This is a genomic window from Denitromonas ohlonensis, assembly GCF_007625205.1.
In the GTDB taxonomy this organism is placed as follows: domain Bacteria; phylum Pseudomonadota; class Gammaproteobacteria; order Burkholderiales; family Rhodocyclaceae; genus Nitrogeniibacter; species Nitrogeniibacter ohlonensis.
The window spans coordinates 112,688-219,203 of sequence record NZ_VMNI01000004.1 but is presented as its reverse complement, the minus strand read 5'-3'; the positions used below and the strand labels follow the sequence as shown (position 1 = coordinate 219,203).

Here is a 106,516-nt window from a genome sequence, read left to right as displayed (position 1 = left end):
TCCGACTCCTTCAGGGGCCGCTCAAAACGCGTTTGCGTTCAAGCGAGGTGCGAATTATAGACACCACAAAAAACCTGTCAACACCCAAACGCTACTTTATTTCCAGACGCGAAAAACGACGCTTGCCAACCTGCACTACAAGTCGCCCTTGCCCGCCACGATCAGGCGCATGGAGCAACGAAGGCAATGAGGACTGGGAGACTAGACTGCGATGTAGGTGCGGACTTCGAACTCGTGCCCTCGCCACACACTACTTAGGGGCTTGAGCTTTTGAATGACGCCACCTTCAGCCACGAACAACGGGGCCCCTGGACGCAGCACACCTTCAGGCGCTGCGACTCTTAGGTGAAAGCCGCGTCGCAGCGGATCACACAACAGGACGTCGAGCGGGGAACGGCCATCGTCCGCCTTGACCGGACGAGGATCCAGGGCAAAAGTTTCTACCCCAACAAAGGCACGGGTAATATCATCCCGCTGAATCCGTCGCACCAAACCGAGCCGCCACGCCACGGCGTCTTCAGAGCGCATGGCAATGAGCTCGCCGATGCGGGGCATGCTGTATTCAGAAACCGGCGCGACAGCCCCCAGGCCGCCGACGCTGACGTCGCGCAGGTCCCAGGACATCAAGGCCGCAGCCTCTCCGCCCGAAATGACCTGACTGAATGTACCAAAACCTCTGACCGTGGCGAGCTTTCCCCCCATGAGGTGCCGCCGATGTCGGCGTGCGGAGGGGGTGTCATACCAAGTCCGTCGAAAATGGCGAATACACGCGGCAATATGATCTTTAGCGCCCGGGCCAGCGCCCAGACCACCTGGCACGACACCCTTTCCAAGCATCAGTTCCAGCTCAGCGAATACCCGCTCAGCCAGAAGCGGTGAGAAATACCATGCCGGATCGCCCTCCGAGACCGCCTTGATGAGGCGTCGCGGCTCGCCGCCGAGCATCGGCGACACAATGAAGCGCGCGCCCTCGACTGGCCCTGCGCCGAGATGCAGCGCCGGCAACAGGTGCTGGATCAACCGGTCAGCAACGTCGACGAGTTCAACCGGCATTTGCTCGAGCCCGGAGCACTGCAACGCGACGGCACGCAAATATTCACGATAGGTCGAGGTTTCCGTATCTCGGTCGCGACGCAAGTGGACCGGCAGCATCAGACGGCCGTCTTCTTCTGCTTCGAGAAACACCGACCCCATCTGCTGCCACAAAGCACGATCAAACGGGCCGTAGAGCAGATGCTCCCACTTCAGACGACTTGCCTCGGCGCGCATCAATCGTGTTGCCATCTCGGCCGCGACACTTGAGGAGGCGTCCTCTGAATATCGCTGCCGCTGCAAAACAGACCGGCCCGCGAGAGCGATCGCCCGGAATGCGCGAGTCGACGCCGCATGCAGCACCGCGCCGCGCGCAGTACCCAGCACGCTCGACTGAACAAACCCCTGCGCGGCCTGCCGGATGATCGCCTGCGCGGATTCATCGAAATCGCGCAACGCGGACACCAGCTGATCAAGCGGCCATTCGGGGCCATCGAGCATCAACTCGATACCCGCCGCGATTTCGTCGAGCGCCAAGCCCGGCTCATTCGCAGGGAGCGAGTCCAGCCGCCATCTGACCTCCTCTAAGCGCCGAGTCGATTCTGGCGAAAGGTTCGATGCATTCAGGAACATGTGGCACTCATGGAAACAGTCCGCATCTCTTTGTCGTTTCAAGCATTATTTCACACAAAACTCGGCGGTCGGCGCTGTTTTTCCCTTGCCTTGGGGTGGCGGGCCGGCCTCAGCTCGAAGGACCGGAGCACGGTACAATCGGCGACCTTCTGAAGAATCTGTGGATTGCTCAAATGCAACAGTACCTCGACCTCATGCAGCATGTGCTTGACCACGGCCATGACAAATCCGACCGAACAGGCACGGGCACCCTGTCGGTCTTTGGCCACCAGATGCGCTTTGACCTGGCCCAGGGCTTCCCGCTGTTGACGACCAAGAAGCTCCATGTCCGCTCGATCATTCATGAATTGCTGTGGTTTCTTGCCGGCGACACCAATATCGCCTACCTCAAGGCCAATGGCGTCTCGATCTGGAACGAGTGGGCGGACGAAAACGGCGATCTCGGCCCTGTCTATGGCCATCAGTGGCGCCACTGGCCTGCACGCGATGGCGGCGAAATCGACCAGATTCGCCAACTTGTCGAGGGCCTGAAGCAGTCGCCCGACTCCCGCCGCCATCTGGTGTCGGCGTGGAATCCGTCCGACGTGGACCGCATGGCGCTTCCGCCCTGCCACGCCTTGTTCCAGTTCTATGTGGCCGACGGGCGCCTGTCCTGCCAGTTGTACCAGCGCAGCGCCGACATTTTTCTCGGTGTGCCCTTCAATATTGCTTCCTACGCATTGCTGACGCTGATGGTGGCGCAGGTGTGCGGTTTCAAGCCGGGCGATTTTGTGTGGACCGGCGGCGATTGCCACCTCTACAAGAACCACCTCGAGCAGACCCGGCTTCAGCTGTCCCGCGAACTGCGGACGTTACCGACCCTGAAAATCAACCCGGATGTCACCGATTTGTTCGCCTTCCGTTTCGAAGATTTTACGCTCGAAGGCTACGATCCGCATCCGCATATCTCCGCGCCGGTGGCGGTATGAGTGCCCCCGAAATCGTCCTGATCGCGGCCGTGGCCACCAACGGCGCCATCGGCATAGACAACGCGCTGCCGTGGCGACTGAAGGCGGATCTTGCGCACTTCAAGGCGACAACCCTGGGGTTCCCCATCGTGATGGGGCGCAAAACGTGGGAATCGCTCGGCCGGCCACTGCCTGGTCGCACCAATATTGTGATCAGCCGCGATCGCGACTACTCGGCGCCGGGGGCCCGGGTCGTCGATAGCGTGGCGGCCGCCATCGCCGCCTGCGCTGATCGTGAACGACTCTTTGTGATTGGCGGCGCCCAGATCTATGCACTGGCGCTGCCGCTGGCTGACCGCCTCTTGCTGACCGAAGTGGACGCAAGCATTGAGGGGGACGCTTTTTTCCCGAGCTTCGATCGCTCGGCCTTCGAAGAAATCGGGCGTCGCCACCAGGCCCGAGATGCCGACAACGACCACGCCGCCGACTTTGTCGACTACCGGCGCATCAAGTAAGCGCTCAAGCACGCCCCTGGCGGCATCGCCCGGGGCGCGGCGGCGTCAGTCCTGAATCACGCAATCCACGCAGTAGCCGGTCTGCCCATTGACGTCGGCCTTGACCAGGCCATGGATGTCGGTCTCGAAGCCAGGGAAACTCCCGTTGAAATCACGCGCAAACTTCAGATAGCGCACGATCGTTGCGTTAAACCGCTCGCCCGGAATCAGTAGCGGAATGCCCGGCGGGTAGGGCGTGAGCAGCACGCTGGTCACGCGTCCTTCGAGATCATCGATAGGCACACGATCGACTTCGCGATGGGCCGTCTTGGCAAAGGCGTCGGTCGGACGCATTGCGGGCACCATGTCTGACAAATACATTTCGGTGGTCAGCCTGGCCACATCGTGTTTCTGATAGAAGGCGTGGATCTGCATGCACAGATCCTTCAGCCCCACGCGCTCGTAGCGCGGATGCTTGGCAATGAACTCAGGCATGACGCGCCAAAGCGGGCGATTGCGGTCGAAATCGTCCTTGAACTGCTGCAGCTCGGTCACCAGCGTATTCCAGCGGCCCTTGGTGATGCCGATGGTGAACATGATGAAGAAGGAGTACAGCCCGGTCTTCTCGACCACGATGCCGTGCTCGGCCAGATACTTGGTGAGCACACCGGCCGGGATGCCCCACTCGGCAAAATCGCCGTCCACGTCCAGGCCCGGCGTAATCAGCGTCGCCTTGATCGGGTCGAGCATATTGAAGCCCGGCGCCAGATCGCCGAAACCGTGCCAACGCTCGCCGGCCTTGAGCATCCAGTCTTCGCGCTCGGGAATGCCATCATCCGACAGGTATTCCGGCCCCCAGACCTTGAACCACCAGTCATTGTCACCGAATTCGTCGTCCACCTTGCGCATGGCGCGACGAAAATCAAGCGCCTCGGCGAGGGACTCTTCCACCAGCGCCGGCCCACCCGGCGGCTCCATCATCGCCGCCGCCACATCGCACGATGCGATGATCGAATACTGCGGCGAGGTCGAGGTGTGCATCAGATACGCTTCATTGAAGATGTCGCGATCGAGCTGCCGCTCCTCGGAGTCCTGCACCAGAATCTGCGAAGCCTGCGACAGGCCCGCCAGCATCTTGTGGGTCGACTGTGTCGAGAAGATCATCGACTCCTTGCAACGGCCGCGGTCTTCACCGATGGCGTGGTAGTCGCCGTAGAAGTCATGAAACGCAGCGTGCGGCAGCCAGGCCTCATCAAAATGCAGGGTGTCGATCTCGCCGTCGAGCATTTCCTTGATCGCCTCGACGTTGTACAGCACGCCGTCGTAGGTCGATTGCGTGATGGTCAGGATGCGCGGATTCTTCGCCGCGGTCTTGCTCACAAACGGGTTCGCCGCGATCTTCTTGCGGATGTTCTCGATCTTGAATTCTTCGAGCGGGATCGGCCCGATGATGCCGTAGTGGTTGCGCGTCGGCGTCAGAAACACCGGCACCGCGCCGGTCATGATGATCGAGTGCAGGATCGACTTGTGGCAGTTGCGATCCACCACCACTACATCGCCCGGCGCGACGGTGGAATGCCACACCATCTTGTTGGAGGTCGAGGTGCCATTGGTCACGAAGTACAGGTGGTCGCAATGGAAAATGCGCGCAGCGTTACGCTCGGACGCAGCAACCGGGCCGGTGTGATCGAGCAGCTGGCCGAGTTCATCGACCGCGTTGCACACGTCGGCGCGCAACATGTTCTCACCAAAGAACTGGTGGAACATCTGCCCGACCGGACTCTTCAGGAAGGCGACGCCGCCCGAGTGCCCCGGACAATGCCACGAATACGACCCGTCGGCCGCGTAGTGCGTCAGCGCGCGGAAGAACGGCGGCGCCAGGCTGTCGAGGTAGCTGCGCGCCTCGCGCACCACGTAACGCGCAATGAACTCGGGCGTGTCTTCAAACATGTGGATGAAGCCGTGCATCTCACGCAGCACATCATTCGGGATGTGTCGCGAGGTGCGCGTTTCGCCGTACAAGAAAATCGGAATGTCGGCGTTGCGAAAGCGGATCTCCGCAACGAATTGCCGGAGATTTTCGATGACCCGGTCCGCTTCCTCTTCGGAATTGAATTCCTCGTCATCAATCGACACGATGAAGGTCGAAGCGCGGCTTTGCTGTTGCGCAAAAGACGCCAGATCCCCGTATCCGGTGACGCCGAGCACTTCAATGCCCTCGCCCTCGATCGCCTTGGCCAGCGCGCGAACGCCAAAACCGCTGGTGTTTTCCGAGCGGAAGTCTTCGTCAATGATGATGATCGGAAACTGGAAACGCATCCTCGCCCCCTGAAATGAAGAAAGCCCGCAGTGCAAAGGCCGCGGGCACATCGTACCGCGATGCGGTGACGGTTTGTCGCATGGCCGGCACGATGACGCAGCGCCGGCCTCGGAAGGCTCAGATCTTCGGCAGGGTCACGCCTTTCTGGCCGAAATACTTGCCGCCGCGATCCTTGTAAGACGTCTCGCAGACCTCGTCCGACTCAAAGAACAACATCTGAGCGATGCCCTCGTTGGCGTAGATCTTGGCCGGCAGCGGCGTGGTGTTGGAGAACTCCAGCGTCACATGACCTTCCCATTCGGGCTCGAGCGGGGTCACGTTGACGATGATGCCGCAGCGCGCATAGGTGCTCTTGCCCAGGCACACCGTCAGCACATTGCGCGGAATGCGGAAGTACTCGACCGTGCGCGCCAGGGCAAACGAGTTCGGCGGGATGATGCACACATCACCCACGAAATCGACAAAATTGCCCGAATCGAAGTTCTTCGGATCAACGATGGTCGAGTTGATATTGGTGAAGATCTTGAATTCGTTGGCGCAGCGCACATCGTAGCCGTAGCTCGAGGTGCCATACGACACGATCTTGCCGCTACCGTTTTCGCGCACCAGTTCAGGCGCGAACGGCTCGAGCATCTGGTGCTCCTGCGCCATGCGGCGAATCCATTTGTCCGACTTGATGGACATCCTCACACTCCGGTCAGACCCGCCCCACAGGCGCGTCGCTAATCATAAAGCGGCCTATTCTAGCTTTGCCGCGGGGCGAATCAAGACTGATCGTCGGATCAGGTGTTCTGCACCACAATATTCGGGAACTTGTGGGTCATGTTCTTGGCGCGGATCGCCACGCTACCGGCCACTTTGCGGGCAATTTCACGATACAGCCCGGCAATGCGCCCGTCCGGCTCAGCCACGACGGTCGGACGACCGGCATCGACTTCGGTGCGGATCTGCATGTCCAGCGGCAAGCCACCGAGGAAGGCGATGTTGTAGTCGTCACACATTTTCTGACCGCCGCCCGTGCCGAAGATATGCGACTCGTGACCACAGTTCGAACAGATGTGCAGACTCATGTTCTCGACCACGCCCAGAATCGGCACGCCCACCTTCTCGAACATCTTCACGCCCTTGCGCGCGTCCAGCAGCGCGATGTCCTGCGGCGTGGTCACCACCACGGCGCCGGTCAGCGGCACGCTTTGCGACAGGGTGAGCTGGATGTCGCCGGTGCCCGGCGGCATGTCGACGATCAGGTAGTCCAGGTCGGCCCAGTTGGTCTCGGTCAGCAGCTGCTTGAGCGCCTGGGTGGCCATCGGCCCCCGCCACACCATCGGTGTTTCGACATCGACCAGGAAACCGATCGACATGGCCTGCACGCCAAACGCCTCGATCGGCGTCAGCGTCTTGCCATCCGGCGAGGCCGGCTGCGCGCCCTGCAGGCCCAGCATCTGCGGTTGCGACGGGCCATAGATATCCGCATCCAGAATACCCACGCGGGCGCCCTCGGCGGCCAGCGCGAGCGCCAGATTGACCGCGGTGGTGCTCTTGCCCACGCCGCCCTTGCCCGAAGCCACGGCAATGATGTTCTTTACGCCTGCCAGCAACTTCACGCCATGCTGCACCGCATGCGCGACGACCTTGGTGGTGAGCGTGACGTCCACCGCAGTCACACCGGCCACCTGGCCAACGGCCTCGGTCACCAGCGCACGCAGCGCGTCTTCCTGGCTGCGCGCCGGATAACCCAGCTCGACCGCCACGGTCACTTTGCCGCCATCAACGGCCACATCGCGAATACTGCGGCTGCTCACGAAGTCCTTCCCCGTGTTGGGGTCGACCACGTTCTTGAGGGCTGCCTGAATCTGATCCCGATCGATTTCCATTCTGACTCCACACATGGCACGGGCAATCCTTTTTGCCCAACAGGCGCATCATACCGAAGCCGACAGCATTCGCCTCCCCTGACGCGAACAGGGTTATCCTTCGGCCCCGAGCCGGCGCCGCCCAGCCTTTTTTCTGCCAGACCCATGCGACTGATCCGCCCCCCGCTTTTCGCCCTGACACTCACCGCCGCCCTGCTCACCGGCTGCGCCACGCAAGCGCCCACAGACAGCGGCCCCGAGCCTATCGACACGCGCGCCGAACACCTGCCGCGACGCGCCTTTGACTGGCAGCCGGTGATCGACTCGGTGGCCGCCGACACCCAGGCTGGCAAAGCGCGGGTGCAGACCACACCCGACAATGCCCTGCAACTCACGCTGGAAGATGACGCCGCCTTCGGCAGCGACAGCGCCACGCCCACCGCCAGCTTTGTCGGCCTGCTCGGCCGGATCAGCGCGATTCTTCGCCAGCACCCCAGCCTGATTGTGCGCATCGTCGGCCACACCGACAGCAACGGCCGCGAGGGCTACAACATGCAGCTCTCCCGCGCCCGCGCCAAAGCGGTGCGCGCCGTGCTGATCGACGACGGCAAGATCGACCCGGTGCGGCTCAACGCCGAAGGCCGGGGCGAAGCCGAGCCGGTTGCCGACAACGCCACGCCGGAAGGGCGCGCCCGCAACCGCCGGGTCGAGCTTTTCCTCACGCCCTTCCCCTGAGTCCCCAGCCCATTCTCCGGCCATCGCGCAGCGAACTGCCCTCAAGCCGCCGCGAAGCCGCTCGCCTTTGATAAACTTGCGGTCTTTGACCGCCGCCGCAGGAAACCATGTCGCGCCAGATCCTCGTCACCAACGCCCTGCCCTACGCCAACGGCGATATTCACCTCGGCCATCTGGTCGGCTACATTCAGGCCGACATCTGGGTGCGCTACCAGCGCATGCAGGGGCACACCGTGCACTACGTCTGCGCCGACGACACCCACGGCACGCCGGTCATGCTGCGCGCCGAAAAGGAAGGCGTGACGCCCGAGGCACTGATCAACCGGGTGCACGGCGAGCACCTGCGCGACTTCACCGATTTTGACGTCGCCTTCGACAACTACCACTCCACGCACAGCGCCGAGAACCGCCAGTTCGCCGAAGACATCTACGGCAAGCTGCAAGCCGCCGGCCTGATCGAAACCCGCTCGATCGAGCAGTTCTACGATCCGGTCAAAGCCATGTTCCTGCCCGACCGCTTCATCAAGGGCGAATGCCCCAAGTGCGGCGCGCTCGACCAGTACGGCGACAACTGCGAAGTGTGCGGCGCCGCCTATGCGCCCACCGATCTCAAAAACCCGGTGTCTGCGGTGTCGGGCGCCAAGCCCGAGATGCGCAGCTCCGAGCACTATTTCTTCAAGCTCTCCGACCCGCGCGCGGTCGACTTCCTGCGTGACTGGACCCAGGGGGCCGACGCCAACGGCACGCGCCGTCTGCAGTCCGAAGCCAGCAACAAGATGAAGGAATGGCTCGGCGAGCCGGGCGAAAACAAGCTGTCTGACTGGGACATCTCGCGCGACGCGCCCTACTTCGGCTTCGAGATCCCCGGCGCACCGGGCAAATATTTTTATGTCTGGCTGGACGCGCCGATCGGCTACTTCGCCAGCTTCAAGAACCTGGCCGACAAAACCGGTCGCATCGATGTCGAGCGCTTCATCGACGGCGCCGCTGCGGCCAAGAGTAATACCGAGCTGGTGCACTTCATCGGCAAGGACATCCTCTACTTCCACGCGCTGTTCTGGCCCGCCATGCTGCACTACGCCGGCTACCGCACGCCCACGCAGCTGGCGGTCAACGGCTTCCTGACCGTCGATGGCGCCAAGATGAGCAAGAGCCGCGGCACCTTCATCACCGCGCGCTCCTACACCGAGCAAAAGCTCAACCCGGCCTGGCTGCGCTACTACTTTGCCGCCAAGTCCAACGGCACCATGGAAGACGTCGACCTCAACCTCGACGACATGATCGCCAAGGTCAATTCCGATCTGGTCGGCAAGTTCATCAACATCGCCAGCCGCTGCGCGGGCTTCATCACCAAGCGCTTCGACGGCAAACTGGCCGCACCCGATCTCGACGCCATGGCTGCCTATCGCGCCAGCATCGAGGCCGGCGAAGTCGCCCGCGCCTTCGAAGGGCGCGACTTCAGCCGCGCGCTGCGCGAGATCATGCGTCTGGCCGATGTCGCCAACCAGTATGTGAATGACCACAAGCCCTGGGAGCTGGTCAAAGACCCGGCCAACACCGAGCGCCTGCATGGGGTGTGCAGCACCGCGCTCAACCAGTTCCGTGTGCTCGCCGGTCTGCTCAAGCCGATCCTGCCGACCGTGGCCGAACAGGTCGAAGCCTTCCTCGACATCCCGCCGCTGCGCTGGTCGCAACTGACCGACACCCTGCCCGCCGGCCACGCCATCGCGCCCTACGGCCACATGCTCACGCGTGTCGAGCGCAAGCAGATCGACGCCCTCATCGAGGCCAACAAGGCCTCGCTGGCGCCCACGCCGGCACCCGAAGCGAGCAGCCGTCAGCGTCATGCCGAAGCCCAGCAAAAAGACGCGCAGGCCGCCACCACCGCTGATGCGCACATCGGCATCGACGACTTCACCAAGGTCGACCTGCGCATCGCCAAAATCATCTCGGCCGAGCATGTCGAAGGCGCCGACAAACTCCTGCGCCTGCAGCTCGACATTGGCGAAGACAAGCCACGACAGGTGTTTGCCGGCATCAAGTCGGCCTACGACCCGGCCACGCTGGTCGGCCGGCTGACCGTGATGGTGGCCAACCTCGCCCCGCGCAAGATGAAGTTCGGCATGAGCGAGGGCATGGTGCTGGCTGCCTCCGACGACACCGGCACCACGCCGGGTCTGTTCATCCTCTCCCCCGACACGGGCGCCACGCCCGGCATGCGAGTGAAGTGATCCATGAGCGAAACCAACGGAAAAATCGAAACCAGCGGCGGCAGCATGGCCAAGTGGATCGGGCTGCACATTGTCGGCTCGATCATCGCAGTGCTCGGCGCGCTCTATCTGATCGCCGACATGGCGCTGCTTGACGGCATCCCCAGTTCCACCACGCAGGCCATCGCCATGGTGGCGATCGGTCTGGTGCTCGATTTCTGGGGCGTGATCGAACTGCGCCGCATCCAGCTGGCCAAGAAAGCGGCCGCCAACAAATCATGAGCGCGCCCCTCGCCCAGCGCCTGGTCATCACCGGCACGGTCCAGGGCGTGTGGTATCGCGCCTCGGCGGCCGAAGCTGCCGCCCGCTTCGGTGTACGCGGCTGGGTGCGCAATACCGCCGATGGCGCGGTCGAGGCGCTGGTCATTGGCACGGAGTACATGCTCGAATCGTTTGTCGCCTGGTGTCATCAGGGACCGCCCAAAGCCAAGGTCGCCCGGGTCACCGTGACCGAGGTAGACCTGCCCGATCCACTCCCCACTGATTTCACCGTCGCCCCCGACGCCTGAATCCACCCCCGAGAGACCCGATGCGCTTTCGCCCCCGTTTGCTCGACACACTGCCCGGCTATGACCGCGCGCAGTTGGCGGGGGACGCGGGCGCCGGCATTACCGTCGGTGTGCTGGCCCTGCCGCTGGCCATGGCCTTTGCCATTGCCTCGGGCATGTCGCCCACCGCCGGCATCTGGACGGCGATTGTCGCCGGCCTGCTGATCTCGCTGCTCGGCGGCTCACGGGTGCAGATCGGCGGACCCACCGGCGCCTTCATCCCGATCATCTACGCCATCGTTGTCGACTACGGTGTCGCCAACCTGCTCATCGCCACCATGCTGGCCGGGCTGATGCTCATCGCCATGGGCGCCTTCCGCCTCGGCAACATGATCCGCTTCATCCCGATCTCGGTGGTCATCGGCTTCACCAACGGCATCGCGGTGGTCATCTTTCTCTCGCAGATCAAGGATTTCCTCGGCCTCAAAATCGACCAGCTGCCGGGCGAGTTCTTCGGCAAAATCAGCACACTCGCCGGCGCGCTCGGCACCACGCATCTGCCCACCGTCACCCTCGCCACCGCCTCGCTCGCCCTGCTCATTGGCTGGAACCGCCTGGCCCAGCGCATCCGCTGGATGCGCCGCCTGCCCGGACCGCTCGGCGTGCTGGTCATCGGCACCGCCGTCACCGCCCTGTTCAGCCTGCCGGTCGACACCATCGGTTCGCGTTTTGGCGGCATCCCGCAGGCGGTGCCGGCGCTGGCCTTCCCCGACCTCGACCTGACCAATCTGGGCAAGCTGATCGCCCCGGCGCTGACCATCGCCATGCTCGGCGCCATCGAATCGCTGCTCTCGGCCCGCGTCGCCGACGGCCAGATCGACGATCGTCACGACCCCAATCAGGAGTTGCTGGCCCAAGGCGTCGCCAACCTCATCGCCCCACTGTTTGGCGGCTTTGCCGCCACTGGCGCGATTGCCCGCACCGCCACCAATGTGCGCAGCGGCGGGCGCACCCCCATCGCCGGCATCATCCACTCGGTGGTGCTGCTCGCCGTGGTGCTGGCGCTGGCGCCGCTAGCCCATCACATTCCGCTCGCCACCTTGTCGGCGATCGTGGTGATGGTGTCGTTCCACATGGGTGAATGGCATGCGTTCAAAACGCTGCGGCGCTTCTCAGCGGCCTACCGCACGGTGCTGCTATCGACCTTCTTCATCACCGTGGTCTTTGACCTGACCCTGGCGGTCGAGCTCGGCCTGGTGATGGCCAGCCTGTTCTTCATCCACCGCGTGTCCGACCTCACCCGCATCGAACCGGTCCCGCTGGCCGACGGCGCCAGCGATGCCGATCGCGCCCGTATTCAGGTGTTCCGGATCTTCGGCAGCCTGTTCTTCGGCGCCGCCAACAAGCTCGAAGCCCTGCTGGCCGCCGCCGACACCCGGCCGGCGGTGATCATTCTCAATCTCGACAAGGTCATCAACATCGACACCACGGGCCTGGAGATCCTGCAGAACCTGCACCGCACCCTCGCCAAGCAGGGCGCCGTGCTAATCCTGTGCGAGCTCAACACGCAGCCCGCCTCGCTGATCGCGCGCTCCGGGTTCGCCGCGCAGGTCGGCGACGCCAACATCGTGCGCTCGCTCGACATGGCGCTGGCCCGCGCCAACGCCTGTCTGGCCAGCGCCGCGCCGTCCGGCGGGCTCAGCGCGTCGGCCCCGCCGCCCCCTGACGCCAGCCCAGCACCATGACCGTCAGCGCCGGCAGAAAGGTCAGCGCCACCACCGCCGTGCCCAGCACCCCGAACAGCACGATCGCGCCGACGCCGCGGTAGAGCTCGGTGCCTGCCCCGGGGATGAACACCAGCGGCGCGAGACCAAACACCGTGGTCAGCGTGGACATGGCGATCGGCCGCAGCCGCGTGGCCACCGCGTCGCGCACCGCCTCGACCGCCCCCATGCCCGCCTCGCGCACATTCACCATCGCCTGATGGACGATCAGGATCGGGTTGTTGACCACCGTGCCCATCAGAATCAGGAAGCCGAGCATGGCGATCATGTCGAAAGGCTGGCTCAGCGGCGGCAGGCCAACCCACGGCAGCAGCGCCCCCACCGCGTTCATCAGCCACAGGCCGAGCACGCCGCCGGCCACCCCCAGCGGAATGGTGGTCATGATCAGCAGCGGATAGCCCCAGTGCGTAAAAATGGCAACCAGCAGCAGGTAGATGACGACCACGGCCACCAGGTAGTTGCCGGAGAGCGCCGCGCGCGTGGCATCGAGCTGGTCGCCCGCGCCGGACAGGTCAAGGCTGACGCTGGCGGGGATCTGGCCGGATTCGCGCAGGTGGCCAACGACCTCGTCGCGCACCCTGCGCACCCCCTCCTCCAGCGCTACCGCCTCGGGCGGAATGATATTCAAGGTAACCATGCGCCGGCCATCGACCCGGCGGATGGTGCTGGTGTCCACGCGCTCGACGATGCGCGCCACCGTGGCCAGCGGCACCACCACGCCGGCCGGCGTATAGATCGGCAACTGCGCCAGACTGCCGAGGGTGGCCGCCTGACCGGCCTGTCCGTACAGGTAGATATCGACCTTTTCGTCATTGAGCAGAAATTCGTCGACAAAGGCCCCGTCGGTGAGCGCGGCGACCGAAAAGCCGATGTCGCCGGCCGACAGGCCGAGCTCGGCCGCACGCCGCCAGTCGGGGCGCAACTCGACCAGCGGCTGGGACAGCGACAGCGTGGACGGCTGGGCATTGATGCGCGGCGAATCGAAGACCGCCTGCGCGCGGCGATAGGCGTCGAGGGCCACCGCGTAGATGGTGGCCAGATCGGGGCCGGCGATGTCGAGGTTGACGCTGCGCGTGCCGCCGTCGTTGCTGGTGATGATCGAGCCGCGCGAGACGAAGGCGCGCATGCCCGGATACTGGCCAAAATGCGCACTCAGCGCATCCATCAGCGCCCGGATGTGGGCCGGGTCCTGAGCCTCGGCAACCACGAACAAGCCGCTGGCCTCGACCCGCATATTGAAATAGCGGATCGCCGGCACTACCGACTGCCCGGCCTCGAAACGCGCCGGTGACTCGCTGAGAAAGGGCTTGAAATGCGCGTCCACCTGCGCGGCGATGCGTTCCATCGACGCCAGGTTGTAGCCCGGCGGCGCGTTCATGCGGGCAAAGGCCTTGGGCTCCTCGCCCTCGGGCAGATACTCGGCCGGCGGTGTCAGCCAGACCAGGATGGCAAGACTCGCCGCGACCGTGCCGACAATCGCCGCCAGTCGGCGCGGACGGCTCACCACCAGGCGACCAACCCCCGCCAGCACCCGGGCCGTCAGGCCGCGCGGCGCGGCGTTCTCCTCGAGCGCACCGAAAGACAGGCGTGCGCAGGCCGTGGGCAGCACGGTGATCGCGACCACCATCGAAGCCAGAATCGAGGCCGACACCCCGATCGCGATGTCCGAATACAGCTGCCCGGCTTCCTGCTCGATGAACAGGATCGGCACGAAGACCAGCACCGTGGTGAGCGTCGAGGCCAGCACCGCGGGCCACACCTGGCGCACCCCCTCGACCGCCGAGCGGACGCGGTCCATGCCGCGCTGCCGGGCCAGCTCGATGCTCTCAAGCACCACGATGCTGTTGTCCAGCGTCATGCCAATGGCAAAGGCCACGCCGGCCAGCGAGATGACGTTAACGGTGCGCCCCGCCAGCAACAGGCCGAGGAACGCGGCGATGGTGCACACCGGAATGCCCATCACCCCCACCAGCGTGGCCTTGACCGAGCGCAGGAAGAGGTACATCACGAGGCTCGCCAGCAGCGCGCCGATCAACAGGTTCTGCCACACATTGGCCAGCGAGGCCTCGACATAGCCGACATCATCGGCGATCAGGTGCAGCGTCATGCCGGCCGGCGCGAGCACCTCGCGATTGACCGCCGCAATTTCCGCAACCATGGCGCGCTTGATGTCGATGACGTTGGCACCGGCCTCGCGCCGCACCGACAGGCCGATCACCGACTCGCCGTTGAGCAGCATGCGGCTGGTGATCTCGAAATGTCCCTGGCGGATCTCCGCCAGCTCGCCGAGCCGGATGAGCGTATCGCCGCGGCGGGCGACGATCAGCGCGCGCAGATCGTCGAGTGTTTCGAAGCGCCCGATGGTGCGCAGCAAATAGCGGCGCTTGCCCGACTCGATCTCGCCCCCCGAGGCGTCGCGGTTGCGCGCGGTCACCGCCGCGCGCACATCGAGCACCGACAGGCCATGCTCGGCCAGCCGGGCGTGATCAACCAGAATCTGGATCTGCCGCTGGGCGCCGCCATAGACGCTGATCTGCGACACGCCGAGAATGCGCTCAAGGCGTGGCCGGACGTCGTCCTCGATGAAGTCCTGCATCATCACCATGTTCAGCTGACGCGGGTTGCCCGGCAGCGGCGTGATGCGGAAGAACATGAAGGAGTTGGCCGAGAACGAGGTGGCGAAGATCCGCGGCTGATCGACGTTGTTGGGGTAGGACGGCACCTGGCTGAGCGCATTGGTGATGCGGATCAGGGTCTCGTTCATATCGACCCCGTACGGAAACTCGAGCTGCACGTCCGCCCGGCCGAAGGACGCCGTGGCCACCATCCGCTGCAGGCTTGGCACGGTGCGCAGGGTTTCCTCCTGCTCGACCAGGATCTCCTTCTCCACGTCCTGCGGCGTCGCGCCGGGCCAGCTGGTGCGCACGGTGACCGTACGTACATCGAGATCGGGGATCATCTGCACCGGAATGCGCAGCGCCGCCACGATGCCGATCACCGTCACGATCAGCACCACGACCGCCATCAACGTACCGCGGCTGACGATGCGCTCGAACATCAGCGCGCCCCGGCCACGGTCACCGCCTGCCCCTGACGCAGCGACTCGTTGCCCTCGACCACCACGCGCACGCCGGCCGCCAGGCCGTCGACGATCTCGACCATGCCATCGAAACCCAGCCCGGGCTGGACGACGCGCTCGACCACCTGCGAGGCCCCGCCGTCGGTCTCCACCACCCACACCGTCACCCGGCCGTCGGCATGGCGCAGCAAGGCGTCACGCGCCACCACCACACGCTCGCGCCCGGCGTCCAGGCGCAACTCGGCGCTGGCCGACATGCCCGGCGTCATCGGCAGGCCATCGCCCGCGACGCCGACCCGCAGCATAAAACTGCGCGCGGTCGCGTCACTCACCGGCACGATGCGCTCGATACGCGCCGCAAGCGTCTCGCCCGGCAGCGCATCCAGGCGCACATGCACCGGCACCTCGGGGTCAAGACGGGGGAAGTAGGCCTGCGGCACCTGCAGGTCGATCCACAACCCGCGCTCGGCGACCAGCGCCAGCGCCTCGTCGCCGGGCGCGATCCACTCCCCGAGCTCGGTCAGCTTGGCGCTGATCACCCCGTCGAAGGGCGCCCGCAGCAGATGCCGGTCGAGGCGCGCCTGCGCCCCGCGCCGCTCGGCCTCGCGCTGGCGCAGCAGCGCGGCATCGGTGCGCACCTCGGACTGCAGCGCCTCAAACGCCGACGCGGCAATACTGCGCGCGCCGGCCAGGCGCCGCCCATCGGCTTCGCGCCGGCGCGCGTCCGCCAGCGCCTCGCTCGCCTGCAACACCCCCGCCTGCGCCACCTCGAGCTCGATGCGTGCCAGTTCGGCATCGAGCTCGACCAAAACCTGGTCCTTGACCACCCGCGAACCGACATCGACCCGCAACGCCGCCACCTTGCCGGCCACCGCCGGCGACAGCCGCGCCGCACGCGGCGCGGTCACGGTGCCCGACACCCGCAGCTCCTCAACCACCGCCTGGCGCCGGCTCTCGGCAACGACCACGGCGGGGCCCGCGGCCACGGCCGGCGGTGCGGCCAAGGCCACGCCCAAGGTCAGGCACCACGCCAGCGCCCGCCCGCCGCACATCCCCAAGCCTCTCATCGCGTCCTCCGATCCTTGCCTCGTCATCGGCCATCGCCGGGTCAGCCAGGCTGCGCCGGCCCGATGGCGCGCGCCATCGCCGATGGATTGTACCGTTCACCCAAGCCACGCCCGCGCCCCCGCCGCGCACGCCGATACGCTCGTCATTTGACGCGCCCCGCCCGCGCTCGGGATAATCGCCCATCCCATTGACCCACACTCACAAAGAGAGAAACCAACATGGCAGTTCTGGTCGGCAAGAAAGCCCCTGATTTCACCGCAACCGCAGTGCTCGGCAACAACGAGATCAAGGACATCACCTTCTCCGAAGTCACCAAAGGCAAATACGCCGTTGTGTTCTTTTACCCGCTGGACTTCACCTTCGTCTGCCCGTCCGAGCTGATCGCCTTCGATCACCGCCTCGACGAGTTCAAGAAGCGCAACGTCGAAGTGCTGGGCGTGTCCATCGACAGCCAGTTCTCGCACCTGGCATGGAAGAACACCCCGGTCGCCAAGGGCGGCATCGGCCCCGTCGGCTACACCCTGGTCGCCGACATCAAGCACGAAATCTGCCGCGCCTTTGACGTGGAAGCCGAAGGCGGCGTGGCGCTGCGCGGCTCCTTCCTGATCGACCGTGACGGCGTGGTGCAGCACCAGGTGGTGAACAACCTGCCGCTGGGTCGCGACATCGACGAAATGCTGCGCGTGGTTGATGCGCTGCAATTCACCGAGGAGCACGGCGAAGTCTGCCCGGCCGGTTGGAACAAAGGCAAAGCCGGCATGAAGGCCAGCACCGACGGCGTCGCCGCCTACCTGAACGAGCACGCCGGCGCGCTGTAAGCGAAACGCATCAGCAGCACCCAACGCGGCCTGCGGGCCGCGTTTTTTTGCGCCCGCGTTTTTGAGATGGCGCAATCAAACGATTGTTCGACAGGCAGATGATGGAACTGGGAGGGCACACAGGAGCACTGCCATGCTGGTCCACATCCGCCACACACACGCTTCGGCAACACGGCTTCGCGCCATCGCCGGACTGACCGGTGTTGTCGCGCCGAGCGAGCTCTTGGCGCACACCAGTGTTGCGCTTGACGCACCGCCGCTGTTGCTGGCCGGCGCGGTGACGGTGGGCGTTCTGGCGACCTTGGCGCTGTGCTCCGTTGCCCAGCGCCGGCGGACGAATCGTCAAATGCTCGACGATGCCCACCAACACCATGCCGCAGCCGCCTCATTGGCCGACACCGTGCTGGACATCCGGGCGCTGCCACCCGCGCGCGCCGACGCCAGTGCCGTGTCAGACGCCACGGGTGAGCTCGCGGCACTGCACACCGTCATGGCCGCCCTCGACGAGGGGGTCATCATCAGTGCCGCCAGCGGCGAAACGCTGGCGAGCAACGCCGCCGCGGCGCACATCTTCGGTCTCGATCCGGCGCAAATGGCCGGCTTTCATCTTGATCGCCCGCCGGTGAGGTTCCTGCGGGCAAACGGCCAGGTTTGTCCGGCCCACAACTTACCGCCCCAGCAATGCCTCGCTGACGGCCAACGCCATGAAGCAGAGTTCAACGTCGCCCAACCCAACGGCGCGCGCCTATGGCTCAAGCTGCATGCGCGGCCAATCGACCTCGCCGACGCAGGCATGGGGGTGGTCACCACGGTCTCCGACGTGACCCACCAGCGTCAGACCGATGCCCGCCTGCGCCTGGCCGACAAGGCGATCGAGCACAGCCCCGATGCGATCATGATCACCACCACCGAGGGCATGATCCTGCGGGTGAACCCGGCCTTCACCCGGCTCACCGGTTATCGCCTGGACGAGGTGATCGGCCACAGCCCGGCGCTGCTGCGCTCTGGCCAACATGACGCGGCCTTCTACACCGCGATGTGGGACAGCATTCACCGCAGCGGTCGCTGGGAGGGCGAAATCTGGAACCGCCACAAGCGCGGCCACCTGTTTGCCGAACGCCTGTCGATCAGCGCAGTCGAGGATGCCCCGGGCCACATCTCCCACTATGTGGCGGTGTTCTCCGACATCACCGCGGCCAAGACCGAAGCTGCGCGCATGTCGCATCTTGCGCAGCATGACGCGCTCACCGGCCTGCCCAATCGCAGCCTGATGAGTGACCGGCTGAATCAGGCGCTACACCGCAGCCAGCGCCACCGCGCGATCGTCGCCTTGCTGTTTCTCGACCTCGACCGCTTCAAAACGGTCAACGACACCTTCGGCCATGGCGTCGGCGACCTGCTGCTGCAACAGGTGGCGACCCGATTGACCGGCTGCGTGCGCGAATCGGACAGCGTCGGTCGCCTGTCCGGCGACGAATTCATGGTGGTGCTGACCGACCTCGTCGATGCGGAGCAGGCCGGCCAGGTGGCGCGCAAGATACTCGCCTCGCTGGCCTCGCCCTTCGACATCGACGGCCACCAGGTGCAGACCTCCTTCAGTATCGGCATTGCGCTGTGCCCGAACGATGCCCGCTCGGCCAAAGACCTGCGTCAGCACGCAGACACCGCGCTCTATCACGCCAAAGCGAGCGGCAGAAACGCCTTCCGCTATTTCACCGAGGCCATGAACGCGCGGGCCGAAGCGCGGCTGAGCATGGAGCAGCACTTGCGCGGCGCCGTCGCCAACGGCGAGTTGAGCCTGCACTTTCAGCCGCTGACCCGCATTGATGATGGCCGCGTGGTGGCCATGGAAGCCTTGAGCCGCTGGCGCAGCCCGAGCCTGGGTGAGGTGTCGCCCACCACCTTCATTCCGGTGGCGGAAGACTGCGGGCTGATCATCGAACTGGACTACTGGGTGCTCGAAAGCGCCTGCCGCGAGCTCGCCACTTGGCGCGCGCATGGCGCGACCGAGGTGGGCGTCGCGGTGAATCTGTCCTCGCTGCACTTTCGCCGCGAAGGCTTGGTCGAGGCGGTGCGCGCGGTGCTCGCCCGCACACAGGTGCCGGCCGCGCGGCTGGAGCTGGAGCTGAGCGAATCGCCGCTGCTGCAGGGCGGGCCGGAAGTCACCGCGATCCTGAACTCGCTCAAGGCCATGGGCGTGCGCCTGGTGATCAACGATTTCGGTGTGGGCTACAGCTCGCTGGCCCATTTGCGGCGCTATCAGATCGACCGGCTGAAGATCGACCGCCGCTTTGTTCAAGCCATGGAGCACACTGGCGACGACGCGGCCATCGTGCGGGCGCTGATCGAACTCGGCCAGAGCATGCGCATCGAGGTGCTGGCCGAAGGCGTTGAAACCGACGCCCAGCGCCGTGGCGTACATGCGGCCGGCTGCCAGCTGGTGCAGGGCCAACTCACCGGCGCGCCAATGAACGCCGAGACCACGCTGGCCTTGCTCACCGCGCCCAGCACGCTGCGTCCTTAGCGGTAGCGCACCTCGACCGCCTCGGCCGGCAGCCACTCGCGCAGGCTGTCGAGCAGCGAATCTTCGAGGCGCACACGCCAGCCGGCGCCCAGCGGCAGGTCGCCCTGGGCGTCGGCGTTGCGATAACGCACCAGCACCGGGCAGGATTCATCGCGGTAGGGCGCGAGCAGGTTTTCCAGGCGCTGGGCCGCGGCGCTGGGGCTGCCAGCCTCGGCCACCTCGCCGTTGAGGCTGATCTCCAGGCGCTGCGCAAAGCGGCCGCGCGCCTCGGCCAGGGTCATCAGGCTGTCGGCGATGATGCGGAAGCCGCCGGTAAAGTCGTCATTGCTGACCTTGCCGTCGACGATCAGGATTTCGTCGACCACGATCTTGGTGCGGCGCGATTCGTACAGCTCGTTGAACACCGAGATCTCGCGCACCGCCGTGCCGTCGTCAAGCACCACGAAAGCCATCTTGCCGCGCGCGGTCATCTTCATGCGCACATCCATCACCACCCCGGCCATGGTCACCAGATCGCGGCTGGGCTCGACCTGCGACAAGGGGCGACGCACAAAGCGACGCACCTCGGACTTGAAGCTGTTGAAGGGGTGGCCGGAGAGGAAGAAGCCGATGGCGGTCTTCTCTTCCTTGAGCCGTTCGCGCTCGCCCCAGGGGCGCACCTTGGCGTAGTCGGCCATCGGCCCGCCGGCATCGGGCAGCGCGTCGAACAGCCCGCCCTGCATGGCGTTGGCGGCGATCTGCTCGGCCGCCTCCATGGCCACCGGCACGGTGGCGATCAGCTTGGCGCGGTCGGCGTCGAGTGCGTCGAAAGCGCCGGCACGAATCAGCGCCTCGACCGCGCGGCGGTTCACCGATCGCCGATCCACCCGCTCGCAGAAGTCGAACAAATCCTTGAAGGGCTTGCCCTCGCGCGCCTTGATGATGGCCCGCACCGCCGGCTCGCCCGCGCCCTTGATGGCGCCGAGTCCGTAGCGGATGGTCTTGCGGTCGACCGGCACGAAGCGGTAGTCCGATTCATTCACATCCGGCGGCAGCATGACCAGCTTGTTGACCGGCGAGATCGCGTCTTCGTAGAAAATCTTGATGACGTCGGTGTTGTCGAGGTCCGACGACAGCGTGGCCGCCATGAAGGCCGCCGAGTGGTGCGCCTTGAGCCAGGCGGTGTGATAGGTGATCACCGCGTAGGCGGCGGTGTGCGACTTGTTGAAACCGTACTCGGCGAACTTCTCCATCAGGTCGAAGAGTTGCATCGCCAACGCTTCGGTAAAGCCCTGCTTCTTGGCCCCCTCGCGCATGATCTCGCGGTGGCGCGCCATCTCCGACGCCTTCTTCTTGCCCATCGCCCGGCGCAGCATGTCGGCGCCACCCAGCGTGTAGCCGCCGATGATCTGCGAGATCTGCATCACCTGCTCTTGATACACGATCACGCCATAGGTCGGCTCCAGGCAGGCCTTCAGCGCCTCATCGAAGTAGTCGATGGCCTGCTGGCCCTTTTTTCGCAGGATGAAGTCATCCACCATGCCCGAGCCGAGCGGGCCCGGCCGGTAGAGCGCCAGCACGGCGATGATGTCTTCGAAACGGTCGGGGCCAAGCTTTTTGAGGAGCTTTTTCATGCCGTCCGATTCGACCTGGAAGATCGCCGTGGTGTTGGCGTCTTTCAGCACCTGGTAGGCGGCCGGGTCGTCGAAACTCAGCGCGGCCAGATCGGGGCGCTCGCCCGACAGGCGCTCGACATAATCGACCGCCAGCTCAAGAATGGTCAGGTTGCGCAGGCCGAGGAAGTCGAACTTCACCAGGCCCACGGCCTCGACGTCGTCCTTGTCGAACTGCGACACCGGCGTCGCGTCTTCGCCGTCGGCGATGTAGAGCGGACAGAAATCGGTGAGCTTGCCCGGCGCGATCAGCACGCCACCGGCGTGCATGCCGACGTTGCGCGACAAGCCTTCGAGCGGCTCGGCCAGACTCCATAATTCCTGGATCGACTCGCCGTCACCGGGGTCGGCCATCAGATCGTTGATCTGCGGCTCCTGATCGCGCGCATCGTTGAGCGACAGCGGCTTGTTCTGCACCACCGGGATCAGCTTGGACAGCCGGTCGCACAGGCCATAGGGCAAATCGAGCACGCGGCCGACGTCGCGCACCACGGCTTTCGAGGCCATGGTGCCGAAGGTGGCGATCTGGCTCACCGCGTCGGCGCCGTAGGTGTCGCGCACATACTCGATCACCTTGTAGCGGTTGTCCTGGCAGAAGTCGATGTCGAAGTCAGGCATCGACACCCGCTCGGGGTTGAGGAAGCGTTCGAACAGCAGCGCGTATTCGAGCGGGTCGAGATCGGTAATGCGCAGACTGTAGGCCACCAGCGAGCCCGCGCCGGAGCCCCGCCCCGGCCCGACCGGCACGCCATTGTGCTTGGCCCAGTTGATGAAGTCCGCCACGATCAGGAAGTAGCCCGGAAAACCCATCTGCACGATGGTGTCGGTCTCGAACTTGAGCCGGTCGAAATAGCGCTGGCGCTGGGCCTCGCGCTCGACCTCGTTCGGATACAGCTCCTTGAGCCGCAGCTCCAGCCCGGCCTTGGCTTCGGCGACCAGGAAGTCGTCCAGCGTCATGCCCTCGGGCGTGGGGAACTGCGGCAGAAAGTTCTTGCCCAGCTGCACGGTCAGCGAGCAGCGCTTGGCGATCTCGATGCTATTGGCCAGCGCCTCGGGCAGGTCGGCAAAGAGCTCGGCCATTTCGTCCTGGCTCTTGAGGTATTGCTCTTCGGTGAAGTCCTTGGGCCGGCGCTTGTCGGCCAGCACGTAGCCCTGCGAGATGCACACCCGCGCCTCGTGCGCCTTGAAGTCGTCACGGTTGAGGAACTGCACCGGGTGCGTCGCCACCACCGGCAAGCCCAGCGCGCCGGCCAGCTTCACCGCCGCGCGCAGATAGGTTTCAGACCCCGCGTGCCCAGCCCGCTGCACCTCGATGTAATAGCCGCCCGGAAAGCGCGCCGCCCAGTTGCGCGCGCACTGCTCGGCCGCCGCATTGTTGCCGTTCATCAGCGCCTGGCCCACGTCGCCGAGCATCGCGCCAGACAAACAGATCAGGTCGCTGGCTGCGCCATTGTCGAACCACTCGGCGCGCATCTCGGCGCGACCGCGGTATTTATTGGTGCGATACGCCTCGGTCAGCAGTTCGCACAACTGGCCGTAGCCTTTGCGATTGCGGCAGATCAGCAGCAAGCGGCCGGGCTTGTCGCGGTCGGTGTCGTTGGTGATCCAGGCGTCCACGCCGATGATCGGCTTGACCCCCTTGCCGCGCGCGCCGGTGTAGAACTTGACCATGCCGAACAAGTTCGCCAGGTCGGAGATTCCCAGCGCCGGCATGCCGTCGGCGGCGGCGCGGGAGATGGCTTGGCCGACCTGCACAATACCGTCGGAAATCGAATATTCGGTGTGCAGGCGAAGGTGGATGAAGCGAGGTTCGGTGGGCGTGTTCATGGGGCCGGATTCTACCGCGCAAACGGGGTCCTGGCGCCCCTGCGGCGCATCCATCGGCGACGCCTGAACACCGCCCGCCGCGCCAAGCGCCGCGCCACGGTGCGCTGCCGTTCGTCGTAAAAACCCGGAGTCGGTGTTCGACCGGCCCTTCCAAATCGGGCTATAGTGCCTACGTCCCTTGGGCTGGATTGAACCGCACCTTGGACCGACTGCCGGCCACGATGCCAGCAGCGATAGAAACACCCCCATTCGTTGAGGTCCGTTGCCGGCCGAGGTCACCGGCAGTGTTTCGCGGGCCCCGAGGAGAGATGTATGTTGATGGACCCACGCACGCCTTCGGGGATGCCGGGGTCTGCGGCGTTTGCGCCCGTCACGGCGGAAGACTCGGCCATCCCGATCTCGGCGCTGCCCATGGCCGCCGCGTTGGTCGACGCCGATGGGCGTTATACCGCAGTGAACTCGGCCTTCGCCCAACTCCTGTCCCAATCCGCGGCCCAATTGCCGGGGCAGCCCTGCACGCGCCTGGCGCCGGTCGACCCGGTCGCGCTGGAGGCACTGTTGCAACGCGCACGCACACTGGCTGCGCCCCAAAGCGCCGACCTTCGCACCGCCGCCGGCGCCGACTCGGCAAGCCTGCGCATCCGCTGCCAGCCGCTCACCGCCAACGCCCTGCTGCTGCTCGTGGAGCCGGCCCCCGCCCCGCCCGACCCGCCACAGGCGCAGAACATCCTTGACCACATCTTCACCTTTGTCGGTGTACTGGCGCCGGACGGCACCGTGCTGGAGGCCAACCGGGCGTCACTCGAAGCGGCCGACATCACACTCGACGACGTCCGCGGCCGGAAGTTCTGGGAGTGTTACTGGTGGAGCCTGACCCCTGACACCGCCCGGCGCATCCACCGTGCCGTGCGCAGCGCGGCAGCCGGCGCCACGCCGCGTTTCGACATCGACAAGCGCATGGTGGGCAGCAAGTTCGTCACCATCGACCTGATCCTGTCTCCGGTGCATGACCCCCACGGCAAAGTCACCCATCTGATCTACAGCGCCATCGACGTCAGCGACCGCAAGGCCGGCGAGGCCGCGCTGCAACGCTCGGAGCAACGCTTCCGCCAGGTAGTGGAATCGGCCCCCGACGGCCTGGCGATGGTCGACACCTCGGGGCAGATGGTGCTGGTCAACGCCGGCATGGAGAGCATTTTCGGTTACACCCGCGACGAGATGCTCGGCAACACCATCGAAATGCTCATGCCGCTGCGCCATCGCAGCGCCCATGGCTCGCTGTTTCACGGCTACATGCAGGACCCGACGGCGCGCGACATGGCGGGCCGGCGCGAGCTCTACGCCCGGCGCAAGGACGGCAGCGAGTTTCCGGTCGAGATCGGCCTCAACCCGATCCCGACCGAGGCCGGCACCATGGTGCTGGCCACCATCCAGGATGTCACCCGCCGCAAGGCCGACCGCCAGATGATCGAGCGCTCGCTGGAAGAAAAAACCGTGCTGCTGCACGAAATCCACCATCGCGTGAAAAACAATCTGCAGGTCATCTCCAGCCTGCTCAACCTGCAAGCGCGCAACGCCGACCCGTCGGTCAGCCGGGCGCTGTCCGAGAGCCAGGGGCGGGTCAAGGCCATGGCGCTGATCCACCAGCTGCTCTACGAGCGAAACGATTTTTCGCATATTGATCTGGGCACCTATCTCAAACGGCTCTGCGCGCTGCTGCAGGAGAGCTATCGCGACGGACCGGCGCGCTTCACCCTGCAGGTCAACGCCGCCGAACCGGTGCACCTCAACCTGCAGCGCGCGGTGCCCTGCGGCCTGCTGGTCAACGAACTGGTCACCAATGCCCTCAAGCACGCCTTCCCGGACGGGCGCTGCGGCCATGTCGACGTCAGCCTGGCGCCAATCGACGATGGCCACTGCGCGATCACCGTGTCCGACAACGGCATTGGCCTGCCCGCGCATATCGTCCCCGGCACCAGCCGCTCGCTTGGCATGCAGCTCATTCCGCTGCTCAGCGACCAGGCCGGCGGCAAGTGGCAGGTGTTCCGCGAGAACGGCACCCGCTTTGAACTCAATATCAGCACCGCACCGCAGGAGGCGCGATGAACGGCCGAATCATGATCGTCGAGGACGAACGCATCGTCGCCCTCGATCTGCGCCAGACGCTCGAGTCCTTCGGACACGAGGTGGTCATGGTGGCCTCCAGCGGTGAGCGGGCCGTGGCGGAAGGGCCCGTGCTCAAGCCCGACCTGGTGCTCATGGACATCCACCTCGACGGCCCCATGGACGGCACACAGGCCGCCAGCATCCTGCAGCAGCACAACATACCGGTCCTGTTCCTGACCGCCTTCGCCGGCCAGTCGATGCTTGACCAGGCAGAACTGAGCAGCCCCTATGGCTATCTGGTCAAACCGGTTGAAACCCGTGCGCTGCAGGCCACCGTGCGCATGGCGCTGGCGCGCCGGCGAGCGGAGCGCGAGATCGAAAAAGGCGAAGAGCGCCTGCGTCTGGCCATGGATGTGGCCGGCCTGGGCGTGTGGGAGTGGGATGCCGCCGCCGCGAGTTTCGTCGGCGAGGGGCAGTTTGAATCCATCATCGGCCACACACCCACATCGCTCGACAACGCCGACAGCGGCTTTCTGTCACGCATCGACCCAGCCTACCGCCCGGCCATCGCCGACGCCCTGACCCGCGGCGAGGCGGTTCGCACCACCGTCAAGCTGCAAACGCTTCCAGATTCCGGCCGCAACGGCTGGGTGGACTTCCATGCCCGCGCCTTCGCCCGGCCCAATGGCGATCTGGATCGCGCGATCGGCGTGATCCGCGACGTGACCGCGCAGCGTGAGCAGGAAGAACACCTGCGTCAGGCCGCGGTGGTGTTCACCAGCACCGGCGAGGGCATGGCCATTCTCGACACACAGTGGCGGATCATTTCGGTCAACCCGGCCTTCGTCACCCTGACCGGCTTTGGCGAGCAGGAGGTGCTGGGACGCACCCCGGACGAGCTCCTCTACGCCCGGCGCCACGACGACAATCTCATCGCCAAGCTGGGCCAGAGCGGGGGCGATTACTGGAGCGGCGAAGTTGCCTGCATCTGCAAGGACGGCAGCATGCTCGCCACCTGGCAACACCTGTGCGTGGTGCGCGACACGCAGGGGCAGATCGGCAACTATGTGCTGGCCATCTCCGACACCGGTGCGCTGCGCCGCGCCGAGGCGCAGATCAACCATCTGGCCTTCCATGACACGCTGACCGGCCTGGGCAACCGCAACATGCTCGAGGACACCATCGAAAAGGAGATTGAACGCGCGGACCAGAACGGCAGCCGCGTCGCCGTGCTGTTCATCGACCTCGACGGCTTCAAGCTGATCAACGACACCATGGGCCATGCCACCGGCGACCAGCTGCTGAGCATGGTCGCCCAGCGGATCAGCCGCGTGCTTCGCCGCACCGACACCGCCATCCGCCTGGGTGGCGACGAGTTCCTGGTGGTCGTGCCGGAGGTGACGCGCTTCGAGGACTGTGCCAGCCTGGCGGAAAAGCTGCTGTGCGAGATCCGCGCCGCGGTCGAGCTCGACCATGAACGCTTCAGCGTTTCGGCCAGCATCGGCATTGCCGTCTATCCGGACAATGCGGGGGACTTCAGCAGCCTGATCCAGGCGGCCGACAGCGCCATGTACGGCGCCAAGGAGCGCGGTCGGAACCGCTTCGCCTTCTATTCATCCGACATGGCCGAGCGGGCCCTGGAACGACTGCACATCGAACAAGGGCTGTTGCGGGCCATCGCCAACGACCAACTCATGCTCCAGTATCAGCCGGTGGTGCGGCTCGACGATGGTCAGCTGATTGGCTTCGAAGCGCTGATCCGCTGGGACGAGCCCACGCACGGGCGCATCGGGCCGGACCGCTTCATTCCGGTGGCCGAGGAATGCGGCCTGATCGACTACATCGGCAGCTGGGTGCTGCATACCGCCTGCACCCAGGCGCAGGCCTGGATCCACCAGGGCTTCGTCGACCTGCGCCTGGCCGTGAATGTCTCGGCGCGCCAGATGAACGCCGGCGACTTCGATGTCACGGTCAGCGACGCACTGGCCCTCACCGGCTTTCCTGCCGCCCAGCTGGAGCTGGAGATCACCGAAAGCACGCTGCAGGCGGTCGACCACAGTCGCCAGCTGCTCGGGCGGCTCAAGGCGCTCGGCGTCCGGATCTCGATCGACGACTTCGGTACCGGCTTTTCCTCCCTGTCGCGGCTCAAGCACCTGCCGATCGACCGCATCAAGATCGACCGCTCCTTCGTGCAGGACCTGCCCGGCGACGGCAACGACGCCGCCATCACCGAAGCGATCATCGCCATGGCCGGCAGCCTCGGGTTGGGGCTGATCGCCGAGGGCGTCGAAACCCCGGCACAACAGCAGTTTCTGCTCGCGCGCGGCTGCACCGAGGCGCAAGGTTTTCTGTTCTCCCGGCCGCTGGACGTGGCCGATGTCGACGCGCTGATTGTCAGCACCGCGCGCGGCCGCCTCTCGTGACGGCCGCCCGCGCTACATCAGCCCGGCCGCGCGCAACACCAGCACACCCAGGCTGGTGGTCAGGATCGATCCCAGCGTGGTCACAGCGATGATATTGGCCGCCAGCACCGCATTGCCGCCCATGGCACGCACCATCACATAGCTCGCGGCGGCGGTCGGCGCGCCCGACATCAGCATCAGCACGCCCAGGTCGATGCCCTGGAAGCCGGCGAGCAACCCACACAGCACAAACAGCACAGGCACCGCGATCAGCTTGATCCCGGCGGCCACCAGGGTGGTGCGCAGGTCACGCCGGAGCTGCCCGAAGTCCAGCGCCGCGCCGGTGCACAGCAAGGCCAACGGGAGCGTGAGATTGGCAAAATACTCGCCCGACTGGCGCAGCAGCGCCGGCAACTCGATTCCCGCCCAGGACACCGGCAAGGCCAGCACGATGCCGATGATCAGTGGATTGCGGGCGATCCCTTTCGCCAACTGACCGAGGCTGCGATGCGTGCCCAGCGAACGGCTCAGCGTGATCACCGCCAGCACGTTGTAGAAGATGGTGACAATCCCCAGATACAGCGAGGCCGCGACCAGCCCGGCGTCGCCATAGGCATTGACGCAGTAGGCCAGACCGATGATGCCCATGTTCGAGCGGAAGCAGCCCTGAACGAAAACGCCCCGGTCGGTCGCCACCGGCACCCAGCGTCGGGCCGCCCACTCCAGGACCAGAAAAATCAGACCGGTGCCAAGCAATCCGAACAGGATCAGGTCGAAGTTCGCCGCTGCATCAAACTGCGTCTTGCTGATGCTGATGAACAGCAGCGCCGGCAAGGCGACGTTGAACACCAGCTTCGCGCCGGTATCGACAAAATTGTCGTTCAACAACCCCACCCGCATCAGGCCAACGCCCAGGGTCAGCACGACAAAGATCGGTCCGGTCACCGAAAAGGAAAACGCCAGCGCGTCGAGCAACTCGTTCATCACCGTCTCATCAAAACCCCAGCCGGCCGGGCCGGGAAAAAAAGGCTCAATCTTGTGGCGGCGCCGCGCCCCGCAAGGCCTGACTGATCTGCGTGTCGGCAGAAGCCTGTAGCGCGTTCGACAGCTCCAGCCAGCGCGGATCGCCGGTTTCCATCCCCATCGTCAGCGCCTGCAGCGCCTCCCGCCGAAGACGCGCATAGCGCGCAAACACCGGCGCCTGCCAGGCGCTGGCCGGCGCCGCATCCAGCGCATCGGCCAGTTCGGCCCAGCCGGGCATCAGCTCGGTCTCGATCACCCGCAAGCCTTCCGCAGTCGACATCTGGCCGCTGCGCAAGGCATCGAGCACCAGATGGTGACGCGTCACCAGGCGGTACTCCGTCTCCGACAACTGCTGCTGCAAGGCCACCGGCAAGGACCCCACCGCCGGCGCCGGACGATGCGGCGGCGTCACCGTGACCCACAAGGCCAGCGCCGCGACCACCACGGCAACCGCGCCGAGTGCGGCGCGGCCTCGTCCGCCCGGCGCCGCCCGGCTCACCGGCGCCAGCGCGGCACCGAGCACGATGCCGGTCAGCAAGCCACCCAGATGCGCCGCGTTGTCGATGCCCGGAATCAGCAGCCCCGCCGCCAGCGAGTAGGCAATGAAAATCAGCAAACCGCGCCGCAAGCGCCGTGCGGTCTGTGCGGGGATGGCATGCCGGGAGACCAGCACATAGCCGAGCAAGGCGCCAAACACGCCAAACACCGCACCCGAGGCGCCAATGCTCAAGCCGCTCGGCCGCCACCACACACTGGCCACGCTGGCCACGATGCCGCAGGCCAGGTAGATCCACAGAAAGGGTCGCGAGCAAAACACCCGCTCGGCCAATTGCCCGCCCTGATAGAGCGCAATCATGTTGAGCGACACATGCAGCAGGCCGCCATGCAGGAAAGTGCCGCTGATCAGCCGCCATGGCTGCCCGCCATGGGTTTGCACCGCATAGTTCCCCCCCCAGTCGGCCAGCAAGGCGCCGGGAATATGCCACAGCGCACCGGCATTCAAGGCCAGACCGACGAAGATCAGCAGATTCGCGGCGATCAGCCCGACCGTCGCCCAGATGACGGGCACGCGCGCAAACAAGGCGTCGGCAAACTCCTCGGGCGTCGGGATACGGGATGCGGGCATGCGCTCCTTATACACCAGACGAATGAGATGGCATCGCGACGCCGCCGGCGTTCAGCCCCACGCCGGCATCACAGGGCGCGCGCGACGTGTCAGCCCTTTTCCTCGTGGCCGTGGGTTTCGGCAAAGCGCTTTTCCAGCTCGTGGCGCAAGGCCTTGCGGGCCTCGGCGGCCTCGAAGCGCCGCTTTTCCTTGGGGCTGAAAGGCCGCAACGGCGGCACGGGCGCGGGCTTGCCATCGTCGTCCACCGCCACCATGGTGAAGAAACAGCTATTGGCGTGGCGCACATCCTGAGTGCGGATATTCTCGGCCATGACCTTGATGCCGACTTCCATCGACGACTTGCCGGTGTAGTTCACGCTGGCCAGAAAAGTGACCAGCTCGCCGACAATGATCGGCTCGCGGAACATCACCTGGTCGACCGACAGCGTCACGACATAGCGCGCGGCGTAGCGGCTGGCACAGGCATAAGCCACCTGATCGAGCAGGCGGAGCACGGCGCCGCCGTGCACCTTGCCCGAGAAATTCGCCATCTCGGGGGTCATCAACACCGTCATGGTCAGTTGGTGTGCGGGTAAATCCATGTGTGCTTTCCTTTTTGTCGCGGCGCCCGGTCAGCGCTGAGCCGCGTCGGCACGGGCGCGGGCCAGCGCCGCTTCACGCCGCGCATCGGCGGCATGAATGGCGGCGCGCTGCTCATCGCTCAGCGCCCGACCAGTTTGATGCTCAAGGCTTTCAGTGACCCTACGACCGGTATCGGTGATGCGCGGGCCCTTGGGCATGCCCCGTCGCACTTGCGCTGGCGTCGCGCCGGCAATACCGGCGACTTCATCGACGAAGATGCGCTCGATACGCACCCGCTCGGCTTTGAGATGCGCCGCGCCGGCCGGGCTTGGCATCGGGTCGGCCGCCTGCGCGCCCATGGCGAGCGCCATCAGCACCATGAGCGCCCAACGACGCCCGCGCCGCATCATGCCGGATCCAGCACGGTCGACCCGGTGGTCTTGCGCGCTTCAAGGTCGCGGTGCGCCTCGGCCGCATCGGCCAGCGCATAGCGTTGGCGAACCTCGATCTTCACCTTGCCGCTGCTCACAACGTCGAACAGCTCGTTGGCCATGGCCACCAGATCGGCCCGCTCAGCGGCGTAACCAAACAGCGTCGGCCGGGTCACGAACAGCGACCCCATCTTGGCCAGCAGGCCGAGGTCGAAGGGGGCGACCGGCCCGGTGGCGTTGCCGTAGGTGACCATCATGCCCCGCGGCCGCAGGCAGCTGAGCGAATCCATGAAGGTGTCCTTGCCGATCGAGTCGTACACCACCGGTACGCCCTTGCCGCCGGTGATCTCGCGCACCCGGTCGGCGAATTTTTCGCGATTGTAGAGAATCGTGTGATCGCAGCCATGCGCCTTGGCCAACGCCGCCTTTTCATCCGAGCCGACGGTGCCGATCACCGTCGCGCCCAGCGCCTTGGCCCACTGACAGGCGATCAGCCCAACGCCACCGGCGGCGGCATGAATGAGGATGGTGTCGCCCGGCTGCACCCGGTAGGTCTGGCGCAGCAGATACTGGGCGGTCATCCCCTGCAACATCATGGCGGCGCCCTGATCGTAGCTGATGGCCTCGGGCAGCTTCACCAGCCGGTCGGCCGGCATGTTGCGACGCTGAGCGTAGGCGCCGATCGGGCCGCCGGCGTAGGCCACGCGATCGCCAACGCGCAACTCGGTGACGCCCTCGCCCAGCGCGGTGACCTCCCCCGCGCCCTCGAGTCCGATGCCCGAGGGCAGCGGCACCGGATACAGTCCGCTGCGGTGGTAGGTATCGATGAAGTTGAGACCCACGGCGTGCTGACGCAGGGTGACTTCGCCTGCGGCCGGGGGCGGCACATCGACCGCCTCCCAACGCAAGACCTCGGGGCCGCCGGTTTCATGGAAACGAATAGCATGGTTCATACAGGTTCTCCTGCGCTCAACGGACGATCGAAACGCCAATCCGCAATTGTGGTTGGCCGGCACGCTGGTAGTCCAGCAAGGTCTCGCCCTCACCATCAAAGTATTGCAGATGAAGGAAAGCGCCCACCGACGAAAAAATACTTTGCCGCAAGGGGTAGGACACATCCACCTGCGAGGTACCCACCCCGCCCTTGCCCCGACGCAGCATCAGTTTGGCCAGCCAGCCGTCGTCGCGACCAAAGCGCAGCCCCAACTCGCCGTAGCCGCGATAACGATGGATGTCCGGGTTGTCCGATTTTTCAAGATAGCCCCACAGCTTCGGCGTGACACCGATGTGGCTCTTGCCTTCGCCGAGGCGATACTGCCAGTCGGCCTGCACGAACGCGATGTTGATGCTGCGCGACTTCTCGCCGTCGCGCCCGTTGGACTCGTGCTCGACGCCGGCGCGCAGCCAACTCTGGTGACGACTGCCCGCGGCGACGGGGATATCCCACTCATAGAACAGCGCCGGTCGATAACTGGTGTCGCGGAACGGCGCCGAGTCGGAATCCAGATCCCACAGCGAGGTCTGGGTATAGCCGAAATGCAGGCCCTCAAAAAACGGCAGCATGCCGACCACCGCGCCTTCGTCATCAAACAAACGGTACTTGAAGCTCAGCTGGAAGCGCGCCGATGCGCCGCTGTTGGCGCCAAAAATGAAATACATCGGGTCATAAAAGGACAGCGCCGGCTTGGCCGGAATGACATCCGCCGCGACCTGTGGGGCGGGGGCGGGGACGGCAACGCCCTCGCCCCCCGGCAAGGCTTGCTGCCGGGCGAGCGGATCTTGCCCGGCGCTCCAGCCCGGACGCTCGGCCAGCACCATCAACTGCGCGCGGCTGTCGTCGGTCAAACTGAGCACCGACAGGCCCAGCACCTCGGCCGGCCACTCGAAACCGTAACGCCGGGTCGCGCCAACCGCCGCCGCCTGCGCCTTGAGCCGCACGGTGAGCTTGCGACCGCCGAGCGTCAGCGTCGCATCCAGTTGCTCGGGCAGGCTCGCTTGCGCGCCCGTTTCCACCACCGTCAACACAAAGGCCTGGCCGACGCGGGCATGCGTCCGCTCGGCCGACAGCAGCCGCTCGGCGCTGGCGGGCAACGCCCCAAGCAGCAGCGCGGCGGCACATAAAATGGAAGCAAGGCGACACGTCATGATCTGGGCACGGATAGAAATCGAAGGCTCATTCTAGCCGTCTGCGATTTCAAAGGCGCGCTGTCGGTGTCGCTGGCACCCACCGACCGCCGCAGATCATAAAAAAACGGGGCGCCCGAAGGCACCCCGTTTCGTCTTGCATCGATAACACGATCAGCGCGCGCGGTGCTCCGCGGCATCCACCACGGCCAGGGCCGTGATGTTGACCAGACGACGCACCGTGGCCGACGAGGTCAGGATGTGCACCGACTTGTCGGCGCCGAGCAGGATCGGCCCCACCGTGACGCCGTCGCTGTTGGCCAGCTTGCACAGATTGAAGCTGATGTTGGCCGCATCGATGTTCGGCATCACCAGCAGGTTGGCTTCACCGATCAGGCTGGACTCGGGATTGGCGCTGTTGCGGATGTCCTGATTGAGCGCGGCGTCGGCATGCATCTCGCCGTCGCACTCGATATCCGGCCGATTGGCAACCAGCAGATCGCGTGCGGTGCGCATCTTCAGTGCCGACTTGGTGCGCGCGCTGCCGAAGTTCGAATGCGACAACAGCGCGACTTTCGGCTTGATGCCGAAGCGCTTCATCTCATCCGCCGCCATCGCTGCGATGTCGGCAATCTCTTCCGCGTCCGGGCTCTCGTTCACATAGGTGTCGGTGATTGCCAGCACCCGCTTGGGCAGCAGCAGAATGCTCATGGTCGCGAAGCGCTTGGCGTCCGGCGCCAGACCGATCACGTCCTCAACCTGACGGAGGTGGTACTCGTAGGTGCCGAAAGTGCCGCACACCAGCGCATCGGCATCGCCCCGGCGCAGCAGCATGGCACCAATCAGGGTGGTGTCGCGGCGCAGCTTGGCACGTGCGATCTCTTCGGTCACGCCATCGCGGGCCATCAGCTGATGGTATTCCTGCCACAGCTCGCGGTAACGCGGGTCGTCTTCGGTATTGACGATGTCGAAGTCGCGATTTTCGACCAAGTCGAGGCCGGCGCGGGTGATGCGTCGGGCGATCACGGCCGGACGACCGATCAGGATCGGACGGGCCAGACCTTCTTCGACCACTGCACGCACGGCGTGCAGCACGCGCGGATCTTCGCCTTCGGCGTAGAGCACGCGTTTATGCTGCGGCTCGATCTTTTTCGCCTGCGAGAACACCGGCTTCATGATGATGCCGGAGGTGTAGACGAAGTCCGACAGGCTCTCGACGTAGGCCGCGAAGTCTTCGATCGGGCGCGTCGCCACGCCCGACTCCATCGCCGCACGGGCCACGGCCGGCGCGATCTTGACGATCAGGCGCGGGTCGAACGGATTCGGGATGATGTAGTCAGGACCAAAGCTCAGTTCCGCGCCGGCATAGGACGCCACGGCATGGCTCTTCTCGGCCTCGGCCAGCTCGGCAATGGCCTTGACGCAGGCCAGCTTCATCTCTTCGGTGATGGTGGTGGCGCCCACGTCGAGCGCACCACGGAAGATGAAGGGGAAGCACAGGACGTTGTTGACCTGGTTGGGGTAGTCGGAACGACCGGTAGCAATGACCGCATCCGGGCGGACGGCCTTGGCCTCTTCCGGCATGATTTCGGGCGTCGGGTTCGACAGCGCGAAGATCAGCGGCTTGTCCGCCATGCGCGCCACCATCTCGGGCTTGAGCACGCCGGCGGCGGACAACCCGAGGAAAATATCTGCGCCTTCGATCACTTCACTGAGGGTGGTCAACTCGGTCTGCTGCGCATAGCGCGCCTTGTTGGCTTCCATGTTGGCGTCGCGGCCGACTCGGATGACGCCACGCGAGTCGCACACATAAATGTTTTCGCGCTTGAGGCCGAGGCTGACCATCAGGTTCAGACAAGCGATGGCCGCCGCGCCAGCACCGGAGCACACCAGTTTGACCTGGCCGATGTCCTTGCCAACGACTTTCAGGCCGTTGATCAGGCCCGCCGAAGAGATGATGGCGGTGCCGTGCTGATCGTCATGAAAGACCGGGATCTTCATGCGTTTGCGCAGCTCGCTCTCAATATAGAAGCACTCGGGCGCCTTGATGTCTTCCAGGTTCACCCCACCCAGCGTGGGCTCAAGCGCGGCGATGGCCTCAATGAGCTTGTCCGGGTCGTCCTGGTCGAACTCGAGATCAAACACATCGACGTTGGCGAATTTCTTGAACAGGCAGCCTTTGCCTTCCATGACCGGCTTGGAGGCCAGCGGGCCGATATTGCCCAGGCCAAGCACCGCGGTGCCGTTGGTGATCACCGCCACGAGGTTACCGCGTGAGGTGAGCTCACTGGCCTGCGCCGGGTCGGCGACAATCGCCTCGCACGCCGCGGCGACGCCGGGCGAGTAGGCCAGCGCCAGATCGCGCTGATTGGTCAAACCCTTGGTGGGTACCACCGAAATTTTCCCGCGCGTCGGTGAACGGTGATACTCCAGCGCAGCGGCGATGAAATCCTGATCCATTGTGTCTCCCTCGATAGATATGCAACGATCAACTCCGACAGCGTACGCGCCGGAGCCCCACCCGCCAATTGCGAACATCCACAGTATGGTTTGTTTTCTTTGCTCAGCATTGTTGTGCTGGCCGTGGAGCGATACGACGCTAACCGGGGAGAGGTCGGCGTCGCATTCCGGGCGGACCGGTGCATTATCCGCAGAAATTGCCTCGGACGGAAGAACATCACACGGCCGGCACTCACCGCAATGCAGCATTAACTGGCAAAATGCCCCCAACGTTCATTCATCCGGAACCGTGGGAGATCGGCCAGCATGCGACGAGTTGTCTTCAACCAGAAGGGGGGCGTCGGCAAGTCCACCATTACCTGCAACCTGGCGGCGATCAGCGCCCACAACGGGCAGCGCACCCTGGTGGTCGACCTCGACCCACAAGGCAACTCGACGCGTTACCTGCTCGGCGACGCCACCGACGAACTCGAAAACTCGCTGGCCGACTTCTTCGACCAGACCCTGAACTTCAAGCTCAACCCCAAGCCGCTGGACGACTTTATCGCCGTCAGCCCCTTCGAGCGCCTGCACGTGATGCCCTCGCATCCGGACCTCGAAGAGCTGCAAGGCAAGCTCGAATCGCGCTACAAGATCTTCAAGCTGCGCGAGGCGCTCGACGAACTGGCAGAAGACTACGACGTGATCTACATCGACACGCCGCCGGCGCTCAACTTCTTCACCCGCTCGGCCATGATTGCCGCCGACGCCTGCCTGATCCCCTTCGATTGCGACGACTTTTCGCGCCGCGCGCTGTATTCGCTGCTGACCAACGTGGATGAAATCCGCGCCGACCACAACCCGGACCTGGCCATCGAAGGCATCGTGGTCAACCAGTTCCAGCCCCGCGCCAGCCTGCCGCGCAAAGTGGTGCAGGAGCTGATCGACGAAGGCCTGCCCATCATCGCGCCCTACCTGTCGGCCTCGGTCAAAATCAAGGAATCGCACGAACAGGCCAAGCCGATGATCCACCTTGACCCGAAGCACAAGCTGTCGAAAGAGTTCGTCGCCCTGCACGACACGCTGGCCCGCCAATACGGTACCTGAGCACGCTCGGGAATACGGTCGCCGAAAGCGGTGTTGACCTCCTCAGCATCGTTTTCGGGGAAGCCCATGTCCAAACACACCGTCCTGATCTGGGATCTGCCCACCCGCCTGTTCCACTGGCTGCTGGTGGGCTGCTTGAGCGGCGCCATCATCAGCGTCAAGATCGGCGGCAACGCCATGCTGTGGCACGGCCGCTTCGGGCTGGCGATTATCGGCCTGCTTGGCTTTCGGCTGGCCTGGGGCTTTGTCGGCAGCCACACCGCGCGCTTCACTCAGTTTGTCCGCGGCCCTGCCACCATTGCCGCCTACCTGCGCGGACAGTGGCAGGGAGTCGGCCACAACCCACTCGGCGCGTTGTCAGTGCTGGCCATGCTGCTCGCGCTGCTCGGGCAAGCGCTGACCGGACTGGTGGCCAATGACGACATCGCCTTCACCGGGCCACTCTACGCCGCTGTCAGCAAGGACTTGTCCGACACGCTGACCGGCTGGCACCGCCGCGGCGAGTGGGCGATCTTTGCGCTCATCGGGCTGCACCTGGCCGCACTGCTGTACTACCGCTTCATCAAAAAAGAGCCGCTGATCCGGCCGATGATTACCGGCCGAAAACCCGTCACCCAACCCACGCCGCCCGCCCCGCGACACGCCAGGCCGCTCGCCTTCATTGTCTCGCTGAGCATCGGCGCATCGACGGTGTGGATTGCCAGCGGCGCGCTGCTACCCCCGCCGCCACCGCCAGCGGCCATCGAAACGCCCGCCTGGTAAGGCCCGCGCGCGAACAACAACGGCCGCCCTGAAGCGGCCGTGACGCCCGGCAGAAACGCTTATTCTTCGGTGCGATACTTGTCGTGGCAGGCCTTGCAGGCTTTGCCCATTTCGCCAAACTGGGCCTTGATCGCCCCTTGATCCCCGGTGGCCGCCACCTGCTGCAGGGTGTTGGCCTGCTGGATGAAGTTCATGGCGATCTTGCGGACCTCATCCTGCTCGGTGAAAAACGCCGGCTTGAGGCGCGTCTCCTTCCAGCCCATGCCCTTGTCGGTGCCCGGCGCATACAGCGCCCCCATGCCCGAATTGGCCACCGCGGCAACGACATTGGCCGCGGCCAGAACTTGATCCTTGTTGAAGGGCACGCTGCCGTCGACCACCTGCGCCTTGATCTTGCCCATGTTCCAGGCCATGAAGGTGTAGCCTGACTGACGGGCCTTGATCATGTCTTCGGGCTTCATCTGCGCGGACACGCTTGCCGCCACACCAAAGCTCATGGCTGCCGCCACGATACGCATCATGTATTTTTTCACGTTCGACTCTCCAGACATTCCAAGGGGTTGAAAGCAGGCTGCATGCGCTGCTCACCGGCGTAAACAGCAAGGCCTTATCCGCTATTCCCGGCGCCACTCATGAAATTGAAGAATTCCGCGCGCGGGCCGCTAAGTGTTAACGAACCGATGTGCCCCGGAGAGACCCCATGGCCGCCACGATCAATGCCACCCATCTTGATCTGCTGATCGTCGAACCCTCGACAATGCAACGCAAGGTCATCACGCAGGCCTGCGAAGCCCTGGGCATTCCCTCGCCGCGCCACGCGGAACATGGCGCGCAGGCGCTCACCAGCATGTCGCAACACCACCCCGACATCGTCATCAGCGCCATGTACCTGCCCGACATGCTGGGCACCGACCTGGTGCACAGCATGCGCACCGACCCGGCCACTGAAGATGTCGCCTTCATCCTGGTGTCCAGCGAGACGCGGCCCCAGGCACTCGACCCGGTGCGCCAGTCCGGCGTCTGCGCCATCGTCCCCAAGCCCTTCACCACCGACCAGCTGGCGCAGGCCATCAATGCCACGCTCGACATGCGTGCGATCGAACCGATCACCGACTGGGACATGGATCTGGAGGAGCTCAAGGTGTTGCTGGTGGACGACAGCCTCCATGCGCGCCGATGCATCCGCCGGGTGCTCGAACAGCTCGGCCTGCGTCACTTCATCGAAGCCGGCAACGGCGCCGAGGCGGCCAGCATTCTGGGCGACACCATGGTCGATCTGGTGGTGACCGACTACAACATGCCAGAAATGGACGGCAAGGCGCTGATCGAACACATCCGTCAACACAGCTGGCAGACCTCGGTGCCCATCCTCATGGTGACCAGCGAGCAGGACGTCAGCCGGCTGGCGGCCATTGAAAATGCCGGCGTCTCGGGTATTTGCGACAAACCCTTCGACCCCGGCACCGTCCGCCGACTGCTCCAGCGGGCGCTGTCGGGCGACTGAACACGCTTACGCGGGATCGAGCTTGGCCACCGACATCAGCAGCCACTTCATCCCCTGCGCACCAAAATTGATCTGCACCCGCGCATCCGACCCGCTGCCTTCGGCGGCCACGATGATGCCCGCCCCAAAACGCGCATGGCGCACGTTCTGGCCGATCCGCAAACCGCCCAGGTCGCGCCCCGGCGCATGCGCCGCACTGGCGGGCCGGCGTGGCGCGCTGGCCGGCGAGGGCGAAAAATGGCTCGGCCGCGCCGGCGCCTGACCGCGACCCGACTTTGGCGTCAGCCATTTGGTCAGCGTGTCGGGGATTTCCTCCAGGAAGCGCGAGCGCATGTTGTAGCGCGTCTGGCCATGCAGCATGCGGCTTTGCGCCAGCGACACATACAGGCGCTGCCGCGCCCGCGTCACCGCCACATACATCAGGCGCCGCTCCTCCTCCAGACCGTCGGTCTCCATCAGGCTGTTTTCGTGGGGGAACAAACCCTCCTCCAGCCCGCACACAAACACCACGTCAAACTCCAGCCCCTTCGCCGCGTGCACGCTCATCAGCTGGACGGCGTCTTCGCTGGCGTCGGCCTGGTGGTCGCCGGCCTCCAGCGAGGCATGGGCAAGGAAGTCGGCCAGCAGCGGATGCTCGACGGCCGACTCCGGCGCCTCGTTTTCCGCCACAAAATTGGTGGCCGCGCTGATGATTTCGTCGAGGTTTTCCAGCCGCTCGCGGCCGTCTTTCTCTTTCTGGCTCTCGTAATGCGCCCGCAGACCGGACTGATCGAGCACATGATCGACCGCCTCGGGCAGCGGCAGGTTTGCCGTCGCACTGCGCAAGGATTCAATCAGCTGCACAAAAGCGCCGATCGCCGCCCGCGGCTTGCCCGACAGATGCGACACCGTGGCGTACAGGCTGCTGTTGTAGGTCCGCGCCGCGTCCTGCAGCGCCTCCAGCGACCGGGCGCCAATGCCGCGCGTCGGAAAATTCACCACCCGCGCAAAGGCCGTGTCGTCGTCCGGGTTGGCGATCAGGCGCAGATAGGCCAACGCATGCTTGACCTCCTGGCGCTCGAAAAAGCGCAAGCCGCCATACACCCGGTAGGACACCCCCGCCGAGAACAGCTGATGCTCCAGCACCCGCGACAGCGCGTTGGCGCGATACAACAAGGCAATGTCCGAGCGTGACATGCCATCGCGCACCAGCGACTGGATCTCATCCACCACAAAGCGCGCCTCGTCGCCATCGGTGAACGCCTCATACACCCGGATCGGCTCGCCCTCACCGCGATCGGTCCACAACTCCTTGCCCAGGCGCTGCGTGTTGTTGGCGATGATCGCGTTGGCGGCATCGAGAATATTGCCGCAGGAGCGGTAGTTCTGCTCCAGGCGGATCACGTTGGGCACCTTGAACTCGCGCTCGAAGGCCAGCATGTTGCCCACTTCCGCACCGCGGAAACGGTAGATCGACTGATCATCGTCGCCAACGCAGAACAGACAGGCCGGCGATTCGCTGCTCTCGCCACCAGCGAGCAGCTTAAGCCACTGATATTGCAGCTTGTTCGTATCCTGAAACTCATCCGTCAGAATGTGCCGGAAGCGCCGCTGGTAGTGCTGCCGCAGGGGCTCGTTGCGACTGAGCAACTCGTAGGTGCGCAGCAGCAGCTCCGCAAAATCCACCACTGCCTCGCGCTGGCACTGCGCCTCATACTCGGCGTAAATCTCGACCCGACGACGGGTGAAATCGTCGAAGGCATCGACGGCACCGGCACGTACGCCCTGCTCTTTTTGCGCATTGATGAAGTGCTGAAGCTCACGCGGTGGAAATTTTTCGTCATCCACATTTAACGTTTTGAGCAAACGCTTGATCGCCGAGAGCTGGTCGCCCGAATCGAGAATCTGGAACAACTGGGGCAGCCCGGCGTCACGATGGTGTGCGCGTAACAAACGGTTGCACAAACCATGAAAGGTGCCGATCCACATCGCCTTCGGGTTGACCGGCAGCATCGCCGCCAGTCGCGCATGCATCTCCTTGGCGGCCTTGTTGGTAAAGGTCACGCCCAGAATGCCCTGCGGGGTGGCCTGACCGGTCTGGATCAACCAGGCGATACGCGTCGTCAGCACGCGGGTCTTGCCCGAGCCGGCCCCCGCCAGGATCAGCGCGTGCTGCGCCGGCAGGGTGACGGCGCGAGCCTGTTCTTCGTTGAGCGTTGCGAGCAGATCGGTCATGCGGTCTCCGGGGTGACCGGGCATTTTAACCCACCCCTCCGGCCACCGCCGGTCGGAAGGTTTTTTGCTAGGGAAATCACCTACTTGCAAAAACCCGACTAACTGAGTAAGGTTTATTTGTGCGATGCAACACGAATTAACTCAACTCAATTCCAAAGCACGGGCGACTTTGCTAAGATTCGAACAGTTGTTTGTTTTGCTTTGCACCATTTTGCAGAGACAAGGCCGTTCAAAAGGCGGTCATTTGCTGAAGGCGCGCTGTCGCGCGTCAGGAGTACATATTATGAACGCACCGAAACTGCTCCCCTGGTATGCCCGCCGCGCCGGCGTATCCACCGAACGCGCTGAAGCGCTTTGGCGCAAGGCGGTTCGTCAGGCCACAACCGACACCGGATGGGTCGGCAACGCCGAATACTATGGCGCCGCCATGAACACCTTCATTGCGCTGCTCGAAGCCGAAGAAGCCAGCCTGTGCACACCCAGCATGGGCGGCATCTTCCGCGCCCAGGCCCGCGTCATGCGCCTGCCGCTGACAATGATGGAAGATTTCTCCAATGCCGCTACCCACTGGCAGCGCTGCGTCGGCGTGCCGCGTCGCGCCGCCTGAACGCATCAACGGTCTCCCTCCCTCTCTTTGATGGAGTTCGGCACTCGGTCTCACCGACCGGGTGCCGTTTTTTCGTTTACCGCCCCCGCTGAGCATGCGGGCTTCACGGTATACTTCCCCGCTTTGAATCCCGCCGACCGATAGCCGCCCTATGCAGGACAAGTACACGCCCGCCGCCATTGAGACCGCCTCCCAACAGTATTGGGACAGCGCCCGCAGCTTTGAGGTCAGCGAAGATCCAACGCGCCCGAAGTACTACTGCCTGTCGATGTTCCCCTACCCCTCGGGCAAGCTGCACATGGGCCATGTGCGCAACTACAGCCTGGGTGACATGCTCTCGCGCTATCACCGCATGCGCGGCTACAACGTGCTGCAGCCCATGGGCTGGGACGCCTTCGGGCTGCCCGCGGAAAACGCGGCCATCAAGAACAACGTGCCGCCGGCGAAATGGACTTACGACAACATCGCCTACATGAAGCAGCAGCTCAAGTCGCTGGGCTTCGCGATCGATTGGCGTCGTGAGCTGGCCACCTGCCAGCCTGACTACTACAAGTGGAACCAGTGGTTCTTCCTGCGCATGCTCGAAAAAGGCATTGCCGAGCGCAAGACGCAGGTCGTCAATTGGGACCCGGTCGACCAGACCGTGCTGGCCAACGAACAAGTCATCGACGGCCGCGGCTGGCGCACCGGCGCACTCGTAGAGAAGCGCGAGATCCCCGGCTACTACCTCAAGATCACCGACTACGCCGAAGAGCTGCTCGCCGACCTCGACACGCTCGATGGCTGGCCGGAGCGCGTGCGCGTGATGCAAAAGAACTGGATCGGCCGCTCCGAAGGCGTGGACGTCCACTTCCCCTACGATCTGAGCACCACCGGCAAGGCCGGCGTCCTCAAGGTGTTCACCACCCGCGCCGACACCCTGATGGGCGCCACCTACGTGGCCGTGGCCGCCGAGCACCCGCTCGCCCAGCAGGCTGCGCAGGGCAACGCCGAGCTGGCCGCCTTCATTTCTGAATGCCAGCACGGCAGCCAGGCTGAGGCCGACATGGCCACCATGGAGAAGAAGGGCATGGACACCGGCCTACGGGTCGTCCATCCGATCTCCGGCGAGTACCTCTCGGTGTGGGTCGCCAATTACGTGCTGATGGGCTACGGCGAAGGCGCCGTGATGGCCGTGCCCGCCCACGACGAGCGCGACTTCGCCTTTGCCACCAAATACACGCTGCCGATCACCATGGTGGTGGGCTCAACACTGGGCGCCTATAGCGACGTCACCGCGCCGTGGCAGGACGCCTACGCCGAACCCGGCAAGCTGGTCAATTCCGGCAAATACAACGGCCTGCGCTCGCTCGAAGCCATCGACGCCATCGCCGCCGATCTTGAAACCAAAGGCCTGGGCGCCAAGCGCGTGCAGTTCCGCCTGCGCGACTGGGGCGTCTCGCGCCAGCGCTACTGGGGCTGCCCGATCCCGATCATCCACTGCGACAGCTGCGGCGCCGTGCCGGTGCCCGACGAGCAGTTGCCCGTCGTCCTGCCCGAAGACTGCGTGCCGGACGGCTCGGGCAACCCGCTGGCCAAGCGCGAAGACTTCCTCGCCTGCGACTGCCCCAAGTGCGGCAAACCCGCCCGTCGCGAAACCGACACCATGGACACCTTCGTGGATTCGTCCTGGTACTACGCGCGCTACGCCACCGCCCAGGGCGACGCCGGCATGGTCGACGGCGAAACCAATTACTGGATGCCGGTCGATCAGTACATCGGCGGCATCGAGCACGCCATCCTGCACCTGCTCTACTCGCGCTTCTGGACCAAAGCCATGCGCGACATCGGCCTGGTGAACTACCGCGAGCCCTTCACCAATCTGCTCACCCAGGGCATGGTGCTGAACAACGCCTTCTTCCATAAGCCCGAAGGCGGCGGCAAAAACTATTTCTGGGAAAAAGACATCGAGATCGGCCGCGACGCCAAGGGCCACATCACCGGCGCCACGCTAAGCGCCGACGGCACGGTGCTTGAGCACGAGCTCACCACCATGTCGAAGTCGAAAAACAACGGCGTCGACCCGCAATCGCTGATCGAGCAATACGGCGCCGACACCGCGCGCTTCTTCATGATGTTTGCCGCGCCGCCTGAGCAAACCCTGGAGTGGTCCGACTCCGGCGTCGAAGGCGCCTTCCGCTTCCTGCGCCGGGTCTGGAACTTCGGCCATCGCTACGCCACCGAGATGCGCGTCGCGCTGCCCGCCGAACGCACGCTCGGCAAGGGCAAGCTGCCCGACGCGCTGGCCGAGGTGCGCCGCGAGATCCACAGCTGCCTCAAGCAGGCCAATTACGACTTCGGCAAACACCAGTTCAACACGGTCGCCTCGGCGAGCATGAAAATGCTCAACGCCCTCGAAAAAGCGCCGGCCGACGACGCGAGTGCGCACGCTGAACTCACCGAAGAAGGCCTGTCGATCCTGCTGCGCCTGCTCAACCCGATCACCCCGCACATCGCCCACACGCTTTGGCGCGACTGCGGTTTCGGCGACGACATCCTCAACGCCGCGTGGCCCGAGGTCGACGAAAACGCGCTGATTCAGGATGAAATCGAACTGATGCTGCAAATCAACGGCAAACTGCGTGGCAGCATCAAGGTCGCGGCCGACGCCGCGCGCGATGCCATCGAGCAGATCGCCCTGGCCGACGCCGCCGCAGTCAAGGCCATGGATGGCAAGCCGGCCCGTAAAATCGTGGTCGTCCCCGGCCGACTGGTCAATATCGTTTGCTGAAATCGGGCGGGTGCCCTGCCCGCTCCTTTCGCGCCCCCTGTCTTTGCAAGGAAGCTTCGCACCATGAATTCTGGCAACGAGACGACCCGCCGACGCCTGCTCCTCGCCGGCCTCGCCACATTCGGACTCGCCGGCTGCGGCTTCCACCTGCGCGGCCAGCTCGACATGCCGTTCAAGCGGGCGTATCTCAACGCCAGCCGCAACGAGCGCTTCATGAACCGCATCGCGCGGCAGCTGGAAATCAATGGCGTCGTCCTGACCGAGCGCCTGAACGAGGCCGAAGTCAGCATTCGCCTTTTCAACATCAAGCGCGAGCGCGACATTCTCAGCCTGAACCGGGCCGGCAAGGCGCGCGAATACCGCCTGCAAACCACGCTCAACTATGCGGTCGAGCGCCCGGACGGCACCACGGTTCGCCCGGCCGAGCGCATTGCCGTGCGTCGCGACGTCACCTATGACGACACCCAGTTGCTCGCCAAGGACCAGGAAGAGGCCATGCTCTACCGCGACATGGAAGACGACATTGCCCAACAGCTGGTTCGTCGCCTCGCCGCCATCAAGCTCGACGCCCCCGCCGCCCAATGAATTTGCATCCGGACCGGCTCGACGCCCATCTGGAAAAGCCCCTCGCCGCCCTCTACATCCTGCACGGCAACGAGCCGCTGACCGTCTCCGAAACCGGTGACGCGCTGCGCGCCGCAGCCAGGCGCCAAGGCTTTGACGAGCGCGAGATCCTCATCAGCGGCCCCGGCTTCGGCTGGGAGGCGCTGTTCGAGGCCACCGGCAATTTGTCGCTGTTCGGCAGCCGCAAAGTCATCGACCTGCGCATCCCCAACGGCAAGCCCGGCAAGGACGGCGGCGACGCCCTCAAGCGCCTGGCTGACACCGCCGAGTCGACTGCCAGCGACGTCATCACCCTCATCAGCCTGCCCGAGCTGGACTGGGCCGCACGCAAGACTGCCTGGTTCACCGCCCTCAGCCAGAAAGGCGTGGCCGTCGAATGCAATGCCCCGCCGCGCGAGCAACTGCCGCGCTGGATCGCTCGCCGCCTGTCGGCGCAGCAGCAAAGCGCGTCGACCGAGGCGCTCGATTTCATCGCCGACCATGTCGAGGGCAACCTGCTCGCCGCCCACCAGGAAATCACCAAACTCGCCCTGCTCCACCCGCCCGGCGAGCTCAGCCTCGATGCGGTGCGCGAAGCCGTCCTCGACGTCGCCCGCTACGACATCGACACCCTGCGCAGCGCCGTGCTCGAAGGCGACGCCGGCCGCTGCACCCGCCTGCTCGAAGGTCTGGCCGGCGAAGGCACGGCCGCGCCGCTGCTGCTGTGGATGCTCTCCAACGAAGTGCGCACCTTGGCGCGCCTGCAGGCCGCCCAGGCCGACGGCCAGCCACTGGCCGCCGCGTTCAAGGTCGAGCGCGTCTTTGATGATCGCCGGCGCAAGGCCTTGCAACACGCCCTCCAGCGCCTCGCGCCGGGCAAGGTCCGCGCCGCGCTGGCCCACGCCGCCCGCATCGACCGGATCATCAAGGGCATCGCCCCCGGCGAAGTCTGGGATGAATTCCTGCTGCTGTGCCTGAGGCTCTGCCCGGCGCGCTGAACCGCCGTTTTTGCCGCAGTGCGCAACGATGGGGTAACCTAGGCTTTTTTAGCGCCCCATCACAGTGAACGGCCCAAGCACCATGGACATCGAAGCCTATATGCGGACCCTCGGACGGCAGGCACGCGACGCCTCCCGCCAGCTCGCCGCCGCCTCCACCGAGACCAAGAACGCCGCCCTGCTGGCGATTGCCCGCCGTCTGCGTGAGCAAAAGCCGGCGCTGCTCGCCGCCAATGCCGCCGATCTGGCGCAAGCGCGGGCCGACGGTCTCGAGCCGGCCATGGTCGATCGCCTGACCCTGTCCGACGCCGGCGTCGAAAGCATGGCCGAAGGCCTGGAGCAAATCGCCGCGCTGCCCGATCCGGTCGGCGAGATCACCGACGTCAAGCGTCGCCCAAGCGGCATTCAGGTGGGTAAGATGCGCGTGCCGCTCGGCGTCATCGGCATCATTTACGAAGCCCGCCCCAACGTCACCGCCGACGCGGCGGCGCTATGCCTCAAGTCCGGTAACGCGGCCATTTTGCGTGGCGGCAAGGAAGCCCTGCACTGCAATCAGGCGATCGCCACCTGCGTACGCGAAGGCCTGCTGGAAGCCGGCTTGCCAGCCGCCGCCGTGCAAGTGGTCGACACCACCGATCGCGCCGCCGTGGGCCACCTGATCACCCTGCCCGAATTCGTGGACGTCATCGTGCCGCGCGGCGGCAAGGGGCTGATCGAGCGCATCTCGCGCGAGGCCCGCGTGCCGGTTATCAAGCATCTGGATGGCAACTGTCACGTGTACGTGCACAGCGCCGCCGACGCCGACAAGGCCGAAGCCATCGTCGAAAACTCGAAAACCCAGCGCTACGGCACCTGCAACACCGCCGAATCGCTGCTGGTCGATCGCGCCGTCGCCGCCGATCTTCTGCCGCGTCTCGCCCGCAAACTCAGCGCGCACGGCGTCGAGCTGCGCGGCTGCGCCGAGAGTCTGGCGATTCTCGAAGCAGCGAACATTGCTGGCGCCAAACTGCGCCCGGCCGAAGAATCCGACTGGTCGGAGGAATACCTGGCGCCGATCATCGCCATCAAGGTCGTCGCCGATCTCGACGCGGCCATCGCGCACGTCAATCGCTACAGCTCGGGTCACACCGAGAGCATCGTCAGCGAGAACTACACCGCTGCGATGCGCTTCTTGCGCGAGGTCGACTCGGCGTCGGTGATGATCAACGCCTCCACCCGTTTTGCCGATGGCTTCGAATACGGCCTGGGGGCCGAGATCGGCATCTCCACCGACAAGATTCACGCCCGCGGCCCGGTCGGCCTCGACGGCCTGACCAGCCAGAAGTGGATTGTCTTCGGCAATGGCGAGGTGCGCGGCTAAGGCGCCGTCACACCACGCAACATGTTTTTCGCACGATCGTGCGACGGCTTTGATAGGATGAAGCGTCCGGTGCGCAGGGGCTCCGGACGCTTTTTCTATGACAAGACCGGAGACACCATGAAAAACCTGCTGGCCGCCCTGTGCGCCGCCCTCGCCTTTACCTCCGCCCACGCCGCCGTCGACGTCGCCGGCGTGACATTCGAAGACCAAACGCAAGTTGCTGACCAGACCCTGCAACTCAATGGCGCCGGACTGCGGACCAAGCTCTTCTTCAAGGTCTACGCAATGGGCTTGTACCTGCCCGCCAAAGCCAAAGGCACAGCCGCGGTGCTGGCAAGCACCGGCGCCCGCCGGATCGACATCACCACCCTGCGCGATCTGAGCGCCGAGCAGTTCGCCGACGCGCTCTCTGAAGGCTTGCAGAAAAACCTGAGCGAAGCCGAGCAAAGCGCACTGAAAGCCGACAACGACGCCTTTCGCGCCAATCTGCTGTCGCTCAAGTCGGCCAAGGAAGGCACCCGCATCCAGATCGACTTCACCCCCGCGGGCGGCACGCGTCTCGTCGTCAACGGCAAGCCGCACGGCGAGGCGATTGGCACTATCGACTTCTCCAACGCGCTGCTGCGGGTGTGGATCGGCGACGCGCCCGCGCAAGGCGACTTGAAGAGCGCACTGATCGGGGAATAGCCGCCTCGGACCGGTGTCCTGCGCCACCACGTCTGGCGCGCCATGCGCGTCAGACGACGCCAGGCTGGAACAATCGGGTGCGGCGGGGCCTCCGGGCCGCGCCGCACCCGCCCAAATCGCTTGAAGCGCGCGCAGCAGACCCCCACAATGGGGCCATGACCGCCGCCATCGCCCCCCCATTCGACAGCATTTTGCCCGCGCCTTTCGGCGCGCTCGGCCTTCGCGTGGACGATGCCGCGCTCAGCGAAATCTGCTTCCTGCCACCCGGCACGCCCGCGCTACCCGGCACACACCCGTTGGCGATAGAGGCCGAGCATCAATTCCGCGCCTACCTGGCCTCTCCCCAGCACCGCTTCGACCTGCCCTTGCGCACCGCCGGCACCGACTTTCAGCAACGCGTCTGGGCCGAGATTGCGACCATCGCGCCCGGCGAGCTTCGCGCCTACGGCCAGCTCGCCGCCCGCCTGGGCAGCGCCGCCCGCGCCGTGGGCCAGGCCTGCGGCGCCAACCCGTTTCCCGTCGTCGTGCCCTGCCACCGCGTCGTGGCGCAGCACGCGCTGGGCGGCTTCGCGCACGCCCGCGAGGGCTTTCTGATCGACACCAAACAATGGCTGATCCAGCACGAACAGCGCCGCTGAGCCTGCCGCCCGACACCACCGCAGACCTTGACGCATTCTGCGACGGTCTGTGGCTGTCCGACGGGCTCTCGCGCAACACGCTCGCCGCCTACCGGCGCGATCTGACCCTGTTCGCCCGCTGGCTGCAGCTCAGTCACGGCATCGCCCCGTTTGAGGCCGAGGCCACCCATCTGCATGCCTATCTGGCCGAGTTCAGCCAGCGCGCCAAAGCAACCAGCCAGCGCCGCCTGCTATCGACCTGGCGCCGCTACTTTCATGCGCTGATGCAAGCGGGTCGCATCCGCTGCGACCCGACTCAGCGACTCGATCCGCCCATGGCGGCCCCCCGCTTCCCCAAGAGCCTGTCCGAGGCCGAGGTCGACGCCCTCCTCGATACGCCGGACGTCGGCACCGCGCTTGGCCTGCGCGACAAAGCCATGCTCGAATTGCTCTACGCCACCGGGCTGCGGGTGTCAGAGTTAATCGGTTTGCGCGGCTTTGAAGTCAGCCTCAATGATGGCGCACTGCGCGTACTCGGTAAGGGCGACAAGGAACGCCTGGTCCCTATCGGTGCCGCCGCCAGCGATTGGCTGCGACAGTATCTGAGCCAGGCGCGCGCGGAGATTCTGGCGGGTCGACACGCCGATGCCTTGTTTGTCACGGTTCAAGGTGCCGCCATGAGCCGACAAATGTTCTGGCGTCTTATCAAGCAATACGCCATGCGCGCCGGTATTGCCGGCAACCGTATTTCGCCGCACACCCTGCGCCATGCGTTTGCCACGCACTTATTGAATCACGGCGCGGATTTGCGCGTCGTCCAACTCCTGCTTGGGCACGCCGACATTTCGACCACACAGATATATACGCATATCGCCAGAGCGCGCCTCAAACAACTGCACGCCATTCATCATCCACGAGGCTGAATTACAAAATCATCATGTCCAATACAACCCCTGACACACCCGCCACCCGCGCCCTCAAAGCCGCGCACATCGCCTTCGCGAGCTACCTCTACCCCTACGAAGACCACGGCGGCGCGTCGTTTGCGGCCCGTTTCCTGAATCTTCCGGAACACGCGGTGATTAAAACCCTGGTTATGGAAAACGAAAGCGCCAAGCCACTGCTGGTACTCATGCACGGCGACCGCGATGTCGCAACCAAACAACTCGCGGTGGCCAGCAACAACCGTCAGATTCACCCCTGCAAACCTGATGTGGCACAAAAGCATACGGGCTACCAGGTCGGCGGCACCTCGCCTTTCGGCTCCCGCAAGCCGCTCCCCCTATTCATCGAGCGAAGCATTCTCGATTTACCACTGATTTATATCAACGGCGGCAAACGGGGGTTTCTCGTCGCGCTACACCCGCACGACCTCGTCCGGGCGCTCGCCCCCACGCCCGTCAGTGTCGCCAAAGGCCCGGGTGCCGAGCATTGATGCGGCGGTAGAATTGCGGGGCGGCGCCGTTCAACATCAAATCGCCGATCCGTTATTCGCCGTTTAATTTGTGATGTTGTGTACAGGCCAATCATTAATTCCACCAAGTCGTTGATTTTAGTAATTCAAGAGTGGCAGAATTGGCCGGAACGTGTCGGCTTCAAAAACCCACGTTCACCCACGCCAGAGCACATCACAATAAACAATGAGGAATTGGAATGGACATCAACCTGAGTGAAATGACGGTCCCGGAGTTACGCCGCCTGCAAGGAAAGCTCGAAACCGAAATCCGTCGCCGCGACGAATCCGCGCGCCGGGATGTCCTGAAGCAATTCAAGAAAATCGCCGCCGATCACGGCGTCTCGCTCGATGACGTGCTGGGTGAAGCGCCCGCCAAGAGCCCCGCAAAAGCCGCCACCAAAACCCGCCGCAAGGCAGTCTCCCCGGCCAAGGGCAAGCGCGTGCCGATGAAGTACGCCAACCCGGACGACCCGAAAACCGGCTGGACCGGCCGGGGTCGCAAGCCGCGCTGGGTCGAAGCCTGGCTGAGCGCGGGCAAGTCGCTCGACGAACTGCTGATCAAATAAAGCAGGCCGCCGGCACCATTAAAAAGCCGCCCAGTGGGCGGCTTTTTATTTCAACGCGGCGCACTCAATCCGATTCAAGCACACGACCATCCTTGCCGCGCTGAATAAATACACCCACACGGCGCACGCCTTTCATGACCCCGATCTTGGCAATGCGCAACTTCACCCAGGGCGCGTTGAACTCATTGAACAACAAGGCCACCACAAACTCGCCCAAGGTTTCAATCAGATTGAAATGCCGCGCGGACAGCTCTTCGCGAATGCGCTCGATTACCTGCGCATAATCGATCGTATCGGCGATGTCGTCCCGTTCGGCCGCCGCATCGGGCACACCGAAGGTCAGATTCAGTTCAACCGTTTGTGATGCCACACGCTCTCGCGGGTAGATCCCCACGCGGGCTTCAACCCGCAACTCCTCAATGAAGATGAAATCCATTTCGGCTCTCGTCTAGAATTGTGGCCATTCTAGCCCGAACCGCAACGACACCTGCCATGACGCTTACCACCGCCCTCCTGACACTGACAGCCTACCTGATCGGTTCGGTGCCCTTCGCCGTCGTGGTGAGCAAGGCCTTTGGCCTCAATGACCCGCGCAACTATGGCTCCGGCAACCCGGGCGCCACCAATGTGCTGCGCTCGGGCAACAAGGCCGCCGCCGCGTTAACGCTGCTTGGCGATGCCGCCAAGGGGCTGATTGCGGTGTGGGTGATGCGCCAGTTTGGCAGCGACGCGCCATCGGCCGTGGCGCTGGCCGGCATCGCGGCATTCATCGGTCACATCTTTCCGGTGTTTCTGGGCTTCAAGGGCGGCAAGGGCGTTGCGACGGCCATCGGCGTGCTCGGCGCCTTCAGTGGCTGGCTCGCACTCGCCAGCGCCGTCACATGGCTGATCATCGCCATCACGACGCGCTACTCGTCACTCGCCGCACTGGTCGCGGCCATTGCGGCGCCGGCATTTGCGCATGTTTTGCTGAACTCACCCGCTATTACCGCCGCCTGCCTGGTGATGGCGGCCATGCTGCTGTGGCGCCACGCCGACAACATCAAGCGCCTGCTGGCAGGCACCGAATCCCGGATCGGCGAAAAGAAGTCCGGCGGCCCGAGTTGAATCAGCCCGGCGCGGCGAGGCTATCCAGCGGCCAGCGCGGCCGCACGGACACCGCATGCGTGTCGTTGCCCCGCTGCCCTTCGGCTAGGCGCAGGGCCCCGGCAAAGGCGATCATCGCGCCGTTGTCGGTACATAGCGCCGGCTCGGGGTAATACACCCGCTGGCGCCGACGCGTCACCGCTTCGTTCAGGCGGGCGCGCAAGGATTGATTCGCCCCCACCCCGCCAGCCACCACCAGGCGCGACAAGCCGGTCTGTTTGAGCGCGGCCAACGATTTGGCGACGAGCACATCCACCACCGCCGCCTGAAACTCGGCCGCCATGTCGACCGGCGCGTGGCTGCCATCACGCAACTGGGTCATGACCGCCGTTTTCAAACCGCTGAAGCTGAAATTGAGGTCACCCGAATGCAGCATCGGTCGCGGCAGCTTGACCCGGCCCGCCGTGCCCTGATCCGCCAGACGCGCCAGCACCGGCCCACCGGGGTAAGCCAGCCCCATCAATTTCGCGGTTTTGTCGAAAGCCTCACCGGCCGCGTCATCCACCGACTCGCCCAGCAAGGCATAGCGCCCCACGCCATCCACCTGCATCAACTGCGTATGCCCACCCGACACCAGCAATGCGACAAACGGAAAGCTCGGCGGGTCGTCGGCCAGCAGCGGCGACAACAGATGGCCCTCAAGGTGATGGATCGGCAGCGCCGGAATGCCCAGCGCGGCGGCCAGCGCCTGCCCGGTGCCGGCGGCGATCAACAGCGCCCCGGCCAGACCCGGGCCAGCGGTGTAGGCCACGGCGTCAATCGCCGACATCGACACTCCCGCCTCGACGACCGTCTGTCGGATCAGCGCCGGCATGCGCCGCACATGGTCGCGCGAGGCGAGCTCGGGCACCACGCCGCCGTAAGCCGCGTGCAGGTCGATCTGCGAGTGCAATTGCTGTGCGATCAAGCCCCGCTCGGTGTCGTAGAGCGCAACGCCAGTCTCATCGCACGAACTTTCGAGCCCCAGTACAATCATGCCGTCCCCTTGTTCATCGCGGCATTTTAGCGGGTTCCGGCCTTTTCGGAACGCAATCCCTGAAGGGTGGACTTGGCATGACCGGGTCGAGTCGATATACTGCGCGGTTTCTGTACTTTTGCTATCCAAGGAATCACGCAATGCCGGGGATCCGCGTCAAAGAAAACGAGCCGTTTGAAGTTGCCATCCGTCGCTTCAAGCGCACCATTGAAAAAGCAGGGACGCTCACCGAGTTGCGTTCGCGCGAGTTTTACGAGAAGCCCACAGCTGAGCGCAAGCGCAAGCTGGCCGCTGCCGTGAAGCGTAACCACAAGCGCCTGCGTAGCCAGACACTGCCGCCGAAGATGTACTGATCCGTCTCGGCACGGCACCGCCACGCCTGGTGAAGCAGCCTTGCTTCACCAGGCGTGGTTTTTTGCGTTCTAGTCTCAGGAGACTCCGATGTCGCTCAAAGCTCGCCTCCAGGATGACATGAAGACGGCCATGCGCGCCCGCGATGCGGCACGCCTGTCCGCGATCCGTCTGCTGCTCGCCGCCATCCAGCAAAAGGAAGTCGACGGCCAGACGACACTGGACGACACCGGCGTGGCGGCCGTGATCGAAAAGCAGCTCAAACAGCGACGCGACTCGGCCAGCCAGTACGCCGCGGGCGGCCGGGCCGACCTCGAAGCCAAGGAGCGCTTCGAAATCTCCGTGCTCGAAGCCTATATGCCGGCCGGCCTGTCGGACGCAGAAATCGACGCCGCGGTGGCTGCAGCCATTACCAGTACGGGCGCCGCCTCGGCGGCCGACATGGGCAAGGTCATGGCGCAGCTCAAGCCAGCACTGGCCGGACGCGCCGACATGGCGCAGGTGTCCGCTCGCGTTAAATCCGCGCTCGCCAGCTGAGGCGGTTCACGCCTTGATCCCCCAGAGTTTCATCCAGGATCTGCTGACGCGCGTCGACATCGTCGAGGTGATCGACCGCCATGTTTCGCTCAAGAAACAAGGCGCGAACTACTTCGCCTGCTGCCCCTTCCATGGCGAAAAAAGCGCCTCGTTTTCGGTCAGCCCGAGCAAGCAGTTCTATCACTGCTTTGGCTGCGGCGCGCATGGCAGCGCGATCGGCTTCCTCATGGAATACAGCGGCCTGAGCTATGTCGAAGCCATCCAGGAGCTGGCCCGCCAGATCGGCGTGGAAGTCCCGGAAGAGCGCAACCCGCGACGCGGTGATCAGCAAAAAGAGCAATCGCTGACCGAACTGATGGGATCGGCGGCGCGCTTCTATCGCGAGCAACTCAAAGGCGCCGAGCGCGCCATCGACTACCTCAAGCGCCGCGGCCTCACCGGCCAGATCGCCGCCCGCTTTGGCATCGGCTATGCGCCGGACGGCTGGCAGTCGCTGCAGAAGGTGGTCCCCAACTACGCTGACAAAGCCCTGCTCGAAGCCGGCCTGGTGATCGAAAACGACCAGGGTCGCCGCTACGACCGATTCCGTGATCGCATCATGTTTCCGATCCAGGACAGCCGTGGCAATGTCATCGCCTTTGGCGGACGCATTCTCGACCAGGGTGAGCCGAAATATCTGAATTCGCCCGAAACGCCACTGTTTGAAAAAGGCCGCGAACTGTACGGCCTGTTTCAAGCGCGCCAATCGATTCGCACCAGCAACACGGTCATCGTCGTCGAGGGCTACATGGACGTCGTCGCCCTGGCCCAGCATGGCGTCCCCAATGCGGTCGCCACACTGGGCACCGCCACTACCGCCACGCACATTCAGAAGCTGTTTCGTCATGCCGACCGCGTGGTGTTCTGCTTCGACGGCGACGCGGCCGGCCGCAAGGCCGCCTGGCGCGGGCTCGAGGCGGCACTGGAAACCCTGAATGACGTCAAGCAAGTCGCCTTTTTGTTCCTGCCCGACTCGCACGACCCCGACACCTATGTGCGCGAATTCGGCGCCGACGCATTCTCCACGCAAGTCGCCGACGCCACGCCGCTCACCGAGTTCCTGCTCAGCGAGTTGGCCAGCGAGGCCGACCTGAGCAGCGCCGAAGGCCGCGCCCGCTACGCGCACGAAGCCAAGCCGCTGGTCCTGCGCATTGGCGCCGGCGTGCTCAAGCTGCAAGTCCTGAAGGCGATCGCCAAGCGCTGCGCCCTGGATGAGCGCGAACTGATGGAAGCCTGGGGGCTGAAAGCGCCGCCCGCGCCGGCGATGCGCCGCGATGGCGAGCCCTGGCGCAAAGGCAAGGGGCGCGACGCCGGCCCGCCTGCCGCACGCGGCCCCCGACACCAGCCACGGCCGCTCGAAGCCAACCTGCTGCGGATCGTGCTGAACCATCCCGCCTGGGCGGCCCGCCTGCCGGTCGATCTCATCCCGGCCAGCAGCGACGAGGGGCGCGCCCTGATCGCCATCGTAGACGCGGTCAGTGTCGGCGACCTGGGCAACCAGAGCGCCCTGGGCACGCTGCTCGAACACTTCCGCAACACCAGCCACGCCGCCACGCTGACGCGCATGTGCGCCGAGCAAGCGGACGAGGTCATTGACGAAACCGTGGTCGAGAACGTCTTTCACGACACCGTCCACGCCTTGCACACCAAGGCCCTCGCGGACGAGTTCAACCGCTTGGCGGCACGCGCGGGGGAACTCACACCCGACGAGCGAAAACGTTACGTTCAGCTGCTACAACAAAAGAAGCGGAACCCAACGCGGCAACCCAAAGTCTCAGATTCGTAATATACTTTTCTGTTTTTCCGACTTCTCCGAAGTTTCCGAGGAGCATCATGGCCCAGGAACACCCCAAGACGCCACGCAAGAGCACGGCACGCGGTCGCACCGCCAAGCCGCGCGCCAAGAAGAACGCTATCAGCGAGGTACTCGCAGCCACCGCGCCGGCGACCCCGCTTGATGCAGAAGTGCGTCGCACCCAGCTCAAATCGCTGATCACGCTGGGCAAGGAACGGGGATACCTGACCTATGCCGAGATCAACGATCACCTGCCGGACGACCTCGTCGATGCCGAGCAGATCGAATCGATCATTGCCACCTTCAGCAACATGGGCATCCGCGTCTTTGACGAGGCCCCCTCTGCCGAAGACCTGCTGATGTCCGATGGCGTCGCCTCGTCTGGCGACGACGACGCCGAAGAAGAGGCCGAGCAGGCGCTGTCTTCCGTCGACACCGAATTCGGTCGCACGACCGACCCGGTGCGCATGTACATGCGCGAAATGGGCACGGTCGAGCTGCTCACCCGCGAGGGCGAAATCGAAATCGCCAAGCGGATCGAGGACGGTCTCAAGCACATGGTTCAGGCGATCTCCGCTTGCCCGACAACCATCGAACGCATGGTTGAAATGGCCGGCAAGGTCGAGCGCGAAGAAATGCGCATCGAAGAAATCATCGACGGGCTGATCAACCCCGACGATGGCGAAGACGAAGACCTGACCCCGCCGAGCGCCGACGCCGACGAAGACGACAGCGACGACGACAGCGACAGCGACGACGACAGCGACGACGACAGCGATGACGACGACGACAGCACGACTGACGCCGAAGACACCGCCGCCGCCACGCTGAAGATCCTCAAGGAAGAGGGTCTCAAGCACTTCGCCACGCTGCGCGAACTGTACGAAAAGCAGGTTGTTCTGCTCGCAGGCAAAGGCTCGCAGGACCCGGCCTACCCGGCGCTGCAACAGCAGATCTCGCACCAGTTGCTGCATCTGCGCTTCAACGCCCGCATGATCGAAAGCCTGTGCGACTCGGTTCGCCACATGGTCGAGCAAGTGCGTGGTCACGAGCGCGAAGTGCTGCGCCTGTGCGTCGATCGCGCCGGCATGCCGCGCCCGCACTTCATCAAGCATTTCCCGACCAACGAAACCAACCTTGACTGGCTCAAGGATCAGATTTCGGCGGGCAAGAACTACACCGAAGGCTTGATGCGCGTGCACCCAGCGGTCATGGAAGAGCAGCAGAAGCTGATCGACATGGAAATCAAGCTGGGCATCTCGCTCAAGGAACTCAAGGACATCAACAAGCGCATGTCCACCGGCGAAGCCAAGGCCCGCCGTGCCAAGCGCGAGATGACCGAGGCCAACCTGCGGCTGGTGATCTCCATCGCCAAGAAGTACACCAACCGCGGCCTGCAGTTCCTCGACCTGATCCAGGAAGGCAACATCGGCCTGATGAAAGCCGTGGACAAGTTCGAATATCGCCGCGGCTACAAGTTCTCGACCTACGCCACCTGGTGGATCCGGCAGGCCATCACCCGCTCGATCGCCGACCAGGCGCGCACCATCCGTATTCCGGTGCACATGATCGAGACCATCAACAAGATGAACCGGATCAGCCGTCAGATCCTGCAGGAAACCGGTCTCGAGCCCGACCCCGCCACCCTGGCCAAGAAAATGGAGATGCCCGAGGAGAAGATCCGCAAGATCATGAAGATCTCCAAGGAGCCGATCTCCATGGAAACGCCGATTGGCGACGACGACGACTCGCATCTGGGCGATTTCATCGAGGACACCTCGACCCTCGCCCCGAACGAAGCGGCGCTCTACTCCAACCTGCGCCATGCCACGGGCGACGTCCTCGACTCGCTCACGCCGCGCGAAGCCAAGGTGCTGCGCATGCGGTTCGGCATCGAAATGAATACCGACCACACCCTTGAGGAAGTCGGCAAGCAGTTCGATGTCACCCGCGAGCGCATCCGCCAGATCGAGGCCAAGGCACTGCGCAAACTGCGTCATCCGTCGCGCTCCGAGCGGCTGCGCAGCTTCCTCGACAGCGACTCCTGAGCCCCTTCGCTGCACGGACCTCCGGGTCCGTGCATCGGGCCTTTAGCTCAATTGGTTAGAGCAGCGGACTCATAATCCGTTGGTTGCGGGTTCAAGTCCCGCAGGGCCCACCATTGATCGCAGCCTGCTGCCGGTCATCGCCCTTTTCCTTCCCGTACGCAATTGCAATGGCGTAAGCTCACGCGGTCGCAGCGCACTGGGCGCCGCACGGGTGTCATATCCCGCCAATTCGAAAGCACCCCGACAGCGAAGCGAAGGATCACCCTCGCGTCATGGGAAGACTAAAACGTCTTGTTGAGCCAATCGCCTCCGCGATGGCGCCGTACCAAGCCGATGCGCCGCTGGCGGCGCAGTTTCGTGCGCGCCAGATCCAGGCGGTTCTGCGCCTGACCCCGCTCACCATGCTGGCCAACGTCCTCAACGCCTTGATCGTGGGCTGGACGTTTCGTGACGATCTCAACCCCCTTCTGCTCGTGGGCTGGGCTTTGTTCGTGCTGTATTCCGCGGGCGCCGGCCTTGATGCGTGGTTACGCTGGCGGCGTCACCGCACGCCGGCGACGGCCTCGCCTCGCGCGCTGACACGATCGGCCAAGCATGCGGCCTTGCTGGCCATTCTCTGGGGCACCGTGCCGCTGCTGATGATGCCGGAGGCCAACCCGGACGCCCGCGTCCTGCTGACCGCCGTCGTCACCGGCATGATCTGCGCCGGCGGTTTCGCGCTGGCGACCATCCCCCAGGCCGCACTGACTTATGTTGCCATCCTCGGCGCCGCAACCGTCCTCGGGCTGATCCGCATGGACTTGCCGCAGGCCTACGAGATGGGCCTGTTGCTGCTGCTGTACACCCTGATCGTCATGGGCACCGTCATCTCCAGCGCCCGTACCTTTGGCGCGCGCCTCATGGCAGAGGCCGAGGGTGAGCACCAGCGACAACTCATTGGCCTGTTGTTGAATGACTTCGAAGAGAACGCCAGCGACTGGCTGTGGGAAACCGACGCCGACGGCCGTCTCACCCATGTGTCTCATCGCATGGCCACGGTGTTTGGACGAAGTGTCGACGCCTTGATGGGTCAAGACCTGCTGGCATTGATTGCCCAGTCACTCGATCGCGTCCCCCAGGATGAACGTCAGGCCTACACCGACCTGTGCCGCCGCTTCAACTCGGGCCGCCCTTTCCGCGAAGCGCTGGTCCCCATCGTGCTCGACGGCGAGACCCGCTGGTGGTCGCTCACGGCCAAACCGTTGACAGACGGCCACCAGATGTCGACCGGCTGGCGGGGCGTCGGCACCGATGTCACACAGGCCCTCGCCGCCCAACGCGAAGTCCAGCGCATGGCGCATTTCGACGGACTCACCGGGCTATCCAACCGGAACCACTTCCACGAGTCACTCAGCCGCATCGAAGAACACGCCGCCGACAGCCACACCGGCGCGCTGCTGTTGTGCCTCGACCTCGACAACTTCAAGGCCATCAACGACTCCTATGGGCACAGCTTTGGTGACGGCTTGCTGCGCGTCGTCGCCCAGCGGCTGCTCGGTCGAACCCGTCGCACCGACATCGTCGCGCGCCTGGGCGGAGACGAATTCGCCATCATCCGCTGGGGGCTGAACACGCCAGAGGACGCCGAAGAACTGGCCTCGCGCATCATTGCGTCGCTCGCCGACCCCTTCGAAGTCGATGGCATCCGAGTCAAGATTGGCACCAGCGTCGGCATCGCCATGGCCCCCAAGGATGGTCAAAGCGGCGATCAGCTCCTCAAGAATGCCGACATCGCGCTCTATGCGGCCAAGTTCGACGGCAAGGGGCGCTTCCGGTTTTTCGACTACGAGATGGACACCCGCGCCCGGCGCCGGCTGTTTCTCGAGCACGAACTGCGCGGCGCCTTGCAGCGCGGCGAATTCCATCTTGCCTACCAGCCGATCTTTTCGCTGGCCACGGGCCGCATCTGCGGCTGCGAGGCCTTGCTGCGCTGGCGCCACCCGCGCCTCGGGCTGATCGACACGCAAGAGTGCATCTCCGTCGCCGAAGACTCCGGCCAGATCGAAAGCATTGGCGAGTGGGTGCTCAATGCCGCCATCCGCGACGCGGCCGGGTGGCCCGACAGCGTGCGACTCTCGGTCAACCTGTCACTCGCCCAGTTCATCAACCCGGCGCTGTGCGACACCATCCTGACTTCGCTCAGCGAGCACGGCCTGCCCGCCACACGCCTGGAGCTGGAACTGACCGAGTCCATTTTCCTGCGCGACACCACCGACACCGAAGGCCATCTGCGGGCACTGCGCGCCGCCGGCATCCGGATTGCGCTCGACGACTTTGGCACCGGCTACTCCTCCCTCGCCTATCTGCGCTCCCTGCCACTGGACCGCATCAAGATCGACCGGGCCTTTGTCCAGGCCATCACCACCCACCCGGAAACGGCCGCCATCGTCCGCGCCATCATCGCCATCGCAAAAGCGCTGGATATGGACACCTGCGCCGAGGGGGTTGAAGGCGGCGCCCAACTGACCGTGCTGCGTGCCGAAGGCTGCGATACGGTCCAGGGCTTTGCCCTGGCCGAACCCATGGCGCCGGCGGCGCTGGCCGCCTTTCTGACCGGCAACATCACGGTGCCGGCGCTGGTCGCAGCCTCTCGCAGCGCGGCGGAAAAGAAAATCATGCGCCCGCAATAGCCGCAATGCGCTCAACTTGCAACGCCCTTGTGCCGATAAGACTTTGACGCCCCCGTGCCGAACGCTCAATACCATGAAAATTGTCATCGTCGACGACACCCCGCTAAACCTCACTTTGATGCAGGCCCTGGTCGGCAAGCTCCCCGATTGCGAGCCGCTGCCCTTCATCGACCCGCAAGAAGGCCTCGCCTGGTGTCAGGCCAACGAACCCGATCTTGTGGTGGTCGACTACATGATGCCGGGTCTGGACGGGGTTGAATTCATTCGCCGCCTCCGCGCCACTCCGAACCGCGACGATGTGCCCATTCTGATGGTCACCGCCGACCACGAGCGCCAGACACGCTATGACGCGCTCCAGTCCGGCGCCACCGACTTCCTCAACAAGCCGGTCGATCGCAACGAGTTCCAGCCCCGCGTGCACAACATGCTGGCCCTGCGTCGCGCCCACCTTGCCACCCGCGCCCGTGCCCGCTCGCTGGAAGCCGAGATTGCCGAGGCCACCGCGCAGATCCACGAACGCGAGCAAGAGACCGTCACCCGTCTGGCCCGTGCCGCCGAATTCCGCGACCCCGAAACCGGCGCCCATATCCTGCGCATGGCCCACTACTCGGCGCTCATCGCCCGACAGCTGGGCAAAGATGACGCCTATTCCGCGTTGCTTCTGCAGGCGGCCCCGATGCACGACGTCGGCAAACTGGGGATTCCCGATCACATCCTGATGAAACCCGGGCGCCTGACTGTTGACGAATTCGAGCAAATGAAGCGCCACCCGACGATTGGGCACGACATCCTCAAAGGATCGACCTCGCCGGTCATCCAGGCCGCCGCCATCATTGCCCTGACCCACCATGAAAAGTTCGACGGCTCAGGCTACCCCTTCGGCACTGCCGGCGACGCGATCCCGCTGGAAGGGCGCATCGTTGCCGTCGCCGACGTGTTCGACGCGCTCACCTCGGCTCGCCCCTACAAACCCGCCTGGTCGCTCGACGACGCCACCGCTTTTCTACGCGAGGGGCGTGGCCAGCACTTCGACCCCATTTGCGTCGACGCCATGCTCGAGCGCTGGTCGGAAGTCCTCGACATCCGCCAGCGCTTTCAGGATGAAGCGCCGACCGCACTCTAACGCCAGCCACCGTTGATGCTCGCAAACACACGTCGCCTCTTCCGTCTGAGTTCGCTCAAACACCGTCTGGTCTTGCTGACCAGCGTCCTGGCCTGCGCCGCCGTATTGCTCACAACGGCGCTCGACCATACCCGCGAGCGCAATGCCGCCGACGCCCACCAACGCGTTCAGGCGCAAGCGCTGACCGCACACATTGCGACCCTGACCGCCGCGGGCGTTGCGGCCAATGACACCGGCGCCCTCAACCGGACCCTTGAGGCCTTCGACAGCTTCCCGCACATTCAGCGCCTAGTCGTCACCGACCGCCAAGACCAGGTCCTCGCCGCGGTCAGCCGCACACCGCGTGGCACCCTGGCCCCCGACGGACAAACCCAGGTTGGGGCGGTGCATATCAGCCGGTCGCGTGACCTGCGCGCCCCCATTGGCCCGATCGCCCCCACCGGCTGGGTGCATCTGAGCCTCGATGCACCGCCACGGCCACCCTTTTTCACGGCCACCACCGCGCTCCTGCTCGCGCTGATCCTCGTCGTCGCCGCACTGGCCGTCATCGGGATTCTGCGCCGCCCGCTGGCGGATCTCGCCCATGCCGAAGCGCTGGCCTCGGCCCTGCCCGCCGGCACGCTCATCCCGCCCCCGCGCGCCGGTGCCCTGGACGAGACCCAAGCACTCAGCGAGGCCCTGCTGCACGCCGCCGAGCGTGTCCGCCAGGCGCAAGACAGGCTCGCCGCCAGCCACGCCCGGGTGCGCGCCATCACCGACGCGGCCCTCGACAGCATCATCACCATCGATGCCGCCGGCTGCGTCATCGACTTCAACCCGGCCGCCGAAAACTGCTTTGGCTATCGCCGCCAGGACACCCTCGGTCACCCCATCGCCGAACTGATCATCCCCCCCCATCTGCGCGAAGCCCACAACCGTGGCATGGCCCATTACCTGGCCACCGGGGAGGGCCCGGTGCTGTCGCGTCAGATTGAAGTGCTGGCGATGCGCAAGGACGGCGACACCTTCCCGGCCGACATGGCGATCGTGCCCATCGACCTGAACGGCGCCCCGGGCTTTACTGCCTATTTGCGCGATATCAGCGGGCGCAAGCAGTCGGAACAAGCCCTGCTTGAAGCCAAGTCGCTGGCCGAAGCCGCCAACCAGGCCAAGAGCGATTTCCTGGCCAACATGAGCCACGAGATCCGCACCCCGATGAACGCCATCATCGGCATGACCGATCTGGCCCTCGAAACCCGTCTCGATGACGAGCAGCGCGAATACCTCACCCTGTCGCGCGACGCCGCCGACTCACTGCTCAGCATCGTCAACGACCTGCTCGACTACTCCAAGATCGCCGCCGGCAAACTCGATTTCGAGCGCATCGGCTTTGGCCTGCGCGACTGTATCGCCCTCAGCCACCGCACCCTCAAGGACGCTGCCGAGCGCAAGCACCTGAGCTTTACCTACCATGTCGCCCCCACCGTCCCCGACCACCTCGTCGGCGACCCGCACCGACTGCGCCAGGTTCTCATCAACCTGATCGGCAACGCCCTCAAATTCACCGAGAGCGGACACATCACGATCCACGTCGGACTGACCGAAAGCACCGCCGACAGCACGGAGCTGAAGTTTTCTGTCGAAGACAGCGGCATCGGCATCGCCAAAGACAAGCAACAGCTGATCTTCGATGCCTTCTCCCAGGCCGACACCTCGTCCACGCGGCGTTTTGGTGGCACGGGCCTGGGGCTGACCATCTGCTCGCAGCTGATCGACAGCATGCAGGGAAAGCTGTGGGTCGACAGCGAGCCCGGCAAAGGCAGCACCTTCCACTTCACCGCCCGCTTCGAGCGCGCCAGCGCGCCCGCGGCACCCATCACACGCCCGGCCGAAACCGACCTGGGCAGCCTGCGCATTCTGGTCATCGCCGGCAACGAAGCCAGCCGCAGCCACCTCACCGGCATGATCGAAAGCTGGAACATGTTGTGCGACACCTGCGCCAGCGGTGCCGAAGCGCTCGCCGGCTTCAGCGGCGAAGGGCCCGAAGTACGCTACCACGCCATCGTTGCCGACACCGACCTGGGCGACATGAGCGCCTTCCGCTTCTTTGAGCGGCTCAACGCGCACGCCCTTGCGCACCCGCCCATCCGGCTCATGACCGCCAACGCGGGCCAGCGCGGCGACGCCGCCCGCTGCCGCTCGCTCGGCATTCAGGCCTACCTGAGCCGGCCGATCGAACCCTCCGACCTGCTCGACGCCATCTTGCTGGCCATCGGCACCGACGGCATCCAGCCGCTGATTACACGGCACAGCCTGCGCGAGCAGCGCCGTCGGCTGAATGTCCTGCTCGCCGAGGACAACAAGGTCAACCAGATGCTCGCGCTGCGCCTGCTCGAAAAACTGGGCCATGCCACCCATGTGGTGAACAACGGCCTCGAAGCCCTTGCGGCCTGCGAAAGCACCCACTTCGACGTGGTCCTGATGGATGTTCAGATGCCAGAGATGGGCGGATTCGAAGCCACCGCCAAGCTGCGCGAGCGCGAAGCCGTGACGGGCCGCCACACGCCAATCATCGCCATGACCGCCCATGCCATGCCCGGCGACCGCGAGCGCTGCCTGGCGGCGGGCATGGACGACTATGTGGCCAAACCGGTTCAGCCGACCTCACTGGCGGCGGCGCTGGCCGCGATTGTCAGTGGCGATCAGCGCGTCGTCCATCGCGAGGCGGCCGCCGCCGTCGCCAGCCGTCCGCTCACCGCCTTCGATCAGGACACCTTGCTGGCCAATCTGGGCGGCGACCGCGAACTGATGATGCAACTGGCCACGCTCTACCTCGACGACGAGATCGCGCTACGCGAATCGCTGAAAATTGCGTGCAGCGGCGGTGATCTCCAGGCCATTCACTCGGCCGTCCATGGTTTGAAAGGCGCGGTCGCCAACTTCTCGGCCGACAGCGCCATGGCCGCGGCCAGCGCGCTGGAGAGCGTCTGCCGCAACGGCGAAACCGAGCGGCTCGATCACGCCATCACACAGTTCAACGCCGAGCTGGACCGCTTTGCCGAGGCCTTGCGCGGCGTGGCGGCCTGAGCGCGCAATCGATCAATCGCGCTGGATCAGCTCGATCTTGTAGCCGTCCGGGTCATCCACAAAGGCGATGACCGTGGTGCCATGCTTCATCGGCCCGGCCTCACGCACCACCTTGCCGCCGGCCGCGCGGATCGCATCACAGGCCGCGTAAGCATCCGGCACGCCGAGCGCGATATGCCCGTAGCCATTGCCGAGCTCATAGCTGGCGGTATCCCAGTTGTGGGTCAGCTCCAGCACCGCGCCTTCCGACTCGGGCTGATAGCCGACAAAGGCCAGCGTAAAGCGGCCTTCAGGATAGTCCTGCCGACGCAGCAGCGTCATGCCCAGAATGTCGGTATAGAACGTGATCGAACGGTCCAGATCACCGACCCGGAGCATGGTGTGGAGTAAACGCATGGAAGAATCCTTGTTGTTCAGTCGATAAAGGATGCGGCCGGCTCGGGCGCATCAATAAATTCGGGCAGGGTGCGTCCGAGCTGCCGGAGCCGCGCCCGCGCGCCGCTCACGTCCGCAATCACCTGTGCCACCAGCGCCCAGAAGCGCGGCGAGTGATTCATGTGGACGCGGTGGGCCACTTCATGCGCCACCACGTAATCAATCAAATCTGCGGGCAAATGGATCAGCCGCCAATGCAGGCGAATGCCCCGCGCCGAACAACTGCCCCAACGCGTCCGCGCCTGGGTCAGCCCCACCGGCGGCACCGGCACGCCGATGCGCAGCGCGAACTCCGCTACCCGGCCTTCGAAATACACCAATGCCCGCGCCTGCAACGCCCGCCTCAGGCAATCAGCGGGCGACTGGCGCGCAGTACAGCGCAACATCAAGCCCGCCGCTTCGCTCTCATCTGCCGCCTGCCAGCGCACCTCGGCCCGGCCGCCCGACAACATCAAACGGCACGGTGAGCCCATCAAGGGAAAAACCAAGCCGTCTTCGACGACGAGCCTGGCTGGCTGGGGTCGTGCGGCCAGCGCGGAGAGCTTGTCGAGCACCCAGCGATCATGGGCCTGCAAAAAAGCCTCGACCGCTGAATGCGGGGCGCGCAGCGGTGCCGCCACCGACAGGCCACGCCCGTCGATGGTCAGCCCGAGCGTGCGGCGCGCCGAGCGGCGCAGGTGATAGCCGACCGGCCGGCCAAGCAGATGAATCTGGTGCTGGCTGCGCAAGGCAGCGCTCACGCCTTGTCGTCCCAGCTGAAACTGCGCGCAGCCAGTTCAGCGAGGATCTCGGCCATGGCGGCCGCCACGCGCTCGGCCGTGCCTTTGACGCCGAGCTCGATACTGCGACGCCGCTCGCCATCGGCAAAGGCCGGCAGACTGAACACGGTCACATCCGGGTAGTCGGCGGTGATGCGTTCCATCAAGGCCACCAACTGGCTTTCGTAGGCGTCCCACACGGTCACCGCCTGCTCGACATAGTCTTCCGCGTGGAACAGCTCCGCGTAACAGGTATCGAGCACCCAGGCCACCATCGGCCAGGCCATCACCGGGAAGCCGGGCACGAAATAGTGCTTGGCAATGCTGAAGCCGGGGACCTGATTGTAGGGGTTGGGAATGATCGCCGCGCCCACCGGGTAGACGCCCATCTGCAAACGATGCGCGGTGGTGTCATCGCCGAATTTGCCACGCAGGATGGCCTCGGCCTCGGGATGCAGCGCCAGCGGCTGCCCCACCGCTTCGGCCGCGGCCTGGCGGGTGTGGTCGTCCGGCGTCGCGCCGATGCCGCCAAAGCTGAACACCACATCGCCGGTGGCCATGGTCTCTTGCAGCGTCTTGACCAGAAACGGGCGCGAGTCGGTCACATAGCGCACCCACGAGAGCTTGAGGCCGCGCTCGCCGAGCAACTCGATGAGCTTGGCCAGATGCTTGTCTTGCCGACGGCCGGAGAGAATTTCGTCGCCGATGATGATCGCGCCAAAGCCCATGAAAATTCCTTAACGGCCAGCCTGATCCGCGATCACCCAGCCACGCCCGACCCGGTCGCGGCGCAAGGCTTCGAGCAGGTAATGGACATAGGCCAGGCCGCAGAAGGCCGGCGCAAACAGGTTAACAATCGGAATGTAGGCCAGCAAGGCGCAGCCGGTGCCCAGGCCGAGCAGCGCGGCGCGGTGCTCCTGGCGCAGGCGTGGCATCTCTTCGCGATCGCCATGCAGCATCAGCGCGTCGTAGCCAAAGGCGCGCTGGTTGAGCCAGGCGGTGAGCAGGATCGAGGCGACCAGGCCAACACCGGGAATCAGCCAGAATGGCAAGGTCAGCACGATACCGACAATGAACACCGCCACCGCCACCACCGCGTTGATGGCGCTACCAGTATTGGAGCCACCGCGGCGCATTTCGAGATCGCCATAGCGGATCTTGGCGACCTTTTCGAGCATGATGGGCAAGGCCACCACCGCCACCAGCAAGGCCGCGGTCACATAGATGACCGGCAGGAACAGCACCGCCAGTGCGATCTTGACCAACACCAGCACCGCCGCCGCACCGACCTCGGAGCTGTCGAGCCGCGCCGACACCCAATCCCACTGGCCGATCCAGCTCATCACACCGGCGACCATCGGGTCCCACAGCACGATACCGAGAATCAGCCACACCACCATCGCCAACAGCGTGGGCCACACCAGATGCCACAGCACGCCGCGCTCGGTGAGACTCTTCACCGCTCGGGCGTATGCCAGAAAAATGTCCTTCATGCCTGCCTGTCGTTTGAAATAACCGAAATCATTGTAGCGCCGTCATCAAAACGATGACGCCCGCCGCCTGCGACCGCGGAAGTTGTGGAGAAATCGTAGCGAGCGCCGGCAGGTCGGGGGCGGCCGGCGCGCAGCAAGCGGAATGTACTGAAGTACATGCGCATTGCGAGCACCGCCCAACCCCGAGATGCCAAGCGCAGTCAATTTATTCACAACTTCTCAGCGGGGCCGAGCGTCCCATATTTTGCTCAGCCGCTTCACCGAGACCGGCATCGGCGTCTTGAGTTCCTGCGCGAACAATCCCACGCGCAGCTCTTCGAGCAGCCAGCGGAACTCCTCGAGGAAGGGGTCGGCCTGCCCGGCGCGCAGGCTCTCGATCCGCGCGCGCTCCACCGGCCGGGCGAGCAAGGCCCAGTCGCGCATCAGCGCCGCGTCGCGATCGGCGGCGTTGCGCAGCTTGTCGATGCGCACCACCGCGGCCTTGAGATAGCGCGGGAAGTGCGTCAGCCGCTCGTAGGGCACCTCGACCACAAAGCGCTTGCCAACCAGCGCCGCCAGCTGCTGGCGAATATCCTCGACCACCTCGGGGTAGGTCTTGAGGCCGCCCAGCCGCTTTTCGAGCGTGGCGCGCTCGACCAGCACCTGATCGACCAGACGCAGCAGCTCCTGCGCGACCAGCGTCATGCGCGGTTTGGCCGCCTGCGCGCGGGCGGCAAAGCTGTCGCCGTCGGTCGGCAGCGGCTCGCTCAGACAGGTGCGCGCCACGGTGGCGGCCACGAGCTGATCCTGCAAATCGCCTTCGGTGCCAAAGCTGATGAAGCGCAGCGCCACCTCGCGCAGGCCCGGCAAGCGACGGATGGCTTTAACCTGGTCTTTCAGCGTCAGGCAAAACAGCCGGACCAGGCCCTCGCGATGCACGCGCGCGGCCTCCTCTGGCGTGTCGTAGGGGCGTAGCGACACGCTGTCGCCGTCGTCGTGCAGCGCCGGGAAGCCGACCACCTCGCGCCCCGCCACCTTGAGTTCAAGCAACTCGGGCAGCGCGCCGAAGGACCACTCGGTCAGCCCGCTCAGCGCACCGGCCGGCACGCTGTCAGCGGGCGTGGCCGTCGGCGTGTCTTCGGCCTCACTCGCTAACGGCAGATCGGCCGGCTTGACCTGCGCCGCCTCGAAGGCCGCCGCAATCTGCCCATGGAATCGCCCGCGCAGCTCGGCCAGATTGCGCGACTGCGCCAGCACCCGGCCATGCGGATCGAGCACGCGGAAGTTCATGAAACAGTGCGGATTGAGGTTTTCCGGGCGGAAGGACTCCATTGGCAGCTTGAGGCTGACCCGCATCTCGACGAACTGCTGCAAGGCCTTGAGCAGCGGTGTGTCGCTCGCCCACTCGCCAGCCTCGATCGCTGCCAGAAAATCACTCACGCTCTGCGCCATCGGCTGCAGGCGGTGGCGATGCTTCTGCGGCACGGTGCGCAGCAGCGCGTGCACCTTCTCCTCCAGCAAGCCCGGCACCAGCCATTCACAGCGCGTGGCCGGCACCTGGTTGAGCATGGCGACCGGCACGGTCAGCGTCACGCCGTCGTCGGCCTCGCCCGGCGCGTGCACATACTCCAGCTTGAGTCGCTGACCGAAGACGCTTAACTGTGGCGGGAAGCGGTCGGTGGTGATGCCCTCGGCCTCGTGGCGCATGAGTTGCTCGCGGTCGAGGTGCAGCAGCTTCGGCGTGGTCTTTTCGGCCGTTTTGCGCCAGCGCTCAAAGCTCGTCAGGTCGACCACGTCTTCCGGCAGGTGCGCGTCGTAGAAGGCTTCGATCAGTGCATCGTCGACCAGCACGTCGGGGCGGCGCGACTTGTGCTCCAGGCGCTCGATCTCCTTGATCAGCCGCAGGTTGTGCTTGAGGAAAGGCATGTGCCGCGCCGCCGCCTCATCGATCTGCCCCTGTACCAGGCCCTCGCGGATGAACAGCTCGCGGCACAACGCCGGATCGACCTCGCGGTAACCGACCGCCCGGCGCCCATAGAGCACCACGCCATGCAGCGTGCCGCGCTCCCAGGCCCGCACGCTGCCTGCCGACTTCGACCAATGCGGCTCAAACACCTGTCGCTTGATCAGATGCGCGCCGACTTCCTCCAGCCATTCGGGTTCGATGCGCGCAATGCAGCGGCCAAACAGCCGGCTGGTGTCGATCAACTCGGCGCAGACGATCCACTTGCCCGCCTTGCGCGACAGGCTCGAGCCCGGATGCGGCCAGAACTTGATGCCGCGCGCGCCGTGGTAGCCGCCGGCCTGCGGGCCACGCGCGCCCTGCTCCTCTTCCACCTTGCAACCCAGATGGCCGAGCAGACCGGTGAGCAGCGCCTTGTGGATCGCGTCGTAATGCGCCGGCACCGTGCCTTCTTTCCAGCCATGCTCGGCGCACAGGCTGTGCAGCTGGCCATGGATGTCACGCCATTCGCGCATGCGCAGCGGCGACAGAAAGTGCTCTTTGCACCATTGCCGCTGCTTGTTGCTCGACTGGTGGCGAATCACCTCTTCATAGGCTTTCCACAGATTCCAGTACCACAGGAATTCCGATTTTTCGTCCTGCTCGCCGCCGCGGAACAGCGCATGGCGCTGGTCGGCGGTGCCGGCCTGGGCCTGTGGCCGGTCGCGCGGGTCCTGCACCGACAGCGCGGCGGCGATCACCAGCACCTCGCGCAGGCAGCCGTGGTCGCGCGCGGCGAGGATCATGCGGCCAATCTTGGGGTCGATGGGCAGGCGCGACAGTTCGCGGCCCAGCTCGGTGAGGCGCTGCTGCTCGTCGACCGCGCCCAGCTCGTTCAGCAGTTGATAGCCGTCGGCGATCATCTTGGGCGGCGGCGCGTCGAGGAAGGGGAAGTCTTCCACCGCGCCCAGACCGAGCGCCTTCATGCGCAGGATGACGGCCGCCAGCGACGCGCGCAGGATTTCCGGATCGGTGTGATCGGGGCGCTGATTGAAATCATCTTCGTCGTAGAGCCGGAAGCAGATGCCGTCCGACACCCGGCCGCAGCGCCCGGCCCGCTGGCGTGCGGCGCTCTGGGCGATCTTCTCGATCTGCAGTTGCTCGACCTTGTTGCGCGCCGAGTAGCGCTTGACCCGCGCCAGACCCACGTCGACCACATAGCGGATGCCCGGCACGGTGAGCGAGGTCTCGGCCACGTTGGTGGCCAGCACCACCCGGCGACCGCTCGAGCGGCCGAACACGCGCGACTGCTCCTGTGCCGACAGACGCGCGAACAGCGGCAGAATCTCGGTGCCGGCGGCGTGATGCGCCTTGCGCAGCGCCTCGGTGGCCTCGCGGATCTCGCGCTCGCCGGGCAGAAACACCAGTACATCGCCGGGGCCTTCGCGCTGGGCTTCGTCGACCACATCGACCAAACCATCCCAGGCGTCAGCGCCGCGGCGGGCCGACTTGTCTTCGTCCTCCGGCGGCCGGTAGCGCATCTCGATCGGGAACAGCCGGCCGGAGACTTCGATCACCGGTGCGGGGCGGCCCTTGGCGTCGGCAAAGTGCCGGGCAAAACGATCCGCGTCTAGCGTGGCCGAGGTGACGATGACTTTCAGATCCGGCCGCTTGGGCAGCAGATTGCGCAGGTAGCCGAGCAGGAAATCGATGTTCAGGCTGCGCTCGTGCGCCTCGTCGATGATCAGCGTGTCGTAGGCGTTCAGATAGGGATCGCCCTGGGTCTCGGCCAGCAGGATGCCGTCGGTCATCAGCTTGATATGACTGGTCGGGCCGAGGCGATCGGTAAAGCGGATCTTGTAGCCAACGGCCTGACCGAGCGGGCTGCCCAGCTCTTCGGCGATGCGCTCGGCGGTGGCGCGCGCGGCGATCCGGCGTGGCTGGGTGTGGCCGATCAGTCCGCCGACACCACGGCCGAGTGCGAGGCAGATCTTGGGTAGCTGGGTGGTTTTACCCGAGCCGGTTTCGCCGCCGACGATGATCACCTGATGCTTCTGGATAGCCTCGGCAATCGCCTCGCGCCGCGCGCTGACCGGCAGCGCCTCCGGAAAACTCGGCACCGGCAAGCTGGCGGCGCGCTCGGCAAAGCGTGCGGCGGAGCGCTCGAGCCGCGTGCGCAAGGCCTCGGGCAAGGCATCCAGCGATGTCGGGCGAGGCTTGAGCCGGCGCAGATCGCGCAGCAGGCGATGGCGATCGGCCAGCAGGCAGCGATCAAGCAAGGCAAAAGGATGGTCCGGGGCGATCTCGCCCCGCTTCAGCGGCTCACTCATCTCAGGCGCGCAGCCACTGGAAAGTGACGATTCCCAGACCGGTCATGAGCAGGGAGCCAACCAGGTGGAGCCCGGCCGTGGCCAGCGCCCAGCCATATTGCGCGGCGCTGATCATCATCACCACCTCGGCCGAGAAGGTCGAGAAGGTGGTGAGCGCGCCGAGAAAGCCGGTCACCAGAAACCAACGCACTTCCGGCGGCAAGGCCGTGTGATGGGCGAAATACGCCACCGCCACGCCGATCAGATAGCCGCCCAGCAGGTTGGCCACCAAGGTGCCGAGCGGCAATTGGAGGAACAGCGGGTTGAGTCGCACCCCGAGCCACCAGCGAATCCAGGCTCCCAGGGCCGCCCCGACCCCGACGGCAAGGAATCCGGCTGGATTCATCCTAGAAACCGCAGTTGGACGCGCCCGAGTGTGCGTCTGGTGAGTGCGCTGGCAAGGCGCGACGACGCGCAGCCTGCACGCTGTAAGGAGGAGCAACGCAGCCAGAGCGCTCGCCAGGCGTGCAATCGGGTGTGTAGCGCACCCACCAGCCGGGTGAGCGGCATCGAAGCCGACTTATTCCGCACAGTCAGCTCCTTGCTGGCAGGCACAAGCGGTCAACTGTGGCGTCTAGGATCATGGCAAACACACGGGTCGATTCAGATGGGCGCATTCTACCGCGTCGACCGCGCAGATTGACTCACCGGGTCTGTAAGCTTTTGCCCGGCTCGCGGGTCTGGTCTCTCAGGAGGAGTCGATTGATGTTGCTTTCCCTGGGAAAACGCCGCGCCTTTGATCAAATGGTGCGCGCCTACAGTAGCGATCTGTACCGCTTTGCCTACTGGCTGTGCGGCGATCGCTTTGTGGCCGAAGACGTGGTGCAGGAGGCCTTTGTCCGCGCCTGGCAGCGCTGGGATCAGCTGCGCGACAAGGCCACGCCCAAGCCCTGGCTGCTGACCATCGTGCGGCGTGAACACGCCCGACTATATGAGCGCAAACGCTTTGACTATGTCGACGATGCGCCCGAAGATCTGGCCATTGCGGCGGACCACGATCCGCTGGAGATGTTCGAACTGGAGCAGGTGATCGGCAATCTGCCGCTGAGTCTGCGCGAACCCTTTCTACTGCAAACCCTCGGCGGCTTCAGTTGCGCCGAGATCGCCGAACAACTCGAGACCACCGAAGGCGCAATCATGGTGCGACTGACCCGTGCCCGCCAGGCCCTGCGCGGGCTAATGGGCGAATCCGACCGGCCGCGCAAGCGAGGCACCCAATGAGCGACACTCTCTCCTACACCTGCCTGGATTTTCGCCGCGAGAAGCTGGCGGACCCGCGTCGCCTGTCGCCGGCGGCCCGTCTGCACATGCATGACTGCCCGATGTGCCGCGCGTTTGCTCGCCGTCTCGACGCCAGCGATGCGCAGATCGAACAGGTGCTCGCCGTGCCGGTGCCGGACGGTCTGGCCGACCGTGTGCTGCTGAATGTGCATCACGGCAAGCGCCGCCCCTGGAGCTTGATGGCGCTGGCCGCCACGGTGGTGCTCAGCCTCGGCATCGGCTTCCAGCAATGGCAGCCGCGCGCGGAGGTCGATTACGCGCGTCTGGCCATCGAGCATGTGCTGCACGAACCCGAATCGCTGACCGATCACCGCCTCGCCGACCCGAGCCAGTTCCGCTTCGTGCTGGCCAATTTCGGCGGCCAGATGCACCGGTCTGTCGGCAAAGTGCGCTACATGAAGCTGTGCCCGGTGCCGGAAGGCACGGGCTGGCATATCGTGCTCGACACCGAACACGGCCCGGCCACCTTGCTGCTCATCCCGGGCAAGGGCGTGAATGCGCCGACCGGCACATTGCAGATGAAAGGCTATGTGGCCCGCGCGCTGCCGGGTGGCCAGGGCTATTACGCGATCATCACCGAGTCGCCCCAGGCGCTGGATGCGATCAGCGGGATGCTGTCGGAACGGGTGAGCTGGCGGACCTGAGGTCGCCGCTCACTCGGCAGCCCGCCGGAAGCGGTCGGCGCCCGGCAGTCCGTCGCGCAGCGCGGTGCGAAAATCCACTTCCGACATCGGGCGCGCAAACAGATAGCCCTGCATCACCGGGCAGCCATGGGCCTGCAGCACCCGCGCCTGCGCCTCGGTCTCGACGCCTTCGGCCACCAGCCCCATGCCCAGACTGCGCGCCATGGCGATGATCGCCCGCACGATGGCCGGGTCGTGGTTGCCGCCGTCGCAGTCCTGCACGAAGGAGCGGTCGATCTTGAGCGTGTCGACGGCGAAGCGCTTGAGATAAGCGAGCGACGAATACCCCGTCCCGAAATCATCCACCGCCAGCGACAGCCCCAGGCCGTGCAGCCCGTGCAGCACTTCGGCCGTCGCGTGGGTGTCGCGCATCAGCGCGGATTCGGTCACTTCGAGCTCGATCATGTCGGCCCCCACTTCGTGGGCATCGAGGGTGTCGCGGATGCTGTCGAGCAGATCCTGCCGGCCAAACTGGATCGCCGAGAGGTTCACCGCGATGGGCACCACCGGCACGCCGGCGGCCCGCCAGCGACTGAGGTCATCGCAGGCCTGGTTGAGCACCCACTGGCCAAGATGACCGATCAGGCCCATCTCTTCGAGCAGTGGAATGAAGGCGACCGGGCCGATCACGCCTTCGGTCGGGTGATGCCAGCGCACCAGGGCCTCGCCACCGACGATGCGCCCCCGATCGGCGTCGACCTTGGGTTGATACACCAGCACGAACTGATCCTTGTCGATCGCTTCGCGCAAGGCACTTTCCATGCTCAAGCGCGACATCGCGTCGACTTTCATCTGCTCGGTGTAACACTGGATGGCGTCGTGCTCGCCCAAGCGGCGCAGGGCGCCGAGTGCCATCTCGGCCGACTTGAGCAAGGTATCGGCGGTGTCGCCATGCTTGGGATAGAAGGCCAGACCAGCACTGAAGGACACATTCAAGGTCTGGCCGTCCATGTGCACGGCCGAGCCGGCCCGTGACAGCAAAGACTGCACCTCGGCTTCGACCGCCGCACGGCCCGAGGCGCCTTCGACAAACAAGGCAAAATTATCGGCATTGATGCGCGCCATGCGCGGCGCGTCCAGCCGATCGGGCGCCACACCATCCTCGGTCGTGCCGGCGTGGCCGGCGCCCAGGCGCAAGGCCAGCACCTGCAACACCCGGTCGGCCGCATCCTGGCCCAGGGTTTCGTTGATCCGCTTGAACCGGTCGACATTGATCAGCACCACGGCGCAATGCCCGCCCCGGGCTTGTTCGCGCAGTAGCGCCGATTGCAGGGCCTCGCGAAAGTGCACCCGGTTGGGCAGCCCGGTGAGGTCGTCAAAATAGGCCAGTTGGCGGATGCGCTGCTCGGCCGCGACACGATCGGAAATATCCTGCAGCGTGCCCTGCACCTGCACCACCCGACCGTTGGCGTCGCTGAGCGGCACCGCCATTTCATGGGCGGTGCACACCTGACCATCGGCGCGCAAGATACGGTATTCCAGCGCGTACCGCTGGCCATCGCAAACGCTGTCGAGCGATTTGCAGACCCGCTCGCGATCGCCCGGATGCACCCGCTCGATCAGGGCCGACAGGCCTTTGCCGAACGATGCCGCGTCTTCGCCAAACAGCGCACAGTAGTTGTCGGAGCGATGGAAGCGGTCGGTGCTCAGATCCCACTCCCAACTGCCGATGCGCGCGATCTCCTGCGCCGCGCTCAGGTTGCGCTCGCTGCGCAGCAGACCATCGACGGCCTCGGCGGCGCGCAAGGCATAGCGCACCCGGTGACGGAGCAGCGTCCAGTTGATCGGTTTGGGGATGAAATCGGTGGCGCCGCTGTCGTAGGCGAGTTCGATCGACGCGGAGTCTTCCAGGCCGGTGAGCATGATGACGGGCACACGCACGCCTTGTTGGCGCAGACGCCGGCAGGTTTCAAAGCCATCAATGCCCGGCATCAGCACATCGAGCAGAATCAGATCGGGGTGGAACTCGCCGAAGCGGGTCAGCCCCGCCTCGCCATCGGCCGCTTCGGCCACCTGGAAGCCGGCCTCTTCGAGCGCGGCGCACGCGAGCATGCGCGTTACGTCGTCATCGTCGACCACCAGCAGGCGCGCGCTCCGTTCAATCTCGGTCATGAACTCAAATCCTTTCCAGCCGTCGCCCCATCCAGTTCGACGCCTTCATCCACCAGTGCCTTCTGGTAAGCCACGAAAGCGGGCTGCAACTCGGCCACCTCGGGCAATTCGCTCATATCCTCGCCGGCCTTGAGGGCGGTGTCCAGCGCCCGCGCCAGGCCTGCCAGACGCGATGCGCCCACCGCCGCAGCGGCCGATTTCATTTTGTGCGCCACCCGCTGGGCAGCGGGTCGATCCTGCTGTGCAAACGCCTCCGCCAGCGCTTGCACCTGCTGCCCCGTCTCGCGAACAAACAGGTTCGCCAGGCGCTTGAGCATCGGCGCCGCGCGATCACCGCGCACGCCGGGCACCCCAAGCAGGACGGCCATGTCGAGTGCCGGCAACTCACCGACGATCGTGCTGTCGGCAGGCTCGGCCGCCGACGCGCCCAGCACGGCGGGCGCGTCCATGGGCGCCGTCGGCGCCCAGCGCATCAGCGCCTCACGCAGTCGCTCGCCGGACACCGGCTTGGTGAGGTAGTCGTCCATACCGGCCGACAAGGCGGCGGCGCGATCATCGCGCTGGGCATTGGCGGTGAGCGCCAGAATCGGCACACGTTCGCTGCCGGTGCCCGAGCGCTCGGCGCGACGGATCTCGCGCGTGGCTTCGATGCCGTCCATGTCGGGCATCTGAATATCCATCAACACGAGGTCGAACGCGCCCTTGCGATACATGGCCACCGCTTCGCGGCCGTTGTTCGCCACCGTCACCCGACAGCCGCACTCGCCCAGCAGGGCACAGACGATCTCGGCATTGACGGGGTGGTCCTCGGCCAGCAACACCCGGGCGCGCGAGCGCAGGCTCGGCGCACTGCTGACTTGCTGCCGCACTTGTCGCGAAGTGTCGCCACGCAGCACCGCGAGCAGATCGCTGGCCAAGACGGGCTTGGGCACGCAGGCTTCAGCGCCGGCCGCTCGGGCGTCTTCTTCATCACTGGCCGAACGCAGACGAACCATGGCGACGGTGCGCTGACCGGATCGCGTCATCTGCGCAATGCGCGCAAACCCGTCGCTGTTGGTGCCATGGCGATCCACCAGCACCGCGACGTAGGGCGCGGCGCCGGCACGGGCCAATGCCTCCGGATCGGCATAGCCGTCGGCCTCATAGCCGAGCGCTTCGATTTGCACCATAAGGGCGTCGCGCAACGGCGCGCCGCCGGCCACAATTGCCACCCGCCCGGCGGGCTTGAACACCGGCGCGGGATCACACAAGCGGGCATCGACCGCAAAGAAAAACCGCGTCCGTTCCTCGGGGATGCTTTCGAACTCCAGCCGCCCGCCCATCAATTCAACCAGCTGACGCGAAATCGTCAGGCCCAGCCCCGTGCCACCAAAGCGCCGGGCCATGGAGCTGTCGGCCTGCGAGAAGGCCTGAAACAGGCGCGGCTGAAGCTCGGCAGGAATGCCAATACCGGTATCGGTGACGCTGCCCGCCAGCCGAAGCTGTCCGTCCGCCGCAACGCGGGCGTCCAGATCGATCCGGATGTAACCCTTGTCGGTAAATTTGACGGCGTTGGACACCAGGTTGTTGAGCACCTGGCGGAAGCGGTGACCATCGGCGCAAACGCGCTCTGGCACATTGGCCGACACCACCACCATCAACTCAACGTCCTTGCGCTGCGCCCGTTCGGCAAACAACAAGGCGACGTCTTCAACCGCCTGGCGCGGCGAAAACTCGATCTGCTCGAGCTCGAGCTTGCCCGCCTCGATCTTGGAGACATCCAGCACATCATTGATGAGATACAGGAGCGACTCAGCGGAGGCATGCAAGGTGTCGATCAGACGCACCTGCCGGCTGTTCATCTCGGTGCCGCGCAGCAACTCGACCATGCCCAGCACGCCATTCATCGGCGTACGGATTTCGTGGCTCATGTTGGCCAGGAACAGGCTCTTTGCGCGGTTCGCGGCCTCGGCCTCTTCACGCGCGGCATCGGCCTCTTCCTTGGCCATCGACAGTTCGCCGGTGCGCAAGGCCACGTCTTGTTCGAGACGATCACGGTGCGCGGCCAGGGCCGAATCACGTGCCTCGATTTCCGTCAGCATGCTGTTGAAACCGTCGACCAGCTCACCAACCTCATCGCGCGGACCGGCGGGCGCACGCACATCGTAGCGCCCCGAATTGCGAACATCGCGCACCACACTGGCCAGCTGCACCACCGGCTGCACAATGGACTGCTCCGCACGACGCACCAGCAAGGTCGCGACCAGGCCGCCCAGGCCCAGCCCGACCAGCGCCAGCACAAACCACTCGACCATGTCCGCCAGCATGCCGGCCAGCGAGACCTCGAGCACCAGGTCGCCCAGGTATTCACCGTCGTGACGCACCGGCCAGGCGCGGAAGTAGCGCGGAAACTCCCAGATGCCGGCCTCATCCACCCGCAGGGTCTGAAGCGGATAAAAATTGGGGGCGATGTCTTCAAGATCGATCGGATAGGTTGCAAACACTTCGCCGTTGGCGCGGCGCAACAGCGCGGCACGAATCTGTTCAACATGGCGCAGCGAGCCGAGCAGACGCTCGGCGCTGCCGGCATCTTCAAACCGCAAGGGCGCCGCACCGTTCTCAACCACCAGTTCCGCGTAGATATCGGCCTGGTCTTGAATGCGCTGAACCTCCTGGCGCAACTCGCTCAGACCAATGGCCAGAAACGCCACAACCAAGGCCACAATGATGCTGACCAGCACGATGCTGCGCAGTTTGCGGCCCAGCGAGCGATGGGGCTTCAAGGCCATGTCAGTCGCCCTCCCGCCCGATCAGTCGACGCGCAAGCTTGAGCAACTGCGCGCTCAAGCGGAGGTGCTGGGTCGCCACGGTCGAGCGGTTGATGTCGAAGCGGATGCGGTCATCCACCGTCACCAGGCCAATATTGCCGCCGGCTTCGATGAACCCGTCGATATCACTGACCGTCAGCACCGGCCAGTCTTCGAGTTCTCGCAAAATGGCGTTCAGCCGTCGCTGTTCCGAGGCCGCCACAAAAACCACTTCGCAGCCCTTGGCCTCCAGCGGCGCCGACGGATAGTGCACCTTGACCGCCCGCCCCTGCGCCTGACGCGCTTCGAGCCCGCTCAAGTGCTCCCCAAACGGATCACGGCCGAGCACGCAAATATCAATCGCATCGCTATCGGCCAGCGCCTCATCGGGCCAGGTCGCGTAGCGGGCGAAGTTCAGCAGGAAAACCGCCTTGAGCTGATACTCGGTCGGCGGCGCCGCACGCAGCGGCGACGCAGCCAGCAAAACCAGCAGGAGAGGGAGAAGGACTCGCCAGCGCATGATCGTCTGGCTCAGAACGTCCAGCGCCCGGTCAGCACCACCCGGCGACGATCGTAGGCATAGTCCGACGGAAAGATGTCAGAACGATAGGCCGTATAGCGTTCATCGAGGGCATTGGTCACCGACAGTGACAGCTCGGCATGGCGTCCGATCCGGCGCCCATAGCGCAGGTCGAGCACGGTGTAGGCATCCACCCCCGGCGCAGGCTGGCCGCTGAGTGCGCCCACATGACGGATTTGCGCATCCAGCGCCTGCCGCCCAGGCAGATCGGCCCGCGCGGTCAGGCTGAACCAGTGATCGGCATTCCGGTCAGCGACCCCCGCATTGCCGGCATCGAAGACGGCATCGCCCGTCGACTCATAGCACGTACGCATCAACGTATAGGCCGCACCGAGCTTCAGCCCGCGGGTCACGGCCATCTCGGCGCTCAGTTCGAGCCCCTCGGTCACGGCAGAGCCGCCATTGACCCGCTGCAACCGCATATCCGGCACCGTCGGCAGCACGCCGGGCATACGCACGCCACCAAAGGTGCTGCCAATCAAGTGCGAATAGCGGTGACGAAACAGCACGGCCTCGGCGCTGCCGCGATCGAATTGCCGGCGATAGCCCAACTCAATGGCTGTCAGAGACTCGGGTTCGAGTTCAGCGTTCGCCTGCGAGATCACGGTCACCAAGGGAAACGGCGGGTAGGCCTGAGTGCCCACGACCGCCGAGGCGTGCAGGTCGCCGTAGGATGGCGTCCGCGCCGCGCGCGACCAGTGTGTCCAGATGGAGTCGCGATCCGACGGCGTCCACATCAAACGGACCGTCGGCTGAAACTTCGGCGTGGTGGTATTTCTCGCCTCAAGGCGAGCGCCCACTGTGAGCCGCAACCGGCGCGCCACGAGTTCGACCTCGTCCTGCGCGAACGCGCTGAAAGTCTGCATCCGGACCTCGGATTGGCCAAACGCGAACACGGGCGTGGCGCTATCCGCCGACACCGATTGATGACGCAAGCCCAGCCCCCAGATCCATTCATGCGCCCCCAACACCGGCAAGCGGTGCTGAAAATCCAGGTCCGCGGAGTACACCGTGGCATGCGCAAACGCATCGCTGGCCATGTCGGCATAGTCGACATAGCCCCGCAGGGTGGACTCGCCCATGGATGTCACCCAGCTCCGTTCGACCAGCAGATGTGCGCCTTCGAAATCCAGCGGCACGTAGATGGCACCCAGCGCGCCCATGCTCAGCACTTCCGGGCTGCGCTGGCGATACACGTCACCACTGAGCATCCAGCGATCGGTTCCGCTCGAATCGCTGTCGAGGCGAAAACCGCTCCGCCAACCCGACTGCTCATCCCGCGACGTGGCACCGCCTTCGGTTTCGAAGGGCGCGCGATTGATACTCTGGGCATACACCCGAAACGCCGCCCCTCCCGCCAGCTCAGCCCCTTGGCGCACCGCCAGCTCGGGGTTGCCGCGATCGTCGATACTGGCGCGCACCAGCGTGCCGGTCGTCGCCGCGGCCTTGCGGGTCACGATATTGATGACCCCATTGACGGCGTTGGCGCCCCACAGCGACGCGCCAGGTCCCCGCACCACTTCAATGCGCTCGACATCCTCCATCATCAGATTCAAGGCGTTCCAGAACACGCCGGAGAACATCGGCGAATACACACTGCGTCCGTCAACCTGGACGAGCAGTTTCGTGGCAAATCGACTGTTGAAACCGCGCACACTCACCGCCCAGCGCCCGGCGCCGACTTGAGCCACCTGCACGCCGGGGACCAGTCGCAAGGCCTCGGGCACACTGCGCGCGCCGCTTCGCCGAATATCTTCGCTGGTCAGCACAGTCACGGCCGCTGCCGTGTCGCTCAGGCGCTGAGCCTTGCGCGATACCGAGAGCACCTGGATATCGGCCAGTTCCTCCAGACTGAGGTCCATCAGCTCATCGCTGGCGCCGGCCAAGCCGGGCAGACCCGCCAGGACGATCGCAAGCATGATGTGTTTTGGATGGCGCGGCATGTTCTCTAACCTTGAATTAGCTGACCGAATGGTCGCTTGAAACGCCGCCCGGAGACGTTGATATGCATCACGCAGCAACACCTTGTGGCAATCAGTCGAGCGCCCACTGCGCGGTCAAATGCACACTTCGCTCAATTTCATGCGTGGGGGACGGCATATACAAGCGCCCGAATTCAGCATGCCGGGCATTCAGCAGATTTCGCCCGGTCAGCGCGAGCGTGAGCTTGGACGACACCCGCCAGCCATACTGGAGGTCGAGTTCGGTGTAGGACTTGATGGCGGTCGCACCCGGGTCACGATTGACGAGCGCGCCCACATGACGCACCACCATATCCATCGCATGGCCCGTGCGTGGCTTCCAGGTCAGGTGCGCGCTGAACTGATCCGAGGGCACGCGCTGCATGTAGAACTCGGCGGCCGCATCGGTCAGCGAATTGCCGGTCGACTCGGTCTGGGTATCAAGATGGGAGTAACTCACTCGCATGCGCCACCGGGTCGAGGGCTGCCAATCGATCGCCGCTTCGACGCCGGAGACCGTGCCATGACCATCGAAACTGAGCGGCGCATCGACGATAAACCAGCCCCCGGAGGCATACACCCCGGCGTTGGATACGTTCCTCAGATTGCGATAGCGCATCACGAAGGCGGTGACATCGACATGCGTGGTTTCGGTCGGCTGCCCGCGATAGCCCAACTCGTAAGAACGCACACGCTCCGCCGCCAAGACATCCGCACTCCGGAAGACGATACGGGTCGGCGGCGCGCCCGAGACGACCTGCGATGCGTACTGCATGTCGTACTCGACTCGCGCCGGCGTGCGCGACGCCTCCGACACCGCGCCCCACAAGAGGTGACTCGGCGCCACCTGCCAGGCCAGGCGCAAATTGGGCTGCCACTCGTTGCCCGTCCAGGCGTGGTGCTCGAACTTGAGCCCGGCGGTGAGGGTGAGCGCATCGGGAATCAAGGTGATCTCGTCGTGCACAAAGGCACTGACCAGACCGAAACGCCGTTCAGGCTCATCGACCTGAAAGAACCCCCGCCCGACGACTTCCTGATCGTGATAGCGCATGCCGGCACCGACAATCAGGTCATGCGCACCCGCCGAAAAACGGTATTGACCATCGAGATCGAGGGTGTGACGCAACTCGCTGAGAAAATTTCCGACTTGCGTATCCACATATTGAAAGCTGCCCTGCAGCGCCCACTCGCGTCCGTTGTCCAGTGGCCGGTTCAGGCGCACCGTCAATCCGGCGCCCTCGTCCCGCTGGACGAACCGGGTGGCCCGCAACAAGGTCGGCGAGGTGATATCCGGCACATTCCACAGATCGCGGCTGTTGTTACTGTAGGCCTCGCCCAGCACGCTCAGCTCGCCGGTATCGCCCAGGAATTTTTCCAGCCGGAACCCCAGCCGTTGGGTCTGCCAGCCATCCTCGCCGCGGTCGCCGTTGATTTGCCGCGAGTCGTCGCGCGAGCGCCCCTGATAACTGACGCGGTAGTGACCGTCCTCGAGGGCCCCACCGTGACGCGCATACACCAGCGCGCGATCCTCGCTACCAGTCGTGAGGCTGGCCGCGTCGCCCTGCGTGGCGCGCGCCCATTTGGTGATGACATTGACGATGCCATTGACCGCATTGGCACCCCAGATGGACGCACCCGGGCCGCGAATCACCTCGATCCGGTCAACCTCGGCCAAGGGAATATCGAGCGACTCCCAGAACGTGCCGGAGAACAGCGGCGAATACACCGTGCGGCCGTCAACCATCACCAGCAGACTGTTGGTAAACCGCCCATTGAAGCCCCGAACCCCCACAGCCCAGCGATTGTTGCCGATGGCCGCCACCTGCACGCCAGGCACCAGGCGCAAGGCATCGGGCAGCGTCGTGACGCCCATGCGGGCGATATCCTCGGAAGAAACCACATGTACGGCAGCCGCGACGTCGCCAATATCCTGGCGTTTACGTGCCACCGAAATGACTTCCTGCGCCACCAGTTCGCCGAGCGAGAAATCCATCGGATCGGTTTGCGCAAAGGCCGTCGCCTGGCAGGCCAGGATCACGGTCAGCACGTAGGGGCGCAATGTCATATGGGGTTCCAGCGTTTGCGTTCTTCGTTCTTATTGAAAGGCCTGCCTCACCGGCGTTGCCGCCGACAGTGGCACACTCGATGCGTCAACGGCATATGACAGCCGCCCTTTAGCGCCACACGACATACGTCATGGCACAACGTCGCATGCCATTGCGCACGCCCGCATCGGCTACAATGGCAGGCTATTGTTTTCACTGCCGTTCAACCATGTCCCTCCCTGACAATTCCGACATCGCGCGCAACGCCCATTTCATCAGCAACCTGATCGAGGCTGATCGTCAGGCCGGCAAATGGGGCGGGCGTGTCGAAACCCGTTTTCCGCCAGAGCCCAATGGGTACCTGCATTATGGTCATGCAAAATCCATTTGTCTTAACTTCGGCATTGCAGAAAGTTTCGGCGGGGCATGCCATATGCGCTTCGACGACACCAATCCGATCAAGGAAGAGCAGGAGTACGTCGACGCCATCATCGAGTCGGTGCAGTGGCTGGGCTACGACTGGGGCGAGCATCTGTATTTCGCGTCGGACTATTTCGACACCATGGCCGCCTGCGCCGAGCACCTGATCCGCGCGGGCAAAGCCTATGTGGATTCACTCTCGGCCGACGACATGCGCGCCTACCGCGGCACGCTGACCGAGGCCGGCAAGGACAGCCCCTTCCGCACGCGCAGCATCGACGAAAACCTCGACCTCTTCGCCCGCATGAAAGCCGGTGAGTTCCCCGACGGCACGCACATCCTGCGCGCCAAGATCGACATGGCCTCGCCCAACATCAACCTGCGCGACCCGGCCATCTACCGCATCCGCCACGCCCACCACCACCGCACCGGCGACACCTGGTGCGTGTACCCGATGTACACCTTCGCCCACCCCATCGAAGACGCGATCGAGAACATCACCCACTCGCTGTGCACGCTTGAATTCGAAGATCAGCGCCCCTTCTACGACTGGCTGCTCGAGCAGCTCGCCGAGGGCGGCTTCTTCACCCGCCCCCTGCCACGCCAGATCGAGTTCGCCCGCCTCAATCTCACCTACGTCGTGCTGTCCAAGCGCAAGCTGGTGCAACTGGTGGACGAAGGCCATGTCGATGGCTGGGACGACCCGCGCATGCCCACCCTGGTCGGCGCCCGTCGTCGCGGCTTCACCGCCGCCGGCTTCCGCCTGTTTGCCGAGCGCGCCGGGGTGTCCAAGTCCGACGGCTGGATCGACATGAGCGTGCTCGAAGAGTGCATGCGTGAAGACCTCAACGACACGGCCGAGCGCCGCGTTGCCGTGCTCGACCCACTCAAGCTGATCATCACCAACTACCCCGAAGGCCAGAGCGAGCAATGCTTTGCGCCCAACCACCCGCTCAAGCCGGAACTGGGCCAGCGCGAAATGCCGCTCTCGCGCGAGCTGTGGATCGAGCGCGAAGACTTCATGGAAACCCCGAGCAAGGGCTTCCGTCGTCTGTTTGCCGGCAACAAGGTCCGCCTGCGCTACGGCTATGTGGTCGAGTGCACCGGCTGCGAAAAAGACGCCGAGGGCAACGTGGTCGCCGTCACCTGCGAATATTTCCCCGACTCCAAGTCGGGCACGCCCGGCGCCGACACCTACAAGGTCAAGGGCAACCTGCACTGGGTCAGTGTGCCCCACGCCTGCGAAGCCGAAGTGCGCCTCTACGACCGCCTCTTCGCCTACCCGCAGCCCGGCCAGCGCCGCGAGGGCGATGCCCCCGATTTCGAGCGCGACTTCCTCACCGACATCAACCCGGACGCCAAGCGCCGCATCACCGCTCAGCTCGAACCGTCGCTGGCGCAAGTCACGGCCGAGTCGCGCTTCCAGTTCGAGCGCCACGGCTACTTCGTGGCCGACCGCTTCGACAGCCAAGCTGGCGCACCTGTGTTCAATCGCACGGTCACGCTCAAGGATTCGTGGCAGAAGTCGAAACCCTGAGGCACGCTCCCTCTTTTATCTGCGCCTCGGAACCGATGACGACAGCCCGCACCCTCTACGACATCCTTCAGGTCAGCGCGACGGCCGAGCCGGCCATGATCAAGGCCGCTCACGTGCTGCTGTCGCGCCGGCTCGAAGCCAAGGGCGACGCCCCGGCCCTGCGCCTGCTCAATGACGCCTTCGCCACGCTGAACGACCCCGCGCTGCGCGCCGCCTACGACGAGCGCATCGCCGATCACTATGTGGCGCCCGCCAGCCCGCCGCCCCCGGCAAAGACGTCCGCAGCCAGCCCCCCGGCCTGGAGCCGCGCGCTGATGATCGCCGCCGCCCTTGTGGTGGGCTACGTCGCCGCCGCCATCTGGCATCAACGGGCATTGACCCGGATGGTGCTCGAACACCAAAGCGCGATGGCCGAGCAACAAATCGAACTGTCGCGTTACCAGCTCGAACAAAACGAGCGCCGGCAATCGGCCACGCAGGAACGCTACGCCACCACGCAAGAGCGCCGCGCGCAGGAGCGGCAGGCTCAGCAAGAAGCCCGCGAACTGGCCGCCCTGCGCAGCCGGTTGGACCGCGAAGCCTCGGACTACCAGCGCACCAAGACCCGCGAAGAACAACAGCGCGAGCGCGAAGCGCAACGCAAAGTCGAACAGGAGCGCGCCAGCCGCGCAGCCGAAGCCGAGCGCAACGCCATGCTCGCCGAGCGCCGACTGGCCGAAGAAAAGCGCGAACTCGAGCGCCTGTACCGGGAAAAGTACCCGCAGTATCGCTAAGCATCACGGCGATGCTGGCCCGGTGCGACACCTCGCGCGGTTGCACCGGTCACCGATCGGGCGGATCATTAGCCCTTTTGAATACACAGCCTCGCCCATGCGCGCACGCACCCTGCTTGTCCTTCTGTGCCTCATCGCCGCTGGCGCCGCCGCCGTATGGTGGTTCAAGCGCCCCACACCGGTCCCGGTCGCACTGGCCACCGTTGATCGCGGCCTCGTTGAAGCCACCGTCTCCAACACCCGCGCCGGAGAAATCGAAGCCTGCCAGCGCGCCAAACTGTCCACCATCGCTGGCGGACGCATCGAATACCTCGGCGTCAAGGAAGGCGACAAGGTCGTTACCGGTCAGGTGCTGATGCGCCTGTGGAACGACGATCAGGCCGCTCAGGTCGTTGTCGCGCAGCGCCAACTCGAGACGGCACAACGCCGGGTGACAGAAATCTGCACGCTGGCGACCAATGCCCGCAGCGAGGCCAAACGCCAGAGCGCCCTGCACACACGCGATTTCGTGTCGGCATCGGCAGAAGAAAAAGCGCGCACCGACGCCACCGCTCGCGAGGCGGCCTGCCGTACCAGCCAGTCCGACATCGCCGCCGCGCGCGCCCAGCTCGACGCGGCCCGCGCCAACACCGAACGCACCGTGCTCACCGCGCCCTTTGCCGGCACCATCGCCAAGATCGTCGGCGAGTTGGGCGAATACGCCACGCCCTCGCCGCCCGGCGTCGCCACGCCACCGGCCATCGACCTGATCGACGAAAGCTGCCTCTATGTGAAGGCGCCGATGGACGAGGTCGACGCGCCCAAGATCCACGCCGGTCAGACGGTACGCATCACGCTCGACGCCCTGCCCGACCAGGTATTCGCCGGCCACGTCCGCCGTGTCGCCCCGTACGTGTTCGCCGTCGAGAAGCAGGCCCGCACCGTCGATGTCGAGGTCGATTTCGACCACCCCGAAGAAGCCCGCGGCCTGCTCGTCGGCTACAGCGCCGACGCCGAGGTGATTCTCGAGTCGCGCCCCGACGTGCTGCGCATCCCCACCGCGGCGCTGCGCAGCAGCGGCGATGTGCTGCGCTACGACGCGACCACCGGCACGCTGTCTGCCCAGCCGGTCAAGACCGGCATTGCCAACTGGGCGCAGACCGAAATCACCGACGGCCTGAGCGAGGGCGACCGCATCGTCACCTCGCTCGAACGCGACGGCATCATCGCCGGCGCCCTGGTCACGCCCGACACCGACGCGCCCAAGTAAGCCGCCATGGCACAGATCGAACTGGACAACATCCAGCGCATCTTCCAGCTCGGCGACAGCGAAGTGCATGCCCTGCAGGATGTGCAATTGCGCATCGACGCGGGCGAATATGTCTCGGTGATGGGCCCGTCCGGCTCGGGCAAGTCCACCCTGCTCAACCTGCTCGGCCTGCTCGACCGGCCCAACGACGGTCACTACCGCCTCGAAGGGCGCGACGTCACCACGCTCAGCGCCGACGAGCAGGCGCGCGTGCGCCGCGAGCGCATCGGCTTCGTGTTCCAGAGCTTTCACCTCGTGCCGCGCCTCACCGCCGAAGAAAACATCGCTCTGCCGCTGCTGCTGGCCGGCATCTCGCCACACGATCGCAAGGCGCGCGTCGCCCAGGCGCTGGACGACTTCGGCCTCGCCAAACGCGGCGACCACCGCCCCGACCAGCTCTCCGGCGGCCAGCGCCAGCGCGTCGCCATCGCCCGCGCCACCATCATGCAGCCGGCCATGTTGCTGGCCGACGAGCCCACCGGCAACCTCGACCGCGCCACCGGCGAAGAGGTCACCACGCTGCTCGAAACCCTCAACGGCCGCGGCGTGACGCTGATCGTCGTCACCCACGACCCGCACATGGGCGAGCGCGCGCAGCGGCAGATCCGCATGGAAGACGGCCGCATCGATTCGGACTCGAAACGCCCCGCGCCATGATGCGCAGCCGCGACATCCTCGGCTTCGCCATCCGCGCCGCCACCGCCTACCCCGTGCGCACCGGCTTGATGATGCTGGCCATGGCCATCGGCGTGGCCGCCGTGGTGTTGCTTACCGCGCTGGGTGACGGCGCCCGCCGCTATGTGGTGCGCGAGTTCTCGGCGCTGGGCAGCAGCCTGATCATCGTCCTGCCCGGGCGCACCGAAACCGGCGGCGTCGGCGCCGGCAGCTTCGTCACCAACACCCCGCGCGACCTCACCGTCGACGACGCCGCCGCCCTGCTGCGCGCCAGCGGGGTGACCCGCGTCGCCCCGCTGGTGCTGGGCAACTCCGAGATCGCCTACGCTGGCAAGCTGCGCGAGGTGATGGTCATCGGCACCACGCGCGCCTTTGCCGACATCCGCAACTATCGCCTCGGCCAGGGCCGCTTCCTGCCCGAGGAAGACTGGCGCCGTGGCTCGGCCGTGGCCGTCATCGGCGCCACCTTGCACCAGGAGCTGTTCGGCGCCGAGCCCGCGCTGGGCCAGATGATCCGCGTCGGCGACAGGCGCTACCGGGTCATCGGCGTGCTCGCCGCCTCGGGCTCGGGGCTGGGCATGAATGCCGACGAGCTGGTGATCATTCCCGTCGCCGCGGCACAAGCGCTGTTCAATGCCTCCAGCCTGTTCCGCATCTTCGCCGAAGCGCGCGACCGCGACGCCGTGCCCGCCGCCAAGACCCAGATCCTCGACATCCTCAAGGCCCGCCATGACGGCGAGGAGGATGTGACGCTGATCACCCAGGACGCCGTCCTCGGCACCTTCGACCGGATTCTCGGCGCGCTCACCCTGGCCGTCGCCGGCATCGCCGCTATCAGCCTGGCCGTGGCCGGCATTCTGGTGATGAACGTGATGCTCGTCGCCATCACCCAGCGCACCAGCGAAATCGGCCTGCTCAAGGCGCTGGGCGCCACGGGCAGCATCATCCGTCTGGTGTTTCTCACCGAGGCCGCGCTGCTGTCCATCGCCGGCGCGCTGGCGGGCCTGCTGCTCGGCCACCTCGGCGCCTGGGGGCTGCGGCTGATGTTCCCGGTGCTGCCGGCCTACCCGCCCGACTGGGCGGTGTTCGCCGGGCTGGGCACGGCGATTGTCACCGGCGTGCTGTTCGGTGTCATGCCGGCCCGCCATGCCGCCACGCTCGACCCGGTCGATGCACTTTCAAAGAGGTAGCCGAAGCATGAGCGAGCGCGCACGGCCGCCCGAAGGGCTCGCGAACCCTCCCTCGGGGAGGATGTCGCGCAGCGACAGGAGGGTCTGAAAATGTCCTGGCGCGACTTTCTCTCGCTGTCGGTTCGGGCCCTGGTCGCCCAGCGCCTGCGCAGCTTTCTGACCCTGCTCGGCATCGCGGTCGGTATCGCCGCGGTGATCCTGCTGACCTCCATCGGTGAGGGCATCCACCAGTTCGTGCTGGCCGAGTTCACCCAGTTCGGCACCAATGTGATCGAGATTGCCCCCGGCAAGAAAGGCGCCCGCGGCGGCCCGCCGGGTCTGCCCAGCACCTCGCGCCCGCTCACCTTGGCCGACGCCCAGGCGCTGGAACGCGTGCCGGGCGTCACCGCGGTCACTCCGGTGGTGTGGGGCAATTCGGAGATCGAAGGCAACGGCCGTGTGCGCCGCAGCTCGGTGTACGGCGTCGGCCCGGCCATGGTGCAGGCCTTCACCATGAGCGTGCGCAGCGGCCAGTTCTTGCCGGACGACAACGCCAACCAGCCCCGCGCGCTGGCGGTGCTCGGGGCCACGCTCAAGCAGGAGTTGTTCGGCTCCCAGAACGCGCTCGGCGAACGCATCCGCATCGGCGGCGAGCGCTTCCGGGTGATTGGCGTGATGGAAGCCAAGGGGCAGTTTCTCGGCACCGATCTGGATGACACTGCCTACATCCCCACCGGCCGTGCGCTGGCGCTGTACAACCGCGAGGGGCTGATGGAGATCAACGTGTCGTATCAGGAGGGCGTGTCCTCCGAGCAGGTCAGCCAGAGCGTCACCCGCCTGCTCATCGCCCGCCACGGCCGCGAAGACTTTGCGCTCACCACCCAGGCCGACATGCTCGACAGCCTGTCCAACATCCTCGACATCCTCACCGCCGCGGTGGGTGCACTGGGCGGCATTTCGCTGCTGGTGGGCGGGGTCGGCATCGTCACCATCATGACCATCGCGGTCACCGAACGCACCGGCGAGATCGGTCTGCTGGTGGCCCTCGGCGCGCGTCGGCGCACCATCCTCGCGCTGTTTCTCGGCGAGGCCGTGGCGCTGGCGGCGGTGGGTGGATTGATCGGCCTAGTTGCCGGCGTCGCCCTGGCGCAGCTGGTGGGCCTGCTGGTACCGGCGCTGCCGGTGCACACGCCGTGGGAATTCGCCGTGCTGGCCGAGGTCTCGGCCGTGCTCATCGGCCTCGCCGCCGGCGTGCTGCCGGCGCGCAAGGCGACCACGCTGGACCCGGTGGAGGCGCTGCGGGCGGAGTAGTGTCGCGCAATCATCCGCCAGCAACTACACGACTATCGTGGTTCGGGAATGATCTTGACGTCCGTGATCCGTCCGTTGCTCTTGTCCGCAACAAACGCCAGAAGGTAACCCTTCCCATAAGGGCTTTCGACGGAGTCCGGGCCAACGATGTAGGCCGGGTTCTCGTCATAGTCGTAATATCCCGTGGGCTCACCGAGCAATTGCCTGACCTCCACTGCCGACAATGAAGCGGCAGTATGTTGAGACAGAAACGAGAAAACCATCTCTGCCCGCTGCTCTCGATTGCCCTCAGCCCACGCTTTTGGCGTAAATTGTTTCGTCCCAAGCAACCTCGCTTCTTCAACAACGGAAGACGACGAACAACCAAATAAGAAAACCATCGCGAGCATTCCGAAAACTATTTTCTTCATCACCACGACCTCACGGGATCAAAACCGTAAGCCTTCGGGATACCAAAGCCTCCATGCATCGATGACTCAGAATCTGATCCGAGCCACCCTGCCGACCGATAACCAGCCCCACAGAATTGTTGTGGAGATCCATAGCCTTTTCGTTTTTCGGATTAATCAATGACGACTCATGCGCCGTGGTAAAGCGAAGTGCGTTTGCATAGCCGATATCGCGGGCAAGAATGGCCGACCAGAAACAATGGCGGAACGCGTCGGATTTATCATTCCGCCCGTTGAAGCCGAATCGCGCCTTGGTTGCCTCAAAGGCCGTTTCCTTGGACTGACGGATTGTGAGCGCGTGGTGCGGGTGGGACGTAATATAGTTCCGCTCTTGAGGCGTCAGTTGCTCATATTGAGCGAGTATCGACGATGACATGACCACTTCCCTTGTTGTAGAGATTGAGATCTTTCCACAACACCGACGTCAAGACAATGTCATGCGCCAACCAAAGCTCAAAACCCTTCGTTCGGACGCAAATACCGCCACTGCCCCACCGGCAGATCGGCAAGTACGACCTTGCCGATACGCACCCGCTTGAGGCCAACGACTTTCAGGCCGACCAGCTCGCACATGCGGCGGATCTGGCGCTTGCGGCCTTCCTTGAGGATGAAGCTGAGCTGGTCTTCGTTTTGCCAGCGCACCGTGGCCGGGCGCAGGACTTTGCCGTCCAGGCTCAGTCCGTGGTTGAGCAAGGCGAGACCGTCGTCGGTCAGCTGACCCGAGACGCGCACGAGATACTCTTTTTCGACCGTGGAATCATCACCGATGAGCTGGCGGGCGATGCGCCCGTCCTGGGTGAGGATGAGCAGGCCGGTGGAGTCGATGTCGAGCCGGCCGGCGGGGGCCAGGCCCTTGAGGTGGTCGCGCGAGAAGGTGCCGCCACCGAACAGGCGATCGGGGGTGACCAGCGTGACCGCCGCCTGGTGGCCGTCTTCGGGCTGCGCCGAGACAAAGCTCATCGGCTTGTGCAGCACGATGGTGACCCGCTCGGCCTGTTTGGCTTCGCCGCGTTTATCGAGAGTAATGGTGGCGTCGGGCGAGATGCGCGTGCCCAGCTCATTGACGCGCTGACCATCGACAAACACCCAGCCGCGCTCGATCAGCGCATCGGCTTCGCGGCGCGAGCACATGCCGCGCTGGGCCATGACTTTGGACAGGCGTACGCCGTCGGCGGTCGGCTTTTCGGGCACCGGCGGGGTGGGCATGGGTCGTAGCGTCACGCCCTCGGCCAGGGTGATGGCGGCATCGGGCGAAATCCGGGTGCCGAGTTCGTTGATCCGCTTGCCGTCGACAAACACCTCGCCGCGGGCGATCAGGGCGTCGGCGTCGCGGCGATTGCACATGCCGCGTTCGACCATGATTTTGGACAGGCGCACGCCTTGCGGCGCGGCGGCTGCCGACGCTGGTTGCGGTGCGGCGGGCGCGCGCTGCAGGCGACGAGGAGTGTCGGACGATGGGGTGGCGGGCGGGTGGCGGGTCGGTTTCATGGCTGCACGGCAAAAGACAATGCCGCAGTTTACCGCCTCAGGCCAGATAGAACAGCGCCAGATACATCATCAGCAACAAGGCCACCCACATCACCATGCTGCCGGAGGGCCAGGTACGGGCCAATACGCCGCGCGTGCCGTAGTGCCGGCGCAGGCTGCCCAGCACATTGGCGATGCCACGCATGAGGACCAGCACGACTTCGCGAATCTCGATGCTGACGCCGTAGACCATCACTTTGACCCAGCGCGGGCCGAGCGTGCGGTAGAACCAATCGATGTCGATCAGCGAGCCGAGCATCTTGACCAGGTGCCCGCGCAACAGGAAAAACACCACCGTGGTGGCCAGCAGCAGCTGAAGCTGGAAGACCACATGCGAGCCGGTATACGGCTGGTAGTCGAGCGGATAGGGCAACAGATCGTAGAGCAGCGGCGGGTAGCAACCCACCGCGAGGCTGGTGAGCGCGAGCAGGCGCATGCCCCAGCGCTGGCTGGGCGGCGCTTCTTCGGCGTCGAGATCGCGGGATTCGCCGAAGAAGACGAAGACCACCACCTTCAAACCCGCCGCCAGGAACACGCCGGCGGCGATCACCATCATCGCCAGCCACACCCAGGTCAGGTGCGCGTCGGCCGCGGCCTGCAGCACCAGCGATTTGGTGATGAAGCCGGCCGTCAGTGGCGCCGACATGGCCAGCGCACCGAAGATGGCGAAGCCGGTGGTGACCGGCATCTGCCGCGCCAGACCGCCCAGATCGGTGCAGTCGCGCTTGCCGGTCTGCACAATCACCGCGCCGATCGCCATCAGCAGCAGCGCCTTGTACACAATGTGCGCAAAGGCATGCGCCGCCACGCCGTTGAGCGCCATCTCCGTGCCAATGCCGATGCCCGCGATCATGAAGCCGACCTGATTGATGATGGCGTAGGCCAGCACGCGTCGAGCGGTGTTTTCGATCAGCGCGTAGATCAGGCCGTAGCCCGCCATCAGCAGACCGATCGGGATCAACACCTCGGCGCCGGGGAAGCCGCGCATCAGCACATACACCGCCGTCTTGGTGGTGAAGGCCGAGAGGAACACCATGCCACTCCACGAGGCGCGCGGATAGGCGTCAGGAATCCACGACCAGAACGGGAAGGCGCCGGCGTTGATGAGGACACCGGCGAGAATCAGCCAGTGCGCGACGCCCTCGAGCGCCAGCGGCTCGATGCGCAGGCTGCCGCCGCCCACCAGATGCGCGGTGATGCCGGCCATGAACACCACGCCGCCGAACAGGTGCACCATCAGGTAGCGCATCGCCGCCGGATAGGCTTCACGGCCGCCGGCCCAGATCACCAGCGTTGAGCCGATCGCCATCAGCTCCCAGAACAGGAACAAGGTGATCCAGTCGCCCGCCAGCACCGCGCCCACTGCCGCGCCACCATACACAAAGGCGGCCGGCACTTCGAGCCGGCTGCGCTGACCCATTGCATACACGCTGCCGACAAACAAGGCCAGCACGAACACCAGCGCAAACAGGCGGCCCAGGCGGTCGACCCGCAGCACATCCAGCGTGTAATCGAGGAAAGGCACGCCGCCGTAGATGCCTTCCGGCATCTGCCACAGCAGCCACGCAGCGGCGAGCGGCAGGCTCAGCGACAGCAGCACCCGCGGTGCACCGCGCAGGAAGCCCATCACAATGCCGCCGAGAATCAGCCAGATCGCAGGATGGTGGAGGAGTTCAGCGTCCATCTTCATCCTCCCGCGGTCCGAAAATGCGACCCAGGCCACGCGCCAACACCACCAGCACCGCGCAAGCGAGCATCGGGAACCAGGCATTGAAGCCCGGCACGGCATCAATGCCGAAATGCGGGTGCGACTCAACAAACAGGCCGGCGACCAGCATCAGCAGCAAGGCCGCCAACAGCGTGTGCCACAGACGTTTGCCCGGAGAAAACAATGCGTTCTGTCGCATCAGAAGGCCCCCGCCACGGCGCGCGCCAGTCGCAACACCGGCTCGTGATAGAAGAACAGGCCGATCGTCATCGCCGCCGTTGTGGTCTGCGCAAACACCATCAGCAGCGGCGCCTCGCCATGGGCGGCATGAGGTTCGTCGTGGTGATCATCAGCGTCGCTGGGCGGCTCACGGAAGAAGGCACGCCACACAATCGGCAGAAAATAGCCGGCGTTGAGCAAGGTGCTGAGCACCAGCACCCCCACCGCCAGCCAGTGCTCCAGACTCATCGCCGCCGACAGGATGTACCACTTCGACACGAAGCCGGCCGCCGGCGGCAGGCCGATCATCGACAGCGCGCCAATCGAGAAGGCCACCATGGTCCAGGGCATGCGCCGGCCAATGCCGTCGAGCTGGCTGACCTCGGTTTTGTGCGCGGCGGTGTAGATCGAGCCGGCCGCAAAAAACAACGTGATCTTGCCCAGCGCGTGGGCCGCGATATGCATCACGGCACCAACAATGGAAATCGGGGCCAGCAAGGTCGCGGCGAGCGTGACATACGACAGCTGACTGACCGTCGAGTAGGCCAGCCGACGCTTGAGGTTGTCGGCCCGCAAGGCCACGATGGACGCCGAGAGGATGCTGAAGCCGGCAATGACGGGCACCCAGTCGGCACTGCCAAGCGACATCAGGTTGTCGGTGCCGAAGATATAGACGATCACCTTGACGATGGTGAACACACCCGCCTTGACCACCGCCACCGCATGCAGCAGGGCCGACACCGGCGTGGGCGCCACCATCGCCGCCGGCAGCCAACGGTGGAAAGGCATCAACGCCGCCTTACCGATACCGAACATGTAGAGCACCAGCAACAGCGCCGTGCCGGTCGCACCGAGATGGCCGGCGAGGATGCCGCCCTGGCGGAAATCGAGCGTGCCGGCGATCACCCAGGTGGCCAGCAGGCCGGAGAGCAGGAACGCGATCGAGGTGCCCAGCAACACGCCAAGGTAAGTACGGGCCGAGTTGCGCGCGTGATCGGTGCCATGGTGCGTCACCAGCGGATAGGTGATCAGCGTCATGGCCTCGTAGAACATGAACAAGGTCAGCATGTTGCCGGCCAGCGCAATGCCTTGGGCGGCAAAGATGGCGCCGGCAAAACACACGAAGAAGCGGGTTTGCTTCTTCTCCTTGTTGCCGCGCATGTAGCCGATCGAATACAGGGTGCTGATGATCCACAAGCCCGAGGAGATCACCGAAAACACCGCCCCTAGCGGCTCAACCGCGAGGCGCAGAGTCAGCCCCGGCAGCATCTCGATCAGCGTCAGCCCGGGGCGCGCACCACCGAGCACATCGACCGCCAGCTGAATCGACTCGGAGAACAGCACGACGGCGGTGATCAGGGTGATCGCTTCGCGCAGGTTCGGCCAGCGCCCGGCCAGCGCCAGCAGCAACATGCCGACCAACGGCGTGAGCAGCAGGCTGATCAGTTGGATGTCTTCAGTCATTGGCCGACACCCGGGTTGTACATGAGCACCTCGGCCACGCGCATGGAAACCTCGCTGGACCAGGTGGCGTCAATGCCGAAATAGACGCAGCCGGCAATCATCGCCAGCGCGGGCAGTTGCATCGACAGCGGCGCCTCGCCCGGTGCCGGATGATCGGCCGGCGGTGCGCGGAAGTACGCCACTTCGACAAAGCGCCAGACGTAGATCACCGCCAGCAGCGAGCTGGCCAGCACCGCGCCCACCAGCCACCACTGCCCGTCGTGCATCGCCGCACTGACCAGATACCACTTGCTGATGAAACCGGCCGTGCCCGGCACGCCGATCAGGCTCAGGCCGCCGACCACCATGGCAAAGGCCGCCACCGGCATGGTGTGACCCAGCCCCGCGAGCCGGTCAAACCCGGCGCCACCACAGCGCAGCACCACCCCGCCGAGCACCAGAAACAGCCCGCCCTTGGTCAGCGCGTGATTGAACAAATGCATGGCCGAGGCCATCAGGCCCTCAACCGAATCCAGGCTGATACCGAGCGTGATGTAGCCGATTTGCGACACGCTGGAATACGCCAGCAGCCGCTTCATGTCGTGCTGGAAAATCGCCACCACGGCCGGGATGAACATGGCCGCCAGCGACAGCCCGAGCAGGATCGCGCCAGTGGCGCGCGCGTCGAACACCTCGGTCGCGCCGAAGATGGTGAAGAAATAGCGCATCAGCACATAGATCGACACCTTGGTGGCGGTCGCCGCCAGGAAGGCCGACACCGGCGACGGCGCGTAGGCATAGGCGTTGGGCAGCCACAGATGCAGCGGGAACAGCGCGATCTTCAGCGAAATGCCGACGGTGATGAAGGCCAGCGCGGCCAGCACGCCGCGCGAATCGCCGACATCAACGAGACGCGTCGCCATGTCGGCGAGGTTCAGCGTGCCGGTTTCGAGATAGAGCAAACCCACGCCGACCACGTACAGGGTCGCGCCGATGGTGCCCATCAACAGGTATTGATACGCCGCGACCAAGGCCCGCCGGTCTCGTCCCATGGCGATCAGCACATAGGTGGCCAGCGAAGACACCTCGAGGAACACAAACACGTTGAAGGCGTCGCCGGTGACCAGAATGCCGAGCAGACCCGCCAGACACAGCATCATCAGCGCGTAGTAGAGATAGTGCTCTTCGCTGCGCACTTCGGCGGCGATGCCGACACGGCTGTAGGGCATCACGATCAACCCCATCGCGGCCACGATCACCGCCACAAAGGCGCCGGCCGCGTCGATGCGGTATTCGATGCCAAGCGGCGCCTCCCAGCTGCCCATGGCATAAACGAGGGTGCCTTCGGACATCGTCTGAGCCAGCAGGCTGGCTGCGATGCCAAAGGTGATCGCCGTGGCCAGCAAGGCGATCAGCCAGCTTGCCAGCGATCGTCGGGCAAACACGATGAGTGGCGCGGCCATCAGCGGCACCACCACCAACAAGGCGGGAAAATGCTGTGTCAGCACGGGTCAGCCGTCCTTAGCTTCGGGTTCGGGCGAGGTGTCGTCCCGCGCATCCATCAAGAGAATTTCGTCCTCGTCGATTGTGCCGTAGGCCTCCTTGATCCGCACGACCAGCGCCAGCCCGAGGGCCAGCGTTGCCACACCGACCACAATCGCGGTGAGAATCAGCACATGCGGCAGCGGGTTGGAATACACCGCGAACTGCCCGCCAACAATCGGCGCCACGCCACCGATCAGCTTGCCCGGCGCGATGTAGAGCAAATACACCGCCGTCTGGAAAATGCCCAGGCCGATCATTTTTTTGATCAGGTTCTCGCGTGCCATGACGATGAACAGCCCGACCATCAACAGCAGGACCGTGACCCAGTAGCTGAAATGACTGGCCAAGGTCATTCCTCAGTCTCCTCGGCATCACGACGACGCCCGGCAAACACATAGAAAATCTTGAGCATCACCGACGCCACGGTAATCAGCACCCCCATCTCGACCCAGAAGATGCCACGATGCTGTCCGGACACCGGATCGGCGCCGAGCACGAAGTAGTCGAGATAGTTGCCGCCCAGCAAAATGGACGCGATACCCACGCCGGAGTACAGCAGCACGCCGACCGCCATCAAGGTCTGAACCACCTCGGTAGGAACAACGCGTCGCGCCGCCGGCAGGCCGTAGATCAGGGCGTAAAAGATCACCGCGGCGGCCACGATCACGCCCGCCTGAAACCCGCCACCGGGGCCGTAGTCGCCGTGAAACTGCACATACAGGCCAAACACGAGCGCAAAGGGGATCAGCAGCTTGGCCAGCACACGAAGAATGATGTCCAGTCTCATTCCTTGTTCTCCTCACCGGCCTTGTCGATCGGCCGCCTCGGTCGGCGGCGCCCCAACAGGGCGATCACGCCAATGCCGGCGGTAAACACCACAAAGGTCTCGCCGAGCGTATCAAAGCCCCGATAGCTTGCCAGCACGGCCGTCACCACGTTGGGCACACCGGTTTTCACCGGGCCTTCGGTCAGGTAGCGCGGTGCCACGTGCTGGTGGATGGGCGCGCCGGGATCGGAGAATGCCGGCAGCCCCAGCGTGCCGTAGACCAGCATTGCGCCGGTGGCGGCCACCACCAGCAAGGGCAGCCACGGCCGGTGGATGGGCTTCGACTCGGTGCCGCCGGTGAGATGAATGGCGCCGAACAGCAGCACGGTCGAAATCCCCGCGCCGACGGCGGCCTCGGTCATGGCCACGTCGACAGCGTCGAGCACCACCATGACGGTAGCCATCAAAAAACTATAGATGCCGCTGAGCAGCACCACACCGTAAAGGTTGCGCTGACGCGCCATGCCGATGGCGGCAGCGCCCATGAGTGTCAGCAACACGACGGCAGTCAGTTCTTCGAGGATGATTTCGCTCCTTGATCCGGTTGCCACGGGGTGACCCCACGCCGATGCGCTGCATTCGCCAGCGAGTGCGAAGCGGTCGGCGAGCAGAAGAAAATCAGCAGCCACAGAATCAGCAGCTTGCCGCTCGCCAGCGTGAAGCCCGACTGCAACACCAAGCCGACAATGATCAGGCTGGCGCCGAGCGTATCGATGACGCTGGCCGCATGCATGCGTGTGTAGAAGCCCGGCATGCGCAGCACGCCAAACGCGCCGATCACGCAGAACACGCCGCCCGCGCCCATCAGGATCATGCTGAGGATATCGATTGCCGCGCTCACAGCCGGTGCTCCTCGTCCGCCACTCCGGGCTCGCCCAGATCGCCGTAACGGAAAAATTTCTGGACCGCGATGGTACCGACGATATTCAGCAGCCCGTACACCAGCGCCAGATCGACAAACTCCGGGCGGCCGGACACAAACTGGAAGATCGCCAGCAGCAACATCGCCATGGTCCCGACGGCATTCCCCGCCAGCGCCCGATCAAAAACGGTCGGTCCGAGCAAGGCCCGCACCAGCAGCAAGCACAACGACACCAACAAAGCGCCGACCACCACCGCGTACATCATGCGCGCGCCTCACACGCACTGACCCGTCGATCCATTTCGCCTCCCGCGAGGTCCTCGGCGCCGGCCTGAGTCAGGGCGTGCACCAGGATTTCATCGCCCTCAATCGCAACAGAAATCGTGCCGGGCGTCAAAGTGATGGAATTGGCGTACGTCACCTGCCCGACCGCGCTCGTCTGGCTCATCTTGACGCGCGTCATGGTCGGGGTGATCGGCAGGCGCGGATGCACGATGAGCTTGGAGACGGTCCACGCCGATTTCACGATCTCGACGACCAGCCACGGCCAGTACGACCACACGCCGGCACGAAACTCCAGCGGATGCCCTTCGCGATCGATCACCGACATGCGATGCGCAAACAACACGACCAGCACGGACGACACCAAGCCCACCGTCACAAGAAACGGCGTGAAATAGCCGGACAGCACCAGCCAGAAAACAAACAAAGAGATGACAACGCTGATCGAATGAAACCTGTGCATATGCCTATGGCCCATCGAAACGCGAGAAAAACACCACGGCGGGAACGGCGCCGTGGTCGCTTTGAGCGGCTAGTGTGTCAGAAAGCCACGTCCAACGTCGAATGTCATTCGACTTGAAGCAGACGAGTTTATACATATTTGGATCAAATTGTCTCGATTTTTAGTTTTTTTGGTCTTCCGAAGCCTGATTGGATCCAGTTTTTTGATGGTTCAAGGAAGACAGTTTCTCGGCGCACCGCGCACAAACGCGTCAATATTTTGCACCACCTGCGCCGCCATCGCCGCCATTGCCTCGCCCGACGCCCACGCCACATGTGGCGTCACGATCAGGTTGGGGATGTCGGGCGCCAGCAAGGGGTGGTCTGACGGGGGCGGCTCGGCAGACAGCACATCGATCGCGGCGCCGGCAATCAGGCCCTGGCGCAGGGCATCGGCCAAGGCCGCCTCATCGACCAGCGCGCCACGCGCCGTGTTGATCAGGAAGGCACTCGACTTCATCGCCTGCAAGGCCGCCCGATCGATCATGCCGCGGGTACTCGCATCCAGCGGGCAATGCAGCGACAACACGTCGGACCGCTTCAGCACCTCGCCAAAGGCCACACGCCCCGCACGCACGCGGTCGGCGCCGGGCCGCTCCGACCACAGCACCTGCATGCCAAAGGCCTCGGCCAGACGCGCCACACCGCCGCCCAGACTGCCCTGCCCGACCAGACCAAGCGTCGCACCGCGCAGATCGCGAATCGGATGATCCAGAAAGCAGAAATGGCGCGACTGCGGCCAGCGACCGGCGCGCACATCCTGATGATAGGCCATGAGATTGCGCGACAAGGCGAGCATCAGGCTGATCACATGCTCCGGCACGGTGGTGTCGGCATACCCTCGTACATTGCTGACCACAATGCCGCGCGCGCGACACGCCGCCAGATCAACGTTGTCCGAGCCGGTGGCCGCCAACGCAATCATGCGCAGCGCCGGCAACTGCGCAAGCACCGCCGCATCGATACGCAGCTTGTTGATGACCGCAATCTGCGCATCGCGCAGGCGCTCGACCACATCCGCCGGGCGGGTATCCGGATAGTCCACCCAGGAGTGCGCCACCGTGGGCCGCGAAAACGCCGCCTTGACCGAATCCCGCTCCAGAAAAACGATCCTCGGTTCCATACCGCCCTACCTCCAGTGAATGTCCTTGCTATGCCACGATACGGTATTTCACTAGGCGAAATCTACGGGAGTCAAGTACCATTCGCCTACTAGGGAAAGCCGCAATGAAGATACCGAAAGACCCCAACGCTCCAGAATCCAAAACCTCGATCCAGGTCATCGAACGCATGATGTCGCTGCTCGATGTGCTGGCCAAGCACCCCGACCCCGTCTCGCTCAAACTGCTGGCCGCGCAGACCGGACTGCACCCGTCTACGGCGCACCGCATTCTGGCCGCCATGACCACCAGCGGCTTCGTCGAGCGCACCGAGAACGGCATCTATCGCCTCGGCATCCGCTTGCTCGAACTCGGCTCATTGGTCAAATCGCGCATTTCGCTGCGCGAAACCGCGCTCATCTCCATGCTCGAGTTGCATCAGCGCACCGGCGAGAGCGTCAATCTCGGCATCCGCGACGGCGATCAGATCGTGTATGTCGAGCGCACCTCAAGCGGCCGCTCGTCCGTACGCGTGGTGCACATCGTCGGCGCCCGCGCGCCCCTGCACACCACCGCCACGGGGAAGCTGTTTCTTGCCGACGACGGTCTGCCAAAAATCCGCGACTACGCCAAACGCACCGGCCTGCCTGGCTCTACCGCCACGTCGATCCGCGATCCGGCGGCGCTGGAGAAAGAACTGGACAAGGTCCGCCGCCATGAAGTGGCCTACGACATGGAAGAAGTCGAGGCCGGCGTACGGTGCATTGCGGCAGGCATTCGTGACGACACGGGTGAGTTGGTCGCCGGCTTGTCCTTGTCGACACCGGCCGAACGCTTCAACCCCGATTGGGCCCCGCTGATCCTGGAAACCGCCCGACAGATTTCTCGCGCCCTGGGCTACCGCCCGCGCGACGCCGCCTGAGCCTGGCGGGCGCTCAGCCCGCTGCGCCCTTGCGCGCCATCACCAGCGCATCCCACGGCCGCTGCGCCAGCCACTTCTGCAGGCGGCGGGCATCGGCCGTGCGCGTGCGCGAGCCGAAGGAATCGAGCAGCACCACCAGCACCGGACGGCCGCGCATCCAGGTCTGCATGACCAGGCAACGCCCCGCCTCTTCGATGTAACCCGTTTTGGACAGACTGATTTCCCAGTTCGGATCCTTCACCAGCGGATTGGTATTACGGAATTCGCGCGCCCCCCGCGCCAGCGCCACCGTGTGCTGGCTATCGGTCGAGAACTGGCGAATCAGCGGATAACCCGAGGCCGCCTTGAGCATCAGCGACAGATCCCTGGCGGTCGATACATTGCCCGCGCTCAGGCCGGTGCCTTCGACAAATCGGCTGCGGGTCATGCCCAGCTTGCGCGCTTTGTCGTTCATGGCCCTGGTGAAGGCCTTGTCCCCGCCCGGGTAATGCCGGGCCAGCGCTGCTGCCGCCCGGTTTTCAGAGGACATCAAGGCCAGGCGCAGCAGATCTTCACGGCTGACGCGGCTACCAATCGGCAAGCGTGAGCGACTCTTGCGCAGACGATCGCGGTCATCTTCCGTCACGGTGAGCATCTCGGACAACGGCTGGCGGGCATCGAGAACGACCATCGCGGTCATCAGTTTAGTGATGGATGCCACCGGGGCAACACGATCCGCGTTCCGTGCCAGCAAGGCTTCACCGCTGCGCTGATCGACGATCAGAAAGCTCTCGGAGCGCAGCTCGGGGCTATCGGCGCGCGCCGCCTCGGCCAGCAAGGGCGTCGCGACTATTTTTGCCACGCCCACCCGCTCGGGTGGCGCAGCACTCGCCAGGCCGATCAGGCTGGCAGCACAACACCACGCGACGAAGAGTCGTCCAAGCTTCATTGCATTCACCGCAAGTTGTTTCGCAAATTATCCATAAAAATCCGGCACTCAGGCGGCTTTTCTAAAGAAAAATCTCGCCATTTGCCACCTGGATTCACAAACGCAGGAAATCGACCACCGCCTGACGACGCGCCATCGTGTCCTCGTAGCCCAGGGCGATCAGCGCGCGCGTAAAGGCCGGCTCAAACAAGAGGTAGGACAAGAGCGTCGAGCCACTCGGGCGCATCGCCCCGACCCCGCGCAACACGGCCCGCAAGAGGGGTGGCAGGCTGTGCCGGTGCTGGCCGGCGATCGCGTCGATCCGCCGCGAGGGGGCGATCACCAGGGTTTCAATCGGTCGCAGCGTGAGGCCCGCGGCCTGGCGCTGCTCGGCGGTGAAGGCGCCAAGCGTGGTGTTGATGCGTTCGAGCCGCTCCAGATCGACCGCCAGACTATCCAGAAAAATGCTCGACATGGCGTGACCGGCAATCTGCGCCAACGACGGATAGGTGTGCCCTTGCTGACGCCCCTCTTCCTCCAGCCGGCCCGAGCCAATCACCAGGATACGGTCGGCGCCCAGGTGCACCGCCGGGCTGATCGGCGCGAGCTGGCGCATTGAGCCGTCGCCAAAATACTCGCGGTGGATGCGAACGGCGGGAAAGACAAACGGGATCGCGCTTGAAGCCATCAAATGCGGCACCGACAGCTCGGTGCGCACCCCCAGCCGCTGCGCACGCCGCCAGGGCAACACCCCGTCGGCCGCCTGAAAAAAGGCCAGGCTCTCGCCCGAGGTGTAGCCCGAGGCGCTCACACTGACCGCATGCAGGTGACCATCGCGAATCGCCCGGCCGATCGCGGAGAAATCGAGCACGCTCTCCAGCAGGCGCGCCAGCGGCGCGTTGTCGAGCAGCGAGCGCGGGGTCTGGCGGTACAACCAGCCGGTCAGCAAGGCCGAGCCCCAACGCGCACCGGTGCCGGCCAAGGCGGGAAAATCGGTGCGATACACCTGATCCACATGGAAATTGCGCCAGATGTAGGACATCTTGCGCACGGCCATCGGAAAATTATCGGAATACACGGCCAGCGAGGCGACGTTGATGCCACCGGCCGAGGTGCCACACAGAATCGGGAAGGGATTGCCCGGGCGCCGCCCCCACAGCTCCCGAATCGCATTGAGCACGCCAACCTGATAGGCCGCACGCGCGCCCCCTCCCGTCAACACCAGCGCGGCCTTCTCTGTCGTCATGTCACCCCTCCGACCCGATACCGCTCACTACGGCGCAGGGGGCTTCAAGCTTTAGGGCTATTGCCGCGGGCATCTCCCCGCCGGGCGAAGTCATCACCCGGCGGGGAGAGCGCTCAGGCCTGCTCGGCCATCGCCTCGACAACGGTCAATGCGGTCATATTGACGATGCGTCGCACCGTCGCCGTCGGGGTGAGGATATGCGCCGGCTTGGCCGCCCCCAGCAGGATCGGTCCGACCGTCATGCCTTCGCCCGAGGCCGTCTTGAGCAGATTGAACGCGATGTTGGCCGCGTCCAGCGTCGGGAAGATCAGCAGGTTGGCGTCTTCCTTCATGCGCGCATTCGGGAAGACCTGCATGCGCGTGGTGGCGTCGAGCGCCGCGTCGCCGTGCATTTCGCCCTCCACCTCGAGGTCGGGATGCTGTTCGTGCAGCAGGCGCAGCGCCTCGCGCATCTTGGCTGAGGTCGGCGAGTCGTCCGAGCCGAAGCTCGAATGCGACAGCAGCGCCACCTTGGGTTCGACGCCGAAGCGGCGCATCTCCTCGGCCGCCATCACGGTCATCTCGACCAGCTGCGCCGGCGTCGGATCGTAAGTGACATAGGTGTCGGCCATGAACACCGTGCGCCCCGGCAGGTTGATCAGGTTGAGCGTGTAGCACTTGCTGACCCCGGGCTTGCGGCCGAGCACATCGTCAATGAACTTGAGGTGCAGCTGGTGCATCCCGTAGGTGCCGCAGATCAGGCCATCGGCATCGCCGAACTTGAGCAGCAAGGCGCCGATCAAGGTCGAGCGGCGGCGCACCTCCCGCTTGGCGTACTCCACCGACACGCCGCTGCGCTCCATCAGCCCGTGGTAGTGCTTCCACAAGCTGTCGTAGCGCGGGTCGGAGTCCGGATTCACCAGATCGAAATCCGTGCCGGCCTGCAGGCGCAGGCCGAAACGCTCGATATGATTGGCCACGACGGCCGGGCGGCCGATGAGGATCGGCCGCGCCAGCCCCTCGTCGACCACGATTTGCACCGCACGCAGCACGCGCTCGGATTCGCCTTCGCTGAAGATGATCCGCTTCGGGTTGCGCTTGGCCGCTGCAAACACCGGCTTCATGATCAGGCCGGAGCGCCACACGAAGCCGTTGAGCATCGTGGTGTAGGCGTCCCAGTCGGTGATCGGCCGCGTCGCCACGCCGGATTCCATGGCCGCGCGGGCCACCGCCGGCGCGATGAGCACGATCAGGCGCGGGTCAAAGGGACGCGGAATGATGTACTCGCGACCGAAGCCGGCCACTTTTTCGCCATACGCCGCAGCCACGATGTCGCTTTGCTCGGCACGCGCCAGCTCGGCAATCGCCTTGACGGCGGCCATCTTCATTTCGTCGGTAATCGTTGTCGCACCCACATCCAGCGCGCCGCGGAAGATGAAAGGGAAGCACAACACGTTGTTGACCTGGTTCGGGTAGTCCGAGCGGCCGGTGGCGATGATCGCGTCGTCGCGCACCGCTTTGACATCCTCGGGCAGAATCTCGGGCCGCGGGTTGGCCAGCGCCAGCACCAGCGGGTTGGGCGCCATCTTCTTGACCATGTCCTGCTTGAGCACACCACCGGCCGACAAGCCGAGGAACACGTCGGCCCCTTCGATGATCTCGCCCAGCGTACGCGCCTCCGTCGGCTTGGCGTAACGGGCCTTGATCGGGTCCATCAGCGTCGTGCGCCCTTCATAGACCACGCCTTCGATGTCGGTCACCCAGATGTTTTCGACCGGCACGCCGAGCATCACCAGCAGTTCCAGACACGCCAGCGCCGCGGCACCGGCGCCCGAGGTCACCAGCTTGACGGTTTTCAGATCCTTGCCTTGCAGGTGCAGGCCGTTGAGCACCGCCGCGCCCACCACAATCGCCGTGCCGTGCTGGTCGTCGTGGAAGACCGGAATGTTCATCCGCTCGCGCAGCTTCTTCTCGATATAGAAGCACTCCGGCGCCTTGATGTCTTCCAGGTTGATGCCGCCGAAGGTCGGCTCCAGCGCGGCGATCATGTCGATCAGCTTGTCGGCGTCGGGCTCGTTGATTTCCAGGTCGAACACATCGATATCGGCAAACTTCTTGAACAGCACGCCCTTGCCTTCCATCACCGGCTTGGCCGCCAGCGGGCCAATATTGCCCAGGCCGAGCACCGCCGTGCCGTTGGTGACCACACCGATCAGGTTGCTGCGCGAGGTCAGGTTGGCCGCTTCGGCGGGCGACTCGACAATCGCCTCACATGCCGCCGCCACACCCGGCGAATAGGCCAGCGACAAATCCTGCTGGTTGGTCAGCGCCTTGGTCGGCGTGACCGAAATCTTTCCCGGGCGCGGGTAGCGGTGGTAGTCCAGCGCGGCTTCGCGAATCGAATCGTCCATGGGCATCCTCATCTCCTGGTCATTGGGGCAGCAGGTACTACCCCTAGGGTTTCACCCTATTATTGGAATAAGCTTTCATTTCCATGTCGCTACCACCCCCAAATCGACAAAATCCTTTCTTGATGTGCACTTTTCCCGCACCAGGATTTTCTCGTCGGGGGCTGACGTGGCATAATCATAGGCTTTCGGAAGCGGCCTTGTCGCTTCGTGGTTTCCACATGTGCGCACCACCGCTTGTGGCGTGCACTTCAGGGG

Annotated in this window: 88 protein-coding genes and 1 tRNA gene; 43 read left to right on the top strand and 46 right to left on the bottom strand. The window is 64.9% G+C overall.

Annotation, left to right across the window (positions count from 1 at the left end):
* A partial coding sequence (locus FHP89_RS21025; protein ID WP_222105312.1) for a hypothetical protein occupies positions 1–190 on the top strand: 190 nt, incomplete at its 5' end.
* A gap of 11 nt (positions 191–201) precedes the next feature.
* On the opposite strand, the gene FHP89_RS04760 is transcribed toward FHP89_RS21025, so the two are convergent.
* On the bottom strand, positions 202–1,569 hold the full coding sequence (locus tag FHP89_RS04760) for a hypothetical protein (protein ID WP_144179301.1): 1,368 nt from the start codon (positions 1,567–1,569) through the stop codon (positions 202–204).
* A gap of 269 nt (positions 1,570–1,838) precedes the next feature.
* Here FHP89_RS04760 and FHP89_RS04755 point away from each other — a divergent pair, with 269 nt between their 5' ends.
* Together FHP89_RS04755 and FHP89_RS04750 are read left to right on the top strand one after the other, a co-directional pair.
* Entirely contained in the window at positions 1,839–2,633 is a 795-nt protein-coding gene (locus FHP89_RS04755; RefSeq protein ID WP_144179300.1) for a thymidylate synthase, read from the top strand.
* A complete protein-coding gene (locus FHP89_RS04750; protein ID WP_144179299.1) occupies positions 2,630–3,127 on the top strand; it encodes a dihydrofolate reductase in 498 nt (165 codons plus the stop codon). Before FHP89_RS04755 ends, FHP89_RS04750 begins: the two co-directional genes overlap by 4 nt.
* Before the next feature lie 45 nt (positions 3,128–3,172).
* Here the strand turns inward: FHP89_RS04750 and FHP89_RS04745 are convergent, their stop codons facing one another.
* The 3 genes from FHP89_RS04745 to apbC form a co-directional block, all read right to left on the bottom strand.
* Complete coding sequence (locus tag FHP89_RS04745) at positions 3,173–5,425, bottom strand: arginine/lysine/ornithine decarboxylase (protein ID WP_144179298.1); 2,253 nt, start codon at positions 5,423–5,425, stop codon at positions 3,173–3,175.
* Positions 5,426–5,543: 118 nt separating this feature from the next.
* The gene (gene dcd, locus FHP89_RS04740) at positions 5,544–6,110 is read right to left on the bottom strand and encodes a dCTP deaminase (protein WP_144179297.1); all 567 of its coding nucleotides are present in this window, start codon (positions 6,108–6,110) and stop codon (positions 5,544–5,546) included.
* Positions 6,111–6,208: 98 nt separating this feature from the next.
* Entirely contained in the window at positions 6,209–7,300 is a 1,092-nt protein-coding gene (apbC, locus tag FHP89_RS04735; RefSeq protein ID WP_144179296.1) for an iron-sulfur cluster carrier protein ApbC, read from the bottom strand.
* Positions 7,301–7,444: 144 nt separating this feature from the next.
* On the opposite strand from apbC, the gene FHP89_RS04730 reads away from it, so the two are divergent.
* From FHP89_RS04730 to FHP89_RS04710, 5 genes are all read left to right on the top strand, one after another.
* Complete coding sequence (locus FHP89_RS04730; RefSeq protein WP_144179295.1) at positions 7,445–8,014, top strand: OmpA family protein; 570 nt, start codon at positions 7,445–7,447, stop codon at positions 8,012–8,014.
* A 107-nt stretch (positions 8,015–8,121) separates the two neighbouring features.
* Positions 8,122–10,245, top strand: a complete 2,124-nt coding sequence (metG, locus tag FHP89_RS04725; protein WP_144179294.1) for a methionine--tRNA ligase — start codon at positions 8,122–8,124, stop codon at positions 10,243–10,245.
* Positions 10,246–10,248: 3 nt separating this feature from the next.
* Positions 10,249–10,506 carry a hypothetical protein gene (locus tag FHP89_RS04720; protein WP_144179293.1) on the top strand — a complete coding sequence of 86 codons (258 nt, stop codon included), beginning with the start codon at positions 10,249–10,251 and terminating at the stop codon, positions 10,504–10,506.
* The gene (locus FHP89_RS04715) at positions 10,503–10,793 is read left to right on the top strand and encodes an acylphosphatase (RefSeq protein ID WP_144179292.1); all 291 of its coding nucleotides are present in this window, start codon (positions 10,503–10,505) and stop codon (positions 10,791–10,793) included. The genes FHP89_RS04720 and FHP89_RS04715 overlap by 4 nt, the downstream gene beginning before the upstream one ends.
* Positions 10,794–10,813: 20 nt before the next feature.
* Positions 10,814–12,517 carry a SulP family inorganic anion transporter gene (locus FHP89_RS04710; protein WP_144179291.1) on the top strand — a complete coding sequence of 568 codons (1,704 nt, stop codon included), beginning with the start codon at positions 10,814–10,816 and terminating at the stop codon, positions 12,515–12,517.
* Here FHP89_RS04710 and FHP89_RS04705 read toward each other — a convergent pair.
* Both FHP89_RS04705 and FHP89_RS04700 read right to left on the bottom strand, forming a co-directional pair.
* Complete coding sequence (locus FHP89_RS04705; protein ID WP_144179290.1) at positions 12,471–15,614, bottom strand: efflux RND transporter permease subunit; 3,144 nt, start codon at positions 15,612–15,614, stop codon at positions 12,471–12,473. The two genes, FHP89_RS04710 and FHP89_RS04705, sit on opposite strands and share 47 nt — an antisense overlap.
* Entirely contained in the window at positions 15,614–16,702 is a 1,089-nt protein-coding gene (locus FHP89_RS04700; RefSeq protein ID WP_186300373.1) for an efflux RND transporter periplasmic adaptor subunit, read from the bottom strand. Before FHP89_RS04700 ends, FHP89_RS04705 begins: the two co-directional genes overlap by 1 nt.
* A 219-nt stretch (positions 16,703–16,921) precedes the next feature.
* On the opposite strand from FHP89_RS04700, the gene FHP89_RS04695 reads away from it, so the two are divergent.
* Both FHP89_RS04695 and FHP89_RS04690 read left to right on the top strand, forming a co-directional pair.
* On the top strand, positions 16,922–17,521 hold the full coding sequence (locus tag FHP89_RS04695) for a peroxiredoxin (RefSeq protein ID WP_144179288.1): 600 nt from the start codon (positions 16,922–16,924) through the stop codon (positions 17,519–17,521).
* A 133-nt stretch (positions 17,522–17,654) separates the two neighbouring features.
* Positions 17,655–20,045 (top strand): putative bifunctional diguanylate cyclase/phosphodiesterase, encoded by a 2,391-nt coding sequence (locus FHP89_RS04690; RefSeq protein WP_144179287.1) that lies wholly within the window; start codon positions 17,655–17,657, stop codon positions 20,043–20,045.
* Here FHP89_RS04690 and dnaE read toward each other — a convergent pair.
* On the bottom strand, positions 20,042–23,524 hold the full coding sequence (gene dnaE, locus FHP89_RS04685) for a DNA polymerase III subunit alpha (protein ID WP_144179286.1): 3,483 nt from the start codon (positions 23,522–23,524) through the stop codon (positions 20,042–20,044). The two genes, FHP89_RS04690 and dnaE, sit on opposite strands and share 4 nt — an antisense overlap.
* Positions 23,525–23,836: 312 nt before the next feature.
* Between dnaE and FHP89_RS04680 the strand changes: the two genes are divergently transcribed.
* Positions 23,837–25,630 (top strand): sensor histidine kinase, encoded by a 1,794-nt coding sequence (locus FHP89_RS04680; RefSeq protein WP_222105311.1) that lies wholly within the window; start codon positions 23,837–23,839, stop codon positions 25,628–25,630.
* Entirely contained in the window at positions 25,627–28,053 is a 2,427-nt protein-coding gene (locus FHP89_RS04675) for a two-component system response regulator (RefSeq protein ID WP_144179285.1), read from the top strand. Before FHP89_RS04680 ends, FHP89_RS04675 begins: the two co-directional genes overlap by 4 nt.
* A 12-nt stretch (positions 28,054–28,065) precedes the next feature.
* Here the strand turns inward: FHP89_RS04675 and FHP89_RS04670 are convergent, their stop codons facing one another.
* From FHP89_RS04670 to FHP89_RS04640, 7 genes are all read right to left on the bottom strand, one after another.
* Entirely contained in the window at positions 28,066–29,016 is a 951-nt protein-coding gene (locus FHP89_RS04670; RefSeq protein WP_144179284.1) for an AEC family transporter, read from the bottom strand.
* A 46-nt stretch (positions 29,017–29,062) separates the two neighbouring features.
* A complete protein-coding gene (locus FHP89_RS04665; RefSeq protein ID WP_144179283.1) occupies positions 29,063–30,181 on the bottom strand; it encodes a rhomboid family intramembrane serine protease in 1,119 nt (372 codons plus the stop codon).
* A gap of 89 nt (positions 30,182–30,270) precedes the next feature.
* On the bottom strand, positions 30,271–30,762 hold the full coding sequence (locus FHP89_RS04660; RefSeq protein WP_144179282.1) for an acyl-CoA thioesterase: 492 nt from the start codon (positions 30,760–30,762) through the stop codon (positions 30,271–30,273).
* A 30-nt stretch (positions 30,763–30,792) separates the two neighbouring features.
* Positions 30,793–31,152 (bottom strand): hypothetical protein, encoded by a 360-nt coding sequence (locus FHP89_RS04655; RefSeq protein WP_144179281.1) that lies wholly within the window; start codon positions 31,150–31,152, stop codon positions 30,793–30,795.
* Positions 31,149–32,126, bottom strand: coding sequence for a quinone oxidoreductase family protein (locus tag FHP89_RS04650; protein ID WP_144179280.1), 978 nt, complete (start codon positions 32,124–32,126; stop codon positions 31,149–31,151). Before FHP89_RS04650 ends, FHP89_RS04655 begins: the two co-directional genes overlap by 4 nt.
* A 16-nt stretch (positions 32,127–32,142) precedes the next feature.
* On the bottom strand, positions 32,143–33,318 hold the full coding sequence (locus FHP89_RS04645) for a phospholipase A (RefSeq protein ID WP_144179279.1): 1,176 nt from the start codon (positions 33,316–33,318) through the stop codon (positions 32,143–32,145).
* A gap of 153 nt (positions 33,319–33,471) precedes the next feature.
* Entirely contained in the window at positions 33,472–35,757 is a 2,286-nt protein-coding gene (locus FHP89_RS04640) for an NADP-dependent malic enzyme (protein ID WP_144179278.1), read from the bottom strand.
* A gap of 306 nt (positions 35,758–36,063) precedes the next feature.
* Here FHP89_RS04640 and FHP89_RS04635 point away from each other — a divergent pair, with 306 nt between their 5' ends.
* Positions 36,064–36,843 (top strand): ParA family protein, encoded by a 780-nt coding sequence (locus FHP89_RS04635; RefSeq protein WP_144179277.1) that lies wholly within the window; start codon positions 36,064–36,066, stop codon positions 36,841–36,843.
* A 66-nt stretch (positions 36,844–36,909) separates the two neighbouring features.
* Positions 36,910–37,605 (top strand): cytochrome b/b6 domain-containing protein, encoded by a 696-nt coding sequence (locus tag FHP89_RS04630; protein ID WP_144179276.1) that lies wholly within the window; start codon positions 36,910–36,912, stop codon positions 37,603–37,605.
* Positions 37,606–37,664: 59 nt separating this feature from the next.
* Here FHP89_RS04630 and FHP89_RS04625 read toward each other — a convergent pair whose 3' ends face one another.
* On the bottom strand, positions 37,665–38,126 hold the full coding sequence (locus FHP89_RS04625) for a c-type cytochrome (protein WP_186300377.1): 462 nt from the start codon (positions 38,124–38,126) through the stop codon (positions 37,665–37,667).
* 179 nt (positions 38,127–38,305) lie between these two features.
* Between FHP89_RS04625 and FHP89_RS04620 the strand changes: the two genes are divergently transcribed.
* Positions 38,306–39,109 carry a response regulator gene (locus FHP89_RS04620; protein WP_144179275.1) on the top strand — a complete coding sequence of 268 codons (804 nt, stop codon included), beginning with the start codon at positions 38,306–38,308 and terminating at the stop codon, positions 39,107–39,109.
* Between the two features lie 6 nt (positions 39,110–39,115).
* On the opposite strand, the gene FHP89_RS04615 is transcribed toward FHP89_RS04620, so the two are convergent.
* Entirely contained in the window at positions 39,116–41,323 is a 2,208-nt protein-coding gene (locus tag FHP89_RS04615) for a UvrD-helicase domain-containing protein (RefSeq protein WP_144179274.1), read from the bottom strand.
* Between the two features lie 283 nt (positions 41,324–41,606).
* On the opposite strand from FHP89_RS04615, the gene FHP89_RS04610 reads away from it, so the two are divergent.
* The 10 genes from FHP89_RS04610 to FHP89_RS04565 all read left to right on the top strand — a co-directional run bounded on the left by FHP89_RS04610 (position 41,607) and on the right by FHP89_RS04565 (position 50,987).
* Positions 41,607–41,930 (top strand): hypothetical protein, encoded by a 324-nt coding sequence (locus FHP89_RS04610; protein WP_144179273.1) that lies wholly within the window; start codon positions 41,607–41,609, stop codon positions 41,928–41,930.
* 151 nt (positions 41,931–42,081) lie between these two features.
* Positions 42,082–44,700: a leucine--tRNA ligase gene (gene leuS, locus FHP89_RS04605; RefSeq protein ID WP_144179272.1), complete on the top strand. Its 2,619-nt coding sequence runs from the start codon at positions 42,082–42,084 to the stop codon at positions 44,698–44,700.
* Between the two features lie 63 nt (positions 44,701–44,763).
* Positions 44,764–45,285, top strand: coding sequence for an LPS-assembly lipoprotein LptE (locus FHP89_RS04600; RefSeq protein WP_144179271.1), 522 nt, complete (start codon positions 44,764–44,766; stop codon positions 45,283–45,285).
* Positions 45,282–46,301: a DNA polymerase III subunit delta gene (gene holA / locus FHP89_RS04595; RefSeq protein ID WP_144179270.1), complete on the top strand. Its 1,020-nt coding sequence runs from the start codon at positions 45,282–45,284 to the stop codon at positions 46,299–46,301. The genes FHP89_RS04600 and holA overlap by 4 nt, the downstream gene beginning before the upstream one ends.
* An 82-nt stretch (positions 46,302–46,383) precedes the next feature.
* On the top strand, positions 46,384–47,661 hold the full coding sequence (locus FHP89_RS04590) for a glutamate-5-semialdehyde dehydrogenase (protein WP_144179269.1): 1,278 nt from the start codon (positions 46,384–46,386) through the stop codon (positions 47,659–47,661).
* A 117-nt stretch (positions 47,662–47,778) separates the two neighbouring features.
* Entirely contained in the window at positions 47,779–48,348 is a 570-nt protein-coding gene (locus FHP89_RS04585) for a chalcone isomerase family protein (protein ID WP_144179268.1), read from the top strand.
* A gap of 155 nt (positions 48,349–48,503) precedes the next feature.
* On the top strand, positions 48,504–48,986 hold the full coding sequence (locus FHP89_RS04580; RefSeq protein ID WP_144179267.1) for a methylated-DNA--[protein]-cysteine S-methyltransferase: 483 nt from the start codon (positions 48,504–48,506) through the stop codon (positions 48,984–48,986).
* A complete protein-coding gene (xerD, locus tag FHP89_RS04575) occupies positions 48,956–49,888 on the top strand; it encodes a site-specific tyrosine recombinase XerD (RefSeq protein ID WP_144179266.1) in 933 nt (310 codons plus the stop codon). The genes FHP89_RS04580 and xerD overlap by 31 nt, the downstream gene beginning before the upstream one ends.
* 14 nt (positions 49,889–49,902) lie before the next feature.
* Positions 49,903–50,400 (top strand): aminoacyl-tRNA deacylase, encoded by a 498-nt coding sequence (locus FHP89_RS04570; RefSeq protein ID WP_144179265.1) that lies wholly within the window; start codon positions 49,903–49,905, stop codon positions 50,398–50,400.
* 218 nt (positions 50,401–50,618) lie between these two features.
* Positions 50,619–50,987: an H-NS histone family protein gene (locus FHP89_RS04565; RefSeq protein WP_260851474.1), complete on the top strand. Its 369-nt coding sequence runs from the start codon at positions 50,619–50,621 to the stop codon at positions 50,985–50,987.
* Between the two features lie 64 nt (positions 50,988–51,051).
* Here the strand turns inward: FHP89_RS04565 and FHP89_RS04560 are convergent, their stop codons facing one another.
* On the bottom strand, positions 51,052–51,423 hold the full coding sequence (locus FHP89_RS04560) for a dihydroneopterin aldolase (RefSeq protein ID WP_144179264.1): 372 nt from the start codon (positions 51,421–51,423) through the stop codon (positions 51,052–51,054).
* A 56-nt stretch (positions 51,424–51,479) separates the two neighbouring features.
* Here FHP89_RS04560 and plsY point away from each other — a divergent pair, with 56 nt between their 5' ends.
* Positions 51,480–52,094: a glycerol-3-phosphate 1-O-acyltransferase PlsY gene (gene plsY / locus FHP89_RS04555; protein ID WP_144179263.1), complete on the top strand. Its 615-nt coding sequence runs from the start codon at positions 51,480–51,482 to the stop codon at positions 52,092–52,094.
* 1 nt (position 52,095) lies between these two features.
* Here plsY and tsaD read toward each other — a convergent pair whose 3' ends face one another.
* Positions 52,096–53,109 (bottom strand): tRNA (adenosine(37)-N6)-threonylcarbamoyltransferase complex transferase subunit TsaD, encoded by a 1,014-nt coding sequence (gene tsaD / locus FHP89_RS04550; RefSeq protein ID WP_144179262.1) that lies wholly within the window; start codon positions 53,107–53,109, stop codon positions 52,096–52,098.
* A gap of 140 nt (positions 53,110–53,249) precedes the next feature.
* On the opposite strand from tsaD, the gene rpsU reads away from it, so the two are divergent.
* The 8 genes from rpsU to FHP89_RS04510 all read left to right on the top strand — a co-directional run bounded on the left by rpsU (position 53,250) and on the right by FHP89_RS04510 (position 64,737).
* Positions 53,250–53,462: a 30S ribosomal protein S21 gene (gene rpsU, locus FHP89_RS04545; RefSeq protein ID WP_144179261.1), complete on the top strand. Its 213-nt coding sequence runs from the start codon at positions 53,250–53,252 to the stop codon at positions 53,460–53,462.
* An 88-nt stretch (positions 53,463–53,550) separates the two neighbouring features.
* Positions 53,551–53,997, top strand: coding sequence for a GatB/YqeY domain-containing protein (locus tag FHP89_RS04540; RefSeq protein WP_144179260.1), 447 nt, complete (start codon positions 53,551–53,553; stop codon positions 53,995–53,997).
* A gap of 13 nt (positions 53,998–54,010) precedes the next feature.
* The gene (gene dnaG / locus FHP89_RS04535; RefSeq protein ID WP_144179259.1) at positions 54,011–55,822 is read left to right on the top strand and encodes a DNA primase; all 1,812 of its coding nucleotides are present in this window, start codon (positions 54,011–54,013) and stop codon (positions 55,820–55,822) included.
* A 47-nt stretch (positions 55,823–55,869) separates the two neighbouring features.
* The gene (gene rpoD, locus FHP89_RS04530) at positions 55,870–57,879 is read left to right on the top strand and encodes an RNA polymerase sigma factor RpoD (RefSeq protein ID WP_144179258.1); all 2,010 of its coding nucleotides are present in this window, start codon (positions 55,870–55,872) and stop codon (positions 57,877–57,879) included.
* 36 nt (positions 57,880–57,915) lie between these two features.
* Positions 57,916–57,992 (top strand) — tRNA-Ile (locus tag FHP89_RS04525).
* Between the two features lie 201 nt (positions 57,993–58,193).
* Entirely contained in the window at positions 58,194–60,548 is a 2,355-nt protein-coding gene (locus tag FHP89_RS04520) for a putative bifunctional diguanylate cyclase/phosphodiesterase (protein ID WP_186300372.1), read from the top strand.
* Between the two features lie 73 nt (positions 60,549–60,621).
* Positions 60,622–61,671 carry an HD domain-containing phosphohydrolase gene (locus FHP89_RS04515; protein WP_144179256.1) on the top strand — a complete coding sequence of 350 codons (1,050 nt, stop codon included), beginning with the start codon at positions 60,622–60,624 and terminating at the stop codon, positions 61,669–61,671.
* Between the two features lie 15 nt (positions 61,672–61,686).
* Positions 61,687–64,737, top strand: a complete 3,051-nt coding sequence (locus tag FHP89_RS04510; protein ID WP_144179255.1) for a response regulator — start codon at positions 61,687–61,689, stop codon at positions 64,735–64,737.
* Positions 64,738–64,749: 12 nt separating this feature from the next.
* On the opposite strand, the gene gloA is transcribed toward FHP89_RS04510, so the two are convergent.
* The 6 genes from gloA to crcB form a co-directional block, all read right to left on the bottom strand.
* The gene (gene gloA, locus FHP89_RS04505) at positions 64,750–65,133 is read right to left on the bottom strand and encodes a lactoylglutathione lyase (RefSeq protein WP_144179254.1); all 384 of its coding nucleotides are present in this window, start codon (positions 65,131–65,133) and stop codon (positions 64,750–64,752) included.
* A gap of 17 nt (positions 65,134–65,150) precedes the next feature.
* Positions 65,151–65,912, bottom strand: a complete 762-nt coding sequence (locus FHP89_RS04500; protein WP_144179253.1) for a M48 family metallopeptidase — start codon at positions 65,910–65,912, stop codon at positions 65,151–65,153.
* Positions 65,909–66,658: a competence/damage-inducible protein A gene (locus FHP89_RS04495; protein WP_144179252.1), complete on the bottom strand. Its 750-nt coding sequence runs from the start codon at positions 66,656–66,658 to the stop codon at positions 65,909–65,911. The genes FHP89_RS04500 and FHP89_RS04495 overlap by 4 nt, the downstream gene beginning before the upstream one ends.
* Before the next feature lie 9 nt (positions 66,659–66,667).
* Positions 66,668–67,423 (bottom strand): EI24 domain-containing protein, encoded by a 756-nt coding sequence (locus tag FHP89_RS04490; protein ID WP_144179251.1) that lies wholly within the window; start codon positions 67,421–67,423, stop codon positions 66,668–66,670.
* Between the two features lie 219 nt (positions 67,424–67,642).
* Positions 67,643–71,674, bottom strand: a complete 4,032-nt coding sequence (hrpA, locus tag FHP89_RS04485; protein WP_144179250.1) for an ATP-dependent RNA helicase HrpA — start codon at positions 71,672–71,674, stop codon at positions 67,643–67,645.
* 1 nt (position 71,675) lies between these two features.
* Complete coding sequence (gene crcB / locus FHP89_RS04480) at positions 71,676–72,059, bottom strand: fluoride efflux transporter CrcB (RefSeq protein ID WP_144179249.1); 384 nt, start codon at positions 72,057–72,059, stop codon at positions 71,676–71,678.
* A gap of 359 nt (positions 72,060–72,418) precedes the next feature.
* On the opposite strand from crcB, the gene FHP89_RS04475 reads away from it, so the two are divergent.
* Positions 72,419–72,934, top strand: a complete 516-nt coding sequence (locus FHP89_RS04475; protein ID WP_144179248.1) for a sigma-70 family RNA polymerase sigma factor — start codon at positions 72,419–72,421, stop codon at positions 72,932–72,934.
* Positions 72,931–73,638 (top strand): DUF3379 family protein, encoded by a 708-nt coding sequence (locus FHP89_RS04470; protein WP_144179247.1) that lies wholly within the window; start codon positions 72,931–72,933, stop codon positions 73,636–73,638. Before FHP89_RS04475 ends, FHP89_RS04470 begins: the two co-directional genes overlap by 4 nt.
* A gap of 9 nt (positions 73,639–73,647) precedes the next feature.
* Here FHP89_RS04470 and FHP89_RS04465 read toward each other — a convergent pair whose 3' ends face one another.
* From FHP89_RS04465 to FHP89_RS04445, 5 genes are all read right to left on the bottom strand, one after another.
* The gene (locus FHP89_RS04465) at positions 73,648–75,789 is read right to left on the bottom strand and encodes a putative bifunctional diguanylate cyclase/phosphodiesterase (RefSeq protein ID WP_144179246.1); all 2,142 of its coding nucleotides are present in this window, start codon (positions 75,787–75,789) and stop codon (positions 73,648–73,650) included.
* Positions 75,786–78,557, bottom strand: a complete 2,772-nt coding sequence (locus FHP89_RS04460) for a hybrid sensor histidine kinase/response regulator (RefSeq protein ID WP_144179245.1) — start codon at positions 78,555–78,557, stop codon at positions 75,786–75,788. The genes FHP89_RS04465 and FHP89_RS04460 overlap by 4 nt, the downstream gene beginning before the upstream one ends.
* Before the next feature lies 1 nt (position 78,558).
* Positions 78,559–79,095, bottom strand: a complete 537-nt coding sequence (locus tag FHP89_RS04455) for a YfiR family protein (protein WP_144179244.1) — start codon at positions 79,093–79,095, stop codon at positions 78,559–78,561.
* 11 nt (positions 79,096–79,106) lie between these two features.
* Positions 79,107–81,074 (bottom strand): TonB-dependent receptor plug domain-containing protein, encoded by a 1,968-nt coding sequence (locus FHP89_RS04450; RefSeq protein ID WP_186300371.1) that lies wholly within the window; start codon positions 81,072–81,074, stop codon positions 79,107–79,109.
* Between the two features lie 115 nt (positions 81,075–81,189).
* Positions 81,190–83,181, bottom strand: a complete 1,992-nt coding sequence (locus tag FHP89_RS04445; protein ID WP_144179242.1) for a TonB-dependent receptor plug domain-containing protein — start codon at positions 83,179–83,181, stop codon at positions 81,190–81,192.
* Positions 83,182–83,390: 209 nt separating this feature from the next.
* On the opposite strand from FHP89_RS04445, the gene FHP89_RS04440 reads away from it, so the two are divergent.
* The 6 genes from FHP89_RS04440 to FHP89_RS04415 all read left to right on the top strand — a co-directional run bounded on the left by FHP89_RS04440 (position 83,391) and on the right by FHP89_RS04415 (position 90,334).
* Positions 83,391–85,118 (top strand): glutamine--tRNA ligase/YqeY domain fusion protein, encoded by a 1,728-nt coding sequence (locus FHP89_RS04440; RefSeq protein ID WP_144179241.1) that lies wholly within the window; start codon positions 83,391–83,393, stop codon positions 85,116–85,118.
* A gap of 35 nt (positions 85,119–85,153) precedes the next feature.
* Positions 85,154–85,891 (top strand): hypothetical protein, encoded by a 738-nt coding sequence (locus FHP89_RS04435; protein ID WP_144179240.1) that lies wholly within the window; start codon positions 85,154–85,156, stop codon positions 85,889–85,891.
* 97 nt (positions 85,892–85,988) lie between these two features.
* On the top strand, positions 85,989–87,140 hold the full coding sequence (locus FHP89_RS04430; RefSeq protein WP_144179239.1) for an efflux RND transporter periplasmic adaptor subunit: 1,152 nt from the start codon (positions 85,989–85,991) through the stop codon (positions 87,138–87,140).
* Between the two features lie 6 nt (positions 87,141–87,146).
* Positions 87,147–87,836, top strand: a complete 690-nt coding sequence (locus tag FHP89_RS04425; RefSeq protein WP_144179238.1) for an ABC transporter ATP-binding protein — start codon at positions 87,147–87,149, stop codon at positions 87,834–87,836.
* Positions 87,836–89,044, top strand: a complete 1,209-nt coding sequence (locus tag FHP89_RS04420) for an ABC transporter permease (RefSeq protein WP_144179311.1) — start codon at positions 87,836–87,838, stop codon at positions 89,042–89,044. Before FHP89_RS04425 ends, FHP89_RS04420 begins: the two co-directional genes overlap by 1 nt.
* 90 nt (positions 89,045–89,134) lie before the next feature.
* The gene (locus FHP89_RS04415; RefSeq protein ID WP_144179237.1) at positions 89,135–90,334 is read left to right on the top strand and encodes an ABC transporter permease; all 1,200 of its coding nucleotides are present in this window, start codon (positions 89,135–89,137) and stop codon (positions 90,332–90,334) included.
* A 32-nt stretch (positions 90,335–90,366) separates the two neighbouring features.
* On the opposite strand, the gene FHP89_RS04410 is transcribed toward FHP89_RS04415, so the two are convergent.
* From FHP89_RS04410 to FHP89_RS04345, 14 genes are all read right to left on the bottom strand, one after another.
* Entirely contained in the window at positions 90,367–90,744 is a 378-nt protein-coding gene (locus FHP89_RS04410; RefSeq protein WP_144179236.1) for a hypothetical protein, read from the bottom strand.
* Positions 90,745–90,754: 10 nt separating this feature from the next.
* Positions 90,755–91,159 (bottom strand): DUF6973 domain-containing protein, encoded by a 405-nt coding sequence (locus FHP89_RS04405; RefSeq protein WP_144179235.1) that lies wholly within the window; start codon positions 91,157–91,159, stop codon positions 90,755–90,757.
* 77 nt (positions 91,160–91,236) lie between these two features.
* On the bottom strand, positions 91,237–92,271 hold the full coding sequence (locus tag FHP89_RS04400; RefSeq protein ID WP_260851473.1) for a pseudouridine synthase: 1,035 nt from the start codon (positions 92,269–92,271) through the stop codon (positions 91,237–91,239).
* 37 nt (positions 92,272–92,308) lie between these two features.
* Entirely contained in the window at positions 92,309–93,994 is a 1,686-nt protein-coding gene (locus FHP89_RS04395; protein ID WP_186300370.1) for a Na(+)/H(+) antiporter subunit D, read from the bottom strand.
* Complete coding sequence (locus FHP89_RS04390; RefSeq protein WP_144179233.1) at positions 93,984–94,217, bottom strand: hypothetical protein; 234 nt, start codon at positions 94,215–94,217, stop codon at positions 93,984–93,986. Before FHP89_RS04390 ends, FHP89_RS04395 begins: the two co-directional genes overlap by 11 nt.
* On the bottom strand, positions 94,217–95,701 hold the full coding sequence (locus tag FHP89_RS04385; protein WP_144179232.1) for a monovalent cation/H+ antiporter subunit D family protein: 1,485 nt from the start codon (positions 95,699–95,701) through the stop codon (positions 94,217–94,219). The genes FHP89_RS04390 and FHP89_RS04385 overlap by 1 nt, the downstream gene beginning before the upstream one ends.
* Positions 95,698–97,188 carry a monovalent cation/H+ antiporter subunit D family protein gene (locus tag FHP89_RS04380; protein WP_222105310.1) on the bottom strand — a complete coding sequence of 497 codons (1,491 nt, stop codon included), beginning with the start codon at positions 97,186–97,188 and terminating at the stop codon, positions 95,698–95,700. Before FHP89_RS04380 ends, FHP89_RS04385 begins: the two co-directional genes overlap by 4 nt.
* Positions 97,189–97,191: 3 nt before the next feature.
* Positions 97,192–97,578, bottom strand: coding sequence for a cation:proton antiporter subunit C (locus FHP89_RS04375; protein ID WP_144179231.1), 387 nt, complete (start codon positions 97,576–97,578; stop codon positions 97,192–97,194).
* Entirely contained in the window at positions 97,575–98,012 is a 438-nt protein-coding gene (locus tag FHP89_RS04370) for a Na(+)/H(+) antiporter subunit B (protein WP_144179230.1), read from the bottom strand. Before FHP89_RS04370 ends, FHP89_RS04375 begins: the two co-directional genes overlap by 4 nt.
* Complete coding sequence (locus FHP89_RS04365) at positions 98,009–98,602, bottom strand: DUF4040 domain-containing protein (RefSeq protein WP_222105309.1); 594 nt, start codon at positions 98,600–98,602, stop codon at positions 98,009–98,011. Before FHP89_RS04365 ends, FHP89_RS04370 begins: the two co-directional genes overlap by 4 nt.
* Positions 98,560–98,892: a monovalent cation/H(+) antiporter subunit G gene (gene mnhG / locus FHP89_RS04360; RefSeq protein ID WP_222105308.1), complete on the bottom strand. Its 333-nt coding sequence runs from the start codon at positions 98,890–98,892 to the stop codon at positions 98,560–98,562. The genes FHP89_RS04365 and mnhG overlap by 43 nt, the downstream gene beginning before the upstream one ends.
* Positions 98,889–99,179 (bottom strand): monovalent cation/H+ antiporter complex subunit F, encoded by a 291-nt coding sequence (locus FHP89_RS04355; protein WP_222105307.1) that lies wholly within the window; start codon positions 99,177–99,179, stop codon positions 98,889–98,891. Before FHP89_RS04355 ends, mnhG begins: the two co-directional genes overlap by 4 nt.
* Positions 99,176–99,658: a Na+/H+ antiporter subunit E gene (locus tag FHP89_RS04350; RefSeq protein ID WP_260851472.1), complete on the bottom strand. Its 483-nt coding sequence runs from the start codon at positions 99,656–99,658 to the stop codon at positions 99,176–99,178. Before FHP89_RS04350 ends, FHP89_RS04355 begins: the two co-directional genes overlap by 4 nt.
* 210 nt (positions 99,659–99,868) lie before the next feature.
* Entirely contained in the window at positions 99,869–100,819 is a 951-nt protein-coding gene (locus FHP89_RS04345; protein ID WP_144179227.1) for a D-2-hydroxyacid dehydrogenase, read from the bottom strand.
* Positions 100,820–100,923: 104 nt separating this feature from the next.
* Here FHP89_RS04345 and FHP89_RS04340 point away from each other — a divergent pair, with 104 nt between their 5' ends.
* Positions 100,924–101,718, top strand: coding sequence for an IclR family transcriptional regulator (locus FHP89_RS04340; protein WP_144179226.1), 795 nt, complete (start codon positions 100,924–100,926; stop codon positions 101,716–101,718).
* Positions 101,719–101,731: 13 nt separating this feature from the next.
* On the opposite strand, the gene pbpG is transcribed toward FHP89_RS04340, so the two are convergent.
* The 3 genes from pbpG to FHP89_RS04325 form a co-directional block, all read right to left on the bottom strand.
* Positions 101,732–102,646 (bottom strand): D-alanyl-D-alanine endopeptidase, encoded by a 915-nt coding sequence (gene pbpG / locus FHP89_RS04335; protein WP_144179225.1) that lies wholly within the window; start codon positions 102,644–102,646, stop codon positions 101,732–101,734.
* A 94-nt stretch (positions 102,647–102,740) separates the two neighbouring features.
* Entirely contained in the window at positions 102,741–103,871 is a 1,131-nt protein-coding gene (locus FHP89_RS04330; RefSeq protein ID WP_144179224.1) for a patatin-like phospholipase family protein, read from the bottom strand.
* Between the two features lie 113 nt (positions 103,872–103,984).
* Positions 103,985–106,261, bottom strand: a complete 2,277-nt coding sequence (locus FHP89_RS04325; protein WP_144179223.1) for an NADP-dependent malic enzyme — start codon at positions 106,259–106,261, stop codon at positions 103,985–103,987.
* Positions 106,262–106,516: the final 255 nt, after the last annotated feature.

What these genes read in the sequence shown, in the direction of transcription:
- FHP89_RS04600 (WP_144179271.1), top strand. Translation starts at nt 44,764, where the DNA reads ATGAATTCTGGCAACGAGACGACCCGCCGACGCCTGCTCCTCGCCGGC.
- FHP89_RS04675 (WP_144179285.1), top strand. Translation starts at nt 25,627, where the DNA reads ATGAACGGCCGAATCATGATCGTCGAGGACGAACGCATCGTCGCCCTC.
- FHP89_RS04755 (WP_144179300.1), top strand. Translation starts at nt 1,839, where the DNA reads ATGCAACAGTACCTCGACCTCATGCAGCATGTGCTTGACCACGGCCAT.
- FHP89_RS04660 (WP_144179282.1), bottom strand. Translation starts at nt 30,762, where the DNA reads ATGGATTTACCCGCACACCAACTGACCATGACGGTGTTGATGACCCCC.
- FHP89_RS04565 (WP_260851474.1), top strand. Translation starts at nt 50,619, where the DNA reads ATGGACATCAACCTGAGTGAAATGACGGTCCCGGAGTTACGCCGCCTG.
- FHP89_RS04540 (WP_144179260.1), top strand. Translation starts at nt 53,551, where the DNA reads ATGTCGCTCAAAGCTCGCCTCCAGGATGACATGAAGACGGCCATGCGC.
- FHP89_RS04330 (WP_144179224.1), bottom strand. Translation starts at nt 103,871, where the DNA reads ATGACGACAGAGAAGGCCGCGCTGGTGTTGACGGGAGGGGGCGCGCGT.
- FHP89_RS04355 (WP_222105307.1), bottom strand. Translation starts at nt 99,179, where the DNA reads ATGATGTACGCGGTGGTGGTCGGCGCTTTGTTGGTGTCGTTGTGCTTG.
- FHP89_RS04710 (WP_144179291.1), top strand. Translation starts at nt 10,814, where the DNA reads ATGCGCTTTCGCCCCCGTTTGCTCGACACACTGCCCGGCTATGACCGC.
- FHP89_RS04620 (WP_144179275.1), top strand. Translation starts at nt 38,306, where the DNA reads ATGGCCGCCACGATCAATGCCACCCATCTTGATCTGCTGATCGTCGAA.
- FHP89_RS04445 (WP_144179242.1), bottom strand. Translation starts at nt 83,181, where the DNA reads ATGACATTGCGCCCCTACGTGCTGACCGTGATCCTGGCCTGCCAGGCG.
- xerD (WP_144179266.1), top strand. Translation starts at nt 48,956, where the DNA reads ATGGCTGATCCAGCACGAACAGCGCCGCTGAGCCTGCCGCCCGACACC.
- FHP89_RS04440 (WP_144179241.1), top strand. Translation starts at nt 83,391, where the DNA reads ATGTCCCTCCCTGACAATTCCGACATCGCGCGCAACGCCCATTTCATC.
- FHP89_RS04590 (WP_144179269.1), top strand. Translation starts at nt 46,384, where the DNA reads ATGGACATCGAAGCCTATATGCGGACCCTCGGACGGCAGGCACGCGAC.
- gloA (WP_144179254.1), bottom strand. Translation starts at nt 65,133, where the DNA reads ATGCGTTTACTCCACACCATGCTCCGGGTCGGTGATCTGGACCGTTCG.
- FHP89_RS04580 (WP_144179267.1), top strand. Translation starts at nt 48,504, where the DNA reads ATGACCGCCGCCATCGCCCCCCCATTCGACAGCATTTTGCCCGCGCCT.
- FHP89_RS04610 (WP_144179273.1), top strand. Translation starts at nt 41,607, where the DNA reads ATGAACGCACCGAAACTGCTCCCCTGGTATGCCCGCCGCGCCGGCGTA.
- FHP89_RS04560 (WP_144179264.1), bottom strand. Translation starts at nt 51,423, where the DNA reads ATGGATTTCATCTTCATTGAGGAGTTGCGGGTTGAAGCCCGCGTGGGG.
- FHP89_RS04730 (WP_144179295.1), top strand. Translation starts at nt 7,445, where the DNA reads ATGCGACTGATCCGCCCCCCGCTTTTCGCCCTGACACTCACCGCCGCC.
- FHP89_RS04460 (WP_144179245.1), bottom strand. Translation starts at nt 78,557, where the DNA reads ATGGCCTTGAAGCCCCATCGCTCGCTGGGCCGCAAACTGCGCAGCATC.
- FHP89_RS04625 (WP_186300377.1), bottom strand. Translation starts at nt 38,126, where the DNA reads ATGATGCGTATCGTGGCGGCAGCCATGAGCTTTGGTGTGGCGGCAAGC.
- FHP89_RS04435 (WP_144179240.1), top strand. Translation starts at nt 85,154, where the DNA reads ATGACGACAGCCCGCACCCTCTACGACATCCTTCAGGTCAGCGCGACG.
- FHP89_RS04425 (WP_144179238.1), top strand. Translation starts at nt 87,147, where the DNA reads ATGGCACAGATCGAACTGGACAACATCCAGCGCATCTTCCAGCTCGGC.
- FHP89_RS04640 (WP_144179278.1), bottom strand. Translation starts at nt 35,757, where the DNA reads ATGGATCAGGATTTCATCGCCGCTGCGCTGGAGTATCACCGTTCACCG.
- FHP89_RS04340 (WP_144179226.1), top strand. Translation starts at nt 100,924, where the DNA reads ATGAAGATACCGAAAGACCCCAACGCTCCAGAATCCAAAACCTCGATC.
- tsaD (WP_144179262.1), bottom strand. Translation starts at nt 53,109, where the DNA reads ATGATTGTACTGGGGCTCGAAAGTTCGTGCGATGAGACTGGCGTTGCG.
- FHP89_RS04665 (WP_144179283.1), bottom strand. Translation starts at nt 30,181, where the DNA reads ATGCCCGCATCCCGTATCCCGACGCCCGAGGAGTTTGCCGACGCCTTG.
- pbpG (WP_144179225.1), bottom strand. Translation starts at nt 102,646, where the DNA reads ATGAAGCTTGGACGACTCTTCGTCGCGTGGTGTTGTGCTGCCAGCCTG.
- FHP89_RS04410 (WP_144179236.1), bottom strand. Translation starts at nt 90,744, where the DNA reads ATGAAGAAAATAGTTTTCGGAATGCTCGCGATGGTTTTCTTATTTGGT.
- FHP89_RS04325 (WP_144179223.1), bottom strand. Translation starts at nt 106,261, where the DNA reads ATGGACGATTCGATTCGCGAAGCCGCGCTGGACTACCACCGCTACCCG.
- FHP89_RS04720 (WP_144179293.1), top strand. Translation starts at nt 10,249, where the DNA reads ATGAGCGAAACCAACGGAAAAATCGAAACCAGCGGCGGCAGCATGGCC.
- FHP89_RS04395 (WP_186300370.1), bottom strand. Translation starts at nt 93,994, where the DNA reads ATGGACGCTGAACTCCTCCACCATCCTGCGATCTGGCTGATTCTCGGC.
- FHP89_RS04475 (WP_144179248.1), top strand. Translation starts at nt 72,419, where the DNA reads ATGTTGCTTTCCCTGGGAAAACGCCGCGCCTTTGATCAAATGGTGCGC.
- FHP89_RS04705 (WP_144179290.1), bottom strand. Translation starts at nt 15,614, where the DNA reads ATGTTCGAGCGCATCGTCAGCCGCGGTACGTTGATGGCGGTCGTGGTG.
- FHP89_RS04470 (WP_144179247.1), top strand. Translation starts at nt 72,931, where the DNA reads ATGAGCGACACTCTCTCCTACACCTGCCTGGATTTTCGCCGCGAGAAG.
- FHP89_RS04650 (WP_144179280.1), bottom strand. Translation starts at nt 32,126, where the DNA reads ATGAACCATGCTATTCGTTTCCATGAAACCGGCGGCCCCGAGGTCTTG.
- FHP89_RS04385 (WP_144179232.1), bottom strand. Translation starts at nt 95,701, where the DNA reads ATGACTGAAGACATCCAACTGATCAGCCTGCTGCTCACGCCGTTGGTC.
- FHP89_RS04670 (WP_144179284.1), bottom strand. Translation starts at nt 29,016, where the DNA reads ATGAACGAGTTGCTCGACGCGCTGGCGTTTTCCTTTTCGGTGACCGGA.
- FHP89_RS04615 (WP_144179274.1), bottom strand. Translation starts at nt 41,323, where the DNA reads ATGACCGATCTGCTCGCAACGCTCAACGAAGAACAGGCTCGCGCCGTC.
- FHP89_RS04690 (WP_144179287.1), top strand. Translation starts at nt 17,655, where the DNA reads ATGCTGGTCCACATCCGCCACACACACGCTTCGGCAACACGGCTTCGC.
- FHP89_RS04680 (WP_222105311.1), top strand. Translation starts at nt 23,837, where the DNA reads ATGTTGATGGACCCACGCACGCCTTCGGGGATGCCGGGGTCTGCGGCG.
- dcd (WP_144179297.1), bottom strand. Translation starts at nt 6,110, where the DNA reads ATGTCCATCAAGTCGGACAAATGGATTCGCCGCATGGCGCAGGAGCAC.
- FHP89_RS04745 (WP_144179298.1), bottom strand. Translation starts at nt 5,425, where the DNA reads ATGCGTTTCCAGTTTCCGATCATCATCATTGACGAAGACTTCCGCTCG.
- dnaE (WP_144179286.1), bottom strand. Translation starts at nt 23,524, where the DNA reads ATGAACACGCCCACCGAACCTCGCTTCATCCACCTTCGCCTGCACACC.
- crcB (WP_144179249.1), bottom strand. Translation starts at nt 72,059, where the DNA reads ATGAATCCAGCCGGATTCCTTGCCGTCGGGGTCGGGGCGGCCCTGGGA.
- FHP89_RS04420 (WP_144179311.1), top strand. Translation starts at nt 87,836, where the DNA reads ATGCGCAGCCGCGACATCCTCGGCTTCGCCATCCGCGCCGCCACCGCC.
- FHP89_RS04695 (WP_144179288.1), top strand. Translation starts at nt 16,922, where the DNA reads ATGGCAGTTCTGGTCGGCAAGAAAGCCCCTGATTTCACCGCAACCGCA.
- FHP89_RS04370 (WP_144179230.1), bottom strand. Translation starts at nt 98,012, where the DNA reads ATGAGACTGGACATCATTCTTCGTGTGCTGGCCAAGCTGCTGATCCCC.
- hrpA (WP_144179250.1), bottom strand. Translation starts at nt 71,674, where the DNA reads ATGAGTGAGCCGCTGAAGCGGGGCGAGATCGCCCCGGACCATCCTTTT.
- FHP89_RS04715 (WP_144179292.1), top strand. Translation starts at nt 10,503, where the DNA reads ATGAGCGCGCCCCTCGCCCAGCGCCTGGTCATCACCGGCACGGTCCAG.
- FHP89_RS04700 (WP_186300373.1), bottom strand. Translation starts at nt 16,702, where the DNA reads ATGAGAGGCTTGGGGATGTGCGGCGGGCGGGCGCTGGCGTGGTGCCTG.
- FHP89_RS04495 (WP_144179252.1), bottom strand. Translation starts at nt 66,658, where the DNA reads ATGGGCTTTGGCGCGATCATCATCGGCGACGAAATTCTCTCCGGCCGT.
- FHP89_RS04345 (WP_144179227.1), bottom strand. Translation starts at nt 100,819, where the DNA reads ATGGAACCGAGGATCGTTTTTCTGGAGCGGGATTCGGTCAAGGCGGCG.
- holA (WP_144179270.1), top strand. Translation starts at nt 45,282, where the DNA reads ATGAATTTGCATCCGGACCGGCTCGACGCCCATCTGGAAAAGCCCCTC.
- metG (WP_144179294.1), top strand. Translation starts at nt 8,122, where the DNA reads ATGTCGCGCCAGATCCTCGTCACCAACGCCCTGCCCTACGCCAACGGC.
- FHP89_RS04390 (WP_144179233.1), bottom strand. Translation starts at nt 94,217, where the DNA reads ATGCGACAGAACGCATTGTTTTCTCCGGGCAAACGTCTGTGGCACACG.
- plsY (WP_144179263.1), top strand. Translation starts at nt 51,480, where the DNA reads ATGACGCTTACCACCGCCCTCCTGACACTGACAGCCTACCTGATCGGT.
- FHP89_RS04510 (WP_144179255.1), top strand. Translation starts at nt 61,687, where the DNA reads ATGCTCGCAAACACACGTCGCCTCTTCCGTCTGAGTTCGCTCAAACAC.
- FHP89_RS04415 (WP_144179237.1), top strand. Translation starts at nt 89,135, where the DNA reads ATGTCCTGGCGCGACTTTCTCTCGCTGTCGGTTCGGGCCCTGGTCGCC.
- FHP89_RS04630 (WP_144179276.1), top strand. Translation starts at nt 36,910, where the DNA reads ATGTCCAAACACACCGTCCTGATCTGGGATCTGCCCACCCGCCTGTTC.
- FHP89_RS04450 (WP_186300371.1), bottom strand. Translation starts at nt 81,074, where the DNA reads ATGCTTGCGATCGTCCTGGCGGGTCTGCCCGGCTTGGCCGGCGCCAGC.
- FHP89_RS04490 (WP_144179251.1), bottom strand. Translation starts at nt 67,423, where the DNA reads ATGAAGGACATTTTTCTGGCATACGCCCGAGCGGTGAAGAGTCTCACC.
- FHP89_RS04635 (WP_144179277.1), top strand. Translation starts at nt 36,064, where the DNA reads ATGCGACGAGTTGTCTTCAACCAGAAGGGGGGCGTCGGCAAGTCCACC.
- rpoD (WP_144179258.1), top strand. Translation starts at nt 55,870, where the DNA reads ATGGCCCAGGAACACCCCAAGACGCCACGCAAGAGCACGGCACGCGGT.
- apbC (WP_144179296.1), bottom strand. Translation starts at nt 7,300, where the DNA reads ATGGAAATCGATCGGGATCAGATTCAGGCAGCCCTCAAGAACGTGGTC.
- FHP89_RS04520 (WP_186300372.1), top strand. Translation starts at nt 58,194, where the DNA reads ATGGCGCCGTACCAAGCCGATGCGCCGCTGGCGGCGCAGTTTCGTGCG.
- FHP89_RS04405 (WP_144179235.1), bottom strand. Translation starts at nt 91,159, where the DNA reads ATGTCATCGTCGATACTCGCTCAATATGAGCAACTGACGCCTCAAGAG.
- FHP89_RS04645 (WP_144179279.1), bottom strand. Translation starts at nt 33,318, where the DNA reads ATGACGTGTCGCCTTGCTTCCATTTTATGTGCCGCCGCGCTGCTGCTT.
- rpsU (WP_144179261.1), top strand. Translation starts at nt 53,250, where the DNA reads ATGCCGGGGATCCGCGTCAAAGAAAACGAGCCGTTTGAAGTTGCCATC.
- FHP89_RS04400 (WP_260851473.1), bottom strand. Translation starts at nt 92,271, where the DNA reads ATGAAACCGACCCGCCACCCGCCCGCCACCCCATCGTCCGACACTCCT.
- leuS (WP_144179272.1), top strand. Translation starts at nt 42,082, where the DNA reads ATGCAGGACAAGTACACGCCCGCCGCCATTGAGACCGCCTCCCAACAG.
- FHP89_RS04570 (WP_144179265.1), top strand. Translation starts at nt 49,903, where the DNA reads ATGTCCAATACAACCCCTGACACACCCGCCACCCGCGCCCTCAAAGCC.
- FHP89_RS04515 (WP_144179256.1), top strand. Translation starts at nt 60,622, where the DNA reads ATGAAAATTGTCATCGTCGACGACACCCCGCTAAACCTCACTTTGATG.
- FHP89_RS04375 (WP_144179231.1), bottom strand. Translation starts at nt 97,578, where the DNA reads ATGACCTTGGCCAGTCATTTCAGCTACTGGGTCACGGTCCTGCTGTTG.
- FHP89_RS04465 (WP_144179246.1), bottom strand. Translation starts at nt 75,789, where the DNA reads ATGACCGAGATTGAACGGAGCGCGCGCCTGCTGGTGGTCGACGATGAC.
- FHP89_RS04750 (WP_144179299.1), top strand. Translation starts at nt 2,630, where the DNA reads ATGAGTGCCCCCGAAATCGTCCTGATCGCGGCCGTGGCCACCAACGGC.
- FHP89_RS04655 (WP_144179281.1), bottom strand. Translation starts at nt 31,152, where the DNA reads ATGATGCGGCGCGGGCGTCGTTGGGCGCTCATGGTGCTGATGGCGCTC.
- FHP89_RS04350 (WP_260851472.1), bottom strand. Translation starts at nt 99,658, where the DNA reads ATGCACAGGTTTCATTCGATCAGCGTTGTCATCTCTTTGTTTGTTTTC.
- FHP89_RS04585 (WP_144179268.1), top strand. Translation starts at nt 47,779, where the DNA reads ATGAAAAACCTGCTGGCCGCCCTGTGCGCCGCCCTCGCCTTTACCTCC.
- FHP89_RS04455 (WP_144179244.1), bottom strand. Translation starts at nt 79,095, where the DNA reads ATGCGCTGGCGAGTCCTTCTCCCTCTCCTGCTGGTTTTGCTGGCTGCG.
- FHP89_RS04430 (WP_144179239.1), top strand. Translation starts at nt 85,989, where the DNA reads ATGCGCGCACGCACCCTGCTTGTCCTTCTGTGCCTCATCGCCGCTGGC.